The organism is Borrelia hermsii DAH (assembly GCF_023035675.1).
GTDB classification, from domain to species: domain Bacteria; phylum Spirochaetota; class Spirochaetia; order Borreliales; family Borreliaceae; genus Borrelia; species Borrelia hermsii.
In genome coordinates, this window is sequence record NZ_CP073136.1 from 1 (window position 1) to 115,343 (window position 115,343).

The following is a 115,343-nucleotide window of genomic DNA, read 5'->3' on the forward strand; positions in this document are numbered from 1 at the left end:
TAGTTTAGTTGCTAATAGTATAAAATTGATGAAAGATGAAAATACAAATACATAAAAAATACCCTTTTATTTCTTATTTGACAATAACATGTTACAATTTCTTATACACACAATGAAAAAATTAATACTTATACCACTACACTTATTAATAATACATACTCACGCCTGGGGGGAAAAATTCAATAATGGAAACCTTACAAATATAAAACCACTACAAATAGGTATTATTCAGCATAATTATATAAATTTAACTCCTTATAATCAACATTATAAATATTACGCTTTCATTGGAATAACCATGACTTACAATGAATGGATTGATTTTAATATCATTCCCATTCACTTTTATCCTCACAATCCAACTTTATTATCAAATGTCTATTTTACTTTATCTATCTCTCTTTACATATTGAAATATCAAATACACATACATTCTTTCATTATTAATATTCTAATAGGAACTCAATTGCCCATAGCTCTTAGAGCAGCCATTATTACTGGTCACAATATCTCTGCTTTCCTTTTCCCTGCTTTACCTTTTGCATCTATTAAACTTAATATTCCAATTACTAATCTATTCTCTATCTTCTCTACATTCTCTTCTTCTCTACGTGAGTATTTCTTAATTGATCTAGCTATTACATTCCCTATCTAGTTATCATTGTTCTTCCAGAACCATTTGTTCCTTCTATAACTTTTATAGGAGATCATAGGAATTGAAGAGACAAGCTAGCTATGAACAGTAATGTATAAATAAAGAGATATACCTGTTATAAGAGCTGAAAGAGTAATCAGGAAAGTACCAATTTCTCTAAACTTTACAAATTCAATATATGCATTAATGCTGAATCAAAGTCTTTATCAATCACTCCACTTAATAGCAATTATTACATCACCGAATCATGAGCTACTATTCAATCTTTTTGGCACTAATAAAACTAACAAAATTGCAAAAAGTATTATAGAAAGTTTTAAGATAGAAGATAATGCTTAAGAACTATTTATAATTATAGACAAGATCAATTTCAAAAAATAGTTATAATAATATGATACAGTAAAAAGTTAACTTATATAGATGATTTCAAAAAAAAGGAATCTGCTCTCACTTCTCCTGGCAATATAGACAATGGCTATTTCTTAATAAACATTATTTAAAAGAAAAACTCAATAAAAAATTCATTCCCTTGCATTAAATGCCCTAAAACCCTCTGGAATAAGCACAACATCAACACCTGAACTTAACGATTTTTTAGTTGCATGCTCTAAACTAAAATTATTTACAATTGCCCCCATATCATATGCATCTGTCATTATAATACTAAAAATATTCAGATTATGCCTTATAATATCCACAATATCTTTTGACATACTACCCACATCCCCAGAAATCTTAGGCACCAATACATGCCCAATCATAATAAATTTTGCTTCCTTCCCAAAAAGAAATGGTACAAAATTATTTACCATCAGAAAATTTTTACTATAAGGCAATAAGGCCAAATCTTTATGGGTATCTACTTTTGTGCCTCCAAGTCCAGGAAAGTGTTTAACCACAGCAAAAACACCTTCCCTTTGTATCCCATCAACAAATGCCTCCACCATAAGACCAATATTATAAGATGAATACCCAAAAGTTCTGCTACCTAAAGGACTATCGGGAGCAAATTTAGTATCTGCTACAGGTGCCATATTTAAATTAATGCCAAGGCGTCTAAGCTGTTTTCCAAGAATTTCCCCAATCTTATATGCAAGCTGAGCATCTCCGGTCCTACCAACAAATTCCATGGCAGGAAAATTATAAACACCCAATTTCTTATTCTCACTAGCTCTACTAACTAGTCCCCCTTCTTCATCAACAGCAATCAAAATGTCAGGGCCAAGATATTTCTTCACCCCCTCAATCAACTCTCTAGTTTGTCGAGCATCCTTGAAATTTTCCCTAAATAAAATAATTCCTAATGGATTTACCTTTTCTCTTATTTTATTAAGTTCATCTCTACTAAGTGCTTGCACAGCACTAGGATTGGTGACATTCCTAATGCCAATAAACAAACAACGTTCTCTCAAAATATTTTTAAAGTCAACTCTTCCTAAAAATTCATCAATATCTACGAGATCAAATTTATCATTTTCAAAATAATCATAATCTATTTCGGGGATGGCTCCTAGTAAAACCAAACTCGAAAATAAAAGTCCAAATAACACAAATCTAAACATCCCATTTACCTCTCCTAAATACCAAATCATATTTATTCTTCAACGCATTATTAAGAGCATTATTTAAATATTTAGCAATATCAAATAGATCATCTGCAAATTTATCATTCATGTAATTACTCATAATAAGCGTATCAACAAACAATTTTGCAGGCAGAAACCTATCTCCTCTATTAACCTCAAAAATCAATGGATTATCTACCATTCTTACAACTTCCCAGGTTATTTGCTCAATTGCAGTATATTTACCAAACTCTTTATCCTGTTCAATAATCCTTATAGGCATATCTGATATTATTCTACCTATATTTTCTATCAAATATTCTAAATTAAAAAGTCCTGTAGCACAATTAAACAAAATCTTATTCCCACTACATTCAGCTTTTAGTACAGTTTCTTTAGAAATAGCACTACCAATATCAACACATGTTAATGAATTGTCATCATCTAAGACTAAAACTCCTCCCTTTGTATCTAGTGGGGTTTTAACACTAAATTCAAAGCCAGCAGAACTGTTAGTTATAGCCATTATGGCAAGAGTCTTTAAGTTGACAGTAAAACCAATATTATCAACATTCCCAATATACACAAATCTTTTTCCGGAATTATAAAGTTTAAAATAAATATCTTTTAAAACTTTAAAATTTTGACCATGGCCAGCAGGTAACGCCAAAAGAGTTTCCTCTCCGCTATTGTCATAGGTAAAATACTCATATTGACCATCATTTAATTTCTTATAGCAATAAACCAACGGCTGAATAGCTGTAAAAATATCTGTCTTTTGCAAACCACAACAATTTAAATCTTCAATCAAATTATCATCAAAAATATTATCTAAAAAACTAGAAATTAATTCATAAGTCTTAAAACTTGTCATTTGAAAAATTGAAGGCTTAATACTCTTACCATAAAGTTCATAATATCTCTTAGAAAGCATTAAAAGGTGTCGGATTTTTAATGCTAAGAATGAAAATCCATAACTACCATCTTTGTTAACATATGCGGGTATTATTCCCTTTGGCAAATTCCCAAAAGACTCCTTAGCTTCAAATATTTTATTTGCATATAAAAGATATAATTCCTCATTAAAATCATTATTTTTAAGTATATCGAAATAACTAGTTGCAGAACCTCCATTCAAAATACCAAATGAAAGATAAGGATAAAGCAATAAACCTAGTCTTTCAAGCTCATCGCCAGTAAAAACATAAAAATCGCCTTCTGATGAAAATAAAAATTTTGTAAAATCATCAATATATTTTTTCAAATTATGCTCAACAAGTTCTTTCTTAAATTTTAATTTAACAGGATGATCAACAAGACTTAAAATACTGCTATGACTCTCATTGGGAAAATTTTTAAAAGACTTGCTTAAAACTTTAAGTTTATGCATATTAAGCATATCAAGCATTTTTTTAGAAAAAATTTTATCTATTACTTCGCACATACTAAAAACCCCATTTTAAGCATAAGGTAAACAATAGTAACATATTACAAGGATTATAATAAGTAATGCTTCTTATAATAGAATATGTTACTATAATTATGCTACTACAATAAAGGTAAATATTAAAACCTAATGAGGAGGAAAATATGCTAAAAAATTATATATTAAACATGACAAATCTAAGAAATGCTATTAATAAAATGATACTTTCTCCTTCTGGCTTTAGAAAAATATTTGCAAAATCAAAAGATGAAAATTCAACAGATCATGAAATAAATGATGACGATAAAATATTGATTGCTCTTATAACCCTTACAATATCAAATTATTTTAAAGATAAACCAAAAGAATACATCAATGTTGGATTAGACTCAAGATCAACTGGAAATATAATCTCAGAGATTGTAATTAAGACACTAATCTTAAACAATGACAATGTAAATTTTTTTGGAATACTTCCAATACCAGAAATATTAGCTTATACAAAAGAAAGTCAAAATTCAAAAGGTTTTATATACATTTCTGCCAGCCATAATCCTAAAGGATATAATGGTATCAAAACTGGATTAAATGATGGAGGTGTGCTCAACTCAAATGAAATAAAGAAAATAATATGCCAAATCAGATCCAACATTGAAAATGAAAATTTAATGAATAATTTAATAACAAACTTACAAAATTTCAATAATAATGCTCTACACTTAAAAACATATGAAGTAATTATCACTTCACAAGATAAACATAAAACACGCTCTTATAACTCATATAAGTCACTAATGCAGCAAATAATTTATCCAGACAAACATAATAAAGAAAATACTAACATACTAAAAGAAAATATCATAAAAGAACCCATAGGAATAATAGGTGAGATGAATGGTAGTTCTCGCATCAACTCAATTGATAAAGAAATGATTGAATCTTTAGGAATAAAATTGGAACTTCATAACACTGAAATTGGAATCTTTAAGCACGGAATGACTCCCGAAGGGTCATCTCTAAATATGTGTAAACAAATATTAGAACAAAAATTCAAGCAAGACAATTCTTTTCAATTAGGTTATGTCCCTGACTGTGATGGAGACAGGGGCAATTTGGTTGCAATTTTTAAAAAAGGACAAGCAACCATGATTGCACCACAAAAAATATTTGCACTCTCAGTACTCTCAGAGCTTAGTTATCTTTACCATTCAGGCATTAAAGACAATTTGGCTGTCGTTGTTAATGATGCAACCTCACTAAACATCGAAAAAATAGCCATGCTATTTAACACAAAAGTTTACAGAGTTGAAGTCGGTGAGGCCAACTTAACAGAAATGGCTGGCCTCTTACGGAATAAAGGATTAATAGTAAAAATTTTTGGAGAAGGATCAAATGGAGGAAATATTACATACCCCTCAAAAGTAAGAGACCCACTAGCAACACTCTTTAGTATCATAAAACTGCTTAAAATCAAAAATATTTATAAAATATGGTGTGCACTATCTAATAATTCATATAACGAACACTACACTATTAATGATATATTAAAGACAATAAATTTTTATAGCAATGTAGAAGTATCATCAGAAAAAGCCATGCTTAAAATAAATGTAGAAAATCAAGAAATACTTAAATCCAACTACGAAAAATTATTAAAAAAAGAGTTCAACAATAATACAGTCTTACACAAATTACCAATCCATAATTATGAAATTATCAATTATGAAGGTATCAATCAAAACATCTCTAGAACAGGTGACTCCTCAGGAGGTCTTAAAGTTTTATTTAAAAATAACAAACAGGAAATAATTGCAAGTTTATGGATGCGGGGCTCAAAAACAGAACCAATATTTAGAGTACTAAGTGAGGTCAAATCTGAACATAATGCCTTACTGTATCCTCTCTTAGATTTTCACAAACATTTAATACACACTGCCAACTCACTAGCATAATATAAATTATGACGAAACTCAAACACAACCTATATTACCATAATTAGTTATATAATAAATTATGTATTTAGATTACTTTTTAAAATATTCTCTGCATGCCTCCTAACTCCATTCCACATCTTTGATATGCCCATTAAATTTTTAGCATTTTTTATAACCTCTACTGCAACTTTTCTGGTTTTATTTGTGCCTTCAAATATTACTTCATCAATATAACCTTTTTTGACTTTAAAAAATTCTCTTCTCTCTCTAATTGGCATTAAAAATTGGTTTAAAACCTCAAAAAGTCTCTCTTTAACTTCAACATCTCCAACTGTACCTTTTTTATATCTAGTCTTAAGCTCACAAAGCTCATCAATATTACTATTAAAAAGATCATGATAAATAAAAACAGGATTACCATCAACTTTTCCTGGTATATCTGCTCTTACCCTTTTTGGATCTGTAAACATAGACATAACCTTCTTGCGCAATAATTTCTCATCATCACTTAAAAATATTGCATTACCAAGACTTTTGCTCATCTTAGCCTTCCCATCAATTCCCACAAGAGCCTGGGAATCTGTAAAGATAGCTTCAGGAATTGGAAAAAAATTCTCTCCATAAAGATAATTGAATTTCCTAGCAAGTTCTCTTGTAAGTTCAACATGGGCTTCATTATCACGTCCAACTGGAACTAAATTAGCCTTTGCCATCAAAATATCTGAACTCATAAGAACAGGATAACCTAAAAGTCCATAAGGAACCTCAGATAGTCCAGCTGCAACACTCATGTCCTTTATACTAGGAATCCTTTGCAAACGATTAACCATAACAATCATTGAGAGTATTAAATTTAACTCTAAAAGCTCAGGTATAGCTGATTGCAAATAAATATTAACTTTCTCAGGATTAATTCCACAAGCTAGATAATCCAAGACCATTTCTCTAACATTAACAGGTATTTCACTAATGCTCTTTAAATCTGGCTTTGTAGTAAGAGTATGCAAATCTGCTATAATAATATAAGTCTCATATTCTTCCTGATACTTTAATCTATTCACAATAGAACCGACATAATGCCCCAAATGAAGAGAGCCTGTAGGCCTATCTCCTGTAAGCATAACTTTCTTCTGCAAATTTAACTCTCCTTATTCCCTACATTATCAACACTTAAGATCTTTGAACCACTTAAAAACACAGAAAAAGGCTTTAAACATTCTATATTATCTACTATTACTTTTATAATAACTGTAAAAGGATAGGCTATTAAAAGCCCCACAATACCCCAAAGCCATCCCCAAAAGAAAAGAAAACAAAGCAGTAAAAAAGGAGAGAGATCAAGCCTATGTCCTTGCATCTTAGGCTCAAGAATATTCCCAATCAACATTTGAACAAAAGTATTATATATAAATATATAAAGCACCAAATCTAAATTAGGATAAAACTGCACTAAAGCGGCTATCACAATAAAAAAAACTGCTAATATTGAACCTATACTTGGAATAAAATTGAACACAAATGTAAGCACGGCCCATACACGAGGAAAATCTTGTCCAAATAACTTCAAACCTATAAACACTAAAAACCCTGTAAGAAAACTAACAAAGACCTTTATTCCCAGATATTTACTAATTTGATTATTTATCGTACTTAAAGCCTCAATAAACATACTCGAAACAGACGCCCTAAAAGCATTCTTAACCTTTATGGCAAAAATATGTATTTCTGATAATAAAAAATACAACAATAAAAATAACACCACCAAACTACTTGCAAATCCAATAATCTCATTAGATATCCGTGTTAAAAAAGGATATATATATTTAGAAAAATCTATATTGCTAATAATAGCACTATCCAACTTATATTTCTCAAGAATATCTACCATAATAAAAATTAACTGTTTTTGATAATAAGGCAATTGCTCAATTAAAATTGTAACACTATAATAAACAAAACTAAACACTAAATAAGAAAATAAAAAAAGAACAAAAAAAATCACAAAAACTATTAAAACCCTTGGTATCTTGAGTTTCTTAAGAAACGTATAAATGGGATATACCAAAAATCCAAGAACCACCGCAATAGCTAAAGGTTTAAATACTGTTTGTGCTATTTTTAAAATAGCAATTAACATTATAATCAAAGCTATAACATAAAAAACAGATTGAAGTTTAACAAACTTTAACCTATCGGTTGGTTTTAGCTCTAAAGGCATCTCAATCCCCCTTAATATATTTTAATATTAATTATTACTAAATTTACTTAAAAGCAGAGTCAATACGTAAACTTAAGAATATTTATCAAAATTTAAAATCGATTCATATATTTAAATGAATTTTTTCCATTATCCAATTATATAACTTAGTTCCCTTATGATAATTAGCTTCAGCCAAATCTCCTACCCTTCTCTCTTTAACCAGCCTCTTAGCATTCTCATCATTCCCATAATAAACCGTTAATGTATTTTTATAATGATTTAAATTGTTATTCAAAATTTCAAAGGCTGGAATATCATTAAAACCATCCGCAATATAAAACATATTCTTGAAAGGAATCTCTCTTCTACTTTTTGGAATCCTCTCATTAATTTTATCATAAGATCCCTTATTTAACTCGAAAATTACCCGAGTTTTTATTGTATGATCCACGAAATAACATACGCTACTTAAAATACTATTTTCTGAAAACTTATTATCTAAATTCTGATAATAAGGCATAAGGTATGTATCTATAAATTCACATGCCCACACTTTAGTAACATAAGGAGCTATACTACTCCCCAAAATCATCTGCCTAAAACCACTTGACACAATATAAATATTTATTACTGTATCTGATTCCTTTAAATTCCTATTTATTTCACTTATTTCTTTAAACAAATCAATCACACCTTCAAAAAATTTTAATTTCGACCCCAATTCAAACAATACCTTATTATTTAATCCTTTAAAAATACCTTCTCTCACATATGTTAAAAAATGTGACAAATATATCATCTCATTAGCAATGAGATTACAATAATTTTTGTTATATGTAATAAATAAATTCTCAACTTCATCCCAAAATAAGCTAGCATCAACATTATACTCATCAAAAAGTACCTGTTGCATATTACCATAAATTAAAGTGTCATCAAAATCAAATATTAAAGCTATAATCTTTTCTTTTTTACCCATAAACAAAAAATAAATTTAAATTAACATTAACTTGTATTAAAATATATATATAACTATGAATATATTCAATATACTGTATATAGTAAGGCAATATTATATAAAATGAAAAAATGATTATGATAGATATAGGTAGTATAAATCAGATAAAAGATATTTTCTCTAGAGTATTAGATGTAAGTTTAATCAGCGTTTTAGTTTATTATATCTATAAAAACGTGATTAATTCCTATTCTGTAAACTTACTCAAAGGGATGATCATCATTACATCCATCGGTATCGTATCTTACTATTTTAACTTATACACAATAAATTGGCTATTAAATTACATTGCAAACATACTGCCTATTGCAATGCTTATACTATTTAATCAAGAAATAAAAAAAATAATTATGCAAATTGGCAATTTTAATTTATCTTTTAAAATTGCAAACAACAAAGAAGAAACCACTAAAACTATTGCTGAGATAATAAAAGCAATCAAGCATTTATCAGAAAATAAATCTGGTAGCTTAATCTGCATAGAAAAAAAAATACAATTAGAACAAATAATAAATAAAGGCATAAAATTAGATTCCATCATATCTAATGAAATCTTAATATCAATTTTTGACTATGAAACACCTTTACATGATGGAGCAGTCATAATTAGCAATAATAAAATAATTTATGCTGGTTCTTTTCTACCACTATCTAATGTCGAATCTATCAGCAAAACCTTTGGAACAAGACACAGAGCAGGTCTTGGGATTTCTGAAAGTTCAGATGCAATAACAATAATAACATCCGAGGAAACTGGTTCTATTTCACTCACACAAAATGGAAAATTAGAATATAATTTAAGCTTAAATGAAATCAAAAAAAAACTAAATCTTGCATTAATAGAATGAAGAATGATTATAACTAAAAAACTTATACGTATAATGAAATTATTATTTGAAGATTGGCACAATAAAGCTATATCTATCCTAATAGCCATTATTATGTTCACGACATTTTACTTTAATAGTATAGAATCAATTACAATAGAAAAAAAATTCAATATTTTATTAGAAGATGAAGTTACACTAGGCAAAATGCCTGACATTAACAAAATATTACTTACAGTCAAAATTAATAAAAAAGACTTAAAATATTTAGACCTCGATCGAATAGCTCTATTAGTTGAAGCTAATAACATAAAAGAAGCAGGGGAATACGAACTACCAATAAAGATCAAAAATTTTAATCCCATACCTATTGTGGAATATAAGCTTTCAAAAAACAAAATTGTACTAACCTTAGACAAAAAAATTTCAAAATTAGTTAAAGTTGAACCTAAATTTAAACTACTTGAAAAAGAGGGTAAAGGAGAATATTTCATTGCTAAATATAATATAGTGCCTGAAAAATTAACAATACATGGTCCTGAAAAAGTTATCAAAACAATAAACTCAATCAAAACCAAAATAAAAGAATTTGATATAAGCACTGTATTTATTTCAGAACATCTTGAAGTAATTTCTCCAGACCCACTCATAACACTTGACAAAAACCACGTAATAGTCAACATTACGCTAGGTAAAAAATATATACAGACAACAATAAAAAATCCTAATTTAATTTTCAATAACTTAAAAGATGGACTTGAAATAAAAAATCAAGAAAAAATCTTAGACCCAGAAAATGAGACGTTTATTAAGATAAGAAGCGGACTCTCAGAGAAGATAATTAAAATGCATATAGCTAACAAAGATATTAATCTCACTCTCGATTTAAGTCAAATTGAAATTCCTGGTATTTACAATGTCAACACAGACATAATACTTAAAAATAATACTCATGGTATAGAAGTGTATGAATATGAACCCAAAACAATAAGGGTCGAAATAATCTCAACCGAGCAATAAAATGACAAAATCAATAGGATGTGATATAATAAAGGTCACAAGATTTAATAGTTTTTTACAAAATAGAAAAAAATTAGATAGATTTTTTACACAAAGAGAAATTGAAAACTTAGAAATGAAAGGGAAAGGGATTTTAGAAAGTCTAGCTGGTAAGTTTTCAGCAAAGGAAGCATTAATCAAGGCGCTAAGCCCACTAATAAATACCAAAATAAAATATTCACTTAAAGATATTGAAATAATTGCTTTGCCAAAGGGTAACATAATATTCCAATTACATAACGATATCAAAGTCTTGATTGAACAAATGGATCTAAAATTATATTTGACAATTTCACATGAAAGGGAGTATGCTATTGCATTTGTAATAGTAGAAGATTAATTTATGAGTAAGATATCATATTTTACAAAATACGAAATTGAATGTCCTTTATGCAAATACAAATTTAGGAAAGAAGAACTATTAACAGGAAGCGGCCGACTAATATCTGGAGAGCTAAAAGTTGATTTAAAGAGAGAGTATATAAAAAATGAAAAATATGGCAATATCTACCCCAGGATATATTCAATAACAGTATGTCCTAATTGTTATCTGGCTGCTTTCCCAAACGAGTTTAATGCAATAGAAGTTGTTAATAATAAAATAAAACAACTTCTAATAGGCAGCACTGATGAACGTAAAGAAATAAAATCAATTTTCAAAGATAACCTAAACTTTGATGAACCAAGAAGACTTCAGGAAGGAGCTGCTAGTTATATCCTTGCCATAATGTGCTATGAACACCTGGATAAAAACCATAATCCAACTCTAAATCAAGCAAAATGTGCAATAAGATCAGCCTGGGTATTTGAAGATCTAGACAAGGAACACCCAAACCAAAATTATAACTATTTGCAAAAAATATTTTATCATAAAGCAGCATATCTTTATAAACTAACAATTGAAAAAGAGCAAGACAATTCAGAGCCAATTAATGCCGAAACAGTGTTTGGTCCTGATACAGATAAAAATTACGGATACGACAGTGTTTTATACCTATCAAGTCTGCTAGAATATTTTTATGGTAATAAAGAAGATAAACAATACAGATACAATCAACTAGCCGACATAAAAACTCTACTTTCTAAAATAGCCGGAATGGGAAAATCATCAAAAGAAAAACCTTCAATACTTTTGGATAAAATAAAAGAAGTTTATTTTAAAATCTCAAACGAAATAAAAACTTTCAAATAAATGAAAAAAATACTTGCAGAAATAGCATATGATGGTTCGCTATACTATGGATTTCAAATCCAACCAACAAAACCAACAATTCAAGGAGAAATTGAAAAGGCATTAGAGAAAATAAGTAAAACAAAGGTTAAAGTCCATTCAGCAGGCAGAACAGACAAAGGAGTTCATGCAAGAGGACAAATAATATCTTTTTATATAAGAATAAATATTAAACTTAAAAATCTAAAGACAGCAATAAATTCTCTCTTAAGAAAAGATATTAGAATAATAAAATTAAAATATGTAGCAGATGAATTTCAACCTAGGTTTAATGCCAAGAGAAGAAAGTATAGCTATTACATACTCAACAATGAAAACCATTACCCTTGGGAAGGGTATCAAGCTTATTATGTAAAGAAAAAACTAAATATTAACAGACTAAATGAAATGGCTAAAATGCTAATTGGAATACACGATTTTACTACCTTTTCATGCATAAAAGATCAGACAAACTCAAAATTAAAAAAAATTTACTTTGCTAGATTTAAGAAAAAAAATAAGCTTATAATCTTTGAAATCATAGGCTCCTCATTTTTATGGAAAATGGTAAGATCAATAGTAGGGACAATAATTGATATAGAGATAAAAAATGAACCTGTTTACACTTTTAAAAAAATTTTAAACTCAAAAAACAGAAAATTTACAAGAACAACAGCGCCTGCAAAAGCTTTATTTTTAGATAAGGTGTTTTATGAATAAAAGCAAACTGCTTAAAAAATTGATACTTCTCAAAATACTTGAAAATAATATATCGGGAAATATTTATAGCAAACAAGAAGAGCTTAAAAAACTCAAAAATAAAATAATAAAATCTAGAAACATAGAAATTCTAAAACATACAGAACAAAAAGATATAAAAGAAAATAATAGCCTCACAAAATCAATAGAATATAAAATAAACAAAAATGACAAAAAAGATTTATTAATAGTATATATAGACAAAAAATATTTAAATCAAAATACAGAGATAATAGTAAAAAAATGGTGTGAGAGTATTAACATATTTAATTATAAAATAATAGACAACTCTAATGCTCTAACCTTAGAGATCAAGAATCAACAACCTAAAGCAATTCTTGCTTGTGAAGAAGTAGAATTATTCTTAAATCAAAACTTAAGAATTCAAATTGTGAGAGGATTTGAATTAAACTTTAAAGGAATTCCAATAGTATTTACATATCTTCCTACAAGTCAAGTAACAAATCCAGAACTCAAGAAAGAAATCTGGCAAGACTTAAAAATAATAAAAGGCATAATAAAATATGGTTGATAGTTTGGAAAACAATTTTTACTATGAAATTGCGTTTAATATTCCCATAAATAGACTTTTTTTTTATAAGTATAAATCAAAATTAAAAACAGGAATAAGAGTAATAACAAATTTTAATGGAAAAGACACAATTGGAATCATAATCAAAAGATATGCTAAGGAAGAACTTAAGGAAGATTTTACGTTTAAAATAAAAGATATACTAAAAGTCATTGACGAGAGCGCAATAATAATAGAACATAATATTAATCTTGCACGCTGGATTAGTCAAAAAACATTTTCTGGATTCGGAGAAACTCTATTTTGTGGGCTACCTAAAATTGCAACTTCAAATAAAGGCATAAAAAATAACGACAATGAAAATTTAAACTCTAAACTACCCATTCAACTAAATGAAGAACAAAATAATATTTATAAAGAAATTATTGCATCAAATACACAAAACACATATTACCTATTCGGGGTTCCTGGTTCTGGAAAAACAGAAATATTTATCAAACTATGCGAAAACTATCTAGAACAAGAAAAACAAATAATTTTCTTAATTCCTGAAATTTCTTTGGGCTATCAAATAATTAAAAGGATCAAATCAAATTTAAGTACAAATAAAGTTTATGAATATAACTCAAAAGTATCAAATTCAAATAAAGCCTTAATATGGAACAAAGTCAAGAATAGGGAAAGCTTAATTATAATTGGTGTTAAGAGTGCATTAATGTTGCCATTTACAAACTTAGGGTTAATAGTAATGGACGAAGAACATGAATATACATATAAATCTGAAAACACTCCAAGATTTCACTCAAGACATATAGGATTTTTTCTACAAAGCACCTTTAATGCCAAATTTATAATGGGAAGCGCAACTCCATCACTTGAAGCATATCTTGCTATGGAAAATAATCAGATCAAAAAAATGATTTTGAAAAATAAATTTTTTGAAAGAACATTTAAAGAACTTAAAATAATCGACATGAAAAAAGAACGCCAATTAATATCTTCAGAATTGCTTTATAGCATACAAAAAAGTTTGCTTGATAAAAGACAAGCACTAATATTTATTAATAAAAGAGGATATTCAAAAACACTTGAATGCAAGATCTGTGGATATATAATTTGCTGTCCAAATTGTTCTTTCAATTTAACTTACCATAAAAACGAAAACAAGCTCATCTGTCATTACTGTAGTTATAAAACAAACATAATAAGCAATTGCCCTGATTGCAACTCACAAGACATCATATACAAAACATATGGAATTCAATTCATTGAAAAAGAATTAAAAAAATTTCTACCGAATGCAAGAATAGCAAGAACAGACTCTGATCTTAATAAAAAAGAAATTATTCAATCAATAAATGCATTTGAAAATGGGCAATTAGATATCTTAATTGGAACACAAATTATTGCAAAAGGTTTTAATTTTAAAGAGATCAAAACGCTAGGCATCATTAATGCAGATATTGGAATGGGTCTTCCTGATTTTAGAAGCAGTGAAAGAATTTTTGCAATAATTTCACAAGTACTAGGAAGAGCTGCAAGATTCCAAAGCGATAACACAATTATTATCCAAACAAAAAACCCAGATTATTATGCTATAAAATACGCATATGAGGGCAAATACGAAGAATTTTATAAAGAAGAGATAAAAATTCGCAAAGAATTAAATTACCCTCCCTTTAAAAAAATCATTAGGATAGTAGTTAGAAGCCACAAACAGGATGCTGCTAAACATAAATGCCTAGAATTTTTTGAAATATCTAAAAAATTATTAAATGACGAAATCGAATATCTTGGCCCATCAAAAGCCCCCATGTCAAAAATATCCAAATACTATAGGTATAACATAATATATTTATCAAAATCCTTCAATCTACTTGAAAAACTAATACGTAACACAAAAGAAAAAGTAAAATTAACAAGAGATACCTACATTGAAATAGATTATTATCCAATTTCACTGCTTTAAAAAAAATCTGCACCCTCCTTCCCAAGAGTTCTTAAGAAAGATGAGAGGACATAAAGAGCCTTATCATTATGTCCTCCTTCAGGAATAATAAGGTCAGCATATTCCTTAGTAGGTTCAATGAACCTATAATATCCTGCCCTAGTAGTACTTAAATATTGTTCAATAACGGATTCTAATGTGCGCCCCCTCTTAGACATATCTCGTTCAAGTCTCCTAATAAATCTAATATCATTGGGCGTATCAATATATATCTTTAAATCTATCAGATTGCGCACCCGTTCTTCAACAAAAATCATAATACCCTCAACAATAACAACAGGGGTTGGCACTATCTCAACGGTTTCATCCTTTCTTCTATGATTAATAAAATCATAAAGAGGCATATGAATTAATTTATTTTCTTTTATTTTCTTTAACTGTTTATAAAACAAATTGTTATCAAAAGCATCTGGATGGTCAAAATTAACATCTAAAAATTCATACTCATAATCACCGACACTCTTATAATAATTATCTTGTGATATAAGAACAAACTCAGGAATAACTTCACTAATTTTATTAACAATTGTGGTTTTCCCACTTCCAGATCCACCAGCTATTCCAATAATCTTAACCATTAACCTCTTCTTTAGCTCTAGGCAATTTAGGCATATTCTTTAACGTTCCTGCAACAAATACATTCTTAAACCCTAATCCTTTTAAAATCTTCTCAGCTTCAAAAGATTTGTTAAAACTTTTACCATAAATTATTATTTGGGTTTCAACACTACCTAACTTATCTTTTTTAGCAAATAAATTCTTGAAAGGAATATTAATTGCCTTTGCATAATGAGACTTATTATATTCCTTAGGAGATCTAATATCTAATATTTTTGCACCATTTTTAATTTTCTCTAGTAAAGCCACATTAGTTCTTTTCATCTTTAAAATAATAAAGAACCAAATATAGAAAAAAAGAAAAACTATTAAGCATATAAGTTTTATATAACTAACTATCATATCTTTTATAAGACAATAATATCAAAAAAAAAGAAATAATTGCAACAAAATTGAATTGTTTTTTAGTAAAATTAATGTAAAATTCAAGTGAATCAATAATTTCATGCTGAAGAGTAAGTAACAAAAAAATGAAGAAAAAAAGGAATAAATGGACTAGAATAAAGCAAAAGATTAAATTTTTTGTATTAAAAATACTGAGAAAACAACTTAAGAATACCCTCAAAGACCCAAAACTAATACTAATTAGCACATTACAAATAACAACTGGTTCGCTTTTAATGGCAATATCTACAAACATTTTATATATACCACATGGACTCTTAAGTGGTGGCATTGCGGGGATTGCACTTATGCTACATTACCTCTTAAGGTTTAACCTAGGACTTACAATATTCATACTAAATATTCCATTATTCATTATTGGAATCAAATTTCTAAATATAACATTCGTAATTCAAAGCTGGATCGCAATGGCTTTATATTCTCTAATGGTCAACTATTCACAATTCTTGCAATACAAAATGCAAATGAATGATATGATACTTGTATCAATTCTTGCAGGTCTCATATCAGGTCTTGGGCTCGGTCTAATATTTAAAGCAAAGGGCTCCTCAGGCGGTACAGATATCATATCTATGATAATTAAAGAAAAATATTCAATTAGCATTGGAACTACAAATTTCCTCTTTAACCTCGCAGTACTATTGATTGCAGCGGCTTTTTTCAATATTGAAATTGCTCTTTATACTCTAATTGCTTCATTTGTAACAGCTATAATGACAGATAAGACAAGTACAGGATTTGGTAACCAAAAAGCAATCCTTATTATCTCAGATAAAGGAAAAGAAATATCTTATTTAATTACCAATAAATTAAAAGTAGCAGCTACACTACTTGATGGAAAAGGCGCTTGGGCTGGAAACGATAAGACTATAGTTTTTATAGTAGTTCCCACAATGCGTATGTCCAGAATTAAATATATTTCTCAAAAAGTTGACCCTAACTGTTTTATTACAGTACTTAACACAAATGAAATAACTGGTGGAAAAAAAATTATTGAACCAATTACAAATAAAAACGATATTGCGACTTAAAACTTATCTAAAAAAACAATAAAATCATTAACAAGCAGACCTAATGTCTCTTTATCATAAAAAATCGACAAAAAATCGATGAATCTTTGTGGAAATGCTGAAATAAATTTTTTCAAAGAACCTTCTTCAATATTGATTTCAAGTTTGAAAGCATGAAGCATCAAAGACATTTCTTTAAACACTTTATCTAGTCTAGTATAGATACTATCCCCTAATATTGGATGATTTAAATGCTTCATATGAACTCTTAATTGATGCGTACGCCCTGTTTTAGGCTTTAAAGCCACTAAGGAATAATTTCCCATATTAGCTAATACTTTATACTCAGTTAATGCCCTCTTGCCTCTATTTGCATACACGCTAAATCTTTTTCTATCATATCTATCTCTATCTATAAAAGTCTCAATGATACCAGAATCAATTTTAAAATTGCCTTTAACAACTGCAACATAAACTTTCTTAACAAATCTTTCTTTAAACTGTTTGGACAAAAAATTTAAAGTTGTCAAATTTTTAGCACAAATCATTACACCAGATGTTTCCTTATCTAAACGGTGCACAATTCCAGGCCTAATTTTATCCTCTTGAAAACTATCTCTTAAGCTTGAGATATGATGTAAAAGAAAATTTACAACAGTATTATCTAAGTTAGATATACCAGGATGACTTAAAATACCTTGGGGTTTATCCACAACAATGACATTTATATCCTCATAAAGAATACTAATGGGCAAATTCAAGGGCGCTACATATTCCTTTAAATTAACTTCTTCATTAAACTCTATTAATATTCTGTCGTCTACAAAAACAGGTTTTGACAACTTTATTGAAACAAAAACACCGTCATTATATTTAAAAGCTTTTACTTCTCTTTTTTTAATTTGACTTCTAGTAAAAAAACACAGATTTTCAGACAAATAAATATCTAGTCTTTGAGAATCTTTCCTTACAATAAACTCTTTTTGAAGCTTTTTCATCTAATAAATCAAACAATCAATAAAAGCAATTATTAAAGATATTGCCAACCCAGCTGATGTCGAGATCACAAACTTCTTAAAAGTTTCCTCTTTTGAAAGCTCAAGACCACTTGAAAAAGGATATGGAAAATCTTTCCTATACATATTATCATTAAAATAATAAGACAAATCAAAACAAAATAAACCTATAAATAAAGCTATAGGAAAAGCCCCAATACTTATTGCTGAAAACCTAAATACTTTTCTACCCCAATTAGAATTAATAGTCTTTTCTACGTTTAAATTCTCATTTTCCTGAATATCTTCATAAAGAAAATCATCATCAGATTCAAGCCTCACAAAAACTTCATTACCAAAATTAATATTATTTTCGCTGGAGGAAATATTATCTCGCAGCGAAAATTTGTAATTTAAATTCAAATACTCAAAATCAAATTTAGAATAATCCAAAGGATTTGAATAAAGAATAAAAACGTTAAAAAACAAGAGCAAAAACCTAATCATCATTAATACTTTAATTTTCCAATTCTAATTTCAATGTCAAAGTTATCTCATCAACAAGCTCAGAAACACCAAAATATTGAATAGGTCCTGGGAAAACATATAGATTATTTACTGCCCATTCTTCACGATTCTTCACAAACTCATTAAAAGGTGCTCCAGTCAAATCAACAAGGGCCTTTTTAATAACAGGTTTTGAAATACCATATCTCTCTTCCATATTCATCATCATTGTCAAAGGTACTCCACCTGCAAGCCATTCAGTAGCATTTTTATTTAAGTTCTTAATACTAGACATATAACCTGTTAAGCCATTTAAAACAAGTAAAACAGCATTATATCCTAAGCTATAACAATAATCACTATCAAAATTTGAAGGGGCAACACTTCTGCCCTCATAACCAAAAAAATGATCAATGGGAACAAATTTACCACTATATTCACCAAGCTTTCTTAACTCTTCTAACCTAACATTAACCATTTCCATAAATAGCTTTTCAGTAGGAACTCTTGACACATTAAAGTTACCGTGGGGATCTCTTTCCAATACAGAATTTACAAGTTCAATTTGAATAAATAAAGGCAAAGATACATAAACTTCCCTCATATATCCACTAAGTTTAGAGATAAAAATTTTTCTTATAGCATCAACATCTAATCCCTTAAACTCACCTTCATTGCTATCAAATATATTACACAATTCAATCATCAAAGATTTAACTTCAGGAATGAATTCAATAACACCTTCAGGAACTATAATAACGCCAAAATCATATCCTTTTAAAGAACGCTTTACCACAACAGAAGTTATATCTCTCACAAGTTCTGATAAAGTTTTATTCTTTGCTAAAATTTCCTCAGATATAATGCAAATATTAGGATGGGTCTTTAATGCACATTCAAGAGCAACATGAGATGCACTCCTTCCCATAAGTTTCACAAAATGCCAATATTTCCTAGTTGACATAGCATCACGACATAAATTGCCTATCATTTCAGAATAAGTCTTAGTAGCAGAATCAAATCCAAATGAAATCTGAATATGCTCATTTCTCAAATCAGCATCAATTGTTTTTGGGACACCGATAACTTGAATATCATGATGTTTTTTCTTAAAAAACTCTGCCAATAAGGCTGCATTAGTATTTGAATCATCTCCACCAATAACAATAAGAGCATTAAGATTATTCTTAAGCACAACCGACAAAACCTGATCATACTGAGCATCGGTTTCTATTTTAGTTCGACCAGAAGATACAATATCAAAACCTCCAGTATTTCTGTAAGAATCTATTAAATCTTGCGTAATTTCAATTTTTTTATCCTCTAGTAAACCTGAAGGTCCACCTTTAAACCCAAAAATCTTGGAATTTTGATTAGACTTTTTTATCGCATCAAAAATGCCAGCAACAACATTATGTCCTCCAGGAGCAGGCCCACCTGAGAGAACTACCCCCACATTTAAAACTTTTGTAAAATCCACATTTGAAGAACCTTGAGTAAAATTTACAACTGGAAGACCATAAGTATTTTTAAAAATTTCTCTTAAAGCATCTCTATCTCCAAGGGCTTCTGTTTTTTCCCCCAAAACCACACCAATATTTTGAAAATCATTTTCTAAAATTTTAGGCAATTTTGGAGTATATTTATATCTTTCTTTTTGAAAAACTGACATCATATACCTTCTCCTTTCAAGATGTATCTAAATTATTATTAAATAAATAGTAAAATAATTAACCATTAATATCCATATATTCTATATATGATTCAAAAATAAAGTAGCATCACCATAAGAGAAAAATTTATAATTCATTTTTACAGCTTCTCTATAAGCAGTAAATACAAAATCCTTACCACCAAATGAAGACACCAACATTAAAAGAGTTGATTCTGGTGTGTGAAAATTTGTAAAAAGCATATCAATAAACTTAAATTCATACCCCTTCCCTGGATAAATAAAAAGATTGGTTTTTTGATCACCTCGTATAAGCCCCCTTTGCTTATAATAAGCAGATTCTAATGCCCTAAGAGTAGTAGTTCCAACAGCCAAAATTTTTTTGCCTAAAGCCTTTGCCTCCTCAAGCCTAAGAGCTACAGAATCTTTTATTGAAAAACTTTCAAAATGCATTTTATGCTCTTCTATTGTCTTAGTTCTCACAGGAAGAAAGGTCCCAAGCCCAACATGAAGTGTAATAAAATCGTATTCGATATTTTTTTCATCCAATTTAGAAAACAGTTCCTCACTAAAATGCAGACCTGCAGTAGCTGATGCTGATGAACCAATATATTTTGAATAAATCGTTCGATAACGATCCTCATCTTCTCTATCATAATTTCTCTTAATATAAGGTGGCAAAGGAATAAGCCCATGCTGTTCAAAATAAGACTCATCCACGCACTTATTAAATTTAAGAGTAAATTCATTACCTGATTTTGAAATTATTTGGGCCAGCAAACCTTGAGGCAACGTATAAACCCTGCCAATGCTTTGTTTTTTAGCCTTAGAAATCAGAGATGTAAATGTATCCCCTGTTAGTCTATCTAAAATTAAAACCTCAACACTACCTCCATGATCCGTTTTGGCATATATTCTCGACTTTCTAACCCTTGAATCATTAAATACCAAAAAAGTATTGCTATCAATATACTTAAAGATATCATTTATTGAATCATTATGATAAATTTTTTGCTTGCCAGAATCTAACACCATTAACCTTGATAAACCTCTTTTCTCACTTGGATATTGTGCTATCAAATTATGTGGTAGATCAAAATAAAATTCCTTGGTATCCATCCTGTTCACTACCTAAATCATTATGATTATTTTTATTCAAATTTAAATGACAATATGCAAAATCAGTAGCCTTGCGCCCTCTGCTAGTCCTCTCAATTAGACCCTTTAGAATAAGATAAGGTTCATAAAAATCCTCAAGAGAATCTGCTGTCTCACCAACAGAAATTGCTAAAGTTTCAACACCAACAGGTCCACCTTTAAATTTCAGTATTAAACTCCTTAAAATATTTCTATCTTGTTCATCAAGTCCTTCATGATCAATTTTTAACATTTCAAGTCCATCACTCACAATATTCTCTGTAATCAAATCATAACCACCAACTTGTGCAAAATCTCTCATCCGTCTTAAAAGCCTATTTGCTACACGAGGAGTTCCTCTTGAGCTTTTTGCAAGAAGCCAGGCAGCTTTATCCTCAAATTTAACATTTAAAATAATAGAATTTCTCTGTATTATCTTCACAAGTTCATCTTCACTATAAAGCTCAAATCTAGATACAATCCCAAATCTAGCATAAAGTGGTGATGCCACTTTTCCAGGCTTTGTAGTAGCACCAATTAAAGTGAATTTAGGAATTGACATTCTTACAGTCCTTGCAGCAGGACCTTGTCCAATTATCCAGTCTATCTTATAATCTTCCATTGCAATATAAAGCATCTCTTCTATTACAGGCTTAAGCCTGTGCATCTCATCAATAAATAAAATACTCTTATCATCAAGAGTCGTTAAAATGCCAACAATATCCTTTGGCTTATCGAGAGCTGGAGCTGAAGTCACCTTAATTGTAGTATTCATTTCAACAGCAATAATACTAGCCAGAGTAGTCTTCCCAAGCCCTGGGGGACCACTTAAAAAAACATGATCAAGTGCTTCATTTCTATCTCTAGATGCCTTTATAAAAACACTTAAATTTTCCTTAATGTGAGATTGTCCTGCAAAATCTCTAAGGAATTTTGGTCTAAGTTCACTTTCATTCCTATCATACAGAAAATTTTTGTCAGAATTTAGAAGCTTAGAGCCCTCTTCTAAATTCATCTAATCCCCCTATCTTTAATAAACACTGCTATAGCCTCTAAAAACCAAAATCTAACCTGAAAGCCTTTTTAAAGTTTCTCTAAATAAAAACTGTTCTTGTTCAACTTCTCTTAACATTAAAAATTCATCAATAAGCATAATTTCCTTAATAGCAGCTACAACCAATTTTCTATCAAAACCCATATTAACAATTGACTGTTCAAGATCTTTAAATTTAAATACACTTGAGGTCAACTCATCAGCTTTAACAAGTTTTCCTCTAAGTTTTAAAAATATTTTGCCTGCTACTTTATTTCCAATGCCTTTGACCGTAGAAATACGCTTAACGTCTTCCCTTTCAATTGCATCTCTAAATTCATCATATTTCATTCCAGATAGCATCCTTAGAGCCGCTCTTGGTCCTATTCCATCAACACTAATAAGTTCTTCAAAAACTTCTCTCTCTGATACATTTAAAAACCCAAAAAGTTTAATTTCATCTTCTCGAAGATGAAGATAAGTTAATATTTCAACATCTTCCAGCAACCTCAATTCTGCATTACAAAAAGAACTAACCAAAACCTCAAATTCAAAGGGAAGTGCTACAATTACAATACTAGATTCTCTTTTCTCTATAATTTTACCATAAATTTTATTGATCATAGAATTAAATTATAATACATAAAAATTAAGGCTTGCCCTATTTCTACCAATAAAAATAAGGTATAAAGTAACTAATAATAAATAAATTTAGGATCAAAGATCTAAACTAATTGCTGCAATAATTTAATTTTATTCTCAAAATAACTTGAAAAAAATCTAAAAACATTCTATGGTTGATGATTACCATAATAAATTACAAGCCCCAGTGCATCACTACTATGATCACTAGTAAAAATAAAATCAGCTCTTATTCCAAGTAAAACACGAATAACGTATTTTACTTGTACTTTTTCAATCCTACCAAATCCAGAAATTGAATTCTTGACTTGTGGTAGAGTATATTCATAAAAATATTCTTATTCTTAGCAAAAGAAATATCTTCAATGCCTGCAACATCAGGTTTAAACTTATCAATAATAAGAACAATCTCATCAAAAATTAATTCTGACCTATCTCTCAAAAACATAAAAGGATCAATTATGACAGTTCCATCTTGAACATACATGTACCTACTCTTTAATATCTAAAATTCCCTCATCCAACATTTGCAAGACCAGGATCAATATCTAATATTCTTCTCATGCTCAATTTTAGAAAAACCTCCATAGCAAACTAATCAATCTCATCAATAATTTCTAAATTATGCACAACTTCTTGAACATCATCAAAATCTTCTAATTTTTCAATAAGAGAAAGAACTTTATCTATTTGTTCCTTATTTAAAGAAATCTTATTTTCAGGAAGAAGAGCAATCTCTGCAATATCTTCCTCAAACTTAGTTCTTAAAACAGACGAAATAGCTTCAAAAGTTTCAGCACTTGTTATAACCTCTATCTGAGAACCTTCACTATAAATATCTTCTGCACCTGCTTCTAATGCAAGCTCCATTATTTCATCTTCAGGATATTTATCTAAACTATACGAAATTAATCCTTTTTTGTGAAACATATAAGATACAGAACCTGGAGCTCCAAGAGAAGCACCATTCTTTGAGAGGACACTGCGTACCTCACTTGCCGTTCTATTTTTATTATCAGTTAAGCACTTAATTATCAAAGCTACACCATGGAGCGCATAAGCCTCATAAGTAAGCTCAAAATATTCAGCACCTGTATTATCTCCAATGCCCTTTTTTATTGCCTTTTCAATATTATCTTTAGGCATATTAGAAACTCTAGCTTTATTAATAGCAAGTCGTAACCTAGGATTAGAATCAATATCACCTCCACCCATCTTGGCAGCAATGCTTATCTCACGAATTAATTTAGTAAAAATCTTATTTCTCTTAGCATCAAGAGCACCTTTTTTTCTCTTGATAGTTGACCATTTACTATGACCAGACATTCAAACCTCCACCAACTTTACTAACTTTTCTAAGACATCAAACTTATTATGTCTAATTAGATGCGCCTTAATTGTATTAAACATCAACATAAGAACTGTAACAGGACCAATTCCACCTACTACAGGAGTAATAAATTTAACATTTTCTTTAATTGATTCAAAATCAACATCTCCTACAAGAACATCATTACCATCAACATCTACCCTAGAAATACCAATATCAATAACATAAGGATGCCCAACAATCATGCTAGCATCTATTAATTTAGGTTTTCCAACAGCAGAAATAATAATATCTGCTTGTTTTACATAAAGATCTAAATTAATACTTTTACTATGACAAGTAATCACAGTTGCATCATAGGGCTTACAAGAAAGCAAGATAGAAAGAGGCCTCCCAACAAGAGAACTTCTTCCAACCACAACAACAGTCTTACCAGAGATTTTTATTCCCTTATCAAATAAAACCTTCAAAACAGCAAGGGCTGTACAAGGAATAAATCCTTTCCTATCACCTAAAATCAACTTACCCAAATTAATAGCAGAAAGTCCATCTACATCCTTTGTACTTACTATACTGTTTAAAACCATATTTACATCTATTTCATTAGAAAGAGGTAATTGAACGATAATTCCATCAGTATCTTCATTTACATTTTCAGACTCAATCAATTGCAAAATATTATCTTGTCCTGAATGCTCAGCTAACTTAATAACATAAAAATTAATACCAATTTCTCTAGATACTCTTTCTTTAACAGCAACATAAAGTTTACTTGCAGGGTTATCATTTGCTAAAATAACTTTTAAAGAAATTTTATTTCCTAAATCATGATGTATTAAAAACTCTTTCAATAACAAATAATATTGATTTGCAAAAAGTTTACCATCAAAAACATTGTTCAACTTAAACCCTCCACCTATTTAGATCAAAACATCATACATTATACTATACTTGTATTATAAGCATAAATAAAGATAGACTCACACAAAAATTTAATTGTAATAAAACCCGTTTTTCAATATAATAACTTTTAAATAAAGAGTTTCTTAAAATATGGAGAATAATGAAAAAGAATCTTTTAATCGTACTCACCTTACTATTCTTGTTGCATACAAATGTGAAAAGAATTGAAGCATATTCAATTGATAGAAAGGGAAATTCTGTTATGGAAGTAGACTTAAGCTTAGGAATCCCCCTTTTTTACAATGATTTATCAAGCGTCTCCTCTTCAAATCTATACCCGGGAGGAATTGGAGCACTGAAATATAGATATCACATCCTAAGCAACTTAGCTATAGGTCTTGAGCTTAGATACCTGTTTAATTTTGACATCAATCATTCATTTAATTTATTAAATCCTGATTCTGGAATAGGTAAAACATTCAGTACAGTGCCTATCACATTCTTAACAACCTATGTATTTGACATAGGAGAGCTCCTTCAAATACCCATATTTTCAAATATAGGATTTTCTTTAAGCTCTTATGGGGATAAAAGTGACAGTATCTCAAATTTAAGAACTTTTGATACAATGCCTGTAATATCTATTGGTTCTGGAATCTTATGGAATTTCAATTATCAATGGGCTTTAGGAATTACAACTGCATGGTGGACAATGTTTGAATTTGGCAATTCGGCTAAAACCGGACATTTTTTACTAATATCACTCTCAGTAATAGTAAATATCAACAAATTGTAGGTAAATATGAATAAAAAAGATTTTACAAAATTTATAATGATAATATTAACACTGTCAGTTTTATCATGTTCAAGTGAATCTATCTTTTCTCAGCTTAGCAAGTTGCAAAAAATAAATAGCAATAATAACATCTTAGACAGCTCAAGTCCAAGTGGCATCTCATTAGTCAATGATACCCTTTATATCGCAGCTATGCATTTATTTAAAAAAGAAAATGGAAATATTGAAAGAGTAAATTTTAGCAACTCTTATGAATTTGTAATTGACCTTGTCAATATATCAGGAAAAACATACTTATTAGTTCAAAACAAAAATGGACAACTAGAACTCTACTCTCTTGAGGGTAACAATTGGAAACTTCAATTTCAAAAGAATCTAATTCCAATTAAATTCTTAAAATCAATAGGTAAAAATAATATTGCTTCAGCTTATATTCTAGCATTAGGAGAAAATGGCAATCAAATTATTCTAAATATAAATGGAAACGATCAAACTCCCAACGGCACAACCAATAATGATAAATTTTATCAAATATCAAATAACAATAATTTAATTACTGGAAGATTTGCAAAAATTTGGCAACTAAATGGTGGCGGAGTGATAAATGTCAACTCAACAAATGAAATAATGGCAATAATAGAAACAAGCATCCGAGGATTTCAAGAAACACTATTACTAACTGGAAGAGAGCATGATACACCGGATAACAAATTCAAAATATACTCAAGCAAAAATAACTACAAAGATCCAATATTCAATCGCGATGGAATAGGAGAATTTATTGCATACTTTGCAAGAGAAGTTAATGGAACAATACTTATCGGAAGCAATAATGGATTTGTAGAACTTATAAAAGATAAAGATACATTTGCTCTGCAACCACCCTCACAATCTGTATTGCCAGGCTCTTACAATGGTTCACAATTAAGCAAAACAAGACTTAATGATATTATACCCATATCAAATGAAACAATTTATATACTAACCCAAGGAAAAGGATTATGGAAAATTGAAAATAAAAAACTAACTAAAGAATAAACGATGAAAATTCATTGCAAAATTTGAATACCGAACTCTATTAACTTCCTCATGAAAGTATTTTTTAACTTTAATACCTAAATTAATATTTAACCTAGATCTAAAATACAAATAATTTATATTATTTGTATCAAAAACTTGACCCTCATCATTCATAACTTTAATTTGCAAATCCAACAAGTTTTTAACAAATAATATGTCCCTGGTAACCACCATGCTATTCTTATCAACTAATTCTAAAATAAAAGAATCAACATCACTTACAACTTTAACAGAAGTATTTTTTGACATCTTTAAACTTAAATGCCTATTTGCAACTAAAATAAGATCCGCATTTCTATTTAACACAAAATTTTGTAAAAATTTTATTATCTCTAAATTACAAGAATCAGCATCAACAAAAATTTTATTTAACAATTTTATAATCCATTATCCTTAATGCTAAGAAAGACAAAATACGGGATTGTTTAACAGGCCCAAATACTCTAGAATCATTTAAAATCTTTAAATTCTCATTTAATAGAAAAAATTCATTTTTCTTTAAAACAAAACACTTAATTACTTCATTAAAGTTAAAAAAATCATTTAATCTATAACCACTCATCAAATTACCATTCAAATAATAAGAATTATTAGCTTTTCTATGAATCAAGACATCAAAACCCTTCACATAAACTATATCTCCTTGAGTAGCAGCTATTCTTGCAATTTTATAACTTTTGGTATTAAAAATTTTGTTTAAAAAAAATGAATCCCTGAAAAAATTTAAAATAAAATTTCCCCTTAAACTTAAATCTTCATAAAGCACAATATCATCCACTTTCAAAGGAACAAAAAAAGATCTCATATATTTTGAAACAAAAATCAAACTATTATTCTTTGTTATTAAAGGCAACATTTCATCACCTTGAAAAGTAAAAATTTGTAAAACAAATTTTGTAAAAACGTAATTTAATATCAAAAACAATAGAACAATCTTAGAAAGCTTTTGTCTTCTCTTTTTTCTTAAAAGTCTTTGTTCGAAAGTTAAATACGTTGCCATATTTAAATAAAACCTATTCTAGAAAAAGGGAAATACATAAAAAAAGCTTTACCAAGAATCTTATTTTTATCTATGACACCAAAAAATCTACCATCATAAGAATTATCTCTATTATCCCCAACAGGCAATACATACCCATAAGGCACATATATCCCATAATCTCTCATTATTGCCTTCTCCATGTAATAATCAACATATGGCATGAAAGCCACCAAATAACGATACTCCAATCTTTCAACTTCAAATCTATCAACTTCCCTAACATTAAAAAATGAAAAATCAGATATATTCTCTAGATTAACACTTAATTGATTTAATGCAATAAACATAGCAAGATTATCATAAACCTTATAATCCGAATCTTCTATGAGCTTCTTAATACCAAAATTATATCCTAATGCAGCTTTATAAGAATTTTCTTCTGTAAAACTTTCTTCTCCTTCCTTTTTAACAAACACTGTTCCATTTCGAAATCTTACAAGCTTACCATCGGCAAACAACGCTCTTTTGACAAGAAATCTAACACTAGGATTTCCATTTTCATCTCTATCAAGATCAATAAAACTGAAAGTCAACATATAAAGCAATCTATGCAAAATATCAAAAAAAAGCCCTTTTGATTTATATTCAACATTTTCAAAAATCACAATCTCTGCTTCATCTGGTTCTTTTATTCCATCTATTTTAAATACTCCCGGCAAAAGTTCAGGGCCATAAGAAAATTTATCCACAAATAACAAGTCCCCAATTTGAAGGGTATTTTCCATTGATCCTGATGGAATCCTATACGCTTGTAAAAAATACTGATTTATTCCCAAAACAAAAATTGAAGCACCCAAAAGTTCAAGTACAAAGTTAAGCATAAAGCCTCGCCTTTTAGCTTTAAGTTTATAAAAATACTTCCTTTTCTTCCTATAAGTTAAATATCTCTCAATAATCTCCACTAAAAAATTAGCAAACCTATCTAATCTTTCTAAATACATATACTTATCCTCAAAACTAAATTATACATAAAATCAATAATTATCAATATCTTCATAACCACAAAGCCTTATTAAAAAATATAATTTTAAATCAAGCAAAACTTGTTTGTATTTTTTAATTAATACAAACAAAGGAATATGCAATATTGAATTTCTTTTAATACTTTTTTATAATCACTATATATGCTCAAAGAGAATGATGGTCTTGATATTAATGAGGAATCGCTTACAGTAAAATTAAAACCAATATTAGGAATAACTCCAAAGATTTACGTTTTATTTACAATAATTATCCTACCCTTAATACTAGTATTTAGTTTAATCCTAAACGCCAAATTAAACAATCCTGGGGCATACTTAAAGGTAAAAACTAATATCAATAACGCACATGTCTATATAGACGAAAAATACATTGGAAGAACCCCATTTCAAAAATATGTAAATGCCACCAAAGGAACTTTAAAGATTCAAAGGTTCGGTTTTGAGACTTATGAAAAAAAAATTGACATACAAAATAGACTTTTCACAAGTTATAAATTCAATATTGATCTAAAACTAAGAGATCCTAGCAAGATCATTACACAAAGACAAAAAGAACTCTCGGTTATGACAAAAATTAAAAATACTAGCGACAATATAAAACTAATTCCAGTATTTTCATTAATTGTAAACGACCTACAAAATAACCCAGAATATATAAAAAAATTCTTTAAAACTTCCATTCCATATATACATTCAAATACAATGTTCAAAGATTTTTTCATAGCATACAAAAATATCTACTCAACAAACAATAACAGCAACAAAGAAATATGGGAATCTTTACAACAAAACTTTAATCTAGACAATAGATCAATAATTTGGTTTTTTGAAAATCTAGACAAAGAACAACAAAAACAAATATCCAACGAAACATGGTTTAAGACACTAATAGAAAAATTAAAAAATGAAAATAAAATATTAAACTTTGAAAGTCAAACCATAGATTTGTATCTAAAGAATTTTAAAAAGATAACATCTCAAAATATTGAAAGTATTCAAAATTACAAATTATATTCACAAGATCTTACACTCAAGACTACATATAAGTTAAAAGAATTTTTAATCCAAAATAAAAATGTGACTAAAGCTGAATATCAAGACTTTTTAAATGAAAATCCAAAGTGGGCACTAAACAATAAAGATAATTTGATCAAAGAAGAACTCGTAGATGAAGGTTACCTTAAAACTTTTAAACAAATGTCTTCAAATGAAGATATTACACACATATCTTATCATGCAGCAATAGAATATGCTAAATGGTATTCTTCAAATTTACCTAAAGGATTTAAAGCAAGACTTCCTATATCTCAAGAATGGGAATTATATCAAAGAGAAGTACCAAAGGCCATAGAAAATCTAAATATCAATGAAATATCTAAAAAAGTTGGATTTTGGAATCTAATGCAAAACCCAAGCTTCAATGAGTCCATATTATTTCAAGACGAAAACGATATATATTCTGCAAGCTCACACTTCAACTCACTAATCACTGAAATTAGAACATATAACTATAATAACAGCTCAAAACTTAAACCTTCAACTAAAGCTTCGTTCTTAAAATATTGGAGCTCTCCAAATATTGGATTTAGACTAGTTATTGAAAAGGAATAGATGTGAACTCATTACTACTTGAAAACAAAAAAGCAAGATTCAATTACTTCATTGAAGATAAAATAAGTTGTGGAATTGTTTTAAAAGGAACTGAAGTTAAATCCATTAAATTAAAAAAATTTTCATTTAATGATAGTTTTGCCAGCATTAAAAAAGATGAAATATGGCTTGAAAATTTACATATAGCAAAGTATAAAGAAGGTAATATTTTCAATCACGAAGAAATAAGACACAGAAAACTTCTTATAACAAAAAAAGAAATACAAAAGTTGAAAAAGTTTAAAGAAAAAGAAGGATACACATTAATTCCTATCTCGATTTATCTAAAAAATTCATTAATAAAAGTAGAACTTGGGATATGTAAAGGCAAAAAACTATTTGATAAACGAGAAATATTAAAACAGAAAAGCATAAAAAAAGATTTAAGTCGTGAAATTAAACAATATAAATAAGCTAAACAGCAATATAAAGCTTTAGAAATATAAATACACCCTTAAAAGGCACGGGAAACAAATACTACCAGACTATTTAAGAGTAGTTATAAATAAGCATATTACAGCTACTCAATTTTTATTTTGGCTCTTATAATCAATATCTCTTAATAAAAGAAAGTTCAAACATAAACCTAGCATCTTCATCAAAGCTCATATCAACTTCAGGTTGAAATCCTCCCAATGTAATTCCCAAATTCTCTTGAAGCCTTCTATTGTAACTAGACGCATGCGTAAAGGGAAGGATAACCTCAACAAGTCGCGTTAAAGTCATAGTAACCCCCCCTAACACAACCAAAGATAAAGCAACCACTGATGTCTTATCACCATCACTTGCAGAAATAGAGTTAACCATAGAATATGCACCATAACTTAACAAACCTAAGCCCAAAGCATCAAACCCTAAAATCAGCAATCCACCAGTAATATCGCCCTGCGCTAAAGATCCTATCCCAAAACCCACAAAACAATTCAATAGAAAAGGGATTAAAGGATCTTTTTTATAAGCCTCATAAAGCAACATCTTTTCTACACTACTAGAGGCCATCTCATCATAACTTTGGGCAAACCCAACAACAGTACAAAAGACAATTATCATCAAAATCAACACTTTTTTCATAAAAAACACCCCCCAAATAAACTATCTGTATTCTGAATTATATACATATTAAGAAAATTGTTCAATCTTTAAATTCTGCTACAAATCTATTTAAACTTAACTTTCTTAATAGTACTGCTTGCAATCCTCTTCCCAACAGAAATTCGTGATTTGATCATAAAATCATCAATATTAATCATTTTAACCACATCTCTACTATTAGAAAATTCTACAAATCCTGGATTTAAAGCCAAGTCTACAAATTCATCCCCATCATTTAAAAATTTATACACCTTATCCGTGATGAACTTATCTATCTTAAATCTCTTAACATAATAAAAATTATCAGTTTTACTTAGATAAATTATAGAAAACACTTGATCTTTAGAATTATTTATATCATAAATTAAGGCATTCACATTATTCTTATCAATAAAGGTTTTATCCTCAATATTTTTCAAAATATAAGAATTCTTTTTAAATATCAGTATTTTATCATAATAGCTAGCATTTCCAATAAACTCGCCATCAATAAGACTAGTCCCAACAAAACCTGCCTTTAAGTTTAAATAAACTTTCATATTTTTAGTAGCTATTTCTCTAACATTTTTTGACTTAATAAGAGATATTTCCGTCTTCCTATGATAAATTTTAGAATATTTTGCAAGAAGTTTATCAACAAAATTTATTGAATAACCTCTAATTGACCTAATATTACTCTCTACACTTCGTAATTCTTTGCTTAAAGTCCTGATATCTTTATTGTTCTTATCAATATCAAACATACTTATTTTTCTAATAGGAATTTTAAGTAAATTTTCAATATCATCTAAAACAATATCTCTAGACAAGCTATCTTTATACTTTAAAATTTCACTAAGCACAATACCAACAACATCAGATTCTTTAGAAATAGTCTCAAGAATTTTATAAATCTTCTTTTCAATAAATATTTGCTCCAAGGTTTTAGAGAATATTTTTTCAAGTATTTTACTTTTTTCTAGTTCAAGTTCCATCTTTAAAACCTTTTGCAAATGCTCAGCATGGAACTTGATAATATCTGTGATAGTATAGATAACAGGATATCTCTCGCTCAGTAAAAGCAAATTAACAGAAATAGAAACTTGACAATTCGTATAATGATACAGTTTTTCAATAACTTCACTTGCATAAACTCCTCTTGGAAGAGTTAATTCAATCTCTACATTCTCGGTAGTAAAATCGTTAATACTTGAGACCTTAATATAATTTTTTCGAATAGCTCTCTCAATTGAAGCTATCAAACTTTCAGTGGTTTCTCCAAATGGCAATTCTTTTATTAAAATGGCCTTATTATCATCTGTAGGCTCAATTCTTGCACGAACCAAAACTTTACCATTTCCATCAGCATACTCATTAACATCAACTATCCCACCTGTTGGGAAATCAGGATAAAGCTCATAAGACTCCCCAAGCAATTCACTCTTAACGGCACTTAAAATCTCATTAAAGTTATGAGGAAGAATTTTAGCAGCCATTCCAACAGCAATTCCTTCACTTCCCTGAATAAGTATTACAGGAATTTTAGCAGGAAAAATCAAAGGTTCATTATTACGGCCATCATAAGAAGGCTCATAAGATGTTATTTCCTTGCTATAAAGCACATCAAATGCCAGGGGAGTTAATCGACATTCAATATAACGCGATGCAGAAGCGGGGTCACCCGTTAAAAGATTACCAAAATTTCCTTGTTTTTCAATAAATAAATCCTTATTTGCCATATTAACAAGTGCTTCATAAATTGAGGTGTCTCCATGGGGATGGTATTTCATTGCATTTCCAACAACATTTGCAACCTTATGGAAATTACCATCATTCATCTCAAAAAGAGAATGTATGATCCGTCTCTGCACGGGTTTAAATCCATCAATAACACTAGCAATTGCACGATCCTTAATGACATAAGATGAATACTGTAAAAAATTATCCTTAAGTAATGTTTTAATATCCATTAGATTAAATTCTCCATAATAAAGTTTCGCCTCTCAGGAGTATTTGGCCCCATATAAAACCCTAATTGCTCTTTTATTTCCTTAATGTTGACAAGATCTACTTTTGTAAGTTTAATAGTAGCAACATCAATAAAACTCCTAAACTCACTCGGGGAAATCTCTCCAAGTCCTTTAAATCTTGTAACTTCTGGATTTTTAAGTTCAAAAATAGCTTTTTGCTTCTCTTCTTCAGAATAACAATAAATAGTGGAACTTTTATTTCTTACTCTAAAGAGTGGTGTTTCTAAAATATAGATATGTTTATTTAAAACCAAATCTTCAAAATAAGTCAAGAAAAATGTTAAAAGCAAATTCCTAATATGAAAACCATCAAAATCTGCATCTGTAGCAATTACTATCTTATTATATCTTAAATTTTCAATTGATTCTTCAATGCCAAGAGCCACCATCATATTGTATAGTTCTTCATTTTTATATATCTCAGACTTATTTTTTTCAAACATATTTTGAGGCTTACCACGAAGAGAAAATATAGCCTGTGTATATACATCCCTACAAGATACCATTGAACCTGTTGCAGAATCCCCTTCGGTTAAGAAGATCATAGTCGAACCAGAATGCATACTCTTTTCATTAAAGTGGAACTTGCAATCTTTAAGCTTAGGGATTTTAAAAGATATTCTCTTAGCTCTCTCTTTTGCCTCTCTACGTACGCTACTCAATTCTTTTCTAAGACGTTCATTGTCAACAACTTTGCTTTCAATTGCCTTTGCAAGTGTCTTATCTTTATAAAGGATCTCTAAGATTACCCTTTGTACTTCCTTAGCAACATTACTTCTAGTTTCAATATTGCCAAGCTTATTCTTAGTTTGACTTTCAAATATTGGATCTTTTATCTTAACTGAAAGAGTAGCTACAAGTCCTTCTCTAATATCAGTAGATGAATATGTTTTTTTTAAAAAATCATTAATGGCTCTAGCAAAACCTTCTCTAAATCCTGTCTGATGGGTACCTCCATCACTAGTATACTGTCCATTCACAAATGAAAAATATGTCTCGCCATAATTGTTTGTATGAGAGAATGCAAATTCTAAAGTCTTACTAGAATAATAAACAAAATTATAAAGTAAATCTTCATCTTTAATCTCATCATTTATAAAATCGAGAAGTCCATTATTAGATTGAAAAATCTGGTCATTATAATTAATTTTTAAACCTTTATTTAAGCAAGCATAGTGAAAAAATCTTCTCCGTAAAAAATCTTCACTATATTTATATTTACCAAAAATTTCAGTATCAGCTAAAAATTCAATATAAGTGCCATCATGCTCATCTGATTTACCCTCTGTAGTATTGATTAAATTTCCTTTTGAAAAAACAGCCTCAAAGAAGTTACCTTCTCTTATTGACCTTACTAAAAATTTTGAGCTTAAAGCATTAACGGCCTTAGTTCCAACTCCATTAAGTCCTACAGAAAATTGAAAAACATCATCATTATATTTAGCACCAGTATTAATAACAGAAACACTCTCCACAACTTTTCCAAGAGGAATTCCACGACCATAATCTCTTACACTAATGACATTATCTTCCTTTTTTATCACAATTTCTTTGCCATAACCCATAATAAATTCATCAATTGAATTATCGATGATCTCTTTAACTAAAATGTAAATACCATCATCAATATTAGAGCCATCTCCCAATCTCCCAATATACATTCCAGATCGCAACCTAATATGTTCAAGGGAAGATAAGGTAACAATTTTACTCTCATCATAATTATTTGTCTTCATTTAAATTCCTATCAATATTATATTGAATTTTCATTATTTCTAGTTTTTTAACTATCTTATCTCTAACAATAACATGAAGCCTCTCTTTTTCATCATTTGTCAAAATAGAAACATCTATTAAAGAATGAATATGTACATATATGGATAATCCTGAATTCAATATCAAATTTTTAACAAAAATCTTATGCGTATTAAGCAAAGTAACAGGAATAATTGGAGAATTCGTCCTTAAAGCCAGATTAACAGAACCTCTTTTAAAATCTCTTGTATCCTTACCTCGATTCCTAGTGCCTTCAGGAAAAATTCCAATAGCTCCCCCCTCTTGAATAACCTTAGTCGCCTTCCTTTGAGTAATAGCAGAAGATTTTATACTATTCCTATTTATAAAAATAGCTCCCATAGAAATTAATAAAAAATTAACTAAAGGAATGCTTAAAAGCGATCTCTTAGCAACTATCACAAAGGGTTTTACAAAGACATAAATTAAAAAAAGTGGATCCATTGAAGCAATATGATTTGCCATAATGAGTACACCACCCTTCTGAAAAGAACAATCATTATCCTTTGTAATAACAACCTTAATTCCAGCAAACCACAAACAACTCTTAATAGCGAATCTAACTAATATAAAACTAAATTTTATAAAATGACTTTCAAACTTAAAAAGTTTAAAAATTAAAAATACTGGAAATAAAACAGTAAAAATCAAAATAAAGAAAAAAAAATTAATATAAGCCACAATACTTCTTAATATTTTCATAAATTTATCCTAATTTCTCTATCCTTTCAAGTTTCAATTTCTGCCCTTTCATCAAATTTACTTCATCTTTTAAAATTTTAATAGGATTAAGAACAATTGTAGAAAACTTTTGCTTCTGCACTATTCTCTCGCTATGCTCAATAATAAAGGCTGCGCTTATCTTATTTTCATCCATGCTAACTTCATACTCAAGCACTAAATTATTATTTAAACTAAAAACATTAAAAATTCCATAATAAATGTTATCTCCAACAATATAAGTAAGATTAGGATAAGAAAAATCATAAATTATATCCTTATACACATAATTACCATTTGGAATAAACAAAGAGTGCTCTGAATCATCAACTAAAACAGAATCATTAAACCGTTTAAAAACACCTGAGAATCCATACTTATCATAAGCATCAGTTCCAGTATCAATTTTTATTTCAATATTATCAATATCAATGATTTTAATCCAAAAATTATACACTATTAAATCTGAAAAAATAGACTTGGTACTAATATTAAGAGTATTATAAGCAGGTCTTGAGATATACTCAATGTGTGCTATTTCTTGAGAATTGTTCTTAAAAATACTAATTTCATTAAGATGCCTATTAAACGATAAAAATAAAACATTCTCAAAGTTTGATTTCCCTAAACGTTGATGTGCATCACTATCATACCAAACACCATATAAAAATTTATAAACTTCATCTTTGGGCAAATGCTTTAAAGTCTTATATACATCATTATCTATCCGCCTGATCTTCTCACTAGCGGATAAAGGATAATACTTGCCTTGTAATTGAGAATACTCATACTTTTCTATCTTACTCACTACCATATCCTCACCCTGCTTTTCATACCTTTCTAAAGAAATAGAATAACTCTCCCTTGATCTCTTATCATCATAAGCTGAAGATCTCTCATATTTATTTATAATAATACTTCCATTCACCTTATCAAAAAATATAGGTCTATACGATGCAACATTATTAGCAACAGCTCTTTGAAAGACATACAAAACAGAATCTTCATTTAAAAAACCTTGGACTACTATATCAAAATCATAATCACCAGTAATATCTTCAAGATACATATTGTAAGAATTTTTAGAATCAATATCTACTTGTGTTTTAAAAAGAACGACTGCCTCATGACTTTTTGGATCAAAACCAATAATAAATAAATAGGTTTTAAGATCCGCAAAATTTTGCGCTAAAACTACTTGTTCAAAATAAACATCTAAATTTAAATTTTCCTGATGAACTGACAGAATCTTGTAACCCTTAAGATCAATAAGAGAATCAAAAACATCATCTCCAGTATCTCCACTTACATCCACATCAGAATAATTTATTTCACTAACTTTCTTTATCTCTTTATTAAAAACAATAAAATCCCTATTTCCCTTAACACAAGAGAATAGAAGCAAAAAAAGAAATATAATCCATTTTTTAAAACACATACCACATGATTTTTACCTATTATTTTCACCAACAACTTAAATGTTTCAACATACTAATTGCTGGTCTTTAAACCAAAATCCTGCAAAGAAAAAAATGCCTCATTAAAATTTTCCTTAAAATTATTTTTATTCAAAACATAATCTATCACTAACTTAGTATTCGCCTGATAAAGACTATCAAAAATACGATCCTCTTTAATTAAATTATTATCACTAACAGAATAATTAACACTTGGACGCAAAGAAAATAAATAAACTCTGTGATCTGCTAAAAAAGGCTTAGACCATTGACCTTCTTTCAAATCAAAAATGATATCATAGAAATCCTTACTATTGCTAAAATTTGAGAGTTCCTTTAAAGTACTAGGATAAACATTCATATTATAAGCAAGATTAACGGTATCTTCTTTTAATGCCAAATTATGTTTTTTTAAAACTTGTTGCGCTCCATCAGAATTAATTTCACTCAAAACACCATTAAGCTTATTCTCAAGAAAAGTCTCAATAACATTTGGTTCATAAGTTTCTATGTAATTCCTAACAGAATTAATATCATGCTCTGAATTTTTATCAAAATCATAAATATTGCTTAATGCTTTGTATATCTCATATTCATTTCCATTCTTAGATTTAATAGGACTGGTAAATTCATTCATCTTCAAAGAAAAAATTGCAGCAAGATCCTCCTTTTTCTCAAGCATAAGATCCAAATCAAAATAATATTTTCTAGAAGAAGCAACGCCTTTAAAATTAGTAACATCTTCGGAAAAAAATTTAGCAACCTCTTCAAAAGGCATGCCCTTAGATAATTTCTCATAAGCATCACCAGCATCCTTTAAATTTTTAAACCGAATAGAAACAATATCTAAACTCTTAAACAACTTTTGGTTCTGCTCAGCATAAGAGCTGACCTCATCTTTAGGAAAATCTTGATATGAAAGTTCAACATACGCAACATTCTTTCTAGCTTCGCTCATACTTTTAATAGCATTCGGGATAGAATCTGGCAATATAAAGCTGCTGCTTAAGAAAATTTGCATGTTTGAAGAGAGTAAGTTTTCTACTGATTCACTATGAATTTTAAACTTTTGATAATCAGAAACTTTATTGTATCTCTTGGGACTAAAATTACCACTAGAGTCTAAGTACACAGGAGAGTTCATTAAATTTTTATTCAAAATATTTTTTGAAACATAGAAGCTATTAGTCTTTGCCAAATCAAGAAAGGCAATATCTTCAACATATTTCATAAAAGCCAAGTTCCAAATAAAATATTCTATATCAAGATTGTTATCTTTTTTTAATTTAGAATAAAAATTTGAGTAAGAATTAACATATTGAGCCAATTTATTACCTTTTTCATAATAAATTGGTTGCCCTTTATAAGATCCAAATTTTAAATTAGATGAATCAGTAGTATCAAATAAACCTGGCATTAAGGGTGCAATAATAAACCCAAATACAATTAAGATAAGCGCTAAAAGCCCCCATAGCCCAACCCTTTTATCATTAAAATCAACTTTGGATATAATTTCTTTTGCATCTCTTACTCTCTTACGCATAAAAACAACCCTTATAATTTAAAGTAAAATAACATTTTAGATATTAAAATAGCATAATTAACATATTATTTCAATTAAAACATTTATATCAAAAAACATTTTTGGTATCATAAATGTATTTAAATGTTTTGGGAACTAAAAGATCCCTATAGCTTAATAATGAAAAATGTGGTAGAAGATGACGCATATGCACAGTGGATTTAATATCAAAATAAATCAAGAAGAACTTAGTAGGCTCACCAAAATAATTTATAATAATTTCGGTATTAATCTTAACGAGAAAAAAAAATTATTAATTGAAAGCCGATTATCATCAATAATCAAAGCAAAAAATTTGAGCAGTTTTACAGAATACATTAATTACTTAGAAAATCAAAAAAATCAAATATCTTTAATAGAATTAGTGGATAAAATATCAACAAATCACACTTATTTTTTTAGAGAACCTAATCATTTTGAATTTCTTGAGAACAAACTTTTACCCAAAATGCTTAAACAAATGATGCAATCAGAAGAAGAAATTAGAATATGGTCAGCTGGATGTTCAAGTGGAGAAGAAGCATATACAATTGCAATGATATTAAACGAATACATAGACAATAACAAAATCCACTGCAAAGTAAAAATCCTAGCAACAGATATTTCAATTACTGTTCTTAATGAAGCTAAACGGGGAATTTATCCAGAAGATCGGGTAAAAACACTTCCAAAACATCTAAAAAACAAATATTTAAATAAACTTACAAATAATAAATTTGAAGTCAAAGACATACTTAAAAAAATGATTCAATTTAAAAAATTGAATCTAATGAATGAATTTTTTCCATTCAAGAAAAAATTTGATTTAATCTTTTGCAGAAATGTAATGATTTATTTTGATGAAAAAACTAGGAATAAACTTGCTGAAAAATTCAATCAACATTTAAAAAATGATTCTTATTTATTCATTGGTCATTCAGAAACAATTAGGGGCAATAAAAATTTAGAGTACATCATGCCAGCAACATACAAAAAAATCAATTAAATAAAGCAACTTACAATTGCCTATTTACCACTTAAATGCCTATTTCTTTAAGTCAGATTTACTTTCTCTCCTACTTTAACAAAATAAAGTAACTCACCTATCGTTGCAACATGGTCTCCAACTCTTTCTAAAAAACTATTTAAAAATAGTATATTTAAAAGATAATCTAAATTCTCTGGATTATTTTTCATCGCATCAATTACAACCGTTCTTTGCTTTGAAAATAGTTTATCTATAATATTGTCGTACTTTACTATTTTAAGTATTTTAATAAAATCTCCATCAAAGTAAGCATCAAAAATATTTGCAAGCATATCTTTTGCTGTGTCTGCCATTTCCCTTAAAGGCTTCTGATAAATGTCAACCGAAGAAAAATCCCCTTCATTAGATTCTAAAAGGAGTACAACCTTTACAATTTTAGTAGAATGATCCGCAATACGTTCAAGAGAGCTAATTATTTTAATAATTGCCAAAATTTCTCTAAGTTCAGTAGCAACAGGGTGCTCAGTAGCGATTATTCGTCCACATAAATCCTCAATATCATATTGATAATCGTCTATCATTTTTTCATCTTCATTAATAATCTTTTTAGCCAAATTTTTGTCTCTAGATTCCAAAGCTATTAACGAGTTTTCTATTATTTTAAGAACACACTCCTTCATATCCCAAAGATAATCTTTAATAACTTCAAGTTGTTTAGTAAGTTTACGCCTAATCATACCAAATTCTCCTAAAAAAACCGTTTTAAAAATAAATATCTCAATTTAGAGAGCTCATAATAACTGCTAAAAGGATAGCTATCAATAACTCTTTTATAGCAACTAAGAGACTTTACAAAATCCTTATATTTGCTCTCACTCTCATATAGCTTGCCCAACAAATAGTTATATCTATCTGGAAACCTTGAATTTAAATATTTTGGATAGTATAGCAAACTTAAATTCAAAAAAAACTCATATTCGCGATTCATTAACAAAAACTCAAGAATATCAAGATAAATATCCTCACCAAAAGCAACATTATTCTCTACTAAAAATTTAACATCTTTTAATACATTTTCCACCTTATTCAATTTAATTCCAAGATTAATAAGACTTAAAAAAATCTTATTAAAGTATCTATCTCTCAAACTCAAGTAATTCAAGTAAGAATTTAAGTAATCACCACTCTTATAATAAAGCTCAGCCTTTAATAAAATATATTCATCATCATTAAAATCGTACCTATTAAGTAGCTCAATTGCTCCCTTATAGTCATTAATGTAAGATAAATTTAAAGCTCTCCTCATAATATCTCTCAAACTTGAATTATTATCACTCTTATCAGTTTGAATACCTTTATCTAGATCCAAATTATCCTCAGGTTTGATTTCATCTAATTTAGAAAATCCTTCCCCTTTAGTAATCTTTAAAATTACATTTTTAGTAAACTCCCTAGAATCTTTTACATTTTGATATCTAAAAGTCAACATAATAATTCCAACATTCCTTGAGGTTTGAAAAGTAAACATAGCCCCATCCTGATAAGATTCTGCTAAAAGTTTAATAAAGGCATTATTCTTAGCATTCTTAATATAAATCCAAGCTGCATCTTTAAAAAAAAAATTAAACTTTGAATTAGTATTTACCAAAAATTCTTGCTTCTCACTACTAAAATCAAGCTCATACGTACTATATCGATTTTCAAAAGCCAAAGAAGATATTATACTGATAATAAAAAATAAAAAATTACAATAAATAAAACATTCTTTACTCACTTATAATTTTCCAAAATTTTATCAACCAATAATTCATTTTTCTCTTCCAAATCAATATTAAACAAATTATCTGACTTTACCCAAAGACTCTTAAGAAGCTCCTCACTAATTGACTGATGATGCATTACACCATCCTCTAATTTACCATCAGGAAGATCAGGTTTGGGAAAGAAAAAATCATCCATGTTTAGACTAGAATTTAAATCAAAATAAAAATCTTCTATATTAAGTAACTTTAATTTACGACTTAAATCTTCTTCTACACTACTACGGGTATTTTCAATCATTCTATATGAATAAAAATAAGTAAGAAAAGAAACAATAATCGATAAAAATATCAATATTAAAAAATATTTCTGAAAATGAATTTTTTTCTCTCTCATAATAATTTCCCTATATACTAAGTAAATTATATATTAAATATTACACTTTCTCCATTATCACTAGTAACACCGATTAAATTTTTACTTCCTTGTGCAACATACATATTATGAGTTATTATCAACAATTGAACTTTCTGCCCAAGCTCCTTTAAAAGCCCTGAAAGTTTGTTACTATTCTCAAAATCAAGAGAAGCATCTATTTCATCAAGCACACAAAATGAAGCTGGAGAATAATAATACAAAGCAAATAAAAATACTATGCTAATTAAAGAATGTTCTCCCCCAGAAAGCATTTTATTCCTCTTAGCTAACTTATCTTTAAAGTTTATTTTGATTTCTATCTCACCTAAGTCCTTATCATAAAAAAGACTCCCATTGCCCTTAAACATTCGACTAAAAAAATAAATAAAATGGTTATTAATCTCACCAAAAGCATCATTAAATCTTTTATCAATTTCCCTCTTTATTTTTCTCCTCAGCTTATTTAGAGATTCCTTAGTCAAGTTTAAATCATCTATTTGCAGACCTATTTTCTCAACCTTTTCTTTTATCTCATTATATTCTCTCTCAACATTAAAGAAAATATAATTATTATGTTCAATAACATTGATTTCTTTTTGTAAAGCATCTATTTTTGCCATATCTTCTGTAAGTTCAAACTTTTCCAAATTCTTATTAACACGATTAAAATCTTTTATCTCATCCTCAATATCTAAACTAGAATTAAACAAAACGTCATATTCCGCCTGTTTTTTCATATATTCATAATAAGATGAATTTTTAAAAGCATCTAACAAATTTAAAGAATTAATCTCATTACTAGCAACCAATTCATTACCCTTAGCTTCACTTAAAAATTTATCCAAATTAACATTAATATCACTTCTCTCCAAACTTAATTCGTCTAATTTTAAGTTCAAATTATTAAGCCTTTCCATAAGCTCATCCCTAGTTTCAAATAAAAATTTTAAATTACTATCTATTAATTTAATCTCATCTTCATTCTTAAGTCTAGAAAGTTCTGTATATTCAATCTCTCCTAATATCTCGTTTAATTTTATAGTTTTATCTGATACCAAAGCCTCAATAGTAGTAATTTCCTTTGCAAGACTAGCCTTAGAATTATTTTTTGAAAGCAAAAATTTTCTTAAATCGACATTTTGCTCAAATATAGGTTCAATTTTTTCCTTTAATAAATTTAAAAGCTTATCTTCCTTGACTATATATTTAAGCAAATTTTCCCTAATCTCTTTAATATATTTTATGCTTAAGGTATCTTCAAAAGACTTTAAAGCATTAAAAATATTTTTCTTTAGTAGTTCAAATTCTTCTATGTTACTCTCCTTAGAAATTGATAAGACTAAATCAATAATTTCAAAAAAACTCCTAGTATACCTATTGATCTCATCAGTGAGATCAAAAAAATCTTTCTTCTTAGCTTGAAGAGAATTATTCAAATTCATTAGTTCTTCATTTATGCTAACCTTTACTGATTCAATTTGTGCCTTATTGCTCATAAAAATATTTGCTAAATTTAATTTTCCTTTTCTGTCATGTTCTAATTTTTGAATTTTGATCTCTATTTCAAGTAATTTAGATTTTAAAGTTTCAATTTCCTTTTTAATTACCTCAATATTTTTAATAACATTCTTTTCTCTAAAAGAATAAAATTCTAACTTTTCTTTAACACTTTCAATAGAAAAGCTATTTAAAGATAAAATCTTATCTATATCCTTAATATCTAATTTGCTCTTAAGTTCATTCAACTCAAAATTAATATTAAAGAGTTTTTTTAATCGTAAGTTCTTTTCCAATGCCTCTAAATCTTTTTTTAAGTTTTGATACTTACCCTTAAGCAAAAAATCATTTTTAATCTTCTCATATTTATTATTTAACTCATCCCTTAAAATCCAAAGAGAATTTAAGTTTTCTTTGGACTTTTCCAATCTCTTATATGCCTGCTCTTCTTCAACTCTAAGCATATCTATTCCACTCGCCTCTTCTATTAAAGATTTCAAATTAATATTTCCACTTGAAGAAATTCTTTCAATTTTACCTTGATTAATAAACATATAGGGTGAATTCTTTAACCTTAACTTATTGATAAGGCTCATATAACTTTTAAGATTTAAAGTATCATCATTCAAAAAATATTCACTTGTGCCATCTTTATAAAGCCTTCTTCTAATGTAAAATCTATCCCTAAAATCACTAACAGACAAATCTTCATTATTAAAGAAAAGAGTCACCTCCGCAAAATTTGATTCTCCTGACTTAGCAGCAGAAATCAAATCTGTAATATATTTAACTCTTAAAATACTTAAATTATCCTCCCCTATACAAAAACGAATTGCATCTAATAAATTACTTTTCCCACAACCATTAGGCCCAACAATAAAATTTAAACTACTATTTAATTTTAGTTCTTGCATTTTAACAAAAGATTTAAAGCCTAAAAGGCCTATTTTTTCTAAAAACAAAGCTACTCCCAATTCAATTACAAATAAGATTAATTTACTAAGAATAATTTTATATTATAATCAATAGTTATGATTTGTGGAATTGATGAAGTTGGACGAGGTTGCATCTTTGGACCTGTTCTTAGTGCAGCTGTTATTTTTAAAGGAAATCCTAATTTTTTAAATGAATTAGATGATTCAAAAAAACTTAAAAAAGCAAAAAGAGAATATCTCTCATCATTAATACTTGAAAACTCATATTATGCGTTTGCAGAAGTATCTAATGAAACCATTGATAAAATCAATATTCATCATGCTTCGCTTCTTGCAATGCAAATTGCATATGAAAAGTTAGACATAAACTGTGATTTGGTACTTGTGGACGGAAAATTTATTCCAAAAATAAAAGCTAAAAAAATTCAAGCAATAATTAAAGGAGATTCTATTATTAATGAAATAAAAGCAGCATCAATCATTGCAAAAGTACAAAGAGACAAATTGATGGATGAATACAATAAAATTTACCCCCTATATGCACTTAACAAAAACAAAGGATATCCAACAAAGGAACATAAAGAGGCAATAAAAAAACATGGAATTTCAAATCTTCACAGAAGAAGTTTTAAGTTCATTTAAATAAAATTTTAATTATCTCCATTTCTAGGTCTTCCTGATAAACGATAATTCCTATCAAAACTAAGATTATTATTTTTAATTCTTTCACTATGGCGGTCAAAATCATTATGATACTCCCTTCTTGCAATCGAATTCTCAGAAATCTTTTTCTTAATTACAGAAATTGCTCTTAACAAATTTGACTCAAATTCTTCAATATTCTCTTCATAAACAAAAACCGAATGTCTCTCAAAATCTCCATTAACATTTCTCTTGCTCTCTACAATATTCAAAAAATAATCACCCTTCCTATTTTCTTTGACATTAAAAAAATAAGTTCTATCAGAATTTGTAAATAACTTATCAGAATATACTTCCCCTCTCTCGCCCATTAATTCCTCCACACAAAAAGTCTTTATATCATGTCAGCTTACACAAAAGTTAACATAATTGTACTTACTAAACAAAAAAAATACTAGCCAAAATTAATAATAAAATTAATTGACATAAAGTGTATTTTTTTATAGAATCAACTCTGTTATTTATGCGTCCTTCGTATAATGGTCAATTACCTTAGCCTTCCAAGCTAATGATGTCGGTTCGATTCCGATAGGACGCTTTTTCAAATAAAATTACAAGTCAGTATATATTTTAATTCAAAATAATATTGGAGATGGCGGGAATTGAACCCGCGTCCTAAAAATAATATCATAAATATCTACAAGCTTAGCTAGTGTTTTCTTTAAGTAATAAGGTTTGGAAAAACTAGCAAACCGCCAAATTACTCTCAAATTTAAAAGTCCCTAAAAATCAACTTGAAATATTTTTAAGCAAGCTTTGATGTCTTAAAAGAGTATAAGCTGAACCTCAAAGCAAAATCCAGCAGAACTCTCTGCTAATTTAAGCAGCCATTACAAGATTTGAACTTGTAAAGTTATTATTTCTTGCATTTATTAAAGAAGTTTTAAGAGATTCCCTCTGCTTGCAATTTATGCTACTAAAGTTTTTAGTCAAATCCAAAACATCCCCTCTAGATTATGTTTTAGAAAAAAGTATAACATAAATGCATTGAAAAAGGCAAAATAATCTAATTTGCAAAACAACATATAAAAGCTTATAATAATCCTAATATTATTAATAAATAATAAAGTGATAAATTGCAAGGAGCCTTTTTGAATAACGAAATTCTATGGTGCATTATGTTAATTTGTACCTATTTAATTCTACTTATTATGTACAAGTTTTTTGGGAAAAAAGGATTATTCGCATGGGTAACATCATCTGTAATTATTGCAAACATTCAAGTTTTAAAGCAAATTACAATATTTGGATTTAATGCCACCCTTGGTAATATTATTTACGCATCATCATATGTTGCAACAGATATTCTATCAGAATTTTATGGTCGCGAAACCTCAAAAAAAGCAGTTTATATTGGATTTATGGGATTTATAGCATTTGCCTTCATCACAAATATTCAACTTTATTTTTCAACAAATAGTTTTGATATATATTTAACAAGCTTAGAAAGTATTTTCTCTTCAATTCCAATTCTATTAGCTGCATCAATTATAGCGTACATAATATCTCAACTAAATGACATATACCTATATCAATTTATTAAAGACAAATTTCCAAAATTCATATTTATACGAAGTAACGGCTCAACATTAGTAAGCGAACTTATAGATACAATAATTTTCGTAAGCATTGCAACATATTTCAATATATTTTCAAAAGAAGCTTACTTAGATATAATAATTTCCACATATCTCATTAAAGGAGCTGCTGGTATCCTCGGAACTCCATTCATCTACATTGCAAAATGTATATATCAAAACAAAAAAACTTCAATATGAGGGTAATATCCGTTTAACTATTACCCATTAATTTGTTATAATTAGCAATATGATAGATATAATTTTATGGATAACTTTACTCGCATTTGTGTACCTACAATTAACATTATTGTACTATCTATTCGGAAAATCGGGTCTTTTTTGTTTTAACATCATTATGACAATACTTTCAAATCTTATTATATTAAAAAAAGTGGTTATATTCGAACAGCAAATGAGCTTATCGGGAATAACATTTCTCTCAATTCTTTGCTCATTAAACCTGATTACAGAAAAATATAATGAGCAATCAGCAATAAAGTCCATAACATTAAACATGCTTATACACATAACTTTTGTAATAATGATGCATTTTACATTACATTTTCAACAAAATGAATTTGATACTTCTAACATACATTTAAAAATATTATTTTACAATGCTTCTTATATTTCAATAATTTTCACTGGAACGTATATTATATATCTATGTAATTATGTTAATATAAAAATATATTCTATACTACAAAAGAATCATGTAAACAATAAATGGATAAATCATAATTTGTCAAGACTATGCTCCTCGTGTATAGCTTACATGTTAGCTAATATTTCAATGCATGTAATAGCACAATTATACCCTGGCAAGAATATTAATATGGTGGAAAGTTCATGGATTTTTACCATCATAATTATGCTCATTGATACTCTAATCTATTATTTCCTAAATACTATGAAAGTCAAAAAAACTTAAGTTCTTCAATAGCCTGATAGTTTTTTATAATTTTTCTATAATAATCAAGTTTTAAAACCAACTTCTCATCTTCATCTAATAAATACCTAATAGAACTTTTTTTTAAACGACTAATCAATGAATAAAAGACTATCGCAACAGCAACAGAAAGATTATAGCTTTGCGTAAAGCCATACATTGGTATTTTTAAATGCAAATCAGCATTTTCTAAGACCGAATGACTAAGTCCTGTTAATTCCGTTCCAAAAAATATTGCCAACTTAGCATCAATTGGAAAATCTTCAAGGGATATAGCCTTATTATCTAAAGATGTAGCTACTATTTTATATCCATTACCCTTCAGATTATCAAATGCAGCCTTAACACATTTATATTTAATTATATCTATCCATTTTGAAGCACCAAGAACAACACCTGGATTTAAAGTATATTTATTATTAGTCTCAATAATATGAATATTACTAAGTCCCAAAATTTCAATTGTACGCATTGTAGCACTTGCATTTTGAGGTTGGAAAATATCTTCAAGAACAAGTGTTAAATAATTTGTTCGATTATTTAGCACTTCATTTATTCTCTCTCGCCTTTTCTGAGTGATAAATTCAGACAGAATTGCTATTCTCTTAAATGTATCATCGCTCACAAAATATAATTTTAGATAAAAAACCAATAAAATCCAATTAAAATGTTAAAAAATAAATTATTTTTTATATAATATTAAAAGTGGAAGTAAAAATCGAAGAATCTTGGAAAGAAATATTAAAAGCTGAATTTTGCAAAGGATATTTCAAAAGACTTGTAAATTTCATAAAAAATGAATATAAAACTAAAAAGGGTAAAATATTTCCACCTCCAAAGTTAATATTCAATGCATTTGATTCTTTGCCATTTAAAGACATAAAAGTAGTAATACTCGGGCAAGATCCGTATCATGGTAAAAGACAGGCTAATGGTTTAGCCTTTTCTGTTAATTCAGATATCAAAATACCTCCATCACTACAAAATATTTTTAAAGAAATAGAGAGAAGTTTAAAAATTCAAACTATTCCAAACGGAGACCTAACACGATGGGCAACGCAAGGCGTATTTTTACTAAATTCAATATTAACAGTAGAAGAAAGCCGTCCATCATCTCACAAAGACATTGGTTGGGAAATTTTTACAAACGAAGTAATAAAAATTATTTCAAAAAACCTAAATAATATTGTGTTTATGTTATGGGGTAATTTTGCAAGAGGAAAAAAAGAATTGATAGATGCATCAAGACATTTAATTCTTGAAACAAGTCATCCATCCCCTTATTCCGCACATAATGGCTTTTTAGGATCAAATCACTTTAGTCAAGCTTTAAGATATCTAAAAGAACACAATAAAAGTCCAATAGACTTTCAATAACACCGACTTGCCTAATAACGCATCAAGCAAGTCATTTAATTATTTTTCTTTATCTGAAGTATCCTCATCAAGAGTATCTTTATCTTGCTTTATGTCATCGTTCCAAAATGTTGAACTTTTTTCATCTATCTTAACATCTCTTAACAAACTATTATCAACTCTTTTGGTATTAATAAAAGACAATGCAATCACAAAAATAAAAAAAAGCGTAATAAAAAATGCTGTAATTCTTATCGCAATATTTGAAGATTTTGCCCCAAAAATAGAAGAACTACCACCTCCAAACACCCCTCCAATACCATCACCTTGTTCATCTTGAAATAACACTAACAAGATAATCATAAATGAAGTAATAATAAAAAAAACAAATATTAAAAATCTAAATAACTCCAAAATAAACCCCTCTATTTGGCCACCTTATTAACTATATTCAAAAATGAATCGGCCTTTAAAGATGCACCACCAATCAACGCTCCATCAATGTCATTTTCCCCCATAAGGCCTCCCACATTATCAACATTAACAGAACCACCATACTGAATAATAATGTCATCTGCTGCTGAGGTTGAATACAATGATTCAATCTCAAGTCTAATTGCCCTGTGAACCTCTTGTGCCTCTTCTTTTGTTGCGGTTTTTCCAGTTCCAATTGCCCACACAGGCTCATAAGCTAAAATTATTCGCTTAAGATCAGATTCAGAAACAGACATTAAGCCTCTTCTAATTTGATTTAAAACAACATCTAAGGTTTTATTATTTTCTCTCTCCGAAAGAGTTTCCCCAATACAAAGAATTAAATATTTAAATGGATGTTTAAGTCCTGCAAGAATTTTCTTATTTATTACTTCATCAGTATCTCCAAGATAAGTCCTACATTCAGAATGACCAAGTATTACGTAATCAACTCCAAATTCTAAAAGCATAGAAGGTGAAATTTCACTTGTTCTTGCTCCACTATTCTCATAAGACATATTTTGAGCACCAAGAAGAACATTACTTCCCTTAGTAACTTCGCAAACTTTACAAAGAGACGTAAATGCGGGTGTTATCATAATCACAACATCATCATTAATATTTTGTACTCCGTCTACAATTTGTTTTGCAACACCTGCAGCCTCTACACTTGTATAGTGCATTTTCCAGTTTCCAGCTAAAAACATCTTTCTCATTTTACTTCTCCAACACTTTTATGCCTGGCAAAATTTTTCCCTCAAGATACTCAAGAGAAGCACCACCCCCTGTTGAAACATGGGTTATTTTTTCAGATAAATTAAACTTATTAACAGCAGCTACTGAATCTCCCCCACCAACAACCGTAATCCCAGAGCAACTAGCCACATATTCTGCAACCTTTGCTGTGCCTTTAGAAAAAGAATCAAACTCAAAAACTCCAAGGGGTCCATTCCAAATCACAGTCTTTGCACTAACCAGAACTTCCTCAATTTTTCTCAAAGTTTTCTCACCAATATCCATTCCAATCTTGCCATCAGGAATATCAATAGCATCAACATACTCAGGAATTGAATCTTCCTTAAATTCACTTGCAACAATATGATCAAGAGGCAAAATAACTTTTACATCTAATTCCTTTGCCTTCTTTAAAAAAGACGCAGCCACATCAATATATTCATTCTCCAAAAGAGATTTCCCAATAGAATGCCCTTCTACCTTTAAAAAGGTATATGCCATTCCACCACCAATTACCATTACATTTGATTTTGGCAAAAGGGATTCTAGTACTGCAATTTTTGAAGAAACTTTTGAACCGCCAATTATTGAAACAAATGGACTTTCAGGATTTTTTAAAATTTTACCCAAAAACTCATCTTCCTTTTCCATTAAAAATCCACCAACGGCTGGTAAATAAGCTGCAAGCCCTGCTGTAGAAGCATGTGCCCTATGAGCAGTTCCAAAAGCATCATTTACAAAAATATCACCATTTTGAGATAATTTTTTTGCAAAATCATTACAATTTTCTTCTTCTTGCCTATAAAACCTTATATTTTCAAGTAAAACAACATCTCCATTCTTCATATTAGAAACAGCAGTTGCTACTTCATCACCTATGCAATCAGGCAGCATCTTAACATCCTGCCCTAATAATTCTGATAATCTTTTAGCAACAGGCATAAGAGAATATTTAAGATTCCTCTCTCCCTTTGGCCTACCCAAATGACTCATAAGAACAACTCTGGCTCCTTGAGACTTAAGATACTCTATCGTAGGTAATGCAGCCCTAATCCTAGTATCATCAGTAATGTTCCCTTCTCTTAAGGGAACATTAAAATCACATCTTACCAAAGCACGCTTACCTGAAAAGTCAAAATCTTTTATCGTTTTTATTGACATTTACAACTACCTCAGGATCATTTTTCTCTTATTTAATTAACTTTTGTGCAAGGTCAACTACTCTTGTAGAATATCCAAATTCATTGTCATACCATGAGAGTACTTTCACAAAACCATTTAACAACACCATTGTCTCAAGGCCATCAACTATTGAGGAATGCGAATTTCCCTTAATATCTGAAGATACTATTGGATCTTCTGTATATCCCAAAATACCACTAAGCTCCCTAGATTCTGATGCTTTCTTAAGTACAGCATTGATCTCTTCTTTTGTAACATCTTTTTTCTTAAGTTGCACTGTAAGGTCAACAATAGAACCTGTTGGTACAGGAACTCTCATAGAAGTACCATTAAGTTTACCCTTAAGCTCAGGCAAAACAAGTCCAACAGCTTTAGCAGCACCTGTTGAAGTAGGAATAATTGAAAGAGCTCCAGCTCGCGCTCGTCTTAGATCAGCATGTGGCAAGTCAAGGATTTTTTGATCATTTGTATAAGCATGGACAGTAGTCATAAGTCCTTGCTCAATCCCAAAAGTTTCATGCAAAACTTTTGCAAGAGGTGCAAGACAGTTTGTTGTGCATGAAGCATTAGAAACAGCTTTCAAATCAGAAGTAATTTCATGATCATTTACACCAAGTACGATTGTCTTAATCTCATCCTTAGCAGGTACTGTCAAAATTACCTTTTTAGCACCGGCATGCTCAACATGATCAAGGTATCCGCCTCTATCACTTGTTGCTGATGAAAAGACACCTGTTGATTCAATTACAACATCAACTCCAAGTTTTCCCCAAGGAAGTTTCTTTGGATCGCGTTCAGCAATAATTCTTATTTCTTTTCCATCTACTACAATTGCTCCATCTCTTGCCTCAACTTTTTTATTATATATTCCAAAAGTTGAATCATACTTTAAAAGATGAGCAAGTGTCTTGGGATCTGTTAAGTCATTTATTGCAACAACTTCAATTCCTCTCTCAAAAGCAATTTTAAAAACATTTCTACCTATACGTCCAAAGCCATTAATAGCTAGCTTCATACAGCTCCTCCATCTATTTTTATTATCTACTAGAATTATTAAATAATAAATTAATTAATCACAAGTGTCAAACTATTTTTTTATAAAAACTGTATATCCTTTTTGAATGTAATCCCTTAAAAGAGCGGGTGATTTCAAAATCCCTCTGGAAATGTAATCGCCAATCTCTTCAATAAAAATCTCACCAAGAATATCCGACTTGCTATAACCAATAAAGCTAGAACTATCACTATTGTACTTTAAAGCCCCCTCTTTAAGAACTAAAAAGATATCACCTTCCTTTACATCATTCACATGACCAAGATTAATGAGAACATCATCTTTCTTAATCTGAAGTATTTCTCCCTTTTTAGGTAAATAATCATTAAAATCTCTAGAGAAAGAACTTAAAATATCACTTAAATACAGCACTCCTCCCGAATTATAGTCAAAAGTCTTAATTTTAATGCCCGTCTTCCCTGAAAAAATATCTACTCTTAAACTAGCCGAATTTTTAAAAACATCTACATCAAGATCAAACATTAAAAATAAATCAAGATTATTACTTCTTGCATAAGAAAATTCTTCAGCAAAACTACTTACCAAGTAATCCTTATTTTTATTATAATCAAATCTATAATTAACCACTTCTACATTTAAATTGCGATCAAGTATCCTCTCAGCATACTTTAAAATTAAATCATTTGCACCAAAAACTTTATTCTCATTTTGAGTAAAAATACCTACCCTATAAACCGTTTGATTATCATAAAGTTTATTTAAATCACCAATGGTCTTATAACCATATCTAAAAAATAAAGAACTCCTAATATCAAATGCAACCACATCATAAAAATCTAAAATTTTAGTATCTGTAACCTTCCTCTGCTCTACCAAATAATAGAGCTCCTCATAAGCCATTACATCTAACTTCATAAACTTATAGATCTTAGCAAGTAAAAACCTAGCACTATCATTATCAGGATAAATATCAATAGCATTCTTTACATTAAATACTGCTCTATCTAAGTCTAAATTTTTAAAAGCCTTAAATCCATCATTTTCATATCTTTTAGAAATTTCCATATTAGTACCACTATTTTTTTGAAACGAACTCCTAAAATTAGATACAAAAAAACTTTCCTCAAGAGCTATATTATAAAATTCCAAATCCTTTTTCATACTTTTGGCTCTCTCTAGGTTTAAAACGGCTTTATCTATCTTCCCAAGCTTCAAATAAGAATAGCCAAGCAAATAATAAAGTTCATCTAAATTTTGATCAACAAGTATTGCCTTTTGAAGAACATCAGCTGCATCTTCATATTTAGACTGATATAAGTAAACAAGAGCAAGTAAACGGTAAGCATCAACAAGTCCAAAATCTTTATAAGTAGTTTTTACTAACATTAAATAATTTTGAGCATATTTCTCAGCAACTCCTAAACTATTAGTCTTAATAGAAAATTCTGCCACCCTTTTATGAAAATCTGGCAAAGAAGTAAAATTACCCCTCACTTTGTTTATTAAATGCTGTGCCTTATCATTCATGTTTAATTTCTCATAAATGCTCATTAGATGCTCAAACGCATTATAATTTGTCTGATTATACTCAAGAATAGATAGATAATAATTAGCAGCCGCAACAAATAAACCTTCTTCCTCAAAGATTGAGGCAAGCCCCACTAAAGCATCAATATTGTTTTTTTGTTTAGCTAAAACTTCTGAATAAAATTTCTTAGCCTGCGTTGTTCCATTATTTTTAAGCAATATATTTGCATAAAGAATTTTATATTCAGTATCACCATTTGACATTTTGTAGGCCTTCTCTATAAAAAATTGAGCCTGATTATATATCTTTAATTGATAATAAATTTCTGCTATAAACTTATATGCCTCATAATAATTAGGATTAATTTTCACAGCTTCAAGAAGCTCGTCAATAGCATCATAATACTTTTGCATAATATAATATGTTTGCGCCTTTTGATAATACTCGATTGCAGTTGTAGTAGCACCTATTAAACTCCCAAAATTTAAATTAAAAATCAAAAGAATTGTCAAAAATCTCTTCAAATTCATAAACTTTCCTTCTGGGAAATTTTTATTACTTTAATATTTCTTTGATGCATATTTTTAATGGTAAATGTCAAATTATTATATTTTATATTCTCATTTTTCAAAGGAATTCTTCCAAATAGATCGTAAACAAATCCCCCAAGAGTATCAAAATCCCCATCTGGAAGACTCAGTCCAAGTTTTTCATTTAAATCTTCAATTAAAACTCTAGCAGTACAAAGATAACTTCCATCATCAAGGGGCACTATCTCATCAAGTTCATTATCAAACTCATCTTGAATATCCCCCACAATCTCCTCAAGAATATCTTCAAGTGTAACAAGACCTGAAACTCCTCCATATTCATCAACTACAATAGCAATATGAACATGATTCTCTTGGAACTCTTTTAAGAGTGAATCAATTTTCTTGCTCTCAGGAACAAACATAACCTTTCGCATAATATCCCTTAGATCTATTTCATAAAAATCTTTTTTCCACATATGCAAAAGTATATCTTTCGTATGGATTATCCCAATAATATCATCTATTGTTTCCCTATAAACGGGAAATCTTGAATGATTACTAGATGTTACAACTTTTAAAATTTCATCTTTGCTTACAGAATAATCAACAAAAACTACACTTATTCTTGGAATCATAATTTCTTTCACAATTGTTTCTTTAAGAGAATTAAAATTCTTAAGCAAAGATGTTTCAAATCTCGACTTTTCCTCAATATTCTTATCATCATCCCTTTTTATTTTTTTATTTTTAAAACTCAAAAACTTGAACATCAAAATACCCTTCTGGTTTCTCTTAAAACTTTTTCCTGAATAACTAACATCTCCTCATTTTGAAAGTCATTTGTCTCATGAGTATATCCTATTAAATGCAAAATACCATGTATAGTATTTCTTTGAAGCTCATCGTACATTTCAACATTAAATTCCAAAGAACTAAACTCTAAGTATTCAAGCGATATTATAAGATCGCCTTGTATTTTATGATTTATTTGTCCATTCTCTTCAAGATAATTAAAAGATAGAACATCAGTAGGCTCGGATTTCTGTCTAAATGCACTATTTAACTTCTGAATGTACTCATTGTTGCACAGGACAACAGAAAGTTCATATTCTTCAATACAAAGAAAATTTAGAACAGATAAAATAAAATTATAATAAGCATCCCAATGTTTAAACTCAACACCCTCTGCCCATAAATTTAACTCTTCTTTTATCAATTCACTATATCCTAGAACAATTATAACTTAAAAAAATATTATATAAACAGACAAGATTTCAATTTTTTATTAAAACCCTTTATACATACTAAACTTTAAATAAATCTTTAATTGCATCTTCAAAAGAATCTTTTTGAATAAAACCAACAGAAACCTTTGGTTTGCCTCCAACAGGCACAAAAATAATGGTAGGAAGACTTTGAACACCAAGCACCATAGAAACTTCCTGCTCCTTATCAGTATCGACTTTATAAAAATCAATCTTATCTCCATATTCTTTTGAAAGTTCATCATAAATCGGAGCAAGCATTTTGCATGGACCACACCAATCAGCATAAAAATCAATTATTGCAGGTTTTTTACCCTTAAAATCCCATTCTTTATTATTTTTATAATCAAAAACCTTATCGATAAATTCCTGCTTAGTCAAACTAATTACCATATTTTCTCCTAATTCAATCGATTTTTAATTATAACATAAATACAATATAATTAATAAGGAATTAGATACAGGAATGAACTTGATATTAATAAACCCAGATGAATTTGAAAATGGACTTATGCTCAATGACTTAAGAGTAAAACACATTAATGAAATATTAAAACTTAAAAATAATGAGACATTTAAATTTGGCATTCTTGGAGAAGAACACATTTACTCATGCATATACCAAAAAGATACAAAGCTTTTTTTTAAAAAACATCATAAAATAGCAAAATCAAATAAGCTAAAAAAGTTAAAAGTAATAATTGGTTTAGTACGGCCAATTGCAGCAAAAAGAATAATCACACACCTTGGAAGCATTGGGATATCTGAAATTATTTTTTTTAATGCTTTACTTAGTGAAAAATCCTATTCATGTTCCAAGCTCTTTAAAAAAAAAGAATATGAAAAATATCTAATAGAAGGTGCTATGCAAGGTGGAATTACCTACATACCAAAAGTCAACATTATTAACAATCTCATAGAAGTTCTAAACAATACAGAATATGATAAATCTGATACCACAAAAATATTACTTGAGAGAGAAAGCAAGAACAAATTAGTTGATCTAAATATAGAAACAAAGAATACCGTTGTTATTATCGGGCCAGAGAGAGGATTTATAACAAAAGAAATAAATTTAATCAAAGAATATGATTTTAATGCATATAACATTTCATCAAATATTTTAAGAACAGAAACAGCTACAATCGTAGCATCCACTATTATCACATCAAAAATGAATAGTAAATAATACTTTTAAGAAACATTCAAGTTAAATTCAGCACTCAATTTACTACTGTCTGATTCACAAGCCTATCATAAATATAAAGTTCAATTATCGAACCTTTTAATGCTTCATACGGCAATTTAATAAGTCCGCCCCTAGATCTAAAAGAATAAAGTAAAGAACTATTTCCATTAGAATCCTTTACTTTAACCATTATATCTACACTAGATGGATATATATCTAATTTATAAGTCAAGATCCCAAAAATACCTGTACCATTATTTTTTGGTTCATTAATAGTAATTGTTAATTTATCTAAATTTTCGACCTTACTACCGGGAGATAAAGATTGAAAAATAACACTTCCAAAATCACTCCCAGTTGACAAATTCACATCAAAATTAATTTCATCATTTAAAAGAGAAATAATCGCATCTTTATAATAAAGTCCAACATAATTTTTTACATATCTAGTAGGGGCTTCTTCTTGACCCTTACTTACTAAAAATTGAAGGTCAACTAAACTTGCAATCTTAGTACCTGGAGATGGTTCCTGCCGGATTATTGTCCCCTTTGAAAGGGTGCTCTCAATTTCAATGGGTTTTAACAAATGATAAAGTATCCTATTATTGTTAATTGAATTAGCTTTTAAATTAATAAGCACATCATCAATATTTTTTCCAATAAAATTATCAACCTTATTGATCACAGCCCCTTTACTAATAAAGATCTTAACCTTACTATCAAGCCTTAAAACAGTACCTGCCTTAGGACTTTGATCTATTACCTTCCCCTTATCAAGAGAGGTTGATGAAAATTTAAGCTCAACATAAGGAATAAGCTCTTTATCTTGAAGCTCAGTAATTGCATCTTCAATATAAAGTCCACTAAGATTTGGAACAACAACAATATCACTGCCCTTTAAAAAAATAAAAAATATCGCACACGAAATAATTAAAGAACCAAAAATAGTAAGTACTAAACCATTAGCTACATGCTTGGGCAAAGTGGGAATTTTGCTATCAAAATTTAAGTCATGTTCATGCAAATTATTCCTATTATTTAGATTTTTACTATCTAAAAACAATTTATTATGTGGTAGTTTATTATCACTCAATACTATATCATCTCCTTATGTTTAATCTTTAAGAAAAAATTTTACCTATTAAATCTCTATTTCCATTATAAAAAGACTTATAATCCATAACCTTTCTCCCAGCTCTTTGGAGCTCTAATAGCAATAAAATTCCATCTCCCGTCTTAACCAAAATACCTCTACTAGGATCAAACAAAATAATTTTTCCTATTGCTTGATCACTATAATCATTAGTCCTTATAAAATCAGCTCTATGAAAAATAATTTCATCATCATCAAGCTTAGCTCTTGCAAGTGGCCAAGGATTGCACGCATTAATCTTATTCTTAATCTCAAATGCACTCAAATTAAAATCAAGAATTCTATGTTGCTTATTGAAAAAAGAACAATATGTTGCCTGTCTTGAATCTTGCTCAATTCCAATATTTCCTTTATCTAGTTTACTTAAAGCTTCCAAAACAAGATTAAAGCTATTTAAAGAAACATACCTGAAAATATCAGCACTTGTATTAAAGCTTTTTATTTCAAACTGACTCTGTGATAAAATATTACCACTATCCATCTCTAAAGCCATTTTTTGCACAGTAATCCCACCAACAGTATCACCATTTAAAATAGCGGTTTGAATAGGAGAAGGTCCTCTATACTTTGGCAAAAGAGAGGGGTGAACATTAATACAACCCATTGGAAAAATATCCAGAAATTCTTGCCTAAATATCTTTCCATAAGAAAAAACCAACATAAGATCAGGATTTAACCTCTTAACTATTTCTACTACATCGGAATTAAGTACAACAGGATCTAAAACAGTAATATTCCTATTAGTAGCTTCCACCTTAATGTCATTGGCTCTTAAAAAAAGACCGCGGCCACTAGGCTTATCAGGTGCAGTTAGCACACCAACTACATTATGCTGGTCTGCGACTTTCTTTAAAACCTCTAAAGCAATACTCTCAGAACTTGCAAAAAAAATCCTCAAGTCTTAACAAGCCTCCTTCCTTTCATATAAGGCTTCAACAATTTATTCCTAAGTTTATCTTCATAATAATCAATAAAAAGCACGCCTTTTAAATGATCCATCTCATGCTGAACAACCCTAGCTAAAAGACTTGAACTTTCAATCTTAAAAAACTTACCATTCTCATCATAAGCCTCAACCGTAATAGATTTAGGCCTTAAGAGATCATAATAAACTCCAGGAATACTCAAACAACCTTCTTTATAAACACTAAGTTCAAAAGAAGTTTCCGTTATCAAAGGATTAATAAAAACTAAAGGTTTAGACATTACATTTTCTCTAACCACAAAAATAGACAAATCGAGCCCTACTTGAGGAGCCGCTAAACCAACACCCTTATTAATATCCATTAAATTTACCATTTTAAAAGCAATATTTCTAAGTTCATCATCAATATTTAAAACTGCTTTTGTCTTTACTCGCAGTAAATCATCAGGATAAAAAACTATTTCCATAAAACCCTCAAAAAAATTTAAACTCAAACTATGACTTTATCTGTCCAAAAAGCTTCCATTCCTCGTTCTCTGCTTCTGAGAAATAAATACTACCTTTCCTAGACTTAGGAAAAGCGTAAAGTTTACCCTCTTTTTCATCTTTAAATACTAAAAACTCCTTAAGCTCTATTTTTGAAGGAAGAAGTTTTTTGTCTTGACCATTCATTCTGAATCTCCAATGGCCATCCAATGTTTTATAAAAAAAAACCTTGTCATCAAGAGTATTAATTTCATAATTATTCTTTTTCTGCACAATATCATCTAATTTAAAAACTCCTAAAGCATAATTTAAAAACTCTTGATTGCACTGAACAGTATCTTTAATAGAACCAACATACGCGGCCTTAATTTGTTCACTCTTAGAATCAACAAAAAATAAGGTAGGGCTTCTTTTCAAATTAATCTCACCAAAAATTTCATTATTCACATCAATAATTAAAAAAACATTGTTCTTAGCAATAGCTTTAAGAATTTTATCATCTTCAAACGACTTCAAAAAATCCTTTATCAAATTATCTTTAATATCTCTTCCAACCAATATTAAAACATTTTTACGTAAATTTCGTGCCTCATCTATAGCCTCCTTATAAGAATTGTGAAAAATAACATCCGATGAAAGCGAAAATAAATGCACAAAACCAAAAGCAATAAATATTATAAATAAGCTTAAAAATCTCATATCTTGCTAGTTAATATCTCTAAAAACTTCAGCTCGTCACCACTAAGATATTCTTTTAAACTAAAATACACAAATTCATGATAACTATTAATATAATCTAATTCATCCTTTGAAAGCATTTCAGTAACTATTAATTCTTTTTCAAAAGGCACAAGGGTTAAATTTTCAAACTCCAAAAAAGTTCCAAACTCATTTGAATAACTCTGCTTCACAAAAACTAAATTTTCAGTTCTAATTCCATATTGAGACTCTCGATAAATCCCAGGCTCAATCGAAGTAATCTCAGAACCTTTAAAAGCATAAGCAGACAAAGGACTAATAGAAACAGGAAGTTCGTGAACATTAAGAAAAAATCCTACCCCATGACCCGTTCCATGGGAAAAATTTAATCCTTGCTTAAGCAAAGGAAATCGAGCAATCCCATCAAGAGAAGCACCTGAAATCCCAAATGGAAATTTTAAAGACGCAAGCGCAATAAAAGACTTAAGGACTAAAGTATAATCTTCTCTCTCTTTACAAGACGCTTCCCCAATTAAAATAGTCCTTGTAACATCTGTTGTACCAAGTCCAAGGTAAGAACCTCCAGAATCTATTAAAAGCAATCCAGCGCCATCAAGGTTCTTAGCTCCTTTTTTAGGTTTATAATGAGGTAATGCTGAATTTTCCTTAAATCCAACTATCGAATCAAAACTAGAACTAAAAAATTCATCTCTTGCTGCCCTAAAATTTAACAGCATATCTGCAACATCAACCTCATCTAATCTAGATAACTCATCCTTGCTCAAACTCTTAAATTCATACAAAAATTTAATTAAACTCACAGCATCAATAATATGAGCCTCTTTCATCTTGCTAATCTCATAATCAGATTTTATTGCCTTCAGTTCATTAACAACACTCTGCCCAAGTACTGCATTTGGCTTGCCAATAGCTTCCAATATCTTCACATTACTTTCAACTGGTATAAAAAATTTTCCTTCATGATTAATCTCTGCTAAAAACGAATAAAAATTACCATAATCTTCAATCTCAAAACTTTCAGTCTCAAGTCTCTCTCTTAAATCAGAATCAAGTTTATCAACATTAACAAAGAGAACATTCTTATATCTTTCACTTCTAGCAATAAATAAAAAAGCGTAAAACAAAGCCGATGATTCAATATCTAAACCTCTTAAATTTAAAAGCCAAGCTATTTCATCCAGAGAGCTTACAATACAAAAATCAATTGCCTTTTCTTCTAATCTTGCATTAACTCTATCGAGTTTATCTGTTCTTTTATCGTTTTTTTGAGCCTCACTCAATTCAAATATTTTACTACCTTCCAAGACAGGTCTACCTTGCCAAATTTTAGAAACTAAATCTTCATGCAAGATCTCAATCTCTGTATGTCTACAATTTTTAATCAAATCGTTATAAAGCTTTATACTAACATCTTCAGCATAAATTCCAAGCCTTAAGCCCTTAAGATTTGTATTTATGTAACTAAAAATATCCGGATACCCCTTAACTCCAAGCTTCATCAATTTAAACTCAGTTCCTTCAAGTTCACTTGATGCCTGTAAAAAATACCTACCATCTGTAAAAAGCACTGCATCTGTTTCTGTAACAATCACCGTCCCAGCACTTCCTGTAAATCCTGTAATAAATTCACGAACATTAAATCTAACATGAGAATATTCACTCATATGTGGATCATAGCTTGCTATCAAATATGCATCTATCTCGCTCTTCCTCATCAAATTTCTCAAAGATAATATTTTTGTACTAATTTCCATATAAGCAAGCTCCTTAGACTTTAAAAAGTAACTTTTATTTGATTATAACAAATAATTCAATTTTAAAAAATTTCCTTATTTGTTATAATCAAACTTAATAGAAAAAAAAGGAAAAAAGTATGAAAAATATTAAGGCTGTTGTTTCTGATCTTGATGGCACACTTCTGCTCTCAAATATCCAAATAGGGGCTTTTAGTGAGCTTGTAATAACAAAACTAATTAAAGAAAACAAGAAGTTTATTATTGCAACAGGAAGAAGTAAAAATGAAATAATACCTCTTATAGAGAACTTAAGCTCACATGTTTCATTTTTTATAACATTAAATGGAGCAAGAGTCTACAATAACCAATGGCAATTAATAAGCAGGTATGATCTCTCTTCTGAGATTGTAAATGAGATTTTAAACCTCAGAGAAAGCAAATACAAGGACATACCTCATTTTTTACAAAAATCTGAAGATATAGACGAAAAGCTTTACGCTGACAACATCACTAAGAATGCCATTAATAATATGTTTGAAAAACATGAACTATTAAGAAAACACAAATACATAGAACATGAGCTAAAAGATATAAGCATAAAGTACCATGAAATCAATAACTTTAGAGAATTTAAAAATTTTAACAATATAGCAAAGATTCTATTGTTGCATCATGAAGAAGCACAACTAATAAAATATGAAGCAATAATTTTAGAAAAATATAGAAAAGAAATAAATGCTTATTTATCGACACCACATTCACTTGAGATTGTTAACAGCAGAGTTTCAAAGGGAAATGCATTAAAAGATGTTCTTCAAAGCATCAACATTAATTTAAATGAAGTAATTGCCTTCGGAGATGGGTTTAATGATGTTGACATGCTAGAAAATGTAAAAAAAGGATTATTAATGGGTAATGCAAATTATAGATTAAAGAAAATGCTATCGTATTTAGAAATAATAGACACTAATGACAATGAAGCTGTTGCACATTACATTAATGACAACATTTTAGAAGACCCTGTATAGCAAGGATATAATATGAAGAAAGACTTAATAAAATATGCAGAGCTCATTATATTAAAAGGAATCAACTTGCAAAAAAATCAATGCGTGCTCATTACAGGTTCAATTGAAAATTATGAATTTTTAAGAATTCTGGCACAAAAAGCTTATGAACATGGAGCAAAATATGTAGAATTAAACATTGAAGACGCTGATATTTTAAAAACTAGATTAAAATCATCACCAGAAGATCTCTTAGAGTTTATTCCAGATTTTAAGCATAAATTTTTTGAAGAAATGGTAAATGAAAAATGGGCAAAGATACGAATTGATAACACAGAAAATTTAGACGCATTAAAAGATAATGACAGTAAAAAAATATCAAAATACTTTAAGGCACTAAGTCTAGCATCAAAAAAATTTTCAAGTGCAATAATGAATAACGAATTAGCATGGTGTACGGTTTGTGCTCCCGGGCCAAAATGGGCTGCAAAAGTCCTAAATAAACCTGAATGTCAAAAAACATTAGAAGAATTTTTTGACATTCAAAAAAAAATCATGTTACTCGACTCAGAAAATCCAATAAAGGCCTGGGAAGATCATGGAAAAAAACTTCATCAAAGATGTGAAATCCTAAATAAACTCAAATTAGAAAAAATGATCTTTAAAAATAAGAAAACAAATCTAGAAATATACCTTCTAGAAAATTCTATTTGGACAGGAGGAAGTGAAAAAGTAAAAGGAACAGATATTGAATTTAATGCTAATATGCCTACTCAGGAAGTTTTTACAACTCCAAACTATAAAAAAACAAATGGAATCATGCATGTCACCCGTCCAATAACGGTACTTGGAAACCTAATAACCGGAATATGGTTAGAATTCAGAGAAGGAAAAGTAATCAACTTTGGATGTGATGATGATCAATCAAGAAACATATTAAAAAGACATATAGAAACTGACATACAAGCACAATATATAGGTGAAGTTGCACTAGTAGACAATAGCTCTCCAATATATCAAAGCGGGCTCACGTTTTACAGCATACTATACGATGAAAATGCAAGTTGCCACATTGCCCTAGGCAATGCCTATCCCTCTTGTTTAAGCAATGAACAAGAACTTAAGAGTGATGATGCAAAATTAGATTACGGCTGTAATGTCTCTTTAATTCATACAGACTTTATGATTGGCAGTAATGACATAAATGTTATTGGCATTGACAAATCAGATAAAGAACATACAATAATACGAAATGGACAATTCGTAATATAAAACGGAGTAATCAAATCATGATAAAAGAGTTATTCATAAATGACCTTTTCTTATCTTGTTTCGTTTCAGGCATTGTTGCACAAATGATTAAATATATTATTCAAGCAATGAAGACAAAAAAAATAAAACTAAATCCAAAATATCTTTTAAAAAGCATATTCTTAGAAACAGGGGGCATGCCTAGCAGCCACTCTTCAACAGTAACAGCTCTTGCAACATCAATATTAATAACAGAAGGAATAAATACTAATTTTATTATTGCTCTGGCTTTTGCATTAATAACAATAAGAGATTCATTTGGAGTTAGGTACATGGCAGGGGTTCAAGCAGAATACCTAAACACTTTGTCAGAACAATTAAAAATGAAAGTCAAAATTGAACCTTTAAAAATCAAAGTGGTGAAGGGGCACAAAAAAAAGGAAGTATTTACAGGAATACTTATTGGAATAATTTCTGCATGGACAATATGTAATCGAATAATATAAACAACAAATTAAAAGGGAAAAATGAACCTACTAAAGTTTTTACATACATTGCTAATACTATTGCTAATCTCTTGCAATATGGCAAAATTTGGAGATTATAAACCACTATATTTCAAAGGAGAAAAAGATTTAAAAACCGCAAATGACTACATAAACGCATTAGGATACAAAACAATATCTGAATATACAACAAAGGTAAATATATTAGACTTTCCCGACTTCAAAGAGATAACAATAGACAAGCTAATTCATCTTAATGACCATGATCTCAGGAAAGATCCATTTTTAAAAAAACTTCCTAACTTATTTAATATAGGAACCAAAAAAATACTCTATGTCGAATCAACATTCACCAATAGCGATCTTAAGAAACTAAAGCACGATCAAAATATTGAAGCAGAAATGCACTCATTTAACTACAAGACTAAAATTAAATATTTTTCAAGCATAACATTCATAGTAATCATAACACTTTTATTAATATTAAACATCAAATATGCACCCTTTATAATCCTTTTTCTAATAAGTTCATGTACCATCTTCATATTTAGCGACGAGATATTATATTTTTATCCTTTAACTATACTCTCTTACTTATTATTTACATTAATCGACAATTTTAATAAAAATTACAATAAAATATACCTACGGAATATCAGCTTTACAGTATTAATTGATAAAATCAAAATTCCAATATTTCTATTTTTATTCATAGTATTGTACTTTATTGTGATCATTAACTTTCTAACCACCAATCTTGAGGCACTTCTTATTATTTTTGTATCAATATCAACACTTTGCATTTTCTTAATATTCACTTGGATAAAAACTGAAAGCAATTTCAAACACACATTCCTATCTTTAATTGAAATAAAAGAACGAAAACGAGAAACAAAAATTCTAAAATTCAAGATCCTCATATACATAATGTTATTTATAGCTTCATTAATGCCATTTTTTTATGCACAAAATATACTTAATTCTTATGAAAATTTTAATTATCTCTACAGCAAAAAATTAAACTATTTTGACTATTTAAATCCCAACAATATTTACTTAATGGTGGGATATAATGAAGAAATTCCAAACATTGTAGGTTATATGTATCATATATTTTACCAAAATGAGCTTAAATACAAAAGCACATCTCAGTATGGAAAAGTAAACACAAATGTAAGAGAGGACTATTTTGCAATAGAAAACAACAAAATAACCATCAATCCAAAAACTATATACAAGGTAGACAAAGAATTTATATCTAAAAACCTTAATAAAGAACTCTCAAGATTATTCTTAGAAAATGAAAATCCAATCTTAATATACAAAGAAACGCCCACTAATATTACAATCAATAAAGATAATTTTACAATTTTATTCACTCTTTCATTCCCATTTTTCTTATTGCTATTCCTATTTAAAGCAATAAAATTTACAATTCTTTTAAACATGAGTGAAAAAAACTATAAAAAATATATTAGAGGAATCCTTTGATGTCTAACTTAAAAACACTAAAAATAAAAACAAAAAGGCAGTATAAAGTAAATATAAATGAAATCCAAATGCCTGAATGTGTTTTAATTCCACTAGAAATAGAAAATTCAAAGTCTACAATATATATCATTGAAAATCAAAGAATCTCAGAAGGACAAATATTGTCAAAAAATAAAAATGCAGAGCTATACACATATGCTCCAATATCTGGGACAATAGAAAAAATATATATCGCTAATTTTCCAAATGAACATCAATTAAAATCAGCATTAATAAGATTTCACGGGAGAATCAAAAATGAACAAGAATGCTCAGTTGAGGAAGAATCAAGAGAAAAAACACTAGAAAAGTTAATTCGACTAGGAATCCCATGGTTTAATGAACATTCATTATTTCAATATGTAAGTAAATGTAAAAAAATAGATAAAATGATTTTATTAATAAATGGAAAAGATCCATTTACAAATATCTCAGAAATATTAATAAAAGAAAAATTAAATGAAATTATTTACGGCTTTGAAACAATCGACAAAATATTTAAATGCAAAGAAATACTAATAGTACTCAGCAACTATAACCTAAAAAAAGAACTTGAAACCCTAAATATCTTTAAAGACAAAAGATTAAAAATTAAATTAATTCCCAATATTTCATATCCATATTCAAATCATGAAATGATAATGCACTTCTTATATAATGAAGAGAGCACAAAAAATAACATAAACCCAAATAAAAATATACTTTTAGCCAATGTTGAAGACCTTTATAACGTGTACAACACTCTCAAAACAAACTCTCCTTATAAAGAAAAGTTTATAACCATAAACGGCAATCAAAAAATACAAAGTAAAATAATCAAAGTCAAAATTGGAACATCTATTCAACAAATAATAAATGAAGATATTGATACAAAAAAATATGACGTATTTCTAAACAATCCAGCAAATAAGATTAAAATAAATAATCTCAATACACCTATAACAAGAGATATATACAGCATTACAATATTAAGAAAAAAATCAATATTTAGTAAAATAAAACTCTTAAAAATACCCAGTTTTTCACCGCTATATATGGAAGAAATTATTTTGTCAAAAATTAAGGATAACAACAATCTTGTCAATAAAAAATTACAATGCCTTCAATACACTGAAACTGAAATAGAAGATGAAATAAACAAAGTAAAAAAAGAAATAAAGGAAAAAATCCTAAATCTGGGCCTCAACAATGAACCAATATACACTGAAAATAATTTAAAAGATATCTATTTAACTATTATTTTAGCCTTAATGCCCAGTTTAATATTCTCTTTTACAAATAACGTAAAATTTTTAATTGATACATTCATATTGACAATCACGAGCTTGTGCTTATACATCCCAATAATGTTAAAATCCAAACATAAATATCTCTCTTTCTTCATATATACTGCATTAATTATCAGTATAATCTTACCTTTAAATTTATCCATCATGTTAAAAATAATGGCACTATTTTTCACATTTTTAATATTCTTTTATTTCTCAAAGCTTTCCAAATTCCTTGTAAACCCCATATTAATTTCATTTATGTTTTTATTAGTCAATTTCCCATCAAGCTTTAAGCAAACATATTCTAAGGAACTCTCAAGACAAGAAGATATAATTCCTACTTGGCATAAAATAATTCATCAAAATCCAAACATTCAAAATTTAGAAAGCTTAAAAGGATTTAAAAGACATGAAAACAAGCACATTGATATGATTGAAAAATTTATAAATGACAAGATATTATCTCATCTAAATATAATGATACCAAGATTTCACATTGAAACCCTGTTTGGGCTACAAAACGAAAAATATTTATCCCCCATTCTGATTTATATTGGTTTTTCATTTATTCTTGGAAAATTCATTATAAATAAATTAATACCACTATCTTTTTATGCAAGTCTGCTACTAATTGCCTATACATCAAAAAACTTTGGTCTCTACAGTTATATAAGTTTTGATATGTTAACTCTAATAATGTCACCAATTCCAATGATTTTAGTATTTGCAATGGGAACAGAACTGCAAATAGCTCCTCCCTTTAAATTTGAACAAATACTTTATGGACTTACATTATCTCTAGTATATTTTATAACATTAAGCTATATTCCACTTGAAACTTTATCAGCTGTAATATCCATTTTCATACTACAGGTAAGTTCAACATTAATAAAAAGATATAGCTTAACATTTCAGATTAAAAAAATCTTGCATCATTTAAGCATGAATAAAGCAAAAGTAATAGAACATAAAAACGACAATGGAGAAGAAATTATAAAATTATGAGAAATAGTTTAATAATGTATTTGTTAATAAATAATCTGTTATTAATACACTTTATTGGAATTGAAGACATAAAGATAAAAGATAATAAGACATTATCAAAAAAGTACTTAATCATAATGATAACTTCTCTATTAATTTACTCGGGTCTTTTTTATGTCTATAAATTATTTAAAGATCATAACTTATTATTTATAATACCAATTATATATATAACATTGATCTATATGCTAACGATAGTGCTAAAAATATTAAATAATATCTTAATTGCTTACAACAACAAATCAAAATATTCAAACGATTTTCTTCTATCTAATAGTAGTTTAATTGCAATAACATTCTTTGCTCTAGATAAAAGTCATAACTTTTTAGAAGGAATCAATATACTCATTTTGTCTTCACTTAGCGTCCTAATAGCCCTCATATTAACAATACTAATAAAGAAAAATTTTGAAAAAAGATTAAAATCAAAAATATTAGCTAATGAAACAACTTATTTCTTTATAATGTTCATTTTATCTTTAATTCCAAATATAATTATACTAATAAATAATAGTGAGAGTTTATAATGAAAGAAAAAATAAATGAACTTTTGGAAGAAATTCAAAATGTCTGGGGGAAGCTTTGACAAAGATAAGCTCAAGACACAACTTAAAGAATATGAGAAACAAATAAATAACGAAAATTTTTGGAATGATAATAAAAAAGCGCAAGAAATTCTTAAAAATCAAAATATTTTAAAAGCTAAAATTGAACCTTGGGAGGACTTAATATTTAAACTCCAAGACTTAAGAGAACTCTGCGAAATCGCAGAGAGCGAAGAAGACACAATACTACTTGATAAAGATATTAATAAACTAAAAGAACAGTATAAACATCTCTTAACAATATCTTATTTTAAAGAAGATATTGATATAAGTAATGCGTTTTTGACAATACACTCTGGAGCAGGTGGAACAGAAGCCTGTGATTGGGTTAGCATGTTATATAGAATATACCTAAGATACTCTGAGAGACGTGGATATAAAACTGAACTTATAGACTTACTTGAAGCTGAGGGGGGCATTAAATCTGTTACAATTGAAATAAAAGGAAAATATGCTTATGGATTTTTAAAAAGTGAAATAGGAATACATCGTCTTGTAAGAATTTCTCCTTTTGATGCTGCAAAAAAGAGACACACATCTTTTGCATCTGTTTTCATTGATCCTGTAATTGATGATAAAATTGAAATAATAATTAAACCAGAAGATATTAGGGTAGACACATATAGAGCCTCAGGAGCAGGGGGGCAACATGTCAATAAAACATCATCAGCTGTTAGAATTACCCATCTTCAAACGGGCATAGTAACTCAATCTCAAACTGATAGAAGTCAGCATAGAAATAAAGAGCTAGCAATGAAAGTATTAAAATCAAAACTTTATGAACACTACAAAGCACTAGAACAACAAAAAAGTAAATCTAAACAAGAGGAGAAAAAAGATATATCTTGGGGAAATCAAATAAGATCTTATATCTTTCAACCTTATACCCTAGTAAAAGATCACAGAACAAAATTTGAAAATCCAAATATTATCTCTGTTATGGATGGAAACATTGATAACTTTATAGAAGAATATCTCAAATGGAAAAATCTAAGTTAATCATAATAATATTATTTTCAATCTTAACAATAAAATTAGCATATCCTCAAAGTAATATTGAGTATGGTTTTTCTTATATCATAGACACACAAGATGAAAATAAAAATCTTAAAGAAAGCATTGAGCAAACACTAAACAAAATTTACAACACAATAAATGAACATATTGTCAATGACAATGACAAAGATTTCATAAGGCGCATTTACATACACCAAAACATAGTAAATAAAGAACGAGAGTTCAGCAAACTAAAAGAAGATATGGACAAAAAAAGACTCCAAAATGCAATAAGCTCAAGAGAAGAAAATAAAATAGAAATCAAGATTAATGAACTTAAAAAAGACATTGAAAACATTAAAATTAAACAAAAAGAACTTGAGGAGTACCTTAAAAATTTAAAAAAAATAAAAGCAACATATAAAAAACATGAAGAAAAAATACATCTATCAAATTTGAACACAGAATTTTTAATAAGACAAGAATTATTCTTTATGAATTATATACACTTTAAAAAAGTAGAAAAACATTATCTAGTTGAAATTAGCAATATCACTCCTAAAGGAATCAAGACTCAAAAAGAAATTTTTAAACTATCATCATCCGTTGATGATATTGCACATAAAATAGCAGAACTTAGTCTTGAAGAAATATTAGGAAGAGAATTTATTAAACTTAGAATCAATATTATCAATAATTTAGAGGCCAAAATATATATAAACGAAAAATTTGTAGCAAAAGGACTATATAACAATGATATATGGGATATTTCTGAACTCCCTAACAAAGAAATTATTATTAACATCACAAGCACAACTTACAAACCCTACACAGTAAAGCAAAAGATAAAAAGCGGAGATACGATTAACTTAAATATTAAATTAAAAAAAGCAAATTCTAAAAAAATATCAATTACAAGTAATGTAAAATCCAAAGTATTTCAAAAAGGAGTATTCATAGGAGAAACGCCAATTGAAATTGAAGAACCTGAGGGCACAGAATCTATTTTATTGCAAGCTCAAGGATACAAAAACATGTTCAAAATAATAAACAAAGAAGATAAAGACATTAATATAGAAATGTTAAAAGATAATAAAAGTGAGCTTATTATAAAAAGAGATAAGTTCTATATCAACCTCGGGATCTTCACATTAAACCTAATAGGTACTGCCTTTGCCATAACAAAATATAATGAATCATCAGAACTTTATGATATGGCTTTACATAATATTATTAAACGTAGGATAACATCTCAAGATCTATACAACGCAAAATCTGAACAAATGATTACAACATTTTTACTTGGCACAGGAATAACATTTTCTATTGGCAGCTTTATACCATTAATAATTCATTTGGTACAATATATTCAAGAAGCAAGCAGAGGTGAATAGATCACATTGTAAAATAATTTAGTAAACAATAAAAACGTAGGAGAATGAGGCTTTTGGGTATTTTTGATAAGATAAAGAATTTATTTAAGAATCAAGAAAAAACACAAATATTTGAAAATTTAGAAGATATTCTCTTAGAAGCAGATATCAAAAATGATATAGTAATTGAAATAATAGAATATATAAAAAAAGTTAAAGTCAAAGATGAAAAAGAAACACTCTTAAAGCTAAAAGACTTTCTAAAAAGTTACATAAACCAACAACCCCTTAACTTAGAGAATAAAAGATTAAATATCTTACTTATAATTGGGATAAACGGAGTTGGTAAGACCTCAAGTATCATAAAGCTTGCCAATAAACTTAAAAATGAAGGTAAAAACGTATTAATAGCTGCAGCCGACACATTCAGAGCAGCAGCAATTCAACAAATTAAAATACAGAGTGAAAAAATTGGCATTAAAGTCATATCTCAAAATCAAGGAAGTGATGCAGCAGCAGTAATATTTGACAGCATTTCAAGTGCAAAGAGTAAAAATTATGATATATTAATAATCGACACAGCAGGAAGACTTCAAAACAAAGAAAACTTAATCAAAGAGCTCCAAAAGATGGATAATGTAATTAAAAAGCAAATAATTGAAACAGATATTAACTATAAAAAAATATTAGTAATAGACTCTATCTCTGGGAAGAATGTAAACAATCAAGCAGAAATATTTAACAAAGCAATAGAAATTGATGGAATAATAGCCACGAAATTTGACTCATCATCTAGAGCAGGTGGAATCTTAAATATCTCAAAGCTATTTAAGAAACCAATATACTTTTTCACATTTGGAGAACAAGTAGAACATATTAAAGAATTTAACACTGATGACTACTTGAATAGGTTATTATGACAAAAAAGATAGTAATATTATTTTTAGCATTTATAATACCAAATGCATATGGGCAAAGATACTTCATATCCGATGTATTTTTCAATAAATATCAGGAAATATATGAAATTCCACAAACAGGATTTTACATTGAATACACAAAAATTAATGAAATTGAAAAATTTAGTCTCTTTAAAGACTTAAAACTGACAAAATACAAAACACAAGAAACAATAGAAGATAAAAAAAAACTAACATTCTATAATGAACAAAACATTAAAACAAATGAAGAAATTTATGATAACTTAAATAATAAAATACAAGAAATAAAATATAGTCCCAAAGGAATAATTCTTGAATCTGTAGACTATTTTTATAAAAACAATGATTTAATTTATAAAGAAATCAAAATTTTAAATCAAAAACCAAAAACACTACACTACATGAAAGACACTAATGGCAAGCTTTTAAAAATAACGGGTTCGGATTTCCAAGTTTGGAATTACGGAATCAGTGGAGAAATCAAATCAACATATTTTGACATAAAAAAATCCAAAATAAAAGTAATCCAATATGACGATCAAAAAAGGCATTTAGAAAGCATAATATTAGACAATAACAAAATTAAATCTAAAGAAAAAAATCAATATCTAGATGAACACGAAGTAATCAATACTGCAGAAGAAGACAATATAAAAACTATATCAAAATATAAGGGCCCCAACCTAATCAGAAAAGAAATATATAAAAATAACGAAATAACAAAGATAAGTGATTTTGAATATAATGAATCTGGAAACGTTATAGTTGAAAATATAACTGTAAAGGAAAATAAAAAAGAACATAACACTAAAACAACATACGAATATAATTCTGATAATAATTTAAAGTCAAAAACAATTTATGAGAATGACTCAATATTATTAAAAACTAACTACTCTAATGACAATGAATACGAACAAGAAATATACTATAATGGAAATCCTATCTTTAAAGTAAGATATAAAAATGATGAAATTATTGAAGAAATAAATAAAAATATTACTAGAGATGAAAATGGGACTAAATAAATTTTTACTGAAAAGATTAATTTTAGATGAACAAAATAGTTCATCACTTACAATTGTAATAATCTTAAGCATAGTGCTTGGGCAAATCATTATCATCATCACAATATCGATAATGAATGGTTTTCAAAATGACTTTTTCACAAGCATATCTACCTTAGAGAGTGGAAATTTAAAAATCGAAAGCAAATTAAATGATCAAGAACTTAATGCTCTTAAAGAGATTAAAGAAATAATTCAAATAAATAAAATCTATGAAACACAAGGCATTGGAATTGAAAATTATTACTATCCAAGTATCTTGAATATCATTGCACTTGACACAGAAGACATCATAAAAGACAAAGATTTTATTCTCCTAACAGGCCTTACACAATCTGAACTCCAACTTAATGATGATGAAATCATAATAGGAGATGTACTCTCGCACAACTTAGGCTTATTTGAAGGGGACATAATAGGACTTATATTAAGTGATGAAATAAAAAACTTACAAACATTAAAAGACGAAGTAAAACATTTTAAAATAAAAGCCATTTTTAAAAGCAATTATGCCAAAATAAATGAATCCACAGTGTTTATGAATATTAACTACTTTTACAAAAAACAACTCATAAAAGATTCAGACATTAACTATCAAATAAAAACACAAAACTTATATCCTAGCAAAAAACTAATAAACAAAATAAAAAACATAAATTCAAACATTCAATTCAAACCCTGGAACGAATATAATAAAGAATTCTATAAAGCACTCAAAATAGAGAGGAATACAATGTTAATCATTTTAACAAGCATATTTCTTGTCATTGCCGTTAATACATATTATTTACAAAAAAGAATCATAATTAATAAAAGCAAATCAATTTCAATAATCTTATTCTTAGGTCTCAAATCGCAAAAAATCAGGCAAGTATTCTTAATGCACTCAGTAATAATTTGCATACTCGGGGGCATCATTGGACTCATTGCAGGTATTACAATATCTTTAAACATCAATGAAATTCTAAATATAATTGACATTTTAATAAACAGCTCGATTAACCTTATTAATTACATACTAAAATTAAAACTAGAAAATATAGAAATAAAAATAGTAAAAAACACAGTTACGCCTAAAATATTTTTAAGTGATTTAATGTTCACATTATTCTTTGCTTGTTTGTTTACAATATACTCAAGCCTAAGGGTAACAAAAAAGTTAAATATGCTGACAAAATAAATGGAGCATTATAAATGAAAAATATACTATGTATAAAAGGAATATATAAAACATACACTAAAAACAAAACAAAAATCAAAGTATTAGAAAATTTGAATTTAAATGTAAAAGATGGAGACTTTATTTCAATTCAAGGTAAAAGCGGATGTGGGAAATCAACATTTTTTAACATCATATCAGGAATTGATAAAATGGATTCAGGAGATATAATTTCATGCGGAATATCCTTAAAAGATGCAAGTGAGAAAACCCTAAGCTTATATAAAAATAAAAAAATAGGTCTTGTATTTCAAAATCACAATTTAATTGATGAGTTTAGTGTATTTGAAAATATTATTTTACCTAAAATAATTGAAGGAAAAGACAACTTAGAAACAATAAATAAAAAAGCTCTACGCTTAATGAAAATATTAGAAATAAACACAAGAGCAGAACATTACCCTTCAGAACTCTCAGGCGGGGAAGCACAAAGAGCAGCAATTGCAAGGGCTTTAATAAATGAACCGAATATAATCTTATGCGATGAGCCTACTGGTAATCTGGATATTAACACCGCAAAAACGGTAGAATATCTATTAATAGACACAGCTCAAACATTTAATAAAACACTAATTTTAGTTAGTCACAATCCAGAATTTTCAAATAAAGCAGATATTAAATATGAACTTAAAGACAAAACACTAAAGAGAATATGATGCGTCCAAATACTAAAGAACTCACAAAAATAGCATACATAATATTTACAAATTCAAAAAATAAAAAAGCCCTAATTGGTTCTGGAATATCTTTAAGTTTAGTCATGATTCCTTTAATTATTGTTTACTACATGTCAAACAACATCATGAATTCCACAATAGATAAATACATTGAAAATGAAGGATTCTCGGTACAAATCGAATATAATGAAATTCAAAAAGATACTCATCTTAGATCTAAACTAGAAAAATTTAAAAAAGAATATCAACATGATGAACTAAAATATTTTTTTGAAAGAAGAACCTATGGAATAATTGGAAATCAAAAAAAACAAGGGGTATTAATAAGGGCAGTAGAAGACAAATTTATTGATGAAAATAAACATATAAAATTAATAGATGGCAAGAAGAGCTTCAACAAAAACGAAATATTAATATCAAAACAAATAAGAGACAGACTTAATTTAAACATCAATGAATCTATTTATATAGTAGTACCAAATAATAAGCATCAAAAGATATTCCCTAGGGCAAAGAAATTCAATATATCTGGAATCATTGAAACGGGTTTAAGGGAAGTTGATAAAAACTTAGTTCTTATTTCATTACAAGACGCAAATATAATGTCGGAAGAATTTTCTAAAAGTATAATTGGAATCTCTGTCAAACCCAATACCAAAGAAAAAGCGAATAATTTAAAGAAAAACATTGCAAAAGAATTTCAAAAATATAAAATAAAAACATTCTATGAGCTTTATTTAAACAAATATAAAAACTTAGATATCAGCAAAAAACTCTTAATATTTATTATGGCATTTATTGTAATATTTGCAAGCATTAATATATCCTCATCTCTTTGCATGTTAATACTTGAGAATAAAAAGAAAATTGCAATATTTAAATCAATTGGAATGAATAATTCAAGTATTAAGCTAATATTTATATTAATAGCACTCGTTCTAAGCTCAATATCTTGCTTAATAGGCATAATCATTGGAAATTACATAACCATTAATATAGAACATTTAATTAATATAATAGACATTATTATTAATACAATTTTAAAAATATTTGGAGCTGATAATACAGAACTTTTAAACTCTGATTATTATATCTCTGAATTTAATATTAAAATAAGCACCAAATTTAGCTTAATTATTCTTTTATCCTACACACTAATTAGTGTCGCAACAACGCTTATTCCCCTAAATATTATTTCAAAGCTTAAAGAAAAAGAAATTTTATAGATAAATCAATATCTCTTCTCTATACACAAAAATACTATTTTGCAAACACATTTACGATCTTAATAGAAGATAGCTCTTCTTTAATATTTGGATAAATCTCTTTTGGGAAAATAGTCTTTAACGAAAAACTCTGCTTAGAATAAGGTTTAAGAAAAGAATTAGTCTCAGAAATTAACTTCCGTTGCAAAGACCTAATAATATGATTATCCCTAGCAACGTAAGCCACTTCGATTTCCAGATCTTTAATATTATCCTTTGAATCATTGTAAACTTCTATTAAAGAATTAGCCTCATAAATTCCAAAAGTTTCATTAAAATAACTCCCAAGATACTTAAAATTTAATATTGAAGAACTTGTCTCTAAATTAATACTAGAGACATTATCAACTTCACTAAAAAATTCAATTAAACGTATATCAAGAACCATTTTCTTAGGATGTTCATTAATTTCTTTAGAAATATTGTATATAAAATCAATTGGAGCATATACACCTTTGCTCCACTTATTTTGAAAATCACTTGTCTTTTCAAAAACCTTATTTAAAATAGGTTTTCCTAAATCATCATAAACAGTAACACTATAAGAAATTCTTTTAATAGGCTCTTTAGCTGAAATAACCCCTGCTTTTAACTGATAAGCATGTGCATCTTCAAAAACTAACACCTTCGCATCTTCAACTTCAACATAATATAAAACATAAGGACTCTCAACAAGATTAGTAGATTCAACTATTAAATCAGATGCCCTTGTAACTGAAGGTAAGCCTTGGGAATTGGTCTTTTTGACATCTTCTACTCCATCAAGCTCTTCATAGCCACTAATAAAGGAATGCATTAGTGTATATGTAATAAATGCAATAATAGCTATCAATATAAAACTTAACAATAATATTAATATTCGCTGTTTTAACCTCTCAGCATCATTATAATTTTTTAAATTAATCCCACTAACTATTCCAAATTCTTGAGCCTGTAAACTTACATGAATAAATTTTTTATTTATCTCTTTAGTAGCTATTCTTTTTACAAGTCTCTTATAGAGATTAAAAAATGAAGCAAAACTAGATTTATTATGAAGAGAATACAAATATACAGTCTCAAGTTCTCTTAAAGCATCACTCAACTCCCCCATTCTCTCTAATTGCCGTGCTTTATCATATACCTTAGAGAAACGCATTTCAATATTCTCAATATCAGCATCAGAAATATCCACTCGTTCAATAATCTCATCTATATCTCTTTCTCTTAAAACCCTATTCTTATACTTAGATAGCCTAGATAAATAAATCTTAATTCTATCCTCAGAAGTTTTACTCATTATCTTCTAATTCATCAACTTTCTTTAAGAGCCAATAAGCAATATTCTTAGCAGTATCTTTTGTAACCGAAATTCCAACAAAAGAATTTATTAAAATTATCTTCTCTTTAGAACCCTTAAGTTCCCCAGAAATCTCTTCTAAAACACCTTCTTTAGTCTTAGTATAAACAATCTCTTCAGGAATCTCTGTAGATTCGAAAACAAGATCACAAAAAATCTCTCCAGTATTAGTTACGCTGCCATAAATATTATTAACAGGTACTAATTTATAATCTTCTGCTTTTTCAAATCTGTAAATTATTTCCTTCATAAGACGAATTATAACATAAACATATCTTTAAAATATAAAAGCTTGAAATTATAATATAATTATAAAATATAGATCTCAAGAACACAAATTGACTTAACAAAAACATCAAAATGCAAGAAATTCTATATGTAAAAATAAAATAGAAAATAATGGTATAATTCTTAAAATAAAAGTTCTTACATAAAAATAAAGAGTACTAAATAAATGGATCTTAAGCTCGCAAAAGACAAAAATGAAAAATTAAAAATCATAAGGAAAGATTTTCCTATTCTAAATAAAACTATAAATGATAAAAAAATCATTTATTTTGATAATGCCGCAACTTCTCAAAAACCACAAAGCGTGATTTCATCTGTAGTTGAATACTACGCAAACTATAATGCGAATGTTCACAGAAGCGGGCATGGACTTGCAATACAATCCAGCCTAAAAGTAGAAGAAACAAGAAAAATTATCAAAAAATTTATCAATGCAAAGTCTTTTAAAAACATAATATTTAATTCTGGAACTACAGATGGAACAAATACAATAGCAAATTCATTGCTCTTTTCAAAACTTTTAAAAGAAAATGATGAAATCATTACAACAACACTTGAACATAATAGTAATTTGCTTCCTTGGATCAATATTGCTAAATATTTAAACTTAAAAATCAAACTTGCCAAATTTAATAAAATGGGAATCATTCAACCTGATGAAATAAAAAACTTAATTACAGATAAAACAAAAATTATTACTATATCTGGCATAAATAACATATTAGGAACTATACAGGATTTAGAAACGATTGGAAAGATTGCTAGAGATAACAAAATTATTCTGTTCATTGATGCAGCTCAAATGGCACCACACATGAATATAGATGTAGAGAAAATAAACTGTGACTTTTTAGTATTCTCGGGACACAAAATGCTTGCTCCAACAGGAATTGGGGTTCTATACATATCAGATAAAATTATAGATAAACTCAACAGTTCTAAACTAGGAGGCAATGCCATAGAAAATATTTTCATAGAAAATGGAGAGCCTAACTTTAAAACTCTTGAATCTCCAAATAAATTTGAATCAGGTACACCAAACATTGCAGGAATTATTGGTCTTGGCAAAGCAATAGAATATATTAATAATATATCAATGGACTTTATTCAAGAACATGATAGAGAACTGATTGAATATTGTGTTGCAAAATTAAAAGAAATTGATGAAGTTGAATTTATTTTAAATAAAGATATCAAACGAAAATCAATAATATCATTTACAGTAAAAAATATCCACTCACATGATGTTGAGACATATCTTGATACGATGGGCATTGCAACTAGATCTGGAAAAACCTGTGCTTACCTTGCATTTCTCTCAGAAAATATTAAAAAAGACCATCTACTAAGAATAAGCTTTTACTTATATAATACAAAAAAAGAAATTGATATCTTCATATCCTGCCTAAAGAAAACAATAAAAGAATTTTATTAAATCTATCTTTCAAAAAGATTATAAGAGCTATTAATCATTAATTTATATATTATAATATTAAATAATATAAAAGATAATGGGTAAAAATTTACTTAATTACATAAAACTCAAATTAAATCAATACAAAGTTATTGTTGATTTAATCAAGCAAACCTCTTAAAATTGAAGCATGTTTTCAGAAGAAACAAAAAAGGAACTAATAAGACTTAGTAAAATAAGAAAGTATTATTTTCAAACAGACAAAAATCAAAATTCAGTATATCACCAATCTAAGTGCGGTGACCAAATAATCTTTCAAATCAATGAAAACAACGAAAAAATTAAATTAAAATACAACGCATATGGATGCGTAATTCTTCTCTCAAGTGCTTATATCTTAACCAAGCTATGTGATAATAAACCTAGAAACACAATACTAGAAATCATAACAAAAACAATCAATAGAAATTTTGAAAACTTAGAAGAAATTGATAAAAGTCTTAAAAATTTTGAAAACTTTTTATATACAAATAGAAAAGATTGTTTCATGCTACCATACAAAGCTCTAAAAGAGATCTTAAATACAACTAAATAACTCTTAATTTAGGAGCATTATATGAAAATATACTCTCACTCATCAATAGGATATGAAGGGGAATTAATTGAAGTTGAAGTAGATATTAGAAAAGGAATACCAGGAATTGATATTGTTGGACTAGCTGGAAGTGAAATCAAAGAATCAAGAGAAAGGGTAAAATCGGCTATTAAAAATTCAGAATTTACTTTTCCAAAAGACAGGATATTAATAAATCTTGCACCAGCTGGCATCAAAAAGATTGGAACAGCAATTGATCTCTCAATCGCAATAAGTATTATTACTACAAAAGATAACCAAAACAATAACTTAGAAATTTTGATATTAGGAGAATTACAATTAGACGGACAAATAAGAGCAATTAAAGGAATATTACCTGCTATTTCACTTGCAAAGGAAAGGGGCATTAAATGCATAATCATACCTTTTGACAACTTAGCAGAAGCTCTTCTAATAGAAAATCTAAACATTTGGGGAGTTAAAACTTTAAAAGAAGCTCTAGAAATAATAGGACATCTTAATCATAATATATTTCCATCAAAACCCACAATTAACTTTAAAATAGAAGAGAATGAAGAAAAATTTGAATATGATTTCAAAAATATCAAAGGACAACATAGAATCAAAAGAGCACTTGAAATCGCAGTTGCTGGAGGTCATAACATTATGATATTTGGTCCTCCTGGAAGTGGAAAAACTCTCAGCATTAAATGCGTACGGTCAATCTTACCCCCACTTACAGATAAAGAAATCATTGAAACAAACAGAATTTGGTCAGTCGCAGGTAAATTAATAGATACAAAAATAATAAGCCAAAGACCATTTAGACAACCTCATCAAACTGCAAGCAAAGAAGGAATCATTGGTGGTGGCTCTAATGCACTCCCTGGAGAAGTATCACTTGCCCATAATGGTATTTTATTCTTAGATGAAGCTTTAGAATTTCAAAAATCAATATTACAATCACTTCGAGAACCAATAGAAGATAAGATGATCTCAATAGTAAGAGCAAGTTCAAAATCATTCAAATATCCTGCAAATTTTCAGCTAATGCTTGCTACAAATCCCTGTCCCTGTGGCAACCTTGGAAAAAACGACACAGAATGTTTTTGTTCGCAACAAGAAGTTTCAAACTACTGGAAAAAACTCGGAGCAGCAATGCTTGATAGAATTGATATTAGGGTACCAGTTAAACCAGTAGACAATGCAAAATTATTTCAAGAAGATAATGAAAGCTCAAGCGAAATAAGAAAGAGAATAATAAAGGCAAGGAATATACAGAGTAAAAGATATGGAAATTTTGAAAATATTCACAAGAATTCTGATCTTAAACCAGAACATATTGCAACATTTTGTGAATTAGACAAAATACTACAAGATGAAATGATTTATATATTAAATAAACTTAACATATCATCAAGAGCAACTCATTCAATCTTAAAGCTATCAAGAACAATTGCGGATTTAAAAGAAGACGACCATATTTCAAGAGAAGCATTACTAGAAGCGATTGAACATAGAAAACATGGAGGAAAATTACTAGAAGAATAAAAAAGCCCCAATTGGGGCAAAATTAAAATTCTATTTTATCAATATAACTTTTCAGTTGATTAGCAGAAATTTTAAATTTTTCAAGTTCCCTGTCACTTATTTTAAAATCAAGGACCTCTTTTACACCTTCTTTGCAAACCACAGCAGGTGCTCCAATATAAATATCCTTAATAAAATTACCATATTGTCCATTAATATATGAAGAGATTGGCAAAATAAGGTTTTGGTCACTAATTATTGCATTGACAATTTTTTTAATCCCAAGTCCAATAGCATAATAAGTCGCACCTTTAAGTTTAATTACCTCATAAGCAGCATTAACAACCTTTTTATGAATCTCATCAAGCTCCACTTCCCTTATTGTCCCTTCAGCAATGTATTCTGATAAAGACTTCATAGCTATTTTAGTTTCATCCCAAGTAGCAAAAGAACTATCTCCATGCTCACCCATAATATATGAATGTATATTTTGAGTATTAACATTAAAACGCTCAGCTAAAAAATATCTAAGTCTTGAGGTATCAAGTGTTGTTCCTGTCCCAATAACCTTATGAGTTGGAAAATTGGAATATTTCATTGTTACATAAGTCATAATATCAACAGGATTACTTGCTATTACAAAAATACCATTAAATCCACTTGAAACAACGCCTGTTACAATTTCTTTAAAGATTTTAGTATTCTTACCAACCAAATCAAGTCTTGTCTCACCTGGCTTTTGATTAAGGCCAGCAGTAATTACAACAATATCTGCATCAGAACAATCATCATAATTGCCAAATGCTATTTTAATATTTTTTTCTAAGAACATCTGACCATGGTTTAAATCCATGACTTCACCCTTAGCCTTGTCTTGAGCTACATCAATAATTACAAGTTCATGAACAAGTGAGTTATCTATTGTCAAAGCATAGGCAAAGCTTGAGCCAACACCACCAGCTCCAACAAGAACAACCTTATTACGTTTAAGCATAAACTATCTCCATACAAAATTATTTCATTGGTATTAAATAATATTACAACAGTTTATAACACTTTAAAATAATTCAATAATATTTTATAAGAATAAAATATTTGATAACTTATCTATTAAGATATATCAAATATCAATATAAAATAACAATAATTGACATTATTGCATTAGAAACCTACTTAAAGATGATTAATTATCATCTGATTTAAGAACAGCAAGAAATGCACTTTGCGGTATTTCAATATTCCCTATCATCTTAAGTCGCTTCTTCCCTTCCTTTTGCTTCTCTAAAAGCTTCCTTTTACGAGTAATATCGCCTCCATAACATTTAGCAGTAACATCCTTTCTAACAGGTGAAATTGTCTCACGCGCAATAATGTTTGAACCAATAGAACCTTGAATTGCTATTTTAAATTGTTGTCTTGCAATCTCATCCTTTAATTTTTTACAAATATTTAAAGCCTTTGATCTTGCACCATCTCTAAAAACTAACTGAGACAACGCATCAACTCTATCCCCATTAACTAAAATATCCAGCTTAACTAAAGCTGTTTCCTCATATCCTAATAATGCATAATCAAAAGAAGCGTATCCACGGCTTACAGATTTAATCTTATCGTAAAAATCAAAAAGTATCTCAGCAAGTGGCATCTTATAAATAACTTCAACACGCTTTGTGTCAAGATAAATCAAATTTTCTTGAACGCCTCTTTTAAGTAAACAAACACTCATAACATTCCCCAAAAATTCAGCGGGAACAATAATATTAGCTCTAATATAAGGTTCAAGAGCAACTTCAATGTTTTCATTTCCAGGAAATTGTTCAGGACTTTCAATGAAATAAGGATTTCCCTTTTTAGGAATAATTTTATAACGCACTGATGGTGATGTTAATATCACATTAAGATCGAATTCACGTTCAATTCTCTCTTGAATTACCTCTAAATGTAAAAGTCCCAAAAATCCACATTTAAATCCATGTCCAAGAGCAGCCGAGGCGTCTTTTTCAAAAGTAAGAGATGCATCATTCAGTTTAAGTCTATCCATTGCCTTTAAAAGATCATCATACTGATTAGCATCAACTGGATAAACAGAAGAAAACACTACGGGTTTAACTTCCTTAAATCCTTCAAGAGGCACACTTGCTGGATCATCAACAAGAGTTACAGTGTCTCCAATCTTAACATCTGATATATTTTTTATTCCCGCAATAAAATAACCAACATCACCCGCTTCTAAAATATCTTTTTTTTCAAGAATTATTTTAAAAATCCCAATCTCTTCTACTAAATATTCCCTATCTGCATGAATCAATTTAATCTTATCGCCAGTTTTGATTTGTCCTTCAAAAACTCTAAAATGAACAATAACACCACGATAAGAATCATAATGCGAATCAAAAATTAAAGCCTTTAATGGACCCTTAACACTCCCCTTGGGAGATGGAACATATTTACAAATAGCCTCAAGTAACTCATCAATTCCTATTCCATTTTTAGCAGATATGGGAACAGCAATATTTGAATCTAATCCTAAATCATGCTCTATTTGCTCTTTTACAAAATCAATATTCGCACTTGGTAGATCTATTTTATTAATAACAGGAATAATTTCAAGATTATGTTCAAATGCCATATAAAAGTTTGAAACAGTTTGAGCCTCTATTCCTTGGCTTGCATCAACAAGTAAAAGTGCCCCCTCGCAAGATGAGATTGCCCTTGAAACCTCATAAGAAAAATCAACATGCCCCGGGGTATCTACAAAATTAAGTTCATAAATATTGCCATCACTACACTTATAATCAATAGTAACCGCTTGACTCTTAATTGTAATTCCCCTCTCTCTTTCAATATCCATACTATCAAGAATTTGACTTTTAAATTCACGATCTGATATTATCTTAGCTTTTTGTATAAATCTATCTGCTAGAGTTGATTTACCATGATCAATATGTGCAATAATACAAAAATTTTTTTTATAAGAACTAATTTTTAAACCTCCCCTAAATTAAAATAAAATAATTCAGAAAACATTATACTAATGTACACTTTTACCAATCAAAAAATTTTTGATCTGGATCTTTGATTTTAAAACATAAGGCGAAAATTTAGGAGCAAGATCAACTATCAACTTCCAAGTATCCACAGCTCTCAACTTATGTTTACCATTATCATAGATATAAGTAGCATAAGCAATGTTATATACTATTTCCCAAAAATCTGTAGACTCAAAACTAGTTTTAATATCAGTATATTCATTTATTTTTCGAGCAAAAGCCCTTAAATTTTTAAACTCATAAAGAGGTTCATAATAACTAACATAGTCATACATCCTAGTCAAAATACCAACTGCAGCTACAAGTCCATGAGCAATTGCAAGCTCATAAGCACCAATCTTAAAATATACTTTTGCTAATAACTGATGAGCATCGATAACGTTATAATTATTAAACCTATAAAGATTAAAAGTAAAATCTAGACCTGAAGTTCCTCTTACCTGCTTTAAATAAGAATGTAAATAAAACGACATATTAAATTTATTACCTTTAGTATCTTCATATTTTTGAACGACATAGTGATAATTATAATAATCATCACTATTTGAGAACTTACTTAAAATCTCATTTAAGTAATCAATCATATCAACATGATGATCTTCAAGCTCAGCAATCTTTGCCAAAGAAAAAAGTATATTTTTCTCAAAAAATTTATCCAACAAATAATCTTTATTTTCTAAAGCCTTCTGAAGATGTAATTTCTCAAGTACAACATTACCAATCATGCTATAAGCAACGGATAAATAATAATTAGCCTCTGGATATATTCCTTTTCTAAGCAAAGCTTCCTGCAAATAATTCATTGCAATAGTAAGATTAGATTTAACAAATCCTTCCTTAGAATAAATAAGCTGTCGTCCCTTTTCAAGTAAAATCCAATATGGAAATTCCTCCACAACTGATGAATTTAAATTCAAGATAAACCCGAAAATAAAAAGGAGCAAAAAAGGTCTTAACATATCTATAAATATATTAAATTTTCTCACAAATTGCGAGAAAATTTAATACCCGAATCCTTCAAACTTAAACAAATTTAAATATCATCAAGAATACCATCACAAAAAGGGCAACAGATTCTATGAGACCTAAAACCAAAAGATTTGTTGCAAATCCCTTCCCAGTCTCAGCAAAAGCATCACAAGCCCCTGCAGCAGTTCTACCTTGTGCAAAAGCAGAAATAGAAATTGCAAGACCACCACCAAATCCAGCTCCAAACAACAACCAAGGATCTGTCTGCGTCATTATCCCTGCCAAAGTATTCATTAATATATAACCATATATTATTTGTGTCAGGGGTGCTGAAACAAAAACAATTAATAAGAAAGGAGCTGGCTTACCTTGCATATAACATCTCTTCCATGCCCCAATAGCAGCACTCCCAGCAGCTCCCATGCCCAAAGCTGAACCTATTGCAGCTATTGTTAAAGCCGAATTAACTCCTATTAAACCTATATCCATAATTCTCTCCTTATCTAATCTTTAATTTTTCTAAAAGGCCTATAAGAATATCCATTCCATTCTTGACCCAAATGGTTTGAAAATTCAAGCATATTAAGTCTTACTCCATGAACAACAACAGATAATAAAGATAACGTTATATTTAGAATATGTCCAAACAGTATCACAATAATGCCACTTATTATAAGACCAATATTAGATGATTTTAATAGAGACGCTGACATACTATTAAAACTATCAGAAATTGCAAGTCCTGCAAGTCCAACAGCAAAAAGTCTAATATAAGATATTATGTCTGCAAATCCTGAAACAGTAGCTAAAAACTGTTCTATTATTCCACCAAAACTCTTTAATACGCATATAAAGAAATTCGAACCATCCTGCTTCTCAAAAATAAAGACAAGCATAACCCCAACATATATCATATTAAGAACAATGCTGTGCATAGGGAATCTATCCCTACCAAGTATTAAATTGAGAGCAAGATAATAAAGCCCAGGGATCACAATAAGCCAACCAATTTGAGCAATTGAATGTATGTATGGTTTTTCCTTCACTTTTTGAATAAAATTCCACATGTGAGCTAATGATATTTGCAAAACACCTATTGTGAAACATATAAACATAATATTTTGCATACCACTCCTTCCCGTTAGATACTCAAGCTTCAAAGATTTTAAAATAGGAAATAAGTCAAGAAAAAAAGTACTACTCCCAAACCAAGTACCAGTCATCGAACCATATATTATTGCTGACGTACTTAGATAAAATATTAAAGCATGAATAGATGTTAAAGGTTTACCTTTTATAATATTGCTTAAACTAAAAAGAATACCTATTAGTAAAAATATTACTCCATAAGCCGCATCACCGATTATCATTCCAAAAAACACAAAGAAAAATAACATAAAAATACAACTAACATCTCTCTCTTTATACCCAGGAATTGTATCTAAAACATTAAAAATAGGCTTGGCAAGCTTAGCAATTCCCCTTCTCTTTATATAAGTGGGAACAACATCATCAGCATCTGGCTCTGCAAATTGTACCACAAACTCACCATTAAGAGTCGCATTTTTAATATCTTCCTGCTTATCTTCCGGAACAAATCCTGTAATATATACAAAGTTATCACGCTCCACATCCATGTCAGTCATAACTTGCTCAAATTCAACAATTTGATCATATTCTTTTATTTTATCTCTTAAAACATCTCCATATTTATTTAAAATCGATAATTGAGTTAATTTTTGATTCAAAATTTCACCAATAACTTTTAACTTATTCTCGATAAAATCAAGATCAAACTCAAACTCATATTCCTCAGCTGTATCTACTATCTGCTTAGAATCATTAATAGCCACAAAATAAGCCGTGCCTTTATAATTATTAATAAGAGTAACTTTAGTTTCAGAGGATGCCAACAATTTTTTATATTCACCAATCCCAGACTTAAAAAATTGCACATAAATATTACTTTCTCTCAATTTATTGATTAACTCAAGAGGGAAATATCCCCAACAAGATATAATATCTCTCTTATGAAGCAATGACTGCTGCATATCCTTTAAATCTTTAATCTCAGAACCTAAACTAACTATACTCCTTGCAACATCTAAAAAATTTTCATTTGAAGAGCTTAAGATTTTTACTTCAGAGTCATCTCCAAGCAAAGATAAAGCTTGCCTTAAAATTCCTCTCTCCTCAACGACTCTTTCTAAAGATTCTGAGACTTTATTGCAAAAATTAATATGAACAACTCCCAATTCTCTTAAAATCTCGAGTGATTCTCTTTTATATTTCAATAAAGTTAAAATCAAAACTTTGTTCATTTTTACAATCATCAACGTATCCCTTATCTACCTTTAATCAAGCTAGCTTTAGCCATTTTACCTCTTACAACAGCTGCCGTTTGCTGATCACCAAGATAAACATTAATCTTTTTTATATTAATTTTAGCAGCAGGTATCATAACTTTTTCAAATAAATTTACCCTTTGAGAAGTAGTATTAAGTTCTGTCTCCAATAACCTAGTTTGCTCATTTAAAACTTCAATCTCCGCTTTTACCTGAATTACACGCTTAATAGCCTCTATTCCCTTATCTACCCAGTAAGGAGTTAACAAAAGGTCATGTTTAATATCTTCATATTCAACAGAATCAAATACAGGAATAGTAATACCTGCAATATTTGCAAAGCTCCTTACTACTCTTCTAATTTGAATCCAATCTTGAAAAGCAAATCTTTCGCCAAATAGAGAAATCCAAGCCTTAATATCCCTCTTAAGCTTGTCTTGCTCAAGTTTCCGAATTTTTTTAAGAGCATCAATTTTTCTAATCTCTAAATGAAGTTGCTGTTTCTTAAGCTGCAGCGTAGGCAAATACCTACTAAACATTTTAAGACTATCTTTTTGTTTTTTAAGCTCATTCTTTGTTAACTTAACTTTAGGCATTTCTAATCCTTTTTTTGAGGCCAATACTTTTCTACAAGTTCCGTTTTAATTCCAATTTCTTTAGGTTCAAAACAACTAGAAAGGATTTCCCACCCCAAATCCAAGGCCTCTTCTAAAGGAATATTAACAGATAAGTCCATCAACTTACTTTCAAACATCCCACTGTACTTAAGAAGCTTCTCATCCCATTCTGTCATATTAAATCCCATAGCCTTTTTCTCTATAGATTCCTTTGAAGATGCATAAAGCTTAATCATTGAGTCCATAATCGTTCTGTGATCATCTCTTGTTTTCCCATTAACCATTTGCTTAAGTCTTGAAAGAGAACCAAAAGGTTCAATTCTGCCTCCCTTTAAATAATACTGCCCTTCAGTAATATAACCCGTATTATCAGGAACTGGATGAGTAACATCATCACCAGGCATTGTAGTAACTGCAAGTATAGTAATTGAGCCTGCCCCTTCAAAATCAACAGCTTTCTCATACCTAGATGCAAGCTGAGAATACAAATCACCAGGATACCCTCTATTAGATGGAACTTGCTCCATGGTAATAGCAATTTCTTTCATAGCATCTGCAAAATTGGTCATATCAGTCAGAAGTACCAAAACCTTTTTCCCTTGCAAAGCAAATTTCTCGGCAACAGCAAGAGAAATATCAGGTACTATTAAAGACTCAACAACAGGATCATTAGCTGTATTTACAAAAAAGATCGTCCTACTTAAAGCCCCACCCTTTTCAAGAGAATCTCTAAACTTTAAATAATCATCATTCTTAAGTCCCATTCCCCCAAGAATAATCAAATCAACTTCCGCCTGAAGAGCTATTCTTACAAGAAGTTCATTATAAGGTTCTCCGGATACAGAAAATACTGGTAATTTTTGAGATTCAACAAGAGTATTAAAAACGTCTATCATTGGAATTCCTGTTCTTATCATGTTTCTTGGAACAATACGCTTTGCAGGATTAACTGATGGCCCTCCAATTTCAATTAAATTATCTTCAAGACGTGGTCCTCCATCTTTTGGATTTCCAGCTCCATCAAAGATTCTACCAAACAAATTCTCAGAAAATGTAACTTGCATTGGATGACCTAAAAACTTAACTTCGTCTGCAGTTGAAATACCTATAGTTCCATTATAAACCTGAAGGGAAACTTTCTCTCTATCCAACTTAATAACCTCAGCTAAAGAACTTGTATCTTTTGACTTCACAATGGCAAGTTCTCCATATTTAACATTTTGTGCCATAACAGTTATTACATTTCCAACAATAGATTCTATCTTACTATACACTCTCTTCATTTATGCACCTCGAAAATCCAACTTCTTAGAACGTACTAAATTCTTTAAAGAAACTTCTAACTTATTAAACTTTTCTTCCTTAAAAGGAGTAAGATTCATATCCAAAATATTTTGCCTTAGTTCATTTATGAAACCCCTTGCTTCCAATTTACTCTCAAATTTAAAATCTGATTGTAAAATATCATAAAGCATATCAAACATATAATTTTGACGCTCAGGATTTACAGCAGCATCAACACTATCAAATGAATTTTGTTGCAAATAACACGAATCCAAAAGTTCAGATTTCAAATAAACTAAAAAGTCACCATTACTTATCCCTTCCTCACCAACAACCTTCATCATCTGATTTATCTCATTTCCTTTTGCCAAAAAATCCCTCGCATATTCTGTCTTTCCAAATTCAACAACTCCTCTATATTTACTCCAAGATTCAAGAGGATTAATGGCTGGAAATTTTCTAGCATCTGATCTCTCTCTTGTAAGACCATGAAATGCTCCCACAACCTTTAAAGTTGCCTGAGTTACTGGCTCCTCAAAATTACCCCCAGCAGGACTTACAGAACCACCCACAGTCACAGAGCCAAAACTACCATCATTTAAAACAACAATACCTGCCCTTTCATAAAACGATGCAATAACAGATTCAAGATAAGCAGGAAATGCCTCTTCACCTGGTATTTCCTCAAGACGACCTGACATCTCTCTCATAGCCTGAGCCCATCTTGAAGTCGAATCTGCCAGTAAAAGTATATCAAGACCCATTTGCCTATAATATTCACCAATAGTAATAGCTGTATAAACTGATGCTTCACGAGCAGCAACTGGCATAGAAGACGTATTGCAAATAATACATGTTCTCTCCATTAATGATTTACCTGTCCTTGGATCTATAAGTTCAGGAAATTCTTTAAGGGTTTCTACAACTTCACCTGCTCGCTCACCACAAGCAGCAATAATTACAATATCAACATCAGCATTACGACTTGTAACTTGCTGAAGAACCGTTTTTCCAGCACCAAAAGGCCCAGGAATACAAAATGTACCACCCTTTGCAACCGGAAAGAACGTATCTATTATTCTTGTTTGAGTTACCATAGGCTCACTAGGAATAAGTCTCTCTTTATAATTGGTAATTGGAATTTTAACAGGCCAATGAAATGACATAGTTATAATATGCTTACCCCCAGCATCATTCTCAACAACAGCAATTTTATCATCTATAGTATAATCACCATCACTAACGATCTCCACAATACTGTAAGAATCCCTTCTATCAAATGGAATCATGATTTTGTGCTTAATTGTGCCTTCAATAACAAATCCAAGAAAATCTCCTGCAACAACAATATCTCCAACCTTTGCAGTTGCATTAAAATGCCATTTTTTCTTCCTATCAAGTGCACTTAAATACAAGCCTCTCTCTAAAAAAAACCCACATTGAGCAGCAAGTTCTGGCAATGGATTTTGAAGACCATCATACACCTGACTTAAAAGACCAGGACCAAGCTCAACCGTTAAAAGCTTATTTGTAAACTCAATATCATCCCCAACAGCAATTCCCCTAGTCATTTCAAATACTTGAGCATCAACTTCCCCATCTCTAATACGAATTATCTCAGCTTTTAAACTACGTCCACCGGTTTTAATAAAAACAATCTCATTCATGGAAACTGTACCAACTACCTCAATAGTAACCAAATTTCCAATAACTCCTACTACTTTTCCTCTAGCTTCCATTCAAATTCCCTTCAAAAATTTTTACTTATTTGTATACTTAATTTTTGACAAATATCATCAAAATTCTTCTTACCTATCTCTTCTATAAAGAGATTTCTTCTTGAAACTAATATTAACTTTAAAAAATAAATTACTAATTTTTCAAAGTTAAAATCATTTCCCACTTCAAGTTCTGTTAAAAATTGCCACTTTAACATATCAAGTTCTAATTCTATCTCAAAAGGATTTTCCTTAAGACAAAGGGGTTTTAAAATTCCTAAATAATAATGAGAAAAATAAGGAGACTCTAAATACACATCTCTTGGAAATCCCAATTTATCAGCTCTAAGAGCTGCCAGCGTATATCTTATTATTTCTTCAAATTCAAGAAACTGGTCAATTACCTTTAAACTCCCTCTAACAAATTTAGATTCTGATAAGTCCTTCAGAAAAAGAAAATCTTCCTTGCTTAAAGCAATCTCAACATTATCAAAAAAATCTGATATACTCCACACCTTGCGAGCTTCTAAATCAAGATAAGGCAATGACGACATAACATAGTAATATGAACTTAACATACTACATCTCCTAACCTAATTTTATAACTTCTTTAAACCTTGGATTTAAATATTCAAAAAGAATATCAGCAATAGTGTCTGATGTAAAATCATAATATAAATTACCGTCTCTTTGTTGAATTTTAAACCCTTTGCTTATGCCTTTAAAAGGTTTAAGCTCAATTGCATCATCTAATCTATTTCCTATATTCACTCTTAAAATAGATAATAAATTAGAAACCGCAGATTCATTAAGTATTATATCTATCTTATCTTTCTTACTCCAAATATCTACAACCCTAATAATAAGTTCTCTCAAAAAATTATCATCATAAACTTCAGAAACAGAATCCTTTAAAGCAATTTTAAAAAGAGATTTAATATTATTCTCAGTAGCAATAATCAAATCCCTAACTGCTTGACGAGATGCCTCAAGAGAATGTATTTTATACTCACCAGCTTCCTTTTCAGCTTGCATTTTTAATTCCTTAGCATCACTCTCAGCCTTCAAAATAATAGCCTCAGCATCCCTCTTTGCATTAAGAATAATCTCACTTGCTAACTTCTCAGCTTCCTCAAGCCCATCTTTTTTAATCTTATTTATCAGATCTTTAACTTCAAACTGCACTAGAACTCCTTAATATACAAAAAAAATAAAGCAAAATACTCAATAAACAAATCTTTAAATAAAGTATACCAATAAATTTTTAATTTTAATTATTAAAAGCCACAATATTTAAATTATATATCACTAAAAAAATACCCCAATAATTTTGTACACATTAATATCATGTACTATAGAAAGTTTTTTTCCTGGAAACTTTTCTTTCAACTTTTCATCAAAAACCTTAATGCCCCTCTCTATAACCCTGTTACTAAATTCCACATCGACTATATCAAGAGTTATTATTTCAATAATAATTAAATACCCTCTTCCAAATTTAGACCCATATCCAAGGGTAAAAGAAGTGGTAACACGAAAAAGCCCATCCAAAAGCCCATTAGCTGTCCTACCTCTAGAGGGCCTGTTTGGATGCACTTTATAAGAAGTGCCAAATTCATTTTCAAGAACACAATCAACATCAAGACAAATATTAAACAATGCATTCTCAAATTCTTCAAATTTTGATATATCCATTTAGAATTCTACTATTGTCTTTCCAACTCCCCCATCACTTGGGTGAGCAAAATAATATTTCTTAACAAATTTTACATCTCTTAAAAATGCATGCACTCCTTCCATAAGAAGCCCTTCTCCTTTGCCATGAATGATTTCAAATTTACAAACATTCTTCAGTAACATATTATCTATTTTCTTATTTAAAAAGTCTATAGCCTCAACTACTCTCATTCCCCTAATATCAACAGTTAGACCTAATACATCATCCTGACTCTCAAAAGAAAAACTAAAATTTGTTTTGCAATCATTTCTTGATTGCTTATTATCCAATATCTTCTCTAAATTAGAAGATGAAACTGTAATATTAAAAACACCAGTATTTACAATAAATCCTTTCTTAGTAACACCTATTATTTCCCCTGAAGAATTTGAACCAGATACTCTAACCTTATCACCCACTTTAAATTCAACCTTAGTAGCAATTTCTTGATTAATTAATTTAAGTTTAGCAGTCTTAGCAGTTATATTATCTGCAATATTCGATATAAATTCCTTATTCTTAATAGTACAAACACTACCCTCTTTGATCTCTCTAACCAAATTTTCTAAAGTTTTTCTTGAATTTTTTAAAAATTCTTTTTGCTCTTTTATAAATCTCTCTTCCAAATCTCTTTCTTTCAAGATAATATTCTCCCGAATATTATTAATTTCAATTTCCTTAAGTTCAATAAGCTTAAGCTTATCTCTTAATTCATTTTCAAGTAAATGTATTTCTCTCTCCTTCTCAGCAAGTCTCTCTAATATCTCATTAACTTCTGTCTTATTAGATGAATAAATCTCTTTTGCTCTAAATACTATATTAGAGTCAATAGAAGATTTGCTTGCAACATTAAAAGCAAAGCTTTCACCTGGAACTGAAAACATTAAATTATAATTAGGTTCCATTTTGTCTAAATCCATCTGCATAGAAGCATTAATAACAAATTCATGAGTGTATGCAAAATATTTAAGAGCATTGTAATGAGTCGAAATAATAACATAAGAATCAATACCAATTAAATGCTCAAGAATAGCTACAGCTAGTGCTTGTCCTTGTTCAATATCAGTACCTGAACAAAATTCATCAAATATTAAAAGGCTATCTCTTGTTGCATACTTTAAAATATAAGCAATATTATTCATATGACTTGAAAAAGTTGAAAGGCAATTTGCAATTGATTGATCATCTCCAATATCAACTAAAATATTATCAAATATCTTAAAAGTACTAGATTCATCAACTGGAACAGGAATTCCAAATTGAAACATAGCACTCAAGAGAGCAACGGTTTTTAATGTCACAGTCTTGCCACCAGCATTAGGACCTGTAATAACCACAACTCTACTATTTAAAGGACAAAAACTTATAGATTTTGCATTCTGTATTAAAGGATGACTAGCATTGACAATATTAAGATTACTATCAAATTTAGGAAATATTCCTTGATTTCTTATTCCATAAATTGCCCTGGCCTTCAGAGAATCATAATACAAAAAATTATTATAAAGAACTTGCAAAAGAACAATATGTTTGCGAATCTCATCTGAGAGCTCTTGCAAAATTTTTAAAACTATACGCGTCTTTTTTAAGCTTAAAAAACCTAATTTATTATTATTGCTCACTATCTCATTTGGTTCAACATAAAATGTTTCGCCAGATGATGAGATAGATATAATATTACCCCTAATTTTATTTTTAAAACTAGATTTAAGCGCAATAGTATATTTGCCTGATTTATAATAAACAAGCGTAGAAGTTAAATATTTTGCATTTAAACCTATTATCTGCTTGATCTCTTTTTCAATTCTCTTATCTAAATTCCTAATCTCAAAATCAATCTCATCATAATCTTTGACAACACCTCGTTTTATTTTAAGTTCATCAACATCAATATACTTACACAAAGTCTCTAATAAATGCTTTAAACTTGGATCTAAGAATAATAATTTTTTTAAAATTTCAATTTCATTTTGAACCTTAAACTCATTTCTATCTAAAAAAAACATTATTTTTACAACTTCTCTTAGAAAAAAGATAATATTCTTAATCTCCTCAATAGAAATTTTTGAGTTTTCTTTAAGAAGTAAAACAATAGAATCACTTATACTCTCAAGACAAGAATCTGGATATTCATCATAAACTTCAATAAGATTTTTGATCAATTTAACAAAAAAACATACTTGATTAACTTCTTCCTCGGTTTTTAATATTTGTTGCTCACCTAAAAGTTTAACCGTATCTGAGATAGTTACATAAGAAGAAACTGAAGATAAAATTTGATAAAAATCAATTTTTTCCAAGTATTTCTTTTGCATAACTTTTATATCTCCTAAGTTCATTTACAATCTTTAGATAACTGTTGTATCTAATTTCTGAAATTTGAAATCCAATTTGACTCATTATAAAACAATTTGGTTCATTTATATGTAAACAAGAATTAAATTTACATAAATCATTTAAATCTTTAAATTCTCTAAAATAATATCTAAGATTGAAATACTCTAAGCTTTCGATTCCAAATTCCTTTATGCCAGGAGTATCAATTACCACTCCATTATCAGAATGAAAAGCCATAGCATAAACTGTAGTATGTCGACCGCGTGCATATTTATAAGATATTTCATTTATAGCCTGAGATGCATTTAAATCTACCGCATTTATAAGTGAAGATTTGCCAACTCCAGACTGCCCAACAAAAGAAGCTTTAGAATTTTTAATAATTTCTTTTATTTCATCAATTCCCTGAAAAGTAATAGCAGAAGTCTTAATAACCCTATAACCTAAATTTTCATAAATTTTAATCAAAGTATCAACTTTATCACTTATGCCCTCATCAACCTTATTGATCAAAATAATAGGAGTAATTCCTTGCTCCTCAGCAATTACTAATACTCTATCAATAAATGAATTTTTAATCTCAGGAAGATTAGCAGAACTAACAATTAAAACATTATCAATATTTGAAACAATGACTTGTCTAAGAGCAGCCTTTTTATTATAACGCCAAAGCACATTCTTACGTTGAAGTCTATCTTTAATATATACCTTGACCTCATCATAAATGTCTCCACAAACAAAATCACCAGGCACCAAAGGACTATATTCTTTATCTTGAGTATTTAACACCTTACCCTTAATAACTCCTTCATAAATTGAATTGGTATTAACTTCAAGAATAGAATAAATATTATTAACGCCCCAGAGAACTTCAAATCTAAGGTCATTCAATTGATTATTCCTTTAAAATGCAAACCATATCTTTTACAAAAATTCTTATAAAAACACAAATTCTCATCCTGCGTCAAATAAAAATAACGGATAAAACAATTATCACTACACTTAATAGGCCCTAATACCTTAGCAAGCTCATTAGCCACAAGCTCACGATTCTCATAAACAGGAATTCCTAAAAAACTCTCAATCATATCTTTAATGTGCAAATAATGTGTACATCCTAAAAAAACCATATCTCGCCTATTAGCTTCAACCTCTAATTGTAAGGCTCTTAAATATCTAAGTGCATCTTCCTTAAATCTATCTCCATATTCCACAAAATTTACAAGCTCACTTGCTGATTTTAAGATTAAATTCCAATGACATTTTTTTTCTCTTTGCACAAATTCACTATTAATGGTAGAACTTGTTGCAATTAAAATAACCCTTTTACATGCAAGCTCTTCTACTAAACCAACTGAAGGTAAAGTATAGATTATAGGAAACCTAAGATTTAATTTGTCATATACACTAATAGAAGCTGTATTACAAGCAATAACAATTGAAGCAATATTATACATTTGTTCCAATTTTAAAACTAATTCTAAAATCTCTTTTAAGAGAAACTCTGGACTCTTTTCACCATAAGGAAAATTTTTGTTATCTGCAATATAAACATAATTTCTATTAACAAACCTTTTACTTATATACTCAAAATAAGAAAGTCCACCAATGCCCGAATCAAAAATAACTATAACATCCTCTAAATTGCTCATAAGTCTTACTTAAACTTAAGTATAGAAATTAATTTATTCTCTTTCAATAACAATGCTAATAAGTATTTATAGATTAACAAATTTTAAAACCGCAATAGGTTAAACTATAATTAGTATTAATACCAAGCATAGAAGGGGCAAATATGTATAAGAGCATCAAAGAAATTTTAAGTAATCCTATACTAGATACTATGATCACAGTGAAAGGATGGATCAGAACAAAACGCAGTAATGGTAAAATCTCATTTGTAGAAATTAATGACGGGTCAAATATTAAAGGAATTCAAGCAGTCATTGATGAAGAAGATCCTCAATTTGAAAAACAAGAATTTAAAAAGCTTACAACAGGTGCCAGCATATCCTTAACCGGAATCTTAATCTTAAGTCCGGCAAAAGGACAAGCCTATGAAATTAAAACAACAAAGTTTAATGTAATTGGAGAAGCAGATCAAGAAACATATCTTTTACAAAAGAAAAGGCACACCTTTGAATTCTTAAGAGAAATCCCTCATTTAAGAATTCGTACCAATACATTTGGAGCTGTGGCCAGAATTAGAAACCAAATTTCTTATAAAATTCATGAATATTTCCAAAAAAATGGATTTTTTTATATCCATACCCCAATTATTACATCAAATGACGGAGAGGGGGCTGGTGAAATATTTCGTGTATCTACCCTAGATCTTAACAACATTGCAAAAGGACAAGAAATCGACTTTAAAAATGATTTTTTTGGCAAACAAGCATTCCTTACAGTAACTGGACAACTACACGGCGAAGCTTATGCAATGGCTTTATCAAAAATATATACATTCGGACCGACATTTAGAGCAGAAAATTCCAACACAACACGCCATGCCTCAGAATTTTGGATGATTGAACCTGAAATGGCATTCTTTACGCTTGAAGATAATATCAATTTAGCAGAAGATTTCCTTAAGTATATTTTAAGAGAAACTTTAAATCATTGTGGCCAAGATATGGAATTTTTTGATAATTTCATTGAAAAAGGCCTAATAAAAAAAATTGAAGATGTAATAAACTCTAACTTTGAAGTTATTACATATACCCAAGCCATTAAAAAACTTGAAAATGCAACAAAAACATTTGAAATAAAGCCTTACTGGGGAATGGATTTACAAACAGAACATGAAAGGTATTTAACAGAAGAAATCATCAAAAAACCTACTACGGTTATTGACTACCCAAAAGAATTTAAAGCATTTTACATGAAAATGAATGAAGACAACAAAACTGTTAAAGGAATGGATATTCTAGTCCCACGCATCGGAGAAATAATTGGAGGCAGCGAGAGAGAAGATAATCTAGATAAGTTGAATAAAAGAATAAAAGAACTAAATTTAGAAGTAGAAACTTTGAATTGGTACTTAGACTTAAGGAGATTTGGGTCGACTCCTCATTCTGGATTTGGACTTGGACTTGAAAGATTAATTCAATATATAACAGGAATGGCTAATATTAGAGATGTCATCCCATTCCCAAGAACCCCTAAAACTCTTTATTTCTAATAAAGAGTTTTAGGAGGAAAATTTGCAAAGAAAAATCTTATGTAAAATATTATTAATGTCATCAACATTAATGTTATTCTCAAATGAAAAACCAGAAAATAATCTAAAAATATTTTCAAATATAGAAGAAGAAATTACAAGTAAAAAACCAAATTATAAATACAGTAAAGCAAAGCCTAAGCTCAATAAATCAAATAAAATAAATTATCCACACACAAAAAAAAATTATCATCACAACACTACAAGGGAAAAAAATAGAAATCTACAAATTGATAAACCTAATAAAAGACAAGATGTAAGAAGACCTACAAACAATATCGTAAAAATAAGGCAATCGAACAAAATATATTATCCTAAAGACAAAATCAATATACAAACTTCAAATTCAGAGAAAAACGTATGGTATAACATCAAAGTCTATCCAACTCATACAAAAGATAGATTCAAAAAAATAAAAGCACTAAATAAAATAAATACGCAAATAAAAAAAGATTTTGCTTTAATTGGTCCAATCCCAAAAGACAATTTAGGAGAAATAACAAAAGCATTACACATCAGAGGGTATAATGAATTAGAATATATCAAAATCGAGTAAAATTAAAGTTTGCTCGACAAAAATTTTAAAATATCATTTAATTCGTCATCTAAATTAACAAAATTCAATTTATATTCATTTTCTGACAAACCTATTAACTCATGATTGCTGTAATGTATCCACGTGTTTAGCTCATCCTCACTTGAATATTTATTAACATAATAATCAGGTTTATAATCCACATATCCACGCTCTTTATAATCATAAACAGCAATCTTAACATTTTTACTATCTATTCCTCTCTTTAAAACTTCCTCTCGCAAATGAATAATTGTACGTCCAGTATCAAAAATATCATCAACAAACAACACATTATCTCCTGCTCTTAAATATTTTGGATCATAAGTCCATCCATCTATCATTATTTCTTTTTGCTTATTTGAAACATCATATGATCTTGCAACAACAGCAGCATAAAGAAGGGGCTTTTCTAGCTTAATAAATTTAAAGAACTCACTAATAATATTGCCAAGATAAGCTCCTCCTCTTAAAGAAACATACATAATATCAGGAATAAATCCATTTTTATAAATCTTATAAGCAAGCTTAAGACCATTTACTCTTATCTCTTCATAAGAAACGAATTTTTTCATCAACATAACACCTCAAAACACATAAAAATTAAGATTTATCTAAAAATAATTGACCATTTTCATTAAAAACAATACATCTACTGCTTTTGCGGGCCTTTTAACATAAACAATATCACTTTTCCTAAAACACTTAAACATAAATTCTTAAGTTAAAATCATCTACATTCAAATTTTAGCCAAATCATGTTAAGTGCCTTATTAAAATTGAAATAACTTCACAATATAAGACAAAACTCCTATCTTTAAGATCTAAATAGGCTTAAAGATATTCATTCTTTAAGCCTTATGCCAAAAATAAAGTTTATTACTAAAAAGATACCTTTAAGGTCTGACCATCTCTTAAAATACTATAAGTATTCTTCCTATATTCAACGGCATCATAGAAATCTCTTAAGCTTTTAATATTTTTTGAATTAACAATCATAATTACATCTCCCGTTGCAACTTTAGGATTTGTACCTAAAGTTGAATCAACGCTGTCTACAACAACTCCATTAATCCAACTTCTTAAACCAAGTTGAGTCTTAACCGCCTTAGTTAAAGGATAAACAGTAAAACCTGGCAACAATTTTATATCTGAAACATATTCCTTTTCATTATTGATTTTGGGCTTAACATCAAGTTCTATTTCAACATTCTTTTTTTCTTTTCCTCTTAAAATTTCAACCTTAATCTTCTCTTTTGCATAAAAATCATTAATATACTGCTTAACATCATAAAAGAAATTCATTTGAACACCATTGATCTTATTAATTATATCACCTGCTTTAAGCCCTGCTTTGAAAGCAGCTGTGCCATCAAAAACACCCGAAATAATTGCCAATGAGCCAGAATCATCCTCATAGCCTAAACTTTTAAAAAGTTCCGGATCTTTACCTCTTAAACGATGTAAATCAACTCCCATCCAAGCCGATTCATTCTTCTTACCGCTCATTAAAACATCGAAACTACTCTTAGCGTTATTAATAGGAACAGCAAACCCAAGTCCAATATTGCCCCCAGAAGGAGAAGATATCCAAGTATTTATACCAATAACTTCTCCCTTAATATTTACAAGAGGTCCCCCAGAATTACCACGATTGATAGCTGCATCTGTTTGAATAAATGAATTTCTTGCTTTCAAATTAGGAGTAACCGAACGATGAAGACCGCTTATAATACCTGCTGTAACTGAAAAACTAAAGTGATGGGGACTTCCAACAGCTATAACCCAATCCCCTATCTCAAGTTTGTCACTATCACCAAGTTCAGCTACTTCAATAGCTGCATCATTAGCCTCAAAGCTAACTAATGCAATATCTTTTTTATCATCCTTACCTACTAGGTTTGCTTTATAAGTTTTATTATCATAAGTTCCAATTTCAAATTCAACAGCATTATCTACAACATGGCTATTTGTAAGAGCATAAAATAAATTTGTCTTCTTAGAATCTCTTCCAATAATTACTCCAGAACCACCCCATTGTGCCTTTTTCTCAAGATTAAGCCCTGGAGCATCAAAAAAGAAAAAAAAATTCAAAAAATCACGTGTTTTAACTATCCCAGTCGCATAAATTTCCACAGTTGATGGTAAAATCTTTTTAGATACCTTTCTAAAAGAATCCTGAAGAGATTGTCCAGTATCACCTTTCTCCTGTGCAAAAACAATGGTATTTTTATCAGATTCTAAATAATGTATTCCAACAAAAAATCCAATAGCTAAAGCTAAAAAGCTTGTCAAAAATACGGAAATAAAATTTTTCTTCATTTTGTACACCTCCATAATATAAAACCAAATCTTTTAAATAAAACTTACTTAATATCTATTAAATCTTACTTAAAATCAAAGGCAAACCGTCAACAACAGCAACAGTATGCTCAAAATGAGCAGAACAACTCAAATCAGATGCAAAGACTGTCCAACCATCATTCTTAACAGAAACTTTATGTCCCCCTAAATTTACCATCGGCTCAATCGCTAAAACCATACCTTCCTGAATCCTAATGTTTTTAAAAAAAGGCTCATAATAATTTGGAACACCTGGTTCCTCATGCAAAGCAAAACCAACACCATGCCCTGTATACTCCCTCACAATTCCAAAACCAAATGGCTTAATATAACTTTCTATAGCTTTTGAGATATCTAAAACTCGATTACCAACTTTCATCTCAGCAATTCCTCTATAAAGAGACGCCTCTGTAACTTCTAATAATTTACTGATCTTGGGATTTACTTTACCCACCTTAAAAGTCTTAGCCATATCACTATAAAACCCATCTAAAATAACCCCACAATCAACACTAATAATATCGCCATCTTTAAGTTCTCTTGAGCCAGGAACTCCATGAATAACCTCCTCATTTACAGAAGCACAAATAGTTCCCCTAAATCCATTATATCCCTTAAAAGCAGATTTGGCTCCATTCTTAGCAATAAAGTCACTAGCAATCAAATCAAGCATCTTAGTGCTAATTCCAGGAACAATATTCTTTTCAATTTCTAAAAGAGTCTGGGCCAAAAGTCTTGCAGATGCCCTAATTTTCTTGATCTCTTCCCTAGATTTCAATCTTAATTTCAAATATTCAATCCCTCTCTTTAAGTATCTCTATCATATTCATATAAAGCTTACCCCTATTAGTTTCATAAAAAGAATGTGAAGTTAAAATAGCTTCCCGCCCCTTTGCAAATTCACCTAAATAAAGATAATTAATTCCTCGCTTTAAATACATTCTCGCCACATCCTCACGCTCTCTTAAAGTAATTTTACTTTTATCATCAAGGGTAAAGGGTAAAAGAGCAACTGCCTTACTAAAATATTCTTCAGATTCTTTGTAATTTTTTTGATAAAATCTTAAAACCCCAAGATTATAATAAACACCATATAAATACTTACCCATTTGATTCTCAAAAATCACCTTTTCCGCAACACGTAAGTCTTTTTTCAAAAACAAATAATAAAATTTATAAAAATAATACCAATCTTGAACTTCATCAACGGGGTTATAAATCTTAAAAAATAAATCTAAATCCTTTAGGTCAGAATAAAGAAGCAAATTCCAAGCCAAAAGCTGAGCAATATCAGTATTATAATTTGATCTATAAAATAAGCGCCATAAAAAAGATTTTTTAGCCTCATATTTTAAATTCAAATAATTTAACACAAAATAAAGTTTAAAAAATAAAGGACTATCTTTATACTTTTTTACAATTTCATTTGCATTAAAATAATCATTAGCTTCAAAATAAATATTAGCCAAATAATAACTCATCATTTCATTTTCTTTAAACTTTTCATTAGCCTTATTTAAATAAGCAATAGCACGCTTTAGATCATTTTCCTTCTTAGCAATAAATGCCAGACCAAGATATATCATCATACTATAATCAGGAAAATCAGTATAAAGTTTTAAATATTCATTCTTAGCATTGTGAATATCGCCCTTTTTCAAATAGGCATCTGCTAGCAAAAACATCAAACTTGGTTCATTATTATTATTAATAAGCTTAAGATTTGTAATAGTAAAATCCAAATTATCAAGACCGTAAGAAATATAGGCAAGTTCTTTAGCGAAATCCTTATCTTCCTTTATTTGCAAAAGTATTCTTTTAGCAGAATCTAAATCCTTTTTCTCTATATACAAAAGCATTGCATTAATTAAAAACGCATTATTCTGAAGATTTAAACCTACAGTCTCAAAAGCAAGAGCATCTCTCTCTTGTTCCATTTTTATTAGAAAGTCTTTAATATCTTTTATGTCATAGCTTAAAATTAAACTTTTCATAAAAGCCTCATCATATAAATGCTTATATTCCTTATATCCTAAAAGATATTGCTTTGCAATATCATAAGCCTCTAAAACAGCGCCCACCTTAAGTTTTGAATATACCTCAAGTGCTCTAAGCTTTAAATTTCCCGGCAAACTCTTAACGCTAAGATCTAAAATATCTCTCATCAATAAATAATGCTTAATTTTATCAGAATAAAGCTTTGCCCTTTTAATAAGAGAAAGCCACTTGTATTCAGTATCAACATAATAAGAATAAAATCTTATTATCTTCTCAGCGCCCTCTAAGTTTCCATTTGAAAGATAACCATCAACTTCTATAATAACATCATTAAAATCTCGCTCACCCTTTAACATATATAAAACATATGGATTCAAACTTAAATAAACAAAAATTGATATAAAAAGGACTAAAAATAAAATAAGAAATAACAATATCTTATTTGCTTTCAAATGAACTCTCCATATCTTTTAACAAAGCATCAAGTATCCCATTAACAAATTTATAGGAATTTTTACTACCATACTTCTTGGCAATTAAAATAGCCTCATCTATTATAACTCTCTTGGGAACATCTAAGTTTTGAAACTTAAGTGAATATACACTCACCCTCAATATGGCAAGATCAACCTTATCCATACGGTCTAAACGCCAATTAAGAGAAATATCACTAATTAATTTGTCAATAGATTCTAAATTATCACAAGTACCATTAACCAGAACAGAATAAAATAATTTTAAATCTTCTTCTAAATCCACTCCATGATCTTCAAGACCAAAAATATCATAAATGTTATCTTTTGCCTTACAATTAACATCAATACTATAAATTTTTTGAAAAGCTAACACTCTAGCCTTATGTCTCAAGTTCATAACCAATATTATAAATATTTTCTCTTTATTTTAGACTAGAATCCAAAATTTGTATACTAGCAGACTTATTGAGTTTATCATAGATCTCTTGTTGTACTCTAGCAACAATTTGCTGCTGATGAATATTAACCATATTATTTTTTATGGCATCCTTTACAGTCATATTCACATTAGGAGATATCTTATCTTGAAGACCTAAAAACCTCTGGGAATACATTTCAGTCACTTTAACTATATGAAAACCTTCTTTTGATGATATTGGCTGAGAAATATCTCCCTTATTAAGCATAAAAACTTCTTTAATAAAATCTAATCCAAGAACATTTTGTGCATTCTGATCACCTCTTGCCAAGAATCCAAGATCACCATTTTTAGCCTTAGAACCCTCATCATTTGAATATTTTCTTACAGCCTCTTCAAAGGTAATCTTTTTCGATTTTATCTGATTTGCAATATCTTTTGCCTTTGTAAGAATCTCTGATCGCTTTTTATCTTTTGAAGAAAAGAAAACATGACTAATCCTTGATATATCAGGATTAACAAATTTAGTTTTATTAGCTTCATAATATTCGATTACTTCCTTTTCACTTGGAGTTTTTATTTCTGAAAATTTAGGCTGAGCCATCTTTAAAATTAATTTTTGTGCAGAAAGAGATCTTTTCATTGAAGATAAAAGTTCATTCCAATTTGTTCCCTGACTTTCTATCATTTGTCTAATTTGCTCATCTGTAAGACTTGCAAGTCCAAACTGAGCTCTAATTGTTTGCATAACTTCCTCATCTCCAACCTTAATCCCCTGCTTTAAAGCTTCTTGACCAAATAGGACATCAGCTATTAAAATTTGTAAAACTTGTTTTCTCTCAGCATTACTTAAATCTCTCCCTTGCGTCTTTTTCAATGTATTTACCTTAGAATCAAATTCCGTTTTAGTAATAATTTCATTACTATGCAAATTAATAATTACAACGGGAGTATTTTGAGCAAAAGATGTTATTCCTACAATAAAAAACAACAGAAAACACAAAAAATTACCCATAAAAATCACCTTTATATCAATCATCGAACTAAATCACTGCATAAAATTTTAACAAAACATTAAATTTAAATCTAGTTTAAAATAGGAATATCATTCATCTATATAAGAAAGCCGCTATACCCTGCCCACCTCCAATACAAAGAGAGGCAATTCCTTTTGATTTATTATTTATTCTCATAAGACGTGCAAGGGTTAACAAAATCCTTGCACCACTAACTGAAAACGGATGCCCCAAGGCAATAGCTCCTCCATTAACATTAATAATACTATCTTGCACATCATATTTTTGACGTAAAGCTTTCAAGACACTTAAAGATTGTGCTGCAAAAGCTTCATTTGTTTCAATAAAATCAATTTCACTTGGAATTAAGTTAAATTTTCCTATAATCTCCTCAATAGCAAGGAAAGCTCCAAATCCCATATGAAGAGGATTTAAGCCTACACTTTTAAAACCACCGACATAAGCTAAAGGTTGTACTCCTGTCTTGCAAACAAAATCCTCACTTGCCAATATTAAGAAACAAGCCCCATCATCTAAACTAGAAGAATTACCGGCAGTAACAGTACCTCCTTCTTTAAAAACAGGTTTTAAAGACGAAAGTTTTTCCAAACTTAAACTATCACGTATCTCCTCATCACTACATATAACCCTTTTAAGTTTTGTCTTTCTATCAAAAACTGATAGTGGATATATTTCATCATTAAAATATCCATTATCTCTTGCTGCTGTTGCTTTCATGTGAGAATTATATGCAAACTGATCCTGCATCTCTCTTGTAATTTCATACATTTCTGCCAAATTTTCTGCTGTAAGTCCCATCACAGTACTACTTGGCGTATCAACTAAGGCATCCTTATATATTGAATCTTCTATTTTAAAGTCACCAAATTTTAAACCATCAAATCTGACGCCCCTTGGCAAAAGATAAGGAGCATTACTCAAATCTTCTACACCACCAGCTAAAACAATTTCACTATTACCAAGAGCTATAGAATTAAACGCAAGCTCTAAAGACTTAAGTCCCGAGCCACAAACTTTATTTACAGTAAAAGCAGGTGTAATTTCACCCAAACCAGCTTTCAAAGCAATCTGCCTAGCAATATTTTGACCAAGTCCTGCTGAGATTACATTTCCAATAATAACCTCATCTACTCTATCAATATTATTTCTTCCAAGCAAAGCCTTAACAACATCTGAGGATACATCAACAATGTTAATCCCCTTCAATGCTCCTCCAAATTTAGTAATCGGCAATCTAAGGCCATCAATAATTGCTATTTTCCTCATATCAAACCCCATACAAAAAAAACTAATCTTAACTATATAATAACAAAATACAATGATATGTTCACATAAAAATGCTATATTAATTATAAATGTATTTAGTAAAATTTAATCTCAAAACGATAATTATAATGCTTGCTATCAATTCCTATGCTTATAATTATTCAATTAGATACCAAAATGACGGAGTTGACAAATATCATTTTGACAATCTAAATGATGCTCTTGGATTTGCATTCAGTGATTGTTTTGATGATCTCAGAAGCGGTTCTTTAATATTTATGCATGAATCAAAATATAATTTTATGATAAATGCAGAAGCACACATGTTAACTTTTAGAGGGAACAAAGATTCTCCTGAGCAATCAAGAAAAAGAGCCGATCTCTTAGAAATTGGCTTTATGTATTATTTGCCATTTTCAATAAAAACAAAAACACAATACTTTGGCAACATTAATATTGGTATTGGTATTAAAAATCTACTCTATGGAAACTGGGGTGGGGCTCTAATACAAAGAGCGGTGCATTTTACCTTAAGACAAATGAGACCAATTCCCAAAAACTATGAAAATTACAATTATAGAGGGTTTCTAAGTGCAGCTATTAACTATTCTTACATGAGATTTTTTAATCTTGAAAATTACATAGATTTATCTTATTTTGCGGATTATTTTTTCAAAACAAGTATTTCAATGGACTTTAAAAATGAATCTATAGGAATTGAAACTAAATTCTTCTATCAAGCCCAAAATGAAATAAATAATATGGAAACATATTCGCAACTACAAAAAGCAGAAACTGGAATTGGAATTCAATACAGACTTCATTCTAAAAACTTTTTCACAATAAATAACCTTAATTTAAACAATTTCTCAAACAAGGAAAAATTTTTCAGTGTAGGAGGATTTGGTATAGTTTTCACTGAAGAATATGAAAATAATTCTGAAGATAACTTGTATACTCTAAACCAAAATTTTTCTTTTGGATATGATATTATGATTCCATTTCAAACTAGAAATTCAATATATTACAGAATAATGCCCCAATTAAATTATTACTTTGCCATTGCAACAAATTATGATATTAATTTATCTGTACTAAATAGTCGTACAAATAGATTTTCATCTGGATTGACGTACGAATTATTTACAAAAAATCAATTCACATTATACGCATGTTCTGGAATATTCTTATCTTATAATCAAGACACTAAAGATGTAAAATCCATTTACAGACCATTAAAAATAAAAGATACACTGCAAGCAGGATTCGAAATTGAACCTGGAATGTCCATAAACACATTTATATACAATAAAACAACATATAATATAAAAATATTTACGAAAATTAATTATTCTCCAATTGTTTATAACACAAACAATCATACTTTAGAGACACATAAATTCACTTTTAATTATATTGGAATCGGCATAAAAATCAATATCTAAATACCGCAAGTAATATATGCAACAAATAAGAGCTTGCCTAAGATCAAAGATGATAAAAAATTAAACTCTTATAAACATCAAAAAAGAATATTAAATATAATATTCTTTGATAAGAACATTTTTAATAAAACTTAACACAAAATCATCAATGTAAAAAATTCCATTCCAAAAACACAACCCATAATACTAATAGTCACTTTCATGCTCTTTATTAACAAATTTAACAACATGTGGAAGAAATAATACATCAGCTCTTCCTGTAGGCCCATTTCTATGTTTAGCAACAATAACCTTAGTATCAACAGCACTTACAACTCTCTCATCATCAGAACTGCCCCTTAAATCCTTATCTCTATGAAGTAAAATAACAATATCTGCATCTTGCTCTAATGCACCTGATTCTCTTAAACTAGCAAGACTAGGTTCACGCCCCTCAGTATCTCTTGTAAGTTGTGAAAGGGCAATAATTGGAATCTTAAGTTCTCTTGCAAGCTCTTTTAGTGCTTTACTAATTGAGGCTACCTGTTCATGCCTTGGAATATTCTTAGCTTCAAGAGAAATAAGGCTAATATAATCAACAAATAGTATATCTACACCAGAAAACCTCTTAAGCTTCCTAGCCTGAGTTGCAAGCGTTAATAAACTAATATTAGCAGTATCTTCAATATAAAATTCAGAATTACTAATATCATTTACAACATCATTGATAGCCTTAATCTCATGGCTTGACAAAATACTATTTTGAATCTTAAAACTATCAATATTAGCTTGAGATGCTATTATTCTTTTAATTAAAGCATCAGAAGTCATTTCAAGAGAAAAAAAACCTACTTTCCGTTTCTTATCATTCCTCAATGCGATACTTGATGCGATATTAAGTGCAAATGCAGTCTTACCAACACTAGGACGAGCACCAATAATAATAAAATCACTCTCTCTAAAACCCCCAATAAGACTATCAACTTTTTTAAAACCAGTTGGAATACCAAAATTAACTTCTCGTTTTTTCACGCTTCTCTCATATATCTCAGCATGAACTCTCTCAGCAATAACTTTTGCATGATTAAAATTTTTATTAGAACAATCCAATTCAATTGAAAGAATTTGCCTTTGTGCTTCTTCCACAAATTGCTCAACTTTTTTTGTAGAATCATTAGCCAAATCATTGAGTTCTCTAGAAATTTTGGAAATATCTCTTCTAATGCGATGTTCTTTAACAATTTTTACATAAACATTTATGGTCTTATCAGTGGGAAGATATCCTGAAAGGAAACTCAAATAATCCTGCAATCCTGTTAAAGCTTTAAAATTACTTAAAAGCTGTGATTTAGGTGTTAAGGAAGATACTTCCTCAAATACAGTTATTGGATCAATATTCTCCCTTTTCTCATAAAGAGAAATCATAGCCTTAAAAATCATCTCATGATTCTGATTATAAAAATCATCTGGCTTTAGATATAGTAATGCCTCTTCTACCTTCCCTGGATTATAGAATATGCTCGAAATAACTGCCTTTTCTGCACCTTCGTTAAAAAGAAGTGTAGAAGCTGTGCTTACTGAAGTAAAGGCCACAAACTATACCTCTTCCTTAAACTTCCTTTGCAACACTCTTAGACTTTTTAAGAGATTTTTTTTTCTCTTCCCTTTTTATCTCAACTTTAATGACAGCATTAATTCCCTCATAAAGCTTAATGGTCACATCATAAATTCCAAAAGTTTTTAATGTACCATAATGTATATCTATTTTTCTTCTCTCAATTTCAAACCCAAGCTTTAAAAGCTCATCGGCAATATTCAAGCTATTAATACTATGAAACAATTTCCCACCATCATTAGACTGCATTACGAACTCTAAACTAACCTTATCAAGCTTGGCTTTAAGTTCAAGAGCTATCTTTTTTCTTGTTTCTTGTCTCTTAAGTATTGCTCTCCTCTTCTGATTAAAAATATCAATATTATGTTTATTTGAAAAAACAGCAAAACCTTTTGGCAATAAATAATTTCTTGCAAAACCATCCTTTACATCAACAGTATCACCTTCTTTGCCAAGATTAATAAAATCCTCTTTTAAAATCACTCTCATAATCTTCTCCTTAATTATTGCTTCACAAAGGGAAGTAAAGCCATATATCTAGCTTTCTTAATCTCTAGTGCAAGACGCCTCTGATGTTTAGCAGAAGTGCCTGTAATTCTCCTAGGCAATATCTTCCCTTGTTCTGTAATAAACTTTTTAAGGAAATCAAACTCTTTATAATCAGGAACTCTGTCCATATCGCAAAATTTGCATGTCTTTTTCTTAAAAAATCTAAAATTAGGGTTTTTCTTAAAACCATCTTGATGTCCATCAGACCTTGAGTCTCTCTGATGGGAATCTACATCTTTATACATAAATTCAAACTCCTAAAAAGGTATATCTTCATTAAAACTGTCACCAAAACCAATATCCGTAAACGGATCTGGCTTCTTATAACTTTCAAAGCCAACATTATTAGCACCTTGAGCAGCAAGAGGCATCCCAAACATTTGAATCTCATCTACTAAAACACTGCACTTGCTTCTCTTATCCCCAGTGTTTTTATCTTGCCAACTCTCATATTTTAAAGAACCACTAACTACAACTTGTTTTCCCTTCTTAAGAAAAACACTAAGACTCTCAGCTCTCTTAGCAAAGATAACACAATCAAAAAATTGAGCATAATCCACCCATTCATTACTTTTTTTAACCCTTCTGTTATTAGCTAAACCAAATTTAAGAATAGCCATACCTGCCTCAGTATAAGTAAGCTCAGAATCCTTCGTAAGCCTACCAGACAATACTAAGGAATTAATATCGGCCATCTACAACCTCCTCAATCTACTCAATCTACTTTTACATCAGCAGTAGATTCTGGTAATTCCTTTTCTCTAGTATCTCTATTATCCTTGAACTCTCTAAAATTTCTTCTCTTAACTTTTTTAACATTAACCTTTTTATTAATCTTAACTAAGATCATATATCTTAATAAATTTTTGATAAGTCTCAATTGCACTTCAAGTTCTTTTAAATTACTACTGTCCATCTTAAATTCTATTATCTCATATCTACCACGCGACTGCTTCCTAATAGAATATTCCAATGCCCTCTCTCCAAGAGAATTCTCAACAAAATCACTAGCATTAAAAGCTGTTAACTGTTTTTTTACATCTTCTAAAGCAACCTTATATTCAAGTTCCTCACTCTTAAATAAAAAACAAGCCTCATACTTTTTTATCATTTTAACTCCTTATGGTCTTAATCGCACCTAAACTTTTTCAAAGTTATGGCAAAGGTCATCTTAATACTATAACAGATTATTTAAATAGTATATAAAAAGACTTATTTTTTTTCAATATTGAGTAAAAATCTTTCCAAAATCACTCATCCCCCCCCAGAACAATTGAAAATTGTATCTTACTACCTTTAAAAATTACTCTCTATTACAAGGTATCAATGATGCCATTACGCGCCATGCAATAACTTATAAAGTTATCATGAATACTTCCAAGTTCAACATCAACGGCAAATAAAAGCAAATCATCACATCCTTAAAATTAGTCTTAAATAAACATTAATAAACCTTTATCAAATTAAAATCAAATATATCTTTATTTCGAAATTTAAATATTTCTCTTCAAAATCTATACTCCCCCCAGCCAAAAAATTAATTCTCTCGAAAATTTCTTTATAATAAAGAACAAAAAAACAATTTTTCTAATACAAATTCATAACTTTGAAATACATCCCATCTAAATAAATTCTAATTATCATTATCATTATTATCATTAAGTTTGTAAAGTTTCCCTGTTGAACCTTGCTTTTCAAGTTTATCATCTTCTTTCATTTCAATATATGCTTTAATTCCTTGTTTTACATTATCAGATGCAACAACAACACTGGCCTTAAAAAGCCTTTCAGGGGAATAATTTTCAATAGCTTTTTTTATATAATAAACATTTGTTCCATAATCAATTTTAATTGTATTATCAATTGTAACAATATTTAAAGCACCTGTTTTTTTAAGGATATCCTCCGATATAAGCTCAGGACTGAAAACTACAAAGCTTAAGTCTGTTGAGACAACATCAAACTCCTGAATATTATCAAGATTTCCAAGACCCTGAATTATTAGATGAGCAATTCCCATTCCTTCAACTTCCCCTTCAATACCAGCAAAAAATGGTTCACCAACACCAAAAATCTGAAAATCAAAATAATTATAAACCCATTTAAAAGTAAAATAATACAAAGCAAAAAATGCAAATCCTAATGGTAATAAATAAATCCAATTTGTCTTGTCATGCCCTTGTAATATTCCAAACATAAAAAAATCAAAAAATCCAGCAGAAAAAGCAGCTCCAACTGCAATATCAAATACATTAGCAATCAACAATGCAAATCCGGTATAAATAGCATGCACAAAATAAAGCAAAGGTGCTGTAAAAACAAACAAAAATTCTAAAGGCTCTGTAATTCCTGTTAAGAAAGCTGCAAAAGCCCCAGAAAATAGCAAAGAAAAAACCTTACTCTTATCATCATGAATGATTCCTCTATAAACCCCGAATGCCGCCCCAGGAAGCCCAAACATAATAGAGAGATAAAATCCACTATTGAACCTGGAAATGCTTGAAGAAAACCTAGTAAGATATGGATCTGATAATTGAGCATAAAATATATTTTGAATACCACCAACAACCTGACCATTAATAACCTCAGTTCCTCCCAACGAAGTAAAGTTAAAAGGAAATGTAAGAATGGAATGAAGCCCCAAAGGAATGAGCATTCTATTTAAAACCCCATAAAGAAAACTATCAAAATAGTTAAATTTAGCAATAAAAAATCCAAAAGAAACAATTAATTCATTAAAATATGGCCAAATGAAAACAAATATTCCCCCCAATAAAATACAAAAAGGAAAAACTACTATGGGAACAAACCGAAAACCAGCAAAAAAGTTAAAAGGCCCAGGCAACTCAATATAATAAAATTTATTGTGCAAATAACCAACCAAAAGCCCAACTGATAAAGCACCTAAAATACCTGTATTTAAAGTTTGAATCCCTAAAATATTTACTTGACCAACTGAAGACATTAGATTAGGCTCAACAAGTTCTGAAAACAAATCAAGAAAATAATTTTCAGTAACATTAAAAATCAAATATCCAATAAGAGCTGAGAGTGCAGCAGGTCCCTTTTGAGCTCGAGCCACTCCAACAGTAATCCCTATAACAAAAAGCAATGGAATATTTAAAATAATAATATTACTTGTATTCTTAATAAGTCCTAAAACAACCTTAAAAACAATATTGTCAACATAAAATAAATTAGAAGGACTTGAGAGTGCAGATCCAATTCCAAGCATTAAACAAAAAATTGTCAAAACAGAAATTGGCAATCTTACTGCATTAGAAAACTTTTGTAAATTTGCAAATCTAAGAACCTTGAAAAAATTTATCACTATGGGCCTCTCCATTCAAAAATTTAAGACAATATCATTATATAGCTTTTTTTACAAAAAGTTAGATTTCCATAAAAAAATTTAAGCAGAAAATTATGCAATAACGTCAATTTAACTTTTAGTTTCATATTAAACTATTCTTGCTCACTTGATTTATGTCTTTTTTTGCATTAATATACCTAAAATAAATAAGAACAAATGTATGTTCTAAATAAAAATAATTAGAAAAGAGTAAACCCATGTTCAAAAAAAAGAAAAAACACAAATCATATCATGCCTCAATACCTAAAAATGAATTGTTCAGCTCAATATCTCACCTAATTGGCATTATTTTATCAATAATAGGAACAACAATTCTTATTACTCTATCAATTAATTCAGA

The 115,343-nt window shown here is 29.1% G+C and carries 114 protein-coding genes, 1 tRNA gene and 1 other RNA gene (1 of these 116 running past the window's edge); 41 read left to right on the plus strand and 75 right to left on the minus strand.

The annotated features are described in order from the left end of the window. Positions 1-112: 112 nt before the first annotated feature. Positions 113-655, plus strand: a complete 543-nt coding sequence (locus bhDAH_RS00005) for a hypothetical protein (RefSeq protein WP_226285542.1) — start codon at positions 113-115, stop codon at positions 653-655. Positions 656-1,176: 521 nt separating this feature from the next. Here the strand turns inward: bhDAH_RS00005 and bhDAH_RS00010 are convergent. Then, a complete protein-coding gene (locus tag bhDAH_RS00010; RefSeq protein ID WP_043924368.1) occupies positions 1,177-2,217 on the minus strand; it encodes a glycoside hydrolase family 3 N-terminal domain-containing protein in 1,041 nt (346 codons plus the stop codon). Beyond that, on the minus strand, positions 2,210-3,664 hold the full coding sequence (locus tag bhDAH_RS00015) for a UTP--glucose-1-phosphate uridylyltransferase (RefSeq protein ID WP_012421786.1): 1,455 nt from the start codon (positions 3,662-3,664) through the stop codon (positions 2,210-2,212). Before bhDAH_RS00015 ends, bhDAH_RS00010 begins: the two co-directional genes overlap by 8 nt. Before the next feature lie 146 nt (positions 3,665-3,810). Here bhDAH_RS00015 and bhDAH_RS00020 point away from each other — a divergent pair, with 146 nt between their 5' ends. Further along, a complete protein-coding gene (locus bhDAH_RS00020) occupies positions 3,811-5,598 on the plus strand; it encodes a phosphoglucomutase (RefSeq protein WP_012421787.1) in 1,788 nt (595 codons plus the stop codon). 59 nt (positions 5,599-5,657) lie between these two features. On the opposite strand, the gene trpS is transcribed toward bhDAH_RS00020, so the two are convergent. From trpS to bhDAH_RS00035, 3 genes are all read right to left on the minus strand, one after another. Next, complete coding sequence (gene trpS / locus bhDAH_RS00025; protein ID WP_012421788.1) at positions 5,658-6,716, minus strand: tryptophan--tRNA ligase; 1,059 nt, start codon at positions 6,714-6,716, stop codon at positions 5,658-5,660. A gap of 2 nt (positions 6,717-6,718) precedes the next feature. Continuing rightward, entirely contained in the window at positions 6,719-7,798 is a 1,080-nt protein-coding gene (locus tag bhDAH_RS00030; protein WP_012421789.1) for an AI-2E family transporter, read from the minus strand. A gap of 103 nt (positions 7,799-7,901) precedes the next feature. Next, positions 7,902-8,759, minus strand: coding sequence for an HAD family hydrolase (locus bhDAH_RS00035; protein ID WP_043924369.1), 858 nt, complete (start codon positions 8,757-8,759; stop codon positions 7,902-7,904). A 116-nt stretch (positions 8,760-8,875) separates the two neighbouring features. Between bhDAH_RS00035 and cdaA the strand changes: the two genes are divergently transcribed. From cdaA to priA, 7 genes are read left to right on the plus strand one after another with little or no spacing between them, the layout of a single operon-like run. Beyond that, the gene (gene cdaA, locus bhDAH_RS00040; RefSeq protein WP_043924370.1) at positions 8,876-9,646 is read left to right on the plus strand and encodes a diadenylate cyclase CdaA; all 771 of its coding nucleotides are present in this window, start codon (positions 8,876-8,878) and stop codon (positions 9,644-9,646) included. A gap of 3 nt (positions 9,647-9,649) precedes the next feature. Further along, a complete protein-coding gene (locus tag bhDAH_RS00045; protein WP_012421792.1) occupies positions 9,650-10,645 on the plus strand; it encodes a YbbR-like domain-containing protein in 996 nt (331 codons plus the stop codon). Between the two features lies 1 nt (position 10,646). Next, positions 10,647-11,024 (plus strand): holo-ACP synthase, encoded by a 378-nt coding sequence (locus bhDAH_RS00050; RefSeq protein ID WP_012421793.1) that lies wholly within the window; start codon positions 10,647-10,649, stop codon positions 11,022-11,024. 3 nt (positions 11,025-11,027) lie between these two features. Further along, complete coding sequence (locus bhDAH_RS00055) at positions 11,028-11,876, plus strand: DUF2225 domain-containing protein (protein ID WP_012421794.1); 849 nt, start codon at positions 11,028-11,030, stop codon at positions 11,874-11,876. Then, positions 11,877-12,614, plus strand: a complete 738-nt coding sequence (gene truA / locus bhDAH_RS00060; protein ID WP_012421795.1) for a tRNA pseudouridine(38-40) synthase TruA — start codon at positions 11,877-11,879, stop codon at positions 12,612-12,614. Continuing rightward, positions 12,607-13,185, plus strand: coding sequence for a uracil-DNA glycosylase family protein (locus tag bhDAH_RS00065; protein WP_012421796.1), 579 nt, complete (start codon positions 12,607-12,609; stop codon positions 13,183-13,185). The genes truA and bhDAH_RS00065 overlap by 8 nt, the downstream gene beginning before the upstream one ends. Continuing rightward, positions 13,178-15,154 (plus strand): replication restart helicase PriA, encoded by a 1,977-nt coding sequence (priA, locus tag bhDAH_RS00070; protein WP_012421797.1) that lies wholly within the window; start codon positions 13,178-13,180, stop codon positions 15,152-15,154. The genes bhDAH_RS00065 and priA overlap by 8 nt, the downstream gene beginning before the upstream one ends. On the opposite strand, the gene udk is transcribed toward priA, so the two are convergent. Both udk and bhDAH_RS00080 read right to left on the minus strand, forming a co-directional pair. Further along, positions 15,151-15,771 carry a uridine kinase gene (gene udk, locus bhDAH_RS00075; RefSeq protein WP_012421798.1) on the minus strand — a complete coding sequence of 207 codons (621 nt, stop codon included), beginning with the start codon at positions 15,769-15,771 and terminating at the stop codon, positions 15,151-15,153. The two genes, priA and udk, sit on opposite strands and share 4 nt — an antisense overlap. Then, a complete protein-coding gene (locus bhDAH_RS00080) occupies positions 15,764-16,153 on the minus strand; it encodes a rhodanese-like domain-containing protein (protein ID WP_012421799.1) in 390 nt (129 codons plus the stop codon). The genes udk and bhDAH_RS00080 overlap by 8 nt, the downstream gene beginning before the upstream one ends. 128 nt (positions 16,154-16,281) lie before the next feature. Between bhDAH_RS00080 and bhDAH_RS00085 the strand changes: the two genes are divergently transcribed. Further along, on the plus strand, positions 16,282-17,247 hold the full coding sequence (locus tag bhDAH_RS00085) for a YitT family protein (RefSeq protein WP_012421800.1): 966 nt from the start codon (positions 16,282-16,284) through the stop codon (positions 17,245-17,247). Here the strand turns inward: bhDAH_RS00085 and bhDAH_RS00090 are convergent. From bhDAH_RS00090 to bhDAH_RS00130, 10 genes are all read right to left on the minus strand, one after another. After that, the gene (locus tag bhDAH_RS00090) at positions 17,244-18,224 is read right to left on the minus strand and encodes an RluA family pseudouridine synthase (RefSeq protein ID WP_012421801.1); all 981 of its coding nucleotides are present in this window, start codon (positions 18,222-18,224) and stop codon (positions 17,244-17,246) included. The genes bhDAH_RS00085 and bhDAH_RS00090 overlap by 4 nt on opposite strands. Then, on the minus strand, positions 18,225-18,731 hold the full coding sequence (locus bhDAH_RS00095) for a hypothetical protein (RefSeq protein WP_012421802.1): 507 nt from the start codon (positions 18,729-18,731) through the stop codon (positions 18,225-18,227). It abuts the gene before it with no gap. A gap of 7 nt (positions 18,732-18,738) precedes the next feature. Continuing rightward, a complete protein-coding gene (locus bhDAH_RS00100; RefSeq protein ID WP_012421803.1) occupies positions 18,739-20,403 on the minus strand; it encodes a diphosphate--fructose-6-phosphate 1-phosphotransferase in 1,665 nt (554 codons plus the stop codon). 78 nt (positions 20,404-20,481) lie between these two features. Further along, positions 20,482-21,519: a tRNA preQ1(34) S-adenosylmethionine ribosyltransferase-isomerase QueA gene (gene queA / locus bhDAH_RS00105; RefSeq protein WP_043924371.1), complete on the minus strand. Its 1,038-nt coding sequence runs from the start codon at positions 21,517-21,519 to the stop codon at positions 20,482-20,484. Continuing rightward, entirely contained in the window at positions 21,494-22,552 is a 1,059-nt protein-coding gene (gene ruvB, locus bhDAH_RS00110) for a Holliday junction branch migration DNA helicase RuvB (RefSeq protein WP_012421805.1), read from the minus strand. The genes queA and ruvB overlap by 26 nt, the downstream gene beginning before the upstream one ends. 51 nt (positions 22,553-22,603) lie before the next feature. Further along, complete coding sequence (gene ruvA / locus bhDAH_RS00115) at positions 22,604-23,194, minus strand: Holliday junction branch migration protein RuvA (RefSeq protein ID WP_012421806.1); 591 nt, start codon at positions 23,192-23,194, stop codon at positions 22,604-22,606. 167 nt (positions 23,195-23,361) lie between these two features. Further along, positions 23,362-23,508 carry a RuvC family protein gene (locus bhDAH_RS07630; protein WP_080598009.1) on the minus strand — a complete coding sequence of 49 codons (147 nt, stop codon included), beginning with the start codon at positions 23,506-23,508 and terminating at the stop codon, positions 23,362-23,364. Then, the gene (locus tag bhDAH_RS00120; protein WP_043924372.1) at positions 23,472-23,699 is read right to left on the minus strand and encodes a RuvC family protein; all 228 of its coding nucleotides are present in this window, start codon (positions 23,697-23,699) and stop codon (positions 23,472-23,474) included. Before bhDAH_RS00120 ends, bhDAH_RS07630 begins: the two co-directional genes overlap by 37 nt. A 107-nt stretch (positions 23,700-23,806) precedes the next feature. Then, on the minus strand, positions 23,807-24,538 hold the full coding sequence (locus tag bhDAH_RS00125) for a YebC/PmpR family DNA-binding transcriptional regulator (protein WP_012421807.1): 732 nt from the start codon (positions 24,536-24,538) through the stop codon (positions 23,807-23,809). Next, positions 24,539-25,444 carry a bifunctional 5,10-methylenetetrahydrofolate dehydrogenase/5,10-methenyltetrahydrofolate cyclohydrolase gene (locus bhDAH_RS00130; protein ID WP_012421808.1) on the minus strand — a complete coding sequence of 302 codons (906 nt, stop codon included), beginning with the start codon at positions 25,442-25,444 and terminating at the stop codon, positions 24,539-24,541. It abuts the gene before it with no gap. Between the two features lie 161 nt (positions 25,445-25,605). On the opposite strand from bhDAH_RS00130, the gene bhDAH_RS00135 reads away from it, so the two are divergent. Both bhDAH_RS00135 and bamB read left to right on the plus strand, forming a co-directional pair. Beyond that, positions 25,606-26,241 (plus strand): BB0027 family outer member beta-barrel protein, encoded by a 636-nt coding sequence (locus tag bhDAH_RS00135; protein WP_012421809.1) that lies wholly within the window; start codon positions 25,606-25,608, stop codon positions 26,239-26,241. 6 nt (positions 26,242-26,247) lie between these two features. Then, complete coding sequence (gene bamB / locus bhDAH_RS00140; protein ID WP_012421810.1) at positions 26,248-27,279, plus strand: outer membrane protein assembly factor BamB; 1,032 nt, start codon at positions 26,248-26,250, stop codon at positions 27,277-27,279. Here bamB and bhDAH_RS00145 read toward each other — a convergent pair. Genes bhDAH_RS00145 through lepB (bhDAH_RS00155) form a run of 3 tightly spaced genes read right to left on the minus strand, consistent with a single transcriptional unit; the run spans position 27,265 to position 29,304 of the window. Further along, positions 27,265-27,696: a DUF188 domain-containing protein gene (locus tag bhDAH_RS00145; RefSeq protein WP_012421811.1), complete on the minus strand. Its 432-nt coding sequence runs from the start codon at positions 27,694-27,696 to the stop codon at positions 27,265-27,267. The two genes, bamB and bhDAH_RS00145, sit on opposite strands and share 15 nt — an antisense overlap. Then, a complete protein-coding gene (lepB, locus tag bhDAH_RS00150; RefSeq protein WP_012421812.1) occupies positions 27,686-28,321 on the minus strand; it encodes a signal peptidase I in 636 nt (211 codons plus the stop codon). The genes bhDAH_RS00145 and lepB (bhDAH_RS00150) overlap by 11 nt, the downstream gene beginning before the upstream one ends. Positions 28,322-28,323: 2 nt before the next feature. Further along, positions 28,324-29,304: a signal peptidase I gene (gene lepB, locus bhDAH_RS00155; RefSeq protein WP_012421813.1), complete on the minus strand. Its 981-nt coding sequence runs from the start codon at positions 29,302-29,304 to the stop codon at positions 28,324-28,326. Positions 29,305-29,487: 183 nt separating this feature from the next. On the opposite strand from lepB (bhDAH_RS00155), the gene bhDAH_RS00160 reads away from it, so the two are divergent. Beyond that, a complete protein-coding gene (locus bhDAH_RS00160) occupies positions 29,488-30,957 on the plus strand; it encodes an SUMF1/EgtB/PvdO family nonheme iron enzyme (protein ID WP_012421814.1) in 1,470 nt (489 codons plus the stop codon). Further along, positions 30,954-31,409, plus strand: a complete 456-nt coding sequence (smpB, locus tag bhDAH_RS00165; protein ID WP_043924373.1) for an SsrA-binding protein SmpB — start codon at positions 30,954-30,956, stop codon at positions 31,407-31,409. Before bhDAH_RS00160 ends, smpB begins: the two co-directional genes overlap by 4 nt. A 136-nt stretch (positions 31,410-31,545) precedes the next feature. Here smpB and bhDAH_RS00170 read toward each other — a convergent pair whose 3' ends face one another. From bhDAH_RS00170 to bhDAH_RS00195, 6 genes are all read right to left on the minus strand, one after another. Beyond that, positions 31,546-32,067 carry a P13 family porin gene (locus bhDAH_RS00170; protein WP_043924374.1) on the minus strand — a complete coding sequence of 174 codons (522 nt, stop codon included), beginning with the start codon at positions 32,065-32,067 and terminating at the stop codon, positions 31,546-31,548. 86 nt (positions 32,068-32,153) lie between these two features. After that, entirely contained in the window at positions 32,154-34,037 is a 1,884-nt protein-coding gene (locus tag bhDAH_RS00175; RefSeq protein WP_012421817.1) for a DNA topoisomerase IV subunit A, read from the minus strand. Next, on the minus strand, positions 34,037-35,833 hold the full coding sequence (locus tag bhDAH_RS00180) for a DNA topoisomerase IV subunit B (RefSeq protein ID WP_012421818.1): 1,797 nt from the start codon (positions 35,831-35,833) through the stop codon (positions 34,037-34,039). The genes bhDAH_RS00175 and bhDAH_RS00180 overlap by 1 nt, the downstream gene beginning before the upstream one ends. After that, positions 35,820-36,593 carry a lysophospholipid acyltransferase family protein gene (locus bhDAH_RS00185; RefSeq protein WP_012421819.1) on the minus strand — a complete coding sequence of 258 codons (774 nt, stop codon included), beginning with the start codon at positions 36,591-36,593 and terminating at the stop codon, positions 35,820-35,822. Before bhDAH_RS00185 ends, bhDAH_RS00180 begins: the two co-directional genes overlap by 14 nt. A 4-nt stretch (positions 36,594-36,597) precedes the next feature. Then, positions 36,598-38,049, minus strand: a complete 1,452-nt coding sequence (locus bhDAH_RS00190) for a pallilysin-related adhesin (RefSeq protein WP_012421820.1) — start codon at positions 38,047-38,049, stop codon at positions 36,598-36,600. Between the two features lie 53 nt (positions 38,050-38,102). Continuing rightward, positions 38,103-39,611, minus strand: a complete 1,509-nt coding sequence (locus bhDAH_RS00195) for a peptidylprolyl isomerase (RefSeq protein ID WP_012421821.1) — start codon at positions 39,609-39,611, stop codon at positions 38,103-38,105. 178 nt (positions 39,612-39,789) lie between these two features. Here bhDAH_RS00195 and bhDAH_RS00200 point away from each other — a divergent pair, with 178 nt between their 5' ends. Continuing rightward, positions 39,790-40,635 (plus strand): CheR family methyltransferase, encoded by an 846-nt coding sequence (locus bhDAH_RS00200; protein WP_012421822.1) that lies wholly within the window; start codon positions 39,790-39,792, stop codon positions 40,633-40,635. A gap of 47 nt (positions 40,636-40,682) precedes the next feature. Here the strand turns inward: bhDAH_RS00200 and phoU are convergent, their stop codons facing one another. From phoU to bhDAH_RS00220, 4 genes are read right to left on the minus strand one after another with little or no spacing between them, the layout of a single operon-like run. Beyond that, positions 40,683-41,354 carry a phosphate signaling complex protein PhoU gene (gene phoU, locus bhDAH_RS00205; protein WP_012421823.1) on the minus strand — a complete coding sequence of 224 codons (672 nt, stop codon included), beginning with the start codon at positions 41,352-41,354 and terminating at the stop codon, positions 40,683-40,685. 11 nt (positions 41,355-41,365) lie between these two features. Further along, positions 41,366-42,391, minus strand: coding sequence for a hypothetical protein (locus bhDAH_RS00210; RefSeq protein WP_012421824.1), 1,026 nt, complete (start codon positions 42,389-42,391; stop codon positions 41,366-41,368). Further along, positions 42,388-42,774, minus strand: coding sequence for a hypothetical protein (locus bhDAH_RS00215; protein ID WP_012421825.1), 387 nt, complete (start codon positions 42,772-42,774; stop codon positions 42,388-42,390). Before bhDAH_RS00215 ends, bhDAH_RS00210 begins: the two co-directional genes overlap by 4 nt. Positions 42,775-42,800: 26 nt before the next feature. After that, complete coding sequence (locus tag bhDAH_RS00220; RefSeq protein ID WP_043924375.1) at positions 42,801-45,254, minus strand: AAA family ATPase; 2,454 nt, start codon at positions 45,252-45,254, stop codon at positions 42,801-42,803. Positions 45,255-45,323: 69 nt separating this feature from the next. Here bhDAH_RS00220 and bhDAH_RS00225 point away from each other — a divergent pair, with 69 nt between their 5' ends. Continuing rightward, positions 45,324-45,869: a ribonuclease HII gene (locus tag bhDAH_RS00225; protein ID WP_012421827.1), complete on the plus strand. Its 546-nt coding sequence runs from the start codon at positions 45,324-45,326 to the stop codon at positions 45,867-45,869. A gap of 8 nt (positions 45,870-45,877) precedes the next feature. Here the strand turns inward: bhDAH_RS00225 and bhDAH_RS00230 are convergent, their stop codons facing one another. Then, positions 45,878-46,240: a DUF3276 family protein gene (locus bhDAH_RS00230; RefSeq protein WP_025406192.1), complete on the minus strand. Its 363-nt coding sequence runs from the start codon at positions 46,238-46,240 to the stop codon at positions 45,878-45,880. A 154-nt stretch (positions 46,241-46,394) separates the two neighbouring features. Between bhDAH_RS00230 and bhDAH_RS00235 the strand changes: the two genes are divergently transcribed. After that, positions 46,395-46,467 (plus strand) — tRNA-Gly (locus bhDAH_RS00235). Positions 46,468-46,513: 46 nt separating this feature from the next. Here the strand turns inward: bhDAH_RS00235 and ssrA are convergent. Continuing rightward, positions 46,514-46,877: a transfer-messenger RNA gene (gene ssrA / locus bhDAH_RS00240) on the minus strand. Positions 46,878-47,020: 143 nt separating this feature from the next. Here ssrA and bhDAH_RS00245 point away from each other — a divergent pair. Further along, positions 47,021-47,707 carry a queuosine precursor transporter gene (locus bhDAH_RS00245; protein ID WP_043924376.1) on the plus strand — a complete coding sequence of 229 codons (687 nt, stop codon included), beginning with the start codon at positions 47,021-47,023 and terminating at the stop codon, positions 47,705-47,707. Positions 47,708-47,756: 49 nt separating this feature from the next. Continuing rightward, positions 47,757-48,440 carry a queuosine precursor transporter gene (locus tag bhDAH_RS00250; protein ID WP_012421830.1) on the plus strand — a complete coding sequence of 228 codons (684 nt, stop codon included), beginning with the start codon at positions 47,757-47,759 and terminating at the stop codon, positions 48,438-48,440. Here bhDAH_RS00250 and bhDAH_RS00255 read toward each other — a convergent pair. Then, positions 48,427-49,083 carry a TrmH family RNA methyltransferase gene (locus bhDAH_RS00255; RefSeq protein WP_043924511.1) on the minus strand — a complete coding sequence of 219 codons (657 nt, stop codon included), beginning with the start codon at positions 49,081-49,083 and terminating at the stop codon, positions 48,427-48,429. The two genes, bhDAH_RS00250 and bhDAH_RS00255, sit on opposite strands and share 14 nt — an antisense overlap. Positions 49,084-49,163: 80 nt before the next feature. On the opposite strand from bhDAH_RS00255, the gene ung reads away from it, so the two are divergent. Beyond that, positions 49,164-49,835 carry a uracil-DNA glycosylase gene (gene ung / locus bhDAH_RS00260; RefSeq protein ID WP_012421832.1) on the plus strand — a complete coding sequence of 224 codons (672 nt, stop codon included), beginning with the start codon at positions 49,164-49,166 and terminating at the stop codon, positions 49,833-49,835. Positions 49,836-49,874: 39 nt separating this feature from the next. Here ung and secG read toward each other — a convergent pair whose 3' ends face one another. The 8 genes from secG to trxA all read right to left on the minus strand — a co-directional run bounded on the left by secG (position 49,875) and on the right by trxA (position 56,939). After that, positions 49,875-50,228 (minus strand): preprotein translocase subunit SecG, encoded by a 354-nt coding sequence (secG, locus tag bhDAH_RS00265; protein WP_012421833.1) that lies wholly within the window; start codon positions 50,226-50,228, stop codon positions 49,875-49,877. Between the two features lie 11 nt (positions 50,229-50,239). Beyond that, positions 50,240-51,004: a triose-phosphate isomerase gene (gene tpiA, locus bhDAH_RS00270; RefSeq protein WP_012421834.1), complete on the minus strand. Its 765-nt coding sequence runs from the start codon at positions 51,002-51,004 to the stop codon at positions 50,240-50,242. A gap of 1 nt (position 51,005) precedes the next feature. Beyond that, positions 51,006-52,184 (minus strand): phosphoglycerate kinase, encoded by a 1,179-nt coding sequence (locus tag bhDAH_RS00275; RefSeq protein WP_012421835.1) that lies wholly within the window; start codon positions 52,182-52,184, stop codon positions 51,006-51,008. A gap of 28 nt (positions 52,185-52,212) precedes the next feature. Beyond that, complete coding sequence (gene gap / locus bhDAH_RS00280) at positions 52,213-53,220, minus strand: type I glyceraldehyde-3-phosphate dehydrogenase (RefSeq protein WP_012421836.1); 1,008 nt, start codon at positions 53,218-53,220, stop codon at positions 52,213-52,215. Between the two features lie 72 nt (positions 53,221-53,292). Next, positions 53,293-55,278 carry a tetratricopeptide repeat protein gene (locus bhDAH_RS00285; RefSeq protein WP_012421837.1) on the minus strand — a complete coding sequence of 662 codons (1,986 nt, stop codon included), beginning with the start codon at positions 55,276-55,278 and terminating at the stop codon, positions 53,293-53,295. Continuing rightward, positions 55,275-56,051: a hemolysin family protein gene (locus tag bhDAH_RS00290; RefSeq protein ID WP_043924377.1), complete on the minus strand. Its 777-nt coding sequence runs from the start codon at positions 56,049-56,051 to the stop codon at positions 55,275-55,277. Before bhDAH_RS00290 ends, bhDAH_RS00285 begins: the two co-directional genes overlap by 4 nt. Then, entirely contained in the window at positions 56,051-56,497 is a 447-nt protein-coding gene (gene ybeY, locus bhDAH_RS00295) for an rRNA maturation RNase YbeY (RefSeq protein ID WP_012421839.1), read from the minus strand. The genes bhDAH_RS00290 and ybeY overlap by 1 nt, the downstream gene beginning before the upstream one ends. 88 nt (positions 56,498-56,585) lie before the next feature. Beyond that, a complete protein-coding gene (gene trxA / locus bhDAH_RS00300) occupies positions 56,586-56,939 on the minus strand; it encodes a thioredoxin (protein WP_012421840.1) in 354 nt (117 codons plus the stop codon). Between the two features lie 73 nt (positions 56,940-57,012). On the opposite strand from trxA, the gene bhDAH_RS00305 reads away from it, so the two are divergent. Next, positions 57,013-57,735, plus strand: a complete 723-nt coding sequence (locus bhDAH_RS00305) for a 16S rRNA (uracil(1498)-N(3))-methyltransferase (protein WP_012421841.1) — start codon at positions 57,013-57,015, stop codon at positions 57,733-57,735. Positions 57,736-57,769: 34 nt separating this feature from the next. On the opposite strand, the gene bhDAH_RS00310 is transcribed toward bhDAH_RS00305, so the two are convergent. Genes bhDAH_RS00310 through bhDAH_RS00330 form a run of 5 tightly spaced genes read right to left on the minus strand, consistent with a single transcriptional unit; the run spans position 57,770 to position 62,773 of the window. Further along, entirely contained in the window at positions 57,770-58,828 is a 1,059-nt protein-coding gene (locus bhDAH_RS00310; RefSeq protein WP_012421842.1) for a PASTA domain-containing protein, read from the minus strand. A 28-nt stretch (positions 58,829-58,856) separates the two neighbouring features. Then, positions 58,857-59,786: a methionyl-tRNA formyltransferase gene (fmt, locus tag bhDAH_RS00315; RefSeq protein WP_012421843.1), complete on the minus strand. Its 930-nt coding sequence runs from the start codon at positions 59,784-59,786 to the stop codon at positions 58,857-58,859. Further along, positions 59,783-60,280, minus strand: a complete 498-nt coding sequence (gene def / locus bhDAH_RS00320) for a peptide deformylase (RefSeq protein ID WP_025406207.1) — start codon at positions 60,278-60,280, stop codon at positions 59,783-59,785. Before def ends, fmt begins: the two co-directional genes overlap by 4 nt. 28 nt (positions 60,281-60,308) lie before the next feature. After that, the gene (locus tag bhDAH_RS00325; protein ID WP_012421845.1) at positions 60,309-60,998 is read right to left on the minus strand and encodes a hypothetical protein; all 690 of its coding nucleotides are present in this window, start codon (positions 60,996-60,998) and stop codon (positions 60,309-60,311) included. Further along, positions 60,995-62,773 (minus strand): aminopeptidase P family protein, encoded by a 1,779-nt coding sequence (locus bhDAH_RS00330; RefSeq protein ID WP_012421846.1) that lies wholly within the window; start codon positions 62,771-62,773, stop codon positions 60,995-60,997. The genes bhDAH_RS00325 and bhDAH_RS00330 overlap by 4 nt, the downstream gene beginning before the upstream one ends. 119 nt (positions 62,774-62,892) lie before the next feature. On the opposite strand from bhDAH_RS00330, the gene bhDAH_RS00335 reads away from it, so the two are divergent. From bhDAH_RS00335 to bhDAH_RS00395, 13 genes are all read left to right on the plus strand, one after another. After that, positions 62,893-63,783 (plus strand): HAD family hydrolase, encoded by an 891-nt coding sequence (locus tag bhDAH_RS00335; protein ID WP_012421847.1) that lies wholly within the window; start codon positions 62,893-62,895, stop codon positions 63,781-63,783. Between the two features lie 12 nt (positions 63,784-63,795). Next, complete coding sequence (locus bhDAH_RS00340; RefSeq protein WP_012421848.1) at positions 63,796-65,034, plus strand: aminopeptidase; 1,239 nt, start codon at positions 63,796-63,798, stop codon at positions 65,032-65,034. Between the two features lie 17 nt (positions 65,035-65,051). Then, entirely contained in the window at positions 65,052-65,519 is a 468-nt protein-coding gene (locus tag bhDAH_RS00345) for a divergent PAP2 family protein (protein ID WP_012421849.1), read from the plus strand. Between the two features lie 21 nt (positions 65,520-65,540). Continuing rightward, on the plus strand, positions 65,541-67,010 hold the full coding sequence (locus bhDAH_RS00350; RefSeq protein WP_012421850.1) for a hypothetical protein: 1,470 nt from the start codon (positions 65,541-65,543) through the stop codon (positions 67,008-67,010). Further along, positions 67,010-69,325: an RnfABCDGE type electron transport complex subunit D gene (locus bhDAH_RS00355; RefSeq protein WP_043924378.1), complete on the plus strand. Its 2,316-nt coding sequence runs from the start codon at positions 67,010-67,012 to the stop codon at positions 69,323-69,325. The genes bhDAH_RS00350 and bhDAH_RS00355 overlap by 1 nt, the downstream gene beginning before the upstream one ends. Beyond that, on the plus strand, positions 69,322-69,891 hold the full coding sequence (locus bhDAH_RS00360) for a hypothetical protein (protein ID WP_012421852.1): 570 nt from the start codon (positions 69,322-69,324) through the stop codon (positions 69,889-69,891). Before bhDAH_RS00355 ends, bhDAH_RS00360 begins: the two co-directional genes overlap by 4 nt. Further along, positions 69,891-70,968 (plus strand): peptide chain release factor 2 gene (gene prfB / locus bhDAH_RS00365; protein WP_172792907.1). Its coding sequence is split into 2 segments (ribosomal slippage): positions 69,891-69,946 and positions 69,945-70,968, totalling 1,080 coding nucleotides; the frame shifts between segments, so codons are not numbered across the junction. The genes bhDAH_RS00360 and prfB overlap by 1 nt, the downstream gene beginning before the upstream one ends. Continuing rightward, complete coding sequence (locus bhDAH_RS00370) at positions 70,950-72,359, plus strand: PEGA domain-containing protein (protein WP_012421854.1); 1,410 nt, start codon at positions 70,950-70,952, stop codon at positions 72,357-72,359. Before prfB ends, bhDAH_RS00370 begins: the two co-directional genes overlap by 19 nt. Positions 72,360-72,412: 53 nt before the next feature. Then, positions 72,413-73,258: a signal recognition particle-docking protein FtsY gene (gene ftsY / locus bhDAH_RS00375; RefSeq protein ID WP_043924512.1), complete on the plus strand. Its 846-nt coding sequence runs from the start codon at positions 72,413-72,415 to the stop codon at positions 73,256-73,258. Next, positions 73,255-74,307 carry a hypothetical protein gene (locus tag bhDAH_RS00380; protein WP_012421856.1) on the plus strand — a complete coding sequence of 351 codons (1,053 nt, stop codon included), beginning with the start codon at positions 73,255-73,257 and terminating at the stop codon, positions 74,305-74,307. The genes ftsY and bhDAH_RS00380 overlap by 4 nt, the downstream gene beginning before the upstream one ends. Continuing rightward, the gene (locus tag bhDAH_RS00385) at positions 74,294-75,526 is read left to right on the plus strand and encodes an ABC transporter permease (protein WP_043924379.1); all 1,233 of its coding nucleotides are present in this window, start codon (positions 74,294-74,296) and stop codon (positions 75,524-75,526) included. The genes bhDAH_RS00380 and bhDAH_RS00385 overlap by 14 nt, the downstream gene beginning before the upstream one ends. A gap of 14 nt (positions 75,527-75,540) precedes the next feature. Beyond that, positions 75,541-76,221 (plus strand): ABC transporter ATP-binding protein, encoded by a 681-nt coding sequence (locus bhDAH_RS00390; RefSeq protein WP_012421858.1) that lies wholly within the window; start codon positions 75,541-75,543, stop codon positions 76,219-76,221. After that, on the plus strand, positions 76,218-77,468 hold the full coding sequence (locus bhDAH_RS00395; RefSeq protein WP_012421859.1) for an ABC transporter permease: 1,251 nt from the start codon (positions 76,218-76,220) through the stop codon (positions 77,466-77,468). Before bhDAH_RS00390 ends, bhDAH_RS00395 begins: the two co-directional genes overlap by 4 nt. Before the next feature lie 34 nt (positions 77,469-77,502). On the opposite strand, the gene bhDAH_RS00400 is transcribed toward bhDAH_RS00395, so the two are convergent. Then, complete coding sequence (locus bhDAH_RS00400; RefSeq protein ID WP_012421860.1) at positions 77,503-78,786, minus strand: hypothetical protein; 1,284 nt, start codon at positions 78,784-78,786, stop codon at positions 77,503-77,505. Next, positions 78,779-79,096, minus strand: coding sequence for a hypothetical protein (locus bhDAH_RS00405; RefSeq protein ID WP_012421861.1), 318 nt, complete (start codon positions 79,094-79,096; stop codon positions 78,779-78,781). Before bhDAH_RS00405 ends, bhDAH_RS00400 begins: the two co-directional genes overlap by 8 nt. A 204-nt stretch (positions 79,097-79,300) precedes the next feature. On the opposite strand from bhDAH_RS00405, the gene bhDAH_RS00410 reads away from it, so the two are divergent. The 3 genes from bhDAH_RS00410 to bhDAH_RS00420 all read left to right on the plus strand — a co-directional run bounded on the left by bhDAH_RS00410 (position 79,301) and on the right by bhDAH_RS00420 (position 82,694). Further along, the gene (locus tag bhDAH_RS00410) at positions 79,301-80,569 is read left to right on the plus strand and encodes a cysteine desulfurase (protein ID WP_012421862.1); all 1,269 of its coding nucleotides are present in this window, start codon (positions 79,301-79,303) and stop codon (positions 80,567-80,569) included. Between the two features lie 169 nt (positions 80,570-80,738). Continuing rightward, entirely contained in the window at positions 80,739-81,143 is a 405-nt protein-coding gene (locus bhDAH_RS00415) for an iron-sulfur cluster assembly scaffold protein (RefSeq protein WP_012421863.1), read from the plus strand. Positions 81,144-81,164: 21 nt separating this feature from the next. Then, positions 81,165-82,694 (plus strand): YifB family Mg chelatase-like AAA ATPase, encoded by a 1,530-nt coding sequence (locus bhDAH_RS00420; protein ID WP_012421864.1) that lies wholly within the window; start codon positions 81,165-81,167, stop codon positions 82,692-82,694. A 22-nt stretch (positions 82,695-82,716) separates the two neighbouring features. On the opposite strand, the gene bhDAH_RS00425 is transcribed toward bhDAH_RS00420, so the two are convergent. From bhDAH_RS00425 to murI, 14 genes are all read right to left on the minus strand, one after another. Beyond that, positions 82,717-83,667 (minus strand): L-lactate dehydrogenase, encoded by a 951-nt coding sequence (locus bhDAH_RS00425; protein WP_012421865.1) that lies wholly within the window; start codon positions 83,665-83,667, stop codon positions 82,717-82,719. A gap of 189 nt (positions 83,668-83,856) precedes the next feature. Next, positions 83,857-85,656 (minus strand): translation elongation factor 4, encoded by a 1,800-nt coding sequence (lepA, locus tag bhDAH_RS00430; protein WP_076982455.1) that lies wholly within the window; start codon positions 85,654-85,656, stop codon positions 83,857-83,859. A 48-nt stretch (positions 85,657-85,704) separates the two neighbouring features. Next, positions 85,705-86,682: a hypothetical protein gene (locus bhDAH_RS00435; protein WP_043924513.1), complete on the minus strand. Its 978-nt coding sequence runs from the start codon at positions 86,680-86,682 to the stop codon at positions 85,705-85,707. 64 nt (positions 86,683-86,746) lie between these two features. Continuing rightward, positions 86,747-87,181 carry an ATP synthase subunit K gene (locus tag bhDAH_RS00440; RefSeq protein WP_012421868.1) on the minus strand — a complete coding sequence of 145 codons (435 nt, stop codon included), beginning with the start codon at positions 87,179-87,181 and terminating at the stop codon, positions 86,747-86,749. 14 nt (positions 87,182-87,195) lie between these two features. Then, positions 87,196-89,025: a V-type ATP synthase subunit I gene (locus tag bhDAH_RS00445; protein WP_043924380.1), complete on the minus strand. Its 1,830-nt coding sequence runs from the start codon at positions 89,023-89,025 to the stop codon at positions 87,196-87,198. 11 nt (positions 89,026-89,036) lie between these two features. Continuing rightward, a complete protein-coding gene (locus bhDAH_RS00450; protein ID WP_025399446.1) occupies positions 89,037-89,633 on the minus strand; it encodes a V-type ATP synthase subunit D in 597 nt (198 codons plus the stop codon). Between the two features lie 2 nt (positions 89,634-89,635). Beyond that, on the minus strand, positions 89,636-90,937 hold the full coding sequence (locus bhDAH_RS00455) for a V-type ATP synthase subunit B (RefSeq protein WP_012421871.1): 1,302 nt from the start codon (positions 90,935-90,937) through the stop codon (positions 89,636-89,638). Continuing rightward, positions 90,938-92,677: a V-type ATP synthase subunit A gene (locus tag bhDAH_RS00460; protein WP_012421872.1), complete on the minus strand. Its 1,740-nt coding sequence runs from the start codon at positions 92,675-92,677 to the stop codon at positions 90,938-90,940. Between the two features lie 11 nt (positions 92,678-92,688). After that, positions 92,689-93,234 (minus strand): DUF2764 family protein, encoded by a 546-nt coding sequence (locus bhDAH_RS00465; protein ID WP_012421873.1) that lies wholly within the window; start codon positions 93,232-93,234, stop codon positions 92,689-92,691. A 10-nt stretch (positions 93,235-93,244) separates the two neighbouring features. Then, positions 93,245-93,841, minus strand: coding sequence for a V-type ATP synthase subunit E (locus bhDAH_RS00470; RefSeq protein WP_012421874.1), 597 nt, complete (start codon positions 93,839-93,841; stop codon positions 93,245-93,247). Positions 93,842-93,964: 123 nt separating this feature from the next. Further along, complete coding sequence (locus bhDAH_RS00475) at positions 93,965-94,351, minus strand: hypothetical protein (RefSeq protein ID WP_012421875.1); 387 nt, start codon at positions 94,349-94,351, stop codon at positions 93,965-93,967. Beyond that, a complete protein-coding gene (locus bhDAH_RS00480; protein WP_043924381.1) occupies positions 94,352-96,688 on the minus strand; it encodes an endonuclease MutS2 in 2,337 nt (778 codons plus the stop codon). It lies immediately after the preceding gene. After that, the gene (rsgA, locus tag bhDAH_RS00485) at positions 96,660-97,601 is read right to left on the minus strand and encodes a ribosome small subunit-dependent GTPase A (protein WP_012421877.1); all 942 of its coding nucleotides are present in this window, start codon (positions 97,599-97,601) and stop codon (positions 96,660-96,662) included. The genes bhDAH_RS00480 and rsgA overlap by 29 nt, the downstream gene beginning before the upstream one ends. Then, a complete protein-coding gene (murI, locus tag bhDAH_RS00490) occupies positions 97,598-98,362 on the minus strand; it encodes a glutamate racemase (protein WP_012421878.1) in 765 nt (254 codons plus the stop codon). The genes rsgA and murI overlap by 4 nt, the downstream gene beginning before the upstream one ends. Before the next feature lie 143 nt (positions 98,363-98,505). Here murI and asnS point away from each other — a divergent pair, with 143 nt between their 5' ends. Beyond that, entirely contained in the window at positions 98,506-99,891 is a 1,386-nt protein-coding gene (gene asnS, locus bhDAH_RS00495; protein ID WP_012421879.1) for an asparagine--tRNA ligase, read from the plus strand. Between the two features lie 22 nt (positions 99,892-99,913). Beyond that, entirely contained in the window at positions 99,914-100,486 is a 573-nt protein-coding gene (locus bhDAH_RS00500) for a hypothetical protein (RefSeq protein WP_012421880.1), read from the plus strand. Between the two features lie 2 nt (positions 100,487-100,488). Here the strand turns inward: bhDAH_RS00500 and bhDAH_RS00505 are convergent, their stop codons facing one another. The 7 genes from bhDAH_RS00505 to bhDAH_RS00535 all read right to left on the minus strand — a co-directional run bounded on the left by bhDAH_RS00505 (position 100,489) and on the right by bhDAH_RS00535 (position 108,042). Further along, a complete protein-coding gene (locus tag bhDAH_RS00505) occupies positions 100,489-101,079 on the minus strand; it encodes a phosphoribosyltransferase (RefSeq protein ID WP_043924382.1) in 591 nt (196 codons plus the stop codon). Between the two features lie 307 nt (positions 101,080-101,386). Then, entirely contained in the window at positions 101,387-102,826 is a 1,440-nt protein-coding gene (locus bhDAH_RS00510; RefSeq protein WP_043924383.1) for a trypsin-like peptidase domain-containing protein, read from the minus strand. 58 nt (positions 102,827-102,884) lie between these two features. Further along, positions 102,885-103,637, minus strand: a complete 753-nt coding sequence (gene map, locus bhDAH_RS00515) for a type I methionyl aminopeptidase (RefSeq protein WP_012421883.1) — start codon at positions 103,635-103,637, stop codon at positions 102,885-102,887. A 4-nt stretch (positions 103,638-103,641) separates the two neighbouring features. After that, positions 103,642-105,297, minus strand: coding sequence for a tetratricopeptide repeat protein (locus tag bhDAH_RS00520; RefSeq protein ID WP_012421884.1), 1,656 nt, complete (start codon positions 105,295-105,297; stop codon positions 103,642-103,644). Beyond that, on the minus strand, positions 105,284-105,718 hold the full coding sequence (gene nusB / locus bhDAH_RS00525) for a transcription antitermination factor NusB (protein ID WP_043924384.1): 435 nt from the start codon (positions 105,716-105,718) through the stop codon (positions 105,284-105,286). The genes bhDAH_RS00520 and nusB overlap by 14 nt, the downstream gene beginning before the upstream one ends. 25 nt (positions 105,719-105,743) lie before the next feature. Continuing rightward, positions 105,744-106,754: a peptidylprolyl isomerase gene (locus tag bhDAH_RS00530; RefSeq protein ID WP_043924385.1), complete on the minus strand. Its 1,011-nt coding sequence runs from the start codon at positions 106,752-106,754 to the stop codon at positions 105,744-105,746. Between the two features lie 94 nt (positions 106,755-106,848). Further along, positions 106,849-108,042 carry a thiolase family protein gene (locus bhDAH_RS00535; protein ID WP_043924386.1) on the minus strand — a complete coding sequence of 398 codons (1,194 nt, stop codon included), beginning with the start codon at positions 108,040-108,042 and terminating at the stop codon, positions 106,849-106,851. A gap of 89 nt (positions 108,043-108,131) precedes the next feature. Between bhDAH_RS00535 and bhDAH_RS00540 the strand changes: the two genes are divergently transcribed. After that, positions 108,132-109,487, plus strand: coding sequence for a hypothetical protein (locus bhDAH_RS00540; protein WP_012421888.1), 1,356 nt, complete (start codon positions 108,132-108,134; stop codon positions 109,485-109,487). Positions 109,488-109,673: 186 nt separating this feature from the next. On the opposite strand, the gene dnaB is transcribed toward bhDAH_RS00540, so the two are convergent. From dnaB to bhDAH_RS00570, 6 genes are all read right to left on the minus strand, one after another. Then, positions 109,674-111,059: a replicative DNA helicase gene (dnaB, locus tag bhDAH_RS00545; protein WP_012421889.1), complete on the minus strand. Its 1,386-nt coding sequence runs from the start codon at positions 111,057-111,059 to the stop codon at positions 109,674-109,676. A 16-nt stretch (positions 111,060-111,075) separates the two neighbouring features. Continuing rightward, positions 111,076-111,570, minus strand: a complete 495-nt coding sequence (gene rplI / locus bhDAH_RS00550) for a 50S ribosomal protein L9 (protein WP_012421890.1) — start codon at positions 111,568-111,570, stop codon at positions 111,076-111,078. Positions 111,571-111,584: 14 nt separating this feature from the next. Next, on the minus strand, positions 111,585-111,875 hold the full coding sequence (gene rpsR / locus bhDAH_RS00555; RefSeq protein ID WP_012421891.1) for a 30S ribosomal protein S18: 291 nt from the start codon (positions 111,873-111,875) through the stop codon (positions 111,585-111,587). A gap of 12 nt (positions 111,876-111,887) precedes the next feature. Next, complete coding sequence (gene ssb, locus bhDAH_RS00560) at positions 111,888-112,325, minus strand: single-stranded DNA-binding protein (protein ID WP_012421892.1); 438 nt, start codon at positions 112,323-112,325, stop codon at positions 111,888-111,890. Between the two features lie 20 nt (positions 112,326-112,345). Then, positions 112,346-112,741, minus strand: coding sequence for a 30S ribosomal protein S6 (gene rpsF, locus bhDAH_RS00565; protein WP_012421893.1), 396 nt, complete (start codon positions 112,739-112,741; stop codon positions 112,346-112,348). A 522-nt stretch (positions 112,742-113,263) separates the two neighbouring features. Continuing rightward, a complete protein-coding gene (locus tag bhDAH_RS00570; RefSeq protein ID WP_043924387.1) occupies positions 113,264-114,961 on the minus strand; it encodes a PTS transporter subunit EIIC in 1,698 nt (565 codons plus the stop codon). Between the two features lie 239 nt (positions 114,962-115,200). Here bhDAH_RS00570 and trhA point away from each other — a divergent pair, with 239 nt between their 5' ends. Beyond that, positions 115,201-115,343 carry the beginning of a PAQR family membrane homeostasis protein TrhA gene (gene trhA, locus bhDAH_RS00575; RefSeq protein ID WP_012421895.1) on the plus strand. 547 nt of this gene lie beyond the right edge of the window, so the window shows 143 of its 690 coding nt (coding positions 1-143); the start codon lies at positions 115,201-115,203; the stop codon falls past the right edge of the window.

Coding starts and splice junctions, on each gene's coding strand:
- bhDAH_RS00005 (WP_226285542.1), top strand. CDS start 113: ATGAAAAAATTAATACTTATACCACTACACTTATTAATAATACATACT.
- bhDAH_RS00010 (WP_043924368.1), bottom strand. CDS start 2,217: ATGTTTAGATTTGTGTTATTTGGACTTTTATTTTCGAGTTTGGTTTTA.
- bhDAH_RS00015 (WP_012421786.1), bottom strand. CDS start 3,664: ATGTGCGAAGTAATAGATAAAATTTTTTCTAAAAAAATGCTTGATATG.
- bhDAH_RS00020 (WP_012421787.1), top strand. CDS start 3,811: ATGCTAAAAAATTATATATTAAACATGACAAATCTAAGAAATGCTATT.
- bhDAH_RS00030 (WP_012421789.1), bottom strand. CDS start 7,798: ATGCCTTTAGAGCTAAAACCAACCGATAGGTTAAAGTTTGTTAAACTT.
- bhDAH_RS00035 (WP_043924369.1), bottom strand. CDS start 8,759: ATGGGTAAAAAAGAAAAGATTATAGCTTTAATATTTGATTTTGATGAC.
- cdaA (WP_043924370.1), top strand. CDS start 8,876: ATGATAGATATAGGTAGTATAAATCAGATAAAAGATATTTTCTCTAGA.
- bhDAH_RS00045 (WP_012421792.1), top strand. CDS start 9,650: ATGATTATAACTAAAAAACTTATACGTATAATGAAATTATTATTTGAA.
- bhDAH_RS00050 (WP_012421793.1), top strand. CDS start 10,647: ATGACAAAATCAATAGGATGTGATATAATAAAGGTCACAAGATTTAAT.
- bhDAH_RS00055 (WP_012421794.1), top strand. CDS start 11,028: ATGAGTAAGATATCATATTTTACAAAATACGAAATTGAATGTCCTTTA.
- truA (WP_012421795.1), top strand. CDS start 11,877: ATGAAAAAAATACTTGCAGAAATAGCATATGATGGTTCGCTATACTAT.
- bhDAH_RS00065 (WP_012421796.1), top strand. CDS start 12,607: ATGAATAAAAGCAAACTGCTTAAAAAATTGATACTTCTCAAAATACTT.
- priA (WP_012421797.1), top strand. CDS start 13,178: ATGGTTGATAGTTTGGAAAACAATTTTTACTATGAAATTGCGTTTAAT.
- udk (WP_012421798.1), bottom strand. CDS start 15,771: ATGGTTAAGATTATTGGAATAGCTGGTGGATCTGGAAGTGGGAAAACC.
- bhDAH_RS00080 (WP_012421799.1), bottom strand. CDS start 16,153: ATGATAGTTAGTTATATAAAACTTATATGCTTAATAGTTTTTCTTTTT.
- bhDAH_RS00085 (WP_012421800.1), top strand. CDS start 16,282: ATGAAGAAAAAAAGGAATAAATGGACTAGAATAAAGCAAAAGATTAAA.
- bhDAH_RS00090 (WP_012421801.1), bottom strand. CDS start 18,224: ATGAAAAAGCTTCAAAAAGAGTTTATTGTAAGGAAAGATTCTCAAAGA.
- bhDAH_RS00095 (WP_012421802.1), bottom strand. CDS start 18,731: ATGATGATTAGGTTTTTGCTCTTGTTTTTTAACGTTTTTATTCTTTAT.
- bhDAH_RS00100 (WP_012421803.1), bottom strand. CDS start 20,403: ATGATGTCAGTTTTTCAAAAAGAAAGATATAAATATACTCCAAAATTG.
- queA (WP_043924371.1), bottom strand. CDS start 21,519: ATGGATACCAAGGAATTTTATTTTGATCTACCACATAATTTGATAGCA.
- ruvB (WP_012421805.1), bottom strand. CDS start 22,552: ATGAATTTAGAAGAGGGCTCTAAGCTTCTAAATTCTGACAAAAATTTT.
- ruvA (WP_012421806.1), bottom strand. CDS start 23,194: ATGATCAATAAAATTTATGGTAAAATTATAGAGAAAAGAGAATCTAGT.
- bhDAH_RS00120 (WP_043924372.1), bottom strand. CDS start 23,699: ATGTATGTTCAAGATGGAACTGTCATAATTGATCCTTTTATGTTTTTG.
- bhDAH_RS00125 (WP_012421807.1), bottom strand. CDS start 24,538: ATGTCTGGTCATAGTAAATGGTCAACTATCAAGAGAAAAAAAGGTGCT.
- bhDAH_RS00135 (WP_012421809.1), top strand. CDS start 25,606: ATGAAAAAGAATCTTTTAATCGTACTCACCTTACTATTCTTGTTGCAT.
- bamB (WP_012421810.1), top strand. CDS start 26,248: ATGAATAAAAAAGATTTTACAAAATTTATAATGATAATATTAACACTG.
- lepB (WP_012421812.1), bottom strand. CDS start 28,321: ATGGCAACGTATTTAACTTTCGAACAAAGACTTTTAAGAAAAAAGAGA.
- lepB (WP_012421813.1), bottom strand. CDS start 29,304: ATGTATTTAGAAAGATTAGATAGGTTTGCTAATTTTTTAGTGGAGATT.
- bhDAH_RS00160 (WP_012421814.1), top strand. CDS start 29,488: ATGCTCAAAGAGAATGATGGTCTTGATATTAATGAGGAATCGCTTACA.
- bhDAH_RS00170 (WP_043924374.1), bottom strand. CDS start 32,067: ATGAAAAAAGTGTTGATTTTGATGATAATTGTCTTTTGTACTGTTGTT.
- bhDAH_RS00175 (WP_012421817.1), bottom strand. CDS start 34,037: ATGGATATTAAAACATTACTTAAGGATAATTTTTTACAGTATTCATCT.
- bhDAH_RS00180 (WP_012421818.1), bottom strand. CDS start 35,833: ATGAAGACAAATAATTATGATGAGAGTAAAATTGTTACCTTATCTTCC.
- bhDAH_RS00185 (WP_012421819.1), bottom strand. CDS start 36,593: ATGAAAATATTAAGAAGTATTGTGGCTTATATTAATTTTTTTTTCTTT.
- bhDAH_RS00190 (WP_012421820.1), bottom strand. CDS start 38,049: ATGTGTTTTAAAAAATGGATTATATTTCTTTTTTTGCTTCTATTCTCT.
- bhDAH_RS00195 (WP_012421821.1), bottom strand. CDS start 39,611: ATGCGTAAGAGAGTAAGAGATGCAAAAGAAATTATATCCAAAGTTGAT.
- bhDAH_RS00200 (WP_012421822.1), top strand. CDS start 39,790: ATGACGCATATGCACAGTGGATTTAATATCAAAATAAATCAAGAAGAA.
- phoU (WP_012421823.1), bottom strand. CDS start 41,354: ATGATTAGGCGTAAACTTACTAAACAACTTGAAGTTATTAAAGATTAT.
- bhDAH_RS00215 (WP_012421825.1), bottom strand. CDS start 42,774: ATGAGAGAGAAAAAAATTCATTTTCAGAAATATTTTTTAATATTGATA.
- bhDAH_RS00225 (WP_012421827.1), top strand. CDS start 45,324: ATGATTTGTGGAATTGATGAAGTTGGACGAGGTTGCATCTTTGGACCT.
- bhDAH_RS00230 (WP_025406192.1), bottom strand. CDS start 46,240: ATGGGCGAGAGAGGGGAAGTATATTCTGATAAGTTATTTACAAATTCT.
- bhDAH_RS00250 (WP_012421830.1), top strand. CDS start 47,757: ATGATAGATATAATTTTATGGATAACTTTACTCGCATTTGTGTACCTA.
- tpiA (WP_012421834.1), bottom strand. CDS start 51,004: ATGAGAAAGATGTTTTTAGCTGGAAACTGGAAAATGCACTATACAAGT.
- bhDAH_RS00275 (WP_012421835.1), bottom strand. CDS start 52,184: ATGTCAATAAAAACGATAAAAGATTTTGACTTTTCAGGTAAGCGTGCT.
- gap (WP_012421836.1), bottom strand. CDS start 53,220: ATGAAGCTAGCTATTAATGGCTTTGGACGTATAGGTAGAAATGTTTTT.
- bhDAH_RS00285 (WP_012421837.1), bottom strand. CDS start 55,278: ATGAATTTGAAGAGATTTTTGACAATTCTTTTGATTTTTAATTTAAAT.
- bhDAH_RS00290 (WP_043924377.1), bottom strand. CDS start 56,051: ATGTTCAAGTTTTTGAGTTTTAAAAATAAAAAAATAAAAAGGGATGAT.
- trxA (WP_012421840.1), bottom strand. CDS start 56,939: ATGGTAATTAGTTTGACTAAGCAGGAATTTATCGATAAGGTTTTTGAT.
- bhDAH_RS00305 (WP_012421841.1), top strand. CDS start 57,013: ATGAACTTGATATTAATAAACCCAGATGAATTTGAAAATGGACTTATG.
- def (WP_025406207.1), bottom strand. CDS start 60,280: ATGGAAATAGTTTTTTATCCTGATGATTTACTGCGAGTAAAGACAAAA.
- bhDAH_RS00325 (WP_012421845.1), bottom strand. CDS start 60,998: ATGAGATTTTTAAGCTTATTTATAATATTTATTGCTTTTGGTTTTGTG.
- bhDAH_RS00330 (WP_012421846.1), bottom strand. CDS start 62,773: ATGGAAATTAGTACAAAAATATTATCTTTGAGAAATTTGATGAGGAAG.
- bhDAH_RS00335 (WP_012421847.1), top strand. CDS start 62,893: ATGAAAAATATTAAGGCTGTTGTTTCTGATCTTGATGGCACACTTCTG.
- bhDAH_RS00340 (WP_012421848.1), top strand. CDS start 63,796: ATGAAGAAAGACTTAATAAAATATGCAGAGCTCATTATATTAAAAGGA.
- bhDAH_RS00345 (WP_012421849.1), top strand. CDS start 65,052: ATGATAAAAGAGTTATTCATAAATGACCTTTTCTTATCTTGTTTCGTT.
- bhDAH_RS00350 (WP_012421850.1), top strand. CDS start 65,541: ATGAACCTACTAAAGTTTTTACATACATTGCTAATACTATTGCTAATC.
- bhDAH_RS00355 (WP_043924378.1), top strand. CDS start 67,010: ATGTCTAACTTAAAAACACTAAAAATAAAAACAAAAAGGCAGTATAAA.
- bhDAH_RS00360 (WP_012421852.1), top strand. CDS start 69,322: ATGAGAAATAGTTTAATAATGTATTTGTTAATAAATAATCTGTTATTA.
- bhDAH_RS00370 (WP_012421854.1), top strand. CDS start 70,950: ATGGAAAAATCTAAGTTAATCATAATAATATTATTTTCAATCTTAACA.
- bhDAH_RS00380 (WP_012421856.1), top strand. CDS start 73,255: ATGACAAAAAAGATAGTAATATTATTTTTAGCATTTATAATACCAAAT.
- bhDAH_RS00385 (WP_043924379.1), top strand. CDS start 74,294: ATGGGACTAAATAAATTTTTACTGAAAAGATTAATTTTAGATGAACAA.
- bhDAH_RS00390 (WP_012421858.1), top strand. CDS start 75,541: ATGAAAAATATACTATGTATAAAAGGAATATATAAAACATACACTAAA.
- bhDAH_RS00395 (WP_012421859.1), top strand. CDS start 76,218: ATGATGCGTCCAAATACTAAAGAACTCACAAAAATAGCATACATAATA.
- bhDAH_RS00400 (WP_012421860.1), bottom strand. CDS start 78,786: ATGAGTAAAACTTCTGAGGATAGAATTAAGATTTATTTATCTAGGCTA.
- bhDAH_RS00405 (WP_012421861.1), bottom strand. CDS start 79,096: ATGAAGGAAATAATTTACAGATTTGAAAAAGCAGAAGATTATAAATTA.
- bhDAH_RS00410 (WP_012421862.1), top strand. CDS start 79,301: ATGGATCTTAAGCTCGCAAAAGACAAAAATGAAAAATTAAAAATCATA.
- bhDAH_RS00415 (WP_012421863.1), top strand. CDS start 80,739: ATGTTTTCAGAAGAAACAAAAAAGGAACTAATAAGACTTAGTAAAATA.
- bhDAH_RS00420 (WP_012421864.1), top strand. CDS start 81,165: ATGAAAATATACTCTCACTCATCAATAGGATATGAAGGGGAATTAATT.
- bhDAH_RS00425 (WP_012421865.1), bottom strand. CDS start 83,667: ATGCTTAAACGTAATAAGGTTGTTCTTGTTGGAGCTGGTGGTGTTGGC.
- bhDAH_RS00435 (WP_043924513.1), bottom strand. CDS start 86,682: ATGTTAAGACCTTTTTTGCTCCTTTTTATTTTCGGGTTTATCTTGAAT.
- bhDAH_RS00440 (WP_012421868.1), bottom strand. CDS start 87,181: ATGGATATAGGTTTAATAGGAGTTAATTCGGCTTTAACAATAGCTGCA.
- bhDAH_RS00445 (WP_043924380.1), bottom strand. CDS start 89,025: ATGATTGTAAAAATGAACAAAGTTTTGATTTTAACTTTATTGAAATAT.
- bhDAH_RS00450 (WP_025399446.1), bottom strand. CDS start 89,633: ATGCCTAAAGTTAAGTTAACAAAGAATGAGCTTAAAAAACAAAAAGAT.
- bhDAH_RS00455 (WP_012421871.1), bottom strand. CDS start 90,937: ATGAAGAGAGTGTATAGTAAGATAGAATCTATTGTTGGAAATGTAATA.
- bhDAH_RS00460 (WP_012421872.1), bottom strand. CDS start 92,677: ATGGAAGCTAGAGGAAAAGTAGTAGGAGTTATTGGAAATTTGGTTACT.
- bhDAH_RS00465 (WP_012421873.1), bottom strand. CDS start 93,234: ATGTTAAGTTCATATTACTATGTTATGTCGTCATTGCCTTATCTTGAT.
- bhDAH_RS00475 (WP_012421875.1), bottom strand. CDS start 94,351: ATGGATATATCAAAATTTGAAGAATTTGAGAATGCATTGTTTAATATT.
- bhDAH_RS00480 (WP_043924381.1), bottom strand. CDS start 96,688: ATGCAAAAGAAATACTTGGAAAAAATTGATTTTTATCAAATTTTATCT.
- murI (WP_012421878.1), bottom strand. CDS start 98,362: ATGAGCAATTTAGAGGATGTTATAGTTATTTTTGATTCGGGCATTGGT.
- asnS (WP_012421879.1), top strand. CDS start 98,506: ATGTATAAGAGCATCAAAGAAATTTTAAGTAATCCTATACTAGATACT.
- bhDAH_RS00505 (WP_043924382.1), bottom strand. CDS start 101,079: ATGAAAAAATTCGTTTCTTATGAAGAGATAAGAGTAAATGGTCTTAAG.
- bhDAH_RS00510 (WP_043924383.1), bottom strand. CDS start 102,826: ATGAAGAAAAATTTTATTTCCGTATTTTTGACAAGCTTTTTAGCTTTA.
- nusB (WP_043924384.1), bottom strand. CDS start 105,718: ATGAACTTGAGACATAAGGCTAGAGTGTTAGCTTTTCAAAAAATTTAT.
- bhDAH_RS00530 (WP_043924385.1), bottom strand. CDS start 106,754: ATGGGTAATTTTTTGTGTTTTCTGTTGTTTTTTATTGTAGGAATAACA.
- bhDAH_RS00535 (WP_043924386.1), bottom strand. CDS start 108,042: ATGAGGAAAATAGCAATTATTGATGGCCTTAGATTGCCGATTACTAAA.
- bhDAH_RS00540 (WP_012421888.1), top strand. CDS start 108,132: ATGTATTTAGTAAAATTTAATCTCAAAACGATAATTATAATGCTTGCT.
- rplI (WP_012421890.1), bottom strand. CDS start 111,570: ATGAGAGTGATTTTAAAAGAGGATTTTATTAATCTTGGCAAAGAAGGT.
- rpsR (WP_012421891.1), bottom strand. CDS start 111,875: ATGTATAAAGATGTAGATTCCCATCAGAGAGACTCAAGGTCTGATGGA.
- ssb (WP_012421892.1), bottom strand. CDS start 112,325: ATGGCCGATATTAATTCCTTAGTATTGTCTGGTAGGCTTACGAAGGAT.
- rpsF (WP_012421893.1), bottom strand. CDS start 112,741: ATGATAAAAAAGTATGAGGCTTGTTTTTTATTTAAGAGTGAGGAACTT.